Source organism: Kineosporiaceae bacterium SCSIO 59966, assembly GCA_020881835.1.
Classification (GTDB): domain Bacteria; phylum Actinomycetota; class Actinomycetes; order Actinomycetales; family SCSIO-59966; genus SCSIO-59966.
This window is the reverse complement of the sequence record CP052876.1, coordinates 688,843-804,185: the sequence shown is the minus strand read 5'-3', so window position 1 is coordinate 804,185 and position 115,343 is coordinate 688,843. Positions and strand designations below refer to the sequence as shown.

Genomic DNA, 115,343 nt, shown 5'->3' with positions numbered 1-115,343 from the left:
CGAGGGCGAACACCGGCACGTCCCCGGCCAGCCGCACCGCGCGGCGCACGCCGGCCGCTCCGAGGGGCGGGCCGTACCCCGGCTTGGACGCCGAGGCGGCGACCGGCGAGATCGTCAGGTACGCCGCTCCGCCGCCGACGGCTCGGGTGACCTCCTCGTCGTCGTGGCAGGAGCGTCCGTGGAAGGCGGCCGGCCCCGCGTCGGCAACCTGCTGTGCCGCCGCGAGGTGGACGCCCGCGGCCCCCTCCAGCCAGGTGCGTGCCGTGATCGTCGTGACCCCGGTGGCGCCGACGGCGCGGGCCAGCTCCTGGCGCTCACCGCGAGGCAGGTCCAGCTCGCGGAGCACGACGGCGCCCAGTCCCGCCTGGACGCACGCCGTCACGGCGCCGACGAGGTCGTGGCCGGCGGGCAGCTGGCGACGGTCGGTGAGGACGAGCACGCGAGGGAGCCTCACGTGCCGACCCGCCCGGCCATGGGGCTCGACGCACGGGCCGTGGCGAGCCGCGGGATGCGGCCGGCGAGCCGGGCCAGCTCGCCGGCCTCGACCGCCGCGCGCAGGGCCGCGGCCATCTGCACCGGCCGGTCCGCGCGGGTGATCGCCGTGGCGGCGAGGACGGCGTCGCAACCGAGCTCCATCGCCAGGGCGGCGTCGCTGGCGGTGCCGATGCCGGCGTCCAGGACGACGGGGACCGCCACCGCGGCGCGGACGGCCTCGATCGCGTGCGGGTCGTCGATGCCGCGGCCGGAACCGATGGGTGACCCGAGCGGCATGACGGCGGCGCACCCGACGTCCTCGAGCCGCCGGGCCACCACCGGGTCGGGGGTCGTGTAGGGCAGCACCGTGAACCCCTGGTCCACCAGCGTCTCCGCCGCGTCGAGCAGCTCGACGACGTCCGGCAGCAGACTCGTCTCGTCGCCGACGACCTCCAGCTTCACCCAGTCCGTCTGGAGCGCCTCACGGGCCAGCTGGGCGGTGAGGACGGCCTCCCGGGCGCTGAGGCACCCTGCCGTGTTGGGCACGACGCGCACCCCGGTGTCGCGCAGGGCGCCCAGGAGCCCGCCGCTGCCCTGGTCGGACGTGCGCCGGATCGACACGGTGACCAGTCCGGGGGCAGCGGCGGCGACGACGTCGCGCACCGTGCTGATGCTCGTCAACCCACCGGTGCCGACCCACAGGCGGCCGGGCAGCTCCACCCCCGCCAGCTGCATCGGGCTCACCCTCCTTGGTAGGCCGTGACGACCTCGACCACGTCTCCCGGTGACAGCCGCGTGCTGCGCCAGGAGGACGCCGGGACGACGGCACCGTTGACGGCGACCGCGACCCCCTGGGCGGAGGGCACGAGCTCGTGCAGCGTCGTGCGGTCGTCCACGACCCGCGGCTGCCCGTTGAGGGTGATCTCGAGGGTGCTCGTGGCGTCGGTGCTCATGGCGTGGTCGGTGCTCGTGGCGTGGTCGGTGCTCATGTGGTGAGGGCCCTCCCCTGACCGGTCGGTGTGACGTGCTGCGGGTCGGTGAAGCGGCTCGGGACGAAGGGCCGGGCGACGGCCGGCACGTCGGAGCCCTCGACGTGGGCCCGCACGGCCTGCGCGGTCACCGGGGCGAGCAGGACGCCGCCGCGGTAGTGGCCGACGGCGAGCACCTCGCGCACCGGGCCGCTGTGGGCGCGCGGCCCGATGAGGGGCCCGTTGTCCGGGGTGCCGGGCCGGTGCCGGGCGGTGATCTCGAGGACGCCGGCGGTCTCCAGCCCGGGGACCAGGGTCCGTGCTGCGTGCAGCAGCCGGACGACGGTGCCGAGGCCGGCGACGGGCTCGGCGTCGTGCTCCTCCTCCGACGCGCCGACGACCACCTCGCCGCCGGCGCGGGGGACGACGTAGACCGGCTGGCCGTGCACCCGGGCACGCAGCACCCGCGACGGCGGGTCACCGGCCCGCAGCCGGATCGTCTCCCCGCGCACCGGACGCACCTGCGGCGCCACGGTCCGGGCCTCGGCACCGGTGGCGACCACGACGGCGTCGCAGTCGAACCGGGTGCCGTCCGCAGTCACCACGCCGGCGGAGTCCACGGCCGCTCGCGCCGCCACGAGGCGGTCACCGAGCAGCTGCAGCAGGGCGCGCACCACCTTGCGGGGGTTGACGTTGTGGTCGTCCGGCAGGAGTGCCGCGCCGGCCACGCGGGACAGCGTGGGCTCCTGGGCCCGCACCTCTCGCGGGCCGAGCTCGTGGAAGCGCAGGCCCTCGGCTGCCAGCACCTCGAGCGAGCGTCGGACCTGCTGCAGGTCGTCGTGGTCCTGCCCGACCAGCAGCGTGCCCGCGGTGCGCAGGTCGACGTCCACACCGGAGGCCGCGCCCAGTCGCGCGGCGTACTGCGGCCACAGCCGGGCCGAGGCGACGCCGAGCCGGAGCAGGTCCGCCTCGCCGTGCCAGGCCTCCCCGGCCGGGGCCAGCATGCCGGCCGCGGCGCGGGTCGCCCCGGCGCCGGGGTCGGGGTCGAACACCCGCACCTCGTGCCCGGCGTGGGCCAGCTCCTCGGCGCAGGCGAGGCCGACGACGCCGGCGCCGATCACGGCCGCCCTCATCCGCGTGCGACGGCGTCGACGAGCCCCCTGGCGGCGAGCTCGGGCCGGGGGGACCGGCAGATGGCTGAGGCGACGGCGACGCCGTAGGCGCCGGCGGCCATCACCTCGGGGACGCGCTCGGCGGTGATGCCGGAGACGGCGATCGCGGGCAGGACGCCGGCAGCCTCACGCAGGGCGTCCAGGCCGATCGGGGCCGGCAGGCCCGTCTTCGTGGTGGTGCGGTGGACTGGTCCGACGCCGGCGTAGTCGGCGCCCTGCGCCCTGGCGTCCTCGGCGTGCCGCGCGTGCCGGCAGGTCCCGCCGACGAGGAAGCCTGGTGGGGCGAGACGCCTGGCTTCCGCGACGGGGAGGTCGTCGAGCCCGAGGTGGACGCCGTGCGCCCCCGCGGCCAGGGCGATGTCGAGCCGGTCGTTGACGATCACCGTGGCCGGCGTCCCGGCGAGACGGTCCACGAGCGCCCGGGTGAAGGCCAGGACCTCGCGGTCGGGCAGCGACTTGGCCCGGACCTGGACGGCGTCCACGCCGGCCTGGACGACCGCCTCCAGCACGGTCAGCGCCAGGGCGTCGTACGACGGGAAGTCGGTGATGCAGTGGATGCGGGGTAGCACGTCGCTCCTCACTTCCTTCGCCGGCATGACCCGGATCAGGTTCAGCGGTCGGAGCGGCTCCAGCTCCCTCTCAGCCCGATGCCTCGGACTCCCGCGGTGGAATTGCGACAAACGTAGCAGGCGGGCGGGTGGGTCGTGAAGAGGTCAGAACAGGGCGTTGGCCAGCGCCCTGCGGGCGGCGAGCACCCGCTCGTCGTCCGGGCCGACGACCTCGAACAGGTCGAGCATCCGCCGGCGGACGGTCTCCCGCTCCTCACCGGAGGTGATCCGGACGAGGTCGACGAGCCGGGTGAACGCGTCCTCGACGTGGCCGCCGAGCACGTCGAGGTCGGCGCAGCGCATGCCGGCCTCGACGTCCGTCGGGTCGTCCGCAGCGGCCCTGCGGGTGGCCTCGGGGTCCAGGTCCCGGGTCCGGGCCATCAGCTCGACCTGAGCGAGGCCCGCCCGGGCGTCGGCGTCCGCCGGGCTCTCGGCGAGCGCCCGGCGGTAGGCGTCCGCCGCAGCCTCCAGGTCGCCACGCTGGATGGCGTCGTACGCCTCCTGGTGCAGCGGGGGCAGCGGCGCCGGCTGGTCGTCGGCCTCACCGGCCTGCTCGGTGCCGTCCAGGGTGCCGGTCACGCCGTTCTCCGCGGCGACCCGCAGCAGCTCGTCGAGGACCTGGCGCACCTGCGGCTCCGGCACGGCTCCCTGGAACAGCGGGACGGGCTGGCCGCGCAGGATGGCCACGACGGTGGGGATGGACTGCACCTGGAACGCCTGGGAGATCTGCGGGTTGGCGTCGACGTCCACCTTGGCCAGCAGGAACCGGCCGCCGTACTCCTCGGCCAGCCGCTCGAGCACCGGGGACAGCTGACGGCACGGGCCGCACCAGGTGGCCCACAGGTCGACGACGACCGGCACGGTCATCGACAGCTGGACGACGTCGGCGAAGTCGGCCTCGGTGACGTCGCGGACGAACCGCCCGCCGCCGCCGGAACCCGACGACGGCGCCTGCTGGCTGAGGCGGGACAGGTCGACGGCGCCACGCAGGTCCAGGCGCGGTCCGGGCTGGCTGGGGGGCTGGGTCATCGGGGGAGGTCCTCTCCTCGGGTCCGGTTCTGCAGTGTGGTCGGTGCGGTTCGGCGCGGGACGGTGGGGGTCACGCGGGACGGTGGGGGTCAGGTGGCGGTCGCGGCGAGGACGGCGCGCTCACCGCCGAGCACCGTCACCGGCTCCGACGAGCCCTCGGGCGGGACGGCGAAGGCGACCATCTGCAACGAGGTGACCGTCGCCGCCTCGGTGGCCTCCTCGGTGCCGGCGAGCACGGCGAGGTCCTCCGGCAGCGGGAGCCGGGCGCCCTCGGCGGTGACGGCGAAGGCGCGCCTGCTCTCGATCGCCCCGAGGACGACGGCGCCCCCGTCGCTGGTGCGCAGGGCCCACACCTGCCCCTCGCGGGGGGTGTGCGCGACGTCGTAGTCGAAGAACTCGCTCACCGCCTCCCGCTCGGCCTCCTGCTCGGCGACCACCTGGGCGCGCAGGACGTCGTCGGCGAAGAACTCCGCGTGGTCGCTGTCGTCGCCGAGGGCGAGGGCGTCGGCGTAGCGTGCGACGACCTGCGCCGGAGCGGCCACCAGGCCGCTCTGCTCGGCCGGGTCGAGGGCCTGCACCGGCTCGCCGGACGGCAGCTCGGGCAGGGTCGTGCCCGGCAGCATCGTCACCCAGGCGGTCAACCGGTACATCTCCCGCGGGGACTCCTGGGTGAGCACCTGGAGCTGTGGGGCGGCGTCCGGCGCCGGACGCGAGGCGGTGAGGAACCACCGCGGCCACCCGTCGGCCTCGGGTGCGGCCGTGAGCAGCAGCTCTCCGCCGAGGTCGGGCAGCTCCGGGCGGTCCTCGAGCTGACGGCGCAGCGTGTACCGGGCGGTGCGCACCTCGAGCGCCGGACCGGTCACCCGGGACTCCAGCGGCGCGGCGTCCAGGGCCTCGTCCCCGGAGGCGACGACGTCGAGCACCCGCTCGCGCACCATGACGGCCTGCCCGTCGTCGACGACGGGCACCGGCTCGGTCACCTCGACCGGGCGCGGCTCGGGCAGGGGCTCCTGCGCGCAGCCGGCGAGCAGCGCGCCGGCGGCCAGCCCGGCCGCCGCAGCGCGAAGCACGGGGCGGCTCACCGCTGCACCTGCCGGTCGTGGCGGGGGCGGCCGGCACGCACCGGGGACAGCTCGCCGCGCACCCACATCCAGGCCAGCGCGGCGCCCCCGGTCCCCAGCAGGACGCCGCCGAGGGCGATGAGCGGGACCGACCACGGCGTAGTGACCTCCCGCGGCCACGTCAGCGTGAGCCGTGCGGGGCCGGGGACGGTGCCGTTCGTGGCGGCGAGCAGGGCCCAGCTGCCCGGCGGCGGGTCGTAGACGAACGTCGCACCACCGGTCCCGACCTCCTGCTCGGTCCACAGGTCGGAGGTGGTGCCGGGGTCCGGCACCTCCGTCTCGCCGTCCACGGTCCGGACGGCGAGCCTCTCCGGCGTCTGCAGACCGCCGATCCTGGCGTGGGCGGCGCCGTCCACCCACGCCTCGACGTCCGCGGTGCGGCCGACGGCGAGGACGACCGGGGTGTCGTTCTCACCGGCCGTGACCGTCACCGTCACCGGGCCCTCGCGCATCTCCAGCACGCCCGGCTCGGTGACGGCCAGCGGGACGTCGGAGGGCAGCGTCGCGGTGGCGCTCACCTCGTCCTCAGGCAGCCACACGGTGCGCTGGGCGATACCGACCGCGAGCACGGCGACCCCGGCCAGCGCGAGCAGCCCGGCCAGCACGGCCAGCAGGACGCGTTGCACGGGTGCTGCTCCTCGGGGTCGGGCTCGGGTCGGGCCGACGATCAGGATAGGTGGGCGTCACCAGGCCGGCGCGCCGCGGTCGGACGCGGCGGTCGGACGCCGCGGTCGGACGCCGTGACCCGGGACGGCGAACCACGGCGAACCACGGCGACGGACAGTGAGGGCACGGGCACGACTCGTCAGACCGTGGCCGGGGTGCACCGGTGAGTCTGACGTTTCCGCCACGGCCGGACGCCGCCCCACCTACCGTCGGCGAGGACGGGGCAGACGTCCCGGACCGGACGAGACGGAGGCACCAGGGTGGGCACGACGACGGACCGGCAGGCACCGGTGACCCAGCTGACAGAGGCAGCCCAGGCGAGCCCGGCGGCACCCGCGAGACGGGCGGCGGTCTTCGGCCGGGCGGGGACACAGCCCAAGCCGTGGGGGCACGAGGTGCTCTTCGCTCTGGTCGACGGGTGCTACGCCGGCAAGCTCATCACCGTGCACGCCGGTCACTGCCTGTCCTGCCAGTTCCACCGGGAGAAGGACGAGACCCTCTACGTCGTCTCCGGCCAGGGAGTCGTCGAGCACGGCCCGGACGCCGAGCGCCTGGAGGCCGTGGTGGTCCGCGCCGGCGACACCGTGCACGTCCCGGCTGGGGTGGTGCACCGGGTGGCGGCGACGACCGAGCTCGTCGTGGCCGAGTGCTCGACCGCGGCGCCGGGCTGGCGCGAGGACGTCGTCCGGCTCAGCGACGCCTACGGCCGCGCGGGTACCACGGCTCCGTGAGGGCTCCGATGCTCCGTGAGGGCTCAGAACCGGGCCGGCTCGGTGTACCCGCCCCACTCCTGCTGCAGCGCCCCGCAGATCTCACCGAGGGTGGCCTCGGCCCGCACGGCCTCCAGCATCGGCTCGACGAGGTTGCCGTCGGTGCGGGCCACCTCGACCATGCGGCGCACCGCGGCGCGCGCCGCTGCGTCGTCGCGAGCCTGCCGGCGCTGCGCCAGCACCCGGACCTGCTCGCGCTCGACCTCGTGACTGACGCGCAGGATCTCCAGCTCGCGAGCCGTCGTCTGCGTGTGGCAGTTGACCCCGACGATCTTCTTGTCGCCCTTCTCCAGCGCGGTCTGGTAGGCGAAGGCCGCGTCGGCGATCTCGCCGGTGAACCAGCCGTCCTCGATGCCGCGCAGGATCCCGGACGTCATCGGCCCGATCTCGTGCTCCACGACCCCGTCGGCGTTCGGCGTCCGGCCCTGCTCCCCCATCCGGCGGATTCGCTCGAAGATGCGCTCGGCCTCGGCCTCGAGCCGGTCCGTGAGCGCCTCGACGTACCAGGACCCGCCGAGAGGGTCGGCGACGTTCGTGACACCGGTCTCCTCCATCAGCACCTGCTGGGTCCGCAGCGCGACCTCCGCCGACTCCTCGGTCGGCAGGGCGAGGGTCTCGTCAAGAGCGTTGGTGTGCAACGAGTTCGTGCCGCCGAGAACGGCGGCGAGCGCCTCCACCGCCGTCCGGACGACGTTGTTCATCGGCTGCTGGGCGGTGAGTGACACACCGGCCGTCTGGGTGTGGAAGCGCAGCCACTGCGCCTTGTCGGTCCTGGCGCCGTAGACGTCTCGCAGCCAGCGGGCCCAGATGCGCCGGGCCGCACGGAACTTCGCGATCTCCTCGAAGAAGTCGACGTGCGCGTCGAAGAAGAAGGACAGTCCGGGGGCGAACACGTCGACGTCCATGCCGCGCGAGAGCCCGAGCTCCACGTAGGCGAAGCCGTCGGCGAGCGTGTACGCCAGCTCCTGGGCCGCCGTGGAGCCGGCCTCGCGGATGTGGTAGCCGGACACCGAGAGCGGCTTGTACGCGGGGATGTTGGCCGCGCAGTACTCCATCAGGTCGCCGATGAGACGCAGGTGCGGCTCCGGCGGGAACAGCCACTCCTTCTGCGCGATGTACTCCTTGAAGATGTCCGTCTGCAGGGTGCCGTTGAGGGTGCGGATGTCGACACCCTGCCGCTCGGCGGCGACCAGGTACATGCAGAACACGGGGACGGCGGGCCCGGAGATCGTCATCGACGTGGTGACGTCCCCGAGCGGGATGCCGTCGAACAGCACGTCCATGTCCGCCGCGCTGTCGACCGCGACGCCGCAGTGCCCGACCTCGCCGAGACTGCGCGGGTCGTCGGAGTCGCGGCCCATGAGGGTCGGCATGTCGAAGGCCACGGACAGGCCGCCACCGCCGCGCTCGAGGATCATCCGGTAGCGCTCGTTGGTCTGCCGCGCGTTGCCGAACCCGGCGAACTGCCGGATGGTCCAGGTGCGACCGCGGTAGCCGGTGGCGTACAGGCCGCGGGTGAACGGGAACTCCCCGGGCCAGCCGATCCGGTCCATCCGCGGGTCGCTCGCACCCTCCGGCGGCCCGTAGACCGGGTCGACGTCCGTCCCCGACAGCGTGGTGAAGTCCGCGTCCCGGACCTTTCCGCTCGCCAGCGCGGCGTCGTACCGCTCCTGCCAGCGACGTCGTCCGGCCTCGATCTGCTCCGCGTCCATGCCGCCAGGTTACTCGGACGTCCGACTATCCGGGAAGTCTCCGGCGCCGATCCGCACCAGCCGCAGCAGCCCAGTGAGGTCGGCGCGCTGCCGGGCGTCCAGGGCCTCCAGGCCGAACTCGATCGCGTGCAGGCGCTCGGTCGCCCGCGCGGCGACGTCCCGGCCGGACGGCGTGATCCTCGCCAGCGTGCCGCGCCCGTCACGAGGGTTGGGCACCCGCTCGACGAACCCGGAGGCCTCCAGGCGGTCGACGATGTTCGTGACGCTCGTCGGGTGCACCATCAGGCGCTCGCCCACCTTGGACAGCGGCAGCTCGCCGGCCGAGCTGAACACCAGCAGGACGAGTGCCTCGTAGCGGGCGAACGTCAGCCCGAGCGGTTTGAGGACGGCGTCGAACCGGGCCAGCAGGAGCTGCTGGACGCGCATCACCGACGTGGCCGCGGCCATCGCGTCGTGCGGGCTGTCGGCGCCCCAGTGCTGGCACCACAGCTCCTCGGCGCGGGCGACCGGGTCGAACGCGAGCCTGGGCCTGGGCACGGCCGTCACCGTACCCGCGGTTGCTGGAGGCCAGCACTCAGCGGACGAGCCGGACCTCCACCATGTTCTCCCACGCCTCGACCGTCTCGCGGGCACCGTCGGGCTCAAAACCGTTGCGCCGGTAGAAGGCTCGTGCGCGAGGGTTGTCCTCGGCGACCCAGAGAAACGCCGGCGCATCCGCGAGTGCGGCGTCCAGCAGGCCCTGCCCGAGACCGGTGCCGTGGTGCGTGGCGAGCAGGTAGATGACCTTGAGCTCCAGTGGTCGCGGAGCGGCGCCGTCGTCGTGCCGCCGGACTGCGCTGAAGCCGACGACCTCGCCGGCGGACTCGGCGACGTGGACCCGGCCCGGGCTCTGGTCAAGGACGCGACGCCACATCGCCTCTCGCTCCGCCGGGTCCTGGGCGTCGAGGAATGCCGCCGACAGCAGGCCCGCATACGTCTCCCGCCAGCTCGTCAGGTGCACGCGCGCGATCCCTGGTGCGTCCTCAGGGCGTGCCGGCCGGATGCCCTCCACGGCCACAGTGGATCACGATCCGGTCTCGACGGGAACCGCCGCGAGGTGGCCGGCGTCACAGCGGTGCCCGTCGTCGAGGAGGAGCCCCATGAGCAGCCCGACCGATCCTGTCCCGGACGACCGGCGCCGTCGCGTGACCCGACGGGCCGCGGTCGCCGTCGCGGCCGCCACCGCCGGGCTTCTCGTCGTCCCGGCCCTCACCGGCACCGAACCGGAGGCCGCCGCCGCCGAGCTCGTGCCGTTCACCGGCTGCGACGACGTCGAGCAGTGGTACCGGGACCAGGCACTCGACCTGGTCGGGCCGTGGGGCCTGCAGGGACCCGACGCCGGCGGCAGCTGGCTCGGGCGCGTGCTCGGCGCGCCGGGCGGTCAGGACGACGCGCTCGCGGGCATCGCCGAGGACGCCGCCGAGAGCGCCGGCGAGGCCGCCGACGGGGCCACCGGCGGCGCCGTCGGCCCGGGCGAGACGGGCACCAACGTCCAGGAGCAGGGCGTCGACGAGCCGGACCTGGTCAAGACGGACGGTCGCCGGGTCGTGACCCTGTCCGGCAACGCGGTGCACGTGGTCGACACCGACGGCGGGCGGCTGCGCTCGACCGGCTCGGTGTCCCTCGACGGGCAGTGGCTCAGCGAGCTGCTGCTGCTCGGAGACCGCGCCCTCGTCGTCGGCCAGCGCGAGCCGCAGCCGGTCGAGCCGGCGCCGCTGCCCGAACCCGGCCTGCCCGAGCCGAGCGAGGACGGCGGCTCCGACGCCGTGGTGCCCTCACCGCCACCCGTCGAGTCGTGGGCGCCGACGACCGTGCTGTCCGTCCTCGACCTGACGGCCGACGGTGGTCCCCGCCTCGTGCGCACCGAGGAGGTCGAGGCGTCCTACCTGTCCGCGCGCGTGGTCGGCGACGCCGTCCGCGTCGTCCTGGGGTCGACACCGGCCATCCCGTTCCCCCAGCCGGAGTACGACGCCGACGGCAGCATCGACGAGGACGCCGCGGAGGAGGCGAACCGGGCGGCGATCGAGAGCATGACCGCCGTCGAGTGGCTGCCGCAGCGCGTCGTCCGGGACGCCGACGGCTCGGTGCTGTCCCGCGAGCCCGCGGTGGACTGCGCCTCCCTGGCCCACCCCGTGGACCCGGCGGGCCTCGGCACCGTCACCGTGCTGACGCTGGACGCCGGTGCGGCCGACGTCCCGACGGTGGACACCGACGCCGTGTCGGCGGACGGCGGCATGGTCTACGCCTCGGCCGACCGGCTGTACGTCGCCACCACCCGTGGCGGCTGGGGCTTCCCGGTGCCGGTCGACGTCCGCATCGGGACGACCGTGGTGTCGAGCTCGACACAGCTGCACGGCTTCGACATCACCGACCCGGCGCGCACCGAGTACCTCGGGTCGGGCTCGGTGCCCGGCTGGCTGCTCGGCCGCTGGGCGATGAGCGCGCAGGACGGCATGCTGCGCGTGGCCACCACCGCGGAGTCGGCCGAGCACGGCACCGAGGCCGTCGTCACCGTGCTCGCCGAGCGCGACGGGGATCTGGTCGAGACCGGCTCGGTCGGCGGGCTGGGCAAGGGTGAGGAGATCCGCGCCGTCCGCTGGTTCGGCGACCTCGCCGTCGTCGTGACGTTCCGGCAGACCGACCCGCTGTACACCGTCGACCTGTCCGACCCGGCCGCCCCGGCCGTGGTCGGGGAGCTGAAGATCCCCGGCTACTCGGCGTACCTGCACCCCCTCGGCGACGACCTGCTGCTCGGGGTGGGCCAGGACGCGACCGAGACCGGCCAGGTCACCGGGGCGCAGGTATCGTCGTTCGACCTGCGCGACCTGGCGGCGCCGGCGCGGATCGACACACTCACCTACCGCGACGCGTGGACGGACGTCGAGGGCGAGTCCCGCGCCTTCAGCTACCTGCCGGAACGCCGGCTCGCGCTGCTGCCGCTCGCGGCGGGCGGCAGCAGCGGCATCGTCGGGGTGTCGGTCGCCCGCGACGGCACCCTGACCGAGACCGGCCGCTGGACGACGGACCGCGAGGCGTGGGTGCTGCGCGCCACGCCGGTCGGTGAGCGCGTCGTCGTCCTCGCCGAGGGTGCCGGTGACGGTGGCCGGACCCTGACCCTGCTGGCGGTGGACGGCCTCACCGAGCTCGACACCCTCCCCCTCCCCCCTCGGTGATCACTCCCCTGTTCGTGATCATGCAATCCCGCCACCCCCACGCCCGCCGCCTGCCCGGACCACGCCGCGCCGGGACCGCTACCGTGCGTCCGTGGCGCGATCGACAGCGCCCGGACGCCGCGGTCCGGGCAGGGAGGAGCTCCTCCGCTACGTCGGCGCCACCGTCCCGCCCGTCGCCGCGCCCGGTCTGCGGGTCCTCTTCTGCGGCATCAATCCAGGACTGTGGACGGCGTGGACCGGGTTCCACTTCGCCCGTCCGGGGAACCGGTTCTGGCCGGCACTGCACCGCTCCGGGTTCACACCGCGGCAGCTGGCGCCCGCCGAGCAGCACGAGCTCCTCGGCCTCGGCCTGGGCGTCACGAACGTCGTGGAGCGGGCGACCGCGACGGCGGCCGAGCTCACGAAGCAGGAGATCCGGGCGGGCGGCGAACGACTCGTCGCCGACGTCCAGCGATGGGCCCCACGGTTCGTCGCCGTGCTGGGAGTCACGACGTACCGCACGGCGTTCGACGACCGGACGGCGTCGGTGGGGCCGCAGGAGCGGCGGCTCGCCGGCGCGCGGGTGTGGCTGCTCCCGAACCCCAGCGGCCTCAACGCCCACTACTCGCTCGACGCGCTGAGCGACCGGCTGGCGGAGCTGCGACGTGCGGTCGAGGGCTGAAGCAGCCTCAGTCCAGGCACAGGCAGAACGGGTGCCCGGCGGGGTCGAGGAACACCCGGAACGTCGTCCCCGGCTGGTGGGCGTGCCGTGTCGCGCCGAGCGCCACGACCGCCCGTTCGGCGGCGTCCAGGTCGTCGACGACGACGTCGAGGTGCATCTGCTGCGGCAGGTCCTGGCCCGGCCACTGCGGTGCCCGGTAGTCCGTCACCTGCTGGAAGGACAGGCACTGGCTGCCGTCGGCCGGGCGGACGTCGGCCCAGTCGTCGCCGGCCTCCACCGTCCAGCCGAGCAGCTCGGCGTAGAAGCGTGCCAGGACGGCGGGGTCCGGGCAGTCGAGGACGACGGACGGCGAGCGGGCGACAGCCATGTCCGGAAGGTAGCCGAGCCGGCGGGACGGGGCTAGAGCCGCGCGGACGTCATGGGGGCACCGGCGACCGGGTCAAGGGAGATCCTCGCCCCCCATCCGTGATCATGCAATCCCGCCACCCCACCCCGACCCGCCCCCGACACCAGCTGACCCCTATGGCGCGCCAGCGAGCGCGACCCGACGACCAGCAGCGCTGACGACCAGCCACGACCGGGCTACCGGCCTGGACCCGTTTCGCCCTCGGCCCGCTCCAGCGCGGCCTCGAGCCGGTCGAGCTTGCCCTGCAGCTCACCGGTGCGGCCGGGGCGGATGTCGGCCTTGAGCACGAGCGAGACCCGGTTGCCGTGCCGCCCGACCGCCTCACAGGCGCGCCGGACGACGTCCATGCACTCGTCCCACTCCCCCTCGATGCTGGTGAACATGGCGTCGGTCCGGTTCGGCAGTCCCGACTCCCGGACCACGCGGACGGCGTCCGCGACGGCGGCGCTGACGGAGTCACCGGTTCCGGACGGTGCGACGGAGAACGCGACGATCATGCGCCTCACTCTGCCAGGAAGTTGCCACCCTCGGCGGCTGTGACGGCCGACGGACCGACCGTACGGCCCCGCGAGGTCAGCCTGCGACCGCGGCGACGAGGCGGTCGGCGGCTGTGTACGGGTCGAGATCACCTGCGACGACCTGCTCGGCGAGGTCGTCCAGACCGCGCCCCGAGCGCAGGTCGCCGATCCGCTCGCGCAACGCGGTGACGGCCAGCGCCTCGATCTCGTCAGCCGCGCGCCGGTGCCGGCGTCGTCCGAGCTCCCCGCTGGACTGCAGCCAGTCCCAGTGCTTGTCCAGAGCCTCCATGACGTCGTCCACCCCCTCGGACCGGGACGCGACCGACTTGACCACCGGCGGGCGCCAGTCCCCGGCCTGACGCCGCTCGCCGAGCGAGATCATGCCGCGGATGTCCCGCACGGTGGCGTCCGCACCCTCCCGATCGGCCTTGTTGACGACGAACACGTCGCCGATCTCGAGGATCCCCGCCTTGGCGGCCTGGACGCCGTCCCCCATCCCGGGCGCGAGCAGGACGACGGTCGTGTCCGCCGTCCGGGCAACCTCCACCTCGCTCTGCCCGACACCCACCGTCTCGACGAGGACGACGTCGCAGCCGCAGGCGTCGAGCACCCGAAGCGCCTGCGGGGTCGACCAGGCCAGACCACCGAGGTGGCCGCGGCTCGCCATGGAGCGGATGTAGACCTCGCGGTCCAGGACGTGGTCCTGCATCCGGATCCGGTCCCCGAGCAGCGCACCGCCGGAGAACGGGGACGACGGGTCCACCGCGAGGATCCCGACCCTCAGGTCCCGGGCACGCAGAGCCGAGACGATCATGGACGTGGTCGTCGACTTGCCCACTCCCGGGGAGCCGGTCAGCCCGATCACCCATGCCCGCCCGGTGTGCGGGGCGAGCGCGGCCATCACCTCCCGCAGCTGCGGTGAGGCGTCCTCGACCAGAGAGATGAGACGGGCGACCGCCCGCGGTGAGCCCTCCCGCGCGCGTCGGACCAGGTCGTCGATCGAGAGGTCGGCGCGGGCACCGGCCGCCAAGCTCAGGACCTCGGCACGCGGACGACGAGAGCGTCGCCCTGACCGCCCCCGCCGCACAGCGCCGCGACCCCGGTTCCGCCGCCCCGCCGCTGCAGCTCCAGTGCGAGATGCAGGGTGATCCGGGCGCCGGACATGCCGATCGGGTGGCCCATGGCGATGGCACCGCCGTTGACGTTGACCTTCTCCGGGTCGAGGTCCAGCTCCTTGATGCTGGCCAGACCGACCGCAGCAAACGCCTCGTTGATCTCCACGAGGTCGAGGTCGGCGGGGGTGATGCCCTCCTTGGCGCAGGCCGCCTCGATGGCGCGCGACGGCTGGCTCTGCAGGGTCGAGTCCGGGCCGGCCACGACACCGTGCGCGCCGATCTCGGCCAGCCACGACAGGCCGAGCTCGGTGGCCTTCTCCTTGCTCATCACGACGACGGCGGCAGCGCCGTCCGAGATCTGGGAGGCGGACCCGGCGGTGATCGTGCCGTCGGGGCGGAAGGCGGGCTTGAGACGCGCCAGGGACTCGACCGTCGTGTCCTCGCGGATGCCCTCGTCGTAGCGGAACTCGACCGGGTCCCCCTTGCGCTGCGGGATGTGCACCGGGACGACCTCGTCGTCGAACAGGCCGTTCTTCCACGCCTGCGCGGCGAGCTGGTGGCTGCGGGCGGAGAACGCGTCCTGCTCCTCGCGGGAGAACTCCCGGTCGGCGCAGTTGGCACCCTCGGTGAGCCCGCCCATCGCCTGGTCGGTGAACACGTCCCACAGGCCGTCGTAGGCCATGTGGTCGCGCACCGTGACGTCGCCGTACTTGTAGCCGGACCGCGACTTCTCCAGCAGGTGCGGCGCCTGCGTCATCGACTCCTGGCCGCCGGCCACGACGACGTCGAACTCGCCGGCGCGGATCAGCTGGTCGGCCAGCGCGATGGCGTCGATCCCCGACAGGCAGACCTTGTTGACGGTCAGGGCCGGGACGGTCATCGGGATACCCGCCTTGACCGCGGCCTGGCGGGCCGGGATCTGCCCGGCACCGGCGGTCAGCACCTGCCCCATGATCACGTAGTCGACCTGGTCGGGCGCCACGCCGGCCTTGTCCAAGGCGCCCTTGATGGCGACGCCGCCGAGGTCGCTGCCGGAGAAGTCCTTGAGCGAGCCGAGCAGCCGCCCCATCGGGGTGCGGGCGCCGGCGACGATGACGCTGGTGCGGGGGCTGGTCACGGGTACCTCCTGGGCGGGCACGTCACGGTGACGTCCACCCTACTTCGGCAGTGGCCGGCGTCCAGAGGGAGCGCCGTGGCCTGTGCCACGGAGGGCCACGTGGGCGGCGCCACAGCCTGCACGGCCGGGGCTCTGGCACCCTTTCGTCATGACCGAGCCCGCCACGACCGACCCGCCGGAACCGCTGTTCACCGCGATCGACCACGTCGGGGTGGCCGTCCCCGACCTCGAGGCCGCCATCGCGTTCTACCGGGACACCTTCGGCATGGTGCTGCTGCACGAGGAGGTGAACACCGACCAGGGCGTCCGCGAGGCGATGATGGGCGTGGGCGACCCGGCGGCGCCGCACTCGTGCGTGCAGCTGCTCGCACCGCTCGACGAGACCTCGACGATCGCGAAGTTCCTCGACCGCAACGGGGCCGGCGTCCAGCAGGTCGCCTACCGGGTCGACGACGTCGAACGGGTGTCCACGGTTCTACGCGAGCGCGGGATGCGGCTGCTCTACGACGCGCCCCGCAGGGGGACGTCGAACAGCCGGGTCAACTTCGTGCACCCCAAGGACGCCGGCGGCGTCCTCGTCGAGCTCGTGGAGCCAGCCAAGACGCCCCACTGACCACCAGGCCAGGTAGCGAGACCACCCGCAGAATGCTGGATTCGTCCGTCATCTGCCGGCGTGTTGCGCCACCAACCCAGCATTCTGCGAGTGGGTGGCGGGGGCAATGGGTGGCGGGCAGAGGGTGGCGGGATTGCATGATCACGAGGAGGGGGGCGTCGGGGGGGTTGTCCACAGGGCGGGCGCGGACGGACCCGCGTCGCTGCCACCCTTCGCCACGTGGAGCTGCGCTGGACGCTGACCCGGCGGCAGGGCGGCCGCCCGGACGTCGACGTCGTCGTCCGGGCGCGCCCTGGCACGCCGTTCGGCGCCGTCCGGGCCGACCTGCTCGCCGCCACCGGGACGCCGCCGGGACCGGTGTGGGTGGCAGGCCGGCCGGTCGCGGACAACGACGTGCTCGGAGCGCCCCCGCTGACCGAGGGCGCACTGCTGGTCACCGGCACCGCCCCGGACGACGACCCGACCACGGCCTGGGGACTGCGCCGGGACCGGCGAGGGCTCGGTGAGCTGCACGTCGTCGAGGGCCCGGACGCCGGCCTCGTCCACCTGCTGCGCCCCGGCACCCACCGGGTGGGCCGCGCAGCGGACGCGGACCTGCGCCTCACCGACCCCGACGTCTCCCGCCAGCACCTCGTCCTGGAGGTGTCACCCCAGGGCGTGCTCGCCAGCGACGTCGGCTCCGCGAACGGCACCGCCGTGGACGGGGTCGCCGTGGGTGACGCCGGTGCCCGGGTCCGCCCCGGGGCCCGCCTGCGGCTGGGGTCGACCACGCTGGTGGTCCGGGCACCGGAGTACCGGGTCGCGGTGTGCCACCCGACCGGCGAGGGGACGGTGGAGGTGGGCCGGGCACCCCGGGTCGTCCCCGCCCTCGAGGACGTCACGCTGACGGTGCCGGCGGAACCGGCGCCACCGGAGCACCGCCCGGTGCCGTGGCTGACGGCGCTCCTCCCCCTGGCGGTGAGCATCCCGATGGCCCTGCTGTGGTCGCCCTTCGCGCTGCTGCTCGGCCTCACCTCGCCGGTGCTGGTACTCGGGTCCGTGGTGTCGGACCGGCGTGGTGCCCGCCGGACCCACCGGGCCGCGCTGGAGCGGTACGAGCGCGAGCTCGCGGACGTCCGCCGACGGGCCCAGGAGGCGGTCGCCGCGGAGAGCCGCCGCCGGCGGCTGCTGGCCCCGGACGCACCGACGCTCGCCGTCGCGGCCGGGACGCCGTCGGTCCGGCTGTGGGAGCGCCGTCCGGGGGACGCCGACGACCTGCTGCTGCGGGTCGGCACCGGCCGGGCTCGCTCCCGGGTCCGGCTGAAGGGCCCGGACGACCTGAAGGGCCCGGACGACGAGAGCCTGCTGAGCTGTCCGGACGTCCCGGTCGCGGTGCCGCTGGCCGACCTCGGCGTGGTCGGGATGGCCGGCGGCACCCCGGACCTGGCCGGGGTGCTGCGGTTCGCCGTCCTGGGTCTGGCCGTCCTCCAGAGCCCGCGGGACACGTCGCTGTGGATCGTCTGCCCCGACCGTGCAGCGGGCAGGGCCTGGGCGTGGGCCCGGTGGCTGCCGCACGTGCCGGCAGCGGTCCGCGAGCACCTCGACGGAGCGCGAGACGCCGGCGCCGTCGTCGAGGAGCTGCGCGCGGAGGTGGCCGGCCGCCGGCAGGCCCCTTCCGGGTCCGGCCCGGCGACGTGGTCCGGACGCCGGCACGTCGTCGTCCTGGACGGGTACCAGGCGCTGGCCCACGTGCCCGGTGTCACCGACCTGCTGCGAGACGGTCCGGCGGTCGGCGTCCTCGTCGTCTGCCGGGACGCCGACCCCGCCGGCCTGCCGATCGAGTGCGCCGCGACGGTGGAGGCGGTGGCGACCAGCCGCGGCCGTCTGCGGGTCCGGCTGGCCACCGACCGACCGGACGTCGTCGACACAGCCGACCCTCACGACCCCGACGACCCCATCGACACAGCCGACGGCGGGCACGTCGTCGCGGACGTCGTGAGCACTGGCTGGTCGCACGCCGTGGCCCGCTCGCTGGCGCCGCTGCGGGACGGCACCAGCCAGGACGGTCCGGCGCTGCCCGACTCCGTCAGTCTCGTGGACCTGTTGCGGCGCACCGGGACCGACCCGCTGGACGCCGAGGCCGTCGCCGCGGTGTGGTCACGCAGCAGCGGCGCGCTGCAGCCGCTGATCGGCGCGGGGACGGACGGGCCGCTGGCCCCGGACCTGCGAGTCGACGGACCGCACGCCCTCGTCGGCGGCACGACCGGTGCCGGCAAGTCGGAGCTGTTGCGGACCCTGCTGGCGTCCCTGGCGGCCACGGTCCCACCGGACGAGCTCACCTTTCTGCTCATCGACTACAAGGGCGGGTCGGCGTTCGCCGAGTGCGCCGACCTGCCGCACACCGTCGGCCTGGTCACCGACCTCGACGAGCACCTCACGCGCCGTGCCCTGGTCGCGCTCGGCGCCGAGGTCCGCCGGCGCGAGCGGCTGCTCCGCGAGGCCGGTGCCCGTGACCTCGACGGCTACCGCGACCTGCCGGACCGCGACCCGTTGCCGCGCCTGATGATCGTCGTCGACGAGTTCCGGGTGCTGGCCGACGAGCTGCCGGACTTCGTCGCCGGGCTCGTGCGGCTGGCCGCCGTCGGGCGCTCCCTCGGGCTGCACCTCGTGCTGGCCACCCAACGACCGGCCGGGGTGGTCACCCCGGACATCGCGGCGAACGTCAACCTGCGGATCGCGTTGCGGGTCAGGGACCGCAGCGACTCCGTGGACGTCGTCGAGGCACCGGACGCCGCGGCGATCGACCCGCGCCGACCCGGCCGCGGGGTGCTGCGCACGGGTGCCGGCTCGCTGGTGCCGTTCCAGAGCGCGCACGTGGGCGGCCGGACGGAGGGCGCCGACGACCGACCGCAGGTGCGGCTGCTGGACGCCGGCCGCGCCGTCCAGCACGACCGGCCCGGCCAGGCCTCCCACGCGTCCGTCTCCCCGCCGGGACCGAGCGACCTGGCTCGCATCGTCGCCGCCGTGTCCGAGGCTGCGGCCCGCTCCGGTCGGCGGGCGCCGAGCGGCCTGTGGCTGCCGCCGCTGCCGGAGGTGCTCACCCCCGAGGACATGGCCACGGCGTACGACCCAGTCGCGGCGTACGACCCAGTCGCGGCGTACGACCCAGTCGCGGCGTACGACCCAGCCGCAGCCGGCAGCCACCTGGCACCCGAGCACGACGTGCCCGCGCTGGTGCTCGGGCTCGGCGACTCCCCGCAGACGGGGAGCCGTCCGCCGGTGACCCTGCCGCTCCGGCCCGGGACGGCGCTCGCCGTCATCGGAGCCCCCCGGTCGGGCCGCACGGGCACCGTCCTGGCGGCCGCACAGGCGGCTGCCGGCCGGGCGCACGGCACCGTGCACCTCTACGTCGTCGCAGGACCGGACGCCGCTCTGCAGCCGCTACGGTCGCTGCCGCACACGGCGGCCTTGTTGCGCCGGGACGACCCCGACCTGCTGGGACGCCTGGCGACCTCCCTGCTGACGGAGGTGCGCCGCCGGCGCCAGGACCCCGCGACGGCGAGCCCGCTCGTGCTCCTCGTCGACGGCTGGGACGTCCTGGTCCGCGAGCTGGAGGCCGCCGACCGGGCCGACGTCGTGGACGACCTGCTGCACGTCGTCCGGGAGGGACCGGCCGTCGCCGTCAGCAGCGTCGTGACCGGGGAGCGGGCGCTCACCACGGGCCGCGCGGCCGGGGCGTTCACGGCGCGGCTGCTGCTGCGGACAAGTGACCCGGCGGACGCCGTCCTGGCCGGCGCCGACCCCTCCGCCCTGCCGTCGAGGATGCCCCCGGGGCGCGGGCTGTGGCTCACCGGCGACCGGAGCCTGGAGGTGCAGGTCCTCGCGGCCGCGGCCTGGCCCGACCCGCAGGTCGAGCGCGACCCCGCCGTCTCCACAGACCCGGCCGCCGGCACGAACCCGCACCCCCCGTTCCGGCTGCGGGCGCTGCCGGACGAGGTCGCCGTGACCGACCTGGACGCCGCACCGGGCGTCGAGGTGCCGGTCGGCATCGGCGGGGACGACGCCCGCGTCGTCGGCCTGTCCCGCGCGCAGTGCCGCCGGCTCCTGGTCGCCGGACCGCCCGGGTCCGGCCGCTCGACGGCCCTGGCGGTCCTGGCCCGGCAGCTGGACCGCCCGAGCCGCCGCGTCGTCGTCCTGGCCTCACCGGACTCTCCGGCGGCGACGACCGTCCCCACGGACGCCGTCGTCTCCCCCGGGGACGTCGAGCGCCTGCGCACGCTGCTGGCCGAGCTCGGCCCCGAGGTCACCGTGCTGGTCGACGAGACCCGCGACCTCGACACCACCGGAGCCGACGACCAGCTCGCCCGGCACCTCGCCGCCGGCGGCGGCGTGGTCGTCGCCGGTGACCCCGGTGACCTCGCCGGCCGGTTCCGCGGCACCGTCCCGGAGCTGCGCCGCAGCCGCACCGGGCTGCTGCTGTGCCCGACCGGCTACGCCGACGGCGACGCGCTCGGCGTCCGGGTGCCGCGCGCCGTCACCGCCCGCCCGGGTCGCGGCTGGCTCGTCCAGCAGGGAAGGGCGCACCCGGTTCAGGTCGCCGACCTGCCCGGCGTCGTCCACCGCGGCAGGTGACCGGCATGCTGACCCGGTGACCACGACCCCTGCCTGGCGCGTCCGCCCCGCCCGCCCGGACGACGTCACCGCCGTCGACGCCCTGGTCCGCGAGCTCGCCGCCTACGAGAGGGAGCCGGACGCCGTGGAGGGGACGGCGCAGGACCTCGCCGACGCGTTGTTCGGGCCGGACCCTCGGGTGCACTGCCACGTCGTCGAGGTGGCCGGCGGCGGCCCCCACGTCGTGGACAGCGACGTCGTGGAGACCGCCGTCGTGGGCATGGCGCTGTGGTTCGTCAGCTACTCCACCTGGCGGGGCAGGCACGGCATCTGGCTCGAGGACCTCTACGTCCGTCCGCAGCACCGCGGGCGGGGCCTCGGCCGCGCCCTCCTGCAGGCGCTGGCCGCCGAGTGCACGGCCCGCGGCTGGACCCGGCTGGAGTGGGCGGTGCTGGACTGGAACAGCCCCGCCCACGGCTTCTACCGGTCGCTGGGCGCCGCGCCGCTGCAGGAGTGGACCACCTGGCGGCTGGAGGGCGAGGCGCTGCAGTCGCTCGGCGCCGCACCCGCCTGAGCACCGGCCGCCTGAGCACCGGCCGCCGGATGCGCGGTCGCCGTCCCCGGCGGAACCGGTCACCATGGTCCCCGTGACGTCGAGGGACACCCCCGTGAGCACCGACCGGGTCGAGCTGGAGGTGCCGACCGACCCGGCCTACCTCGCCGTGCTGCGGACGGCGACGGCAGGGCTGGCCGCCCGGATGGACCTCACCCTCGACGAGATCGAGGACCTGCGCATCGCCGTCGACGAGGCGTGCGCGCTGCTGCTCGGCGTCGGCGGGGACCCCGCCGACGACCCCGGTGCCGGCGCCGGTCCGCAGACCCGAGCGCCGCTGCGGGCCGCGTTCGACCTCGGCGACGACGTCCTGCAGGTCCGGGTGACCGGCCCGGCCACCACCCTGCCGGAGCGCTCGAGCTTCGCCTGGGCGGTGCTCGAGGCGCTGGCCGGCGAGATCGACACCGAGTCCGGGAACGGCTCCAGCTCCATCACGCTGCGGCACCGTCGGGTCCGACGAGGGTGACGGACGAGCGTGACGGACGAGCGTGAGGGAGGCCCGCTCGTGACCGCTGAGGTGCCGCAGCCACGCGACACCGGCACCGGGGGACGCCCCGTCAACGGGCAGGACCCGGCGGTGGTCGCCGACCTGGCCCGGCTGTGCGCGATGACCGAGCACGACCCCGAGCGCCGGGCGCTGCGCGACCGGGTCGTCGAGGCCCACCTGCCGCTCGTGCACCACCTGGCCCGCCGGTACGCCGACCGCGGTGAGCCGCTGGACGACCTCGTCCAGGTCGGCACGATCGGCCTGCTCAAGGCCGTCGACCGGTTCGAGCCCGAGCGCGGCCACGCGTTCGCCTCCTTCGCGGTCCCCACCGTCCTCGGGGAGATCCGCCGGCACTTCCGGGACCGCGGCTGGGCGGTCCGGGTCCCGCGGCGGCTCCAGGAGCTGTCCCGCACGCTCACCGAGTCCCGGGCCGTGCTCGCCCAGGAGCTCGGGCGCTCCCCCACGGTCGACGAGCTCGCGCAGCGCGTCGGCGTCGACCCCGAGCAGGTGCTCGAGGCCCTGGAGTCCGCGGGCGCCTACTCCACCGTCCCGCTGGAGACGGACGCCGACGACGGCCCGCAGTCCTGGCTCGCCGAGGACGACACCGCCCTGGAGACCGTGGAGAACCGGGAGGCGCTGCGCCCGCTGCTCGAGGAGCTGCCCGCCCGCGAGCGCCGCATCCTCGCGCTGCGGTTCGTCCGCGGGATGTCCCAGTCCCAGATCGCCGCCGAGGTCGGCATCTCCCAGATGCACGTCTCGCGGCTGCTGAGCCGCACGCTCGCCCAGCTCCGCGAAGGCCTCACCGACCCGGGCGCCGACCAGGGGTGAGCCCCCCGACCGGGGAGCCCCGGGCGACCGCCCCGTCAGGTGACCGGCGGGTTGGCCGCGGACGACGTCGCCCGGGTCACCGTCGGCGACAGCACCGCGACGAGGACGACGACGGCGACGACGAGCACACCCAGGCCGACCGGCGTCCGCCAGCCCCCGCTGCTGAGCACCGAGAACCCGACGAGCAGGTTCCACGTCACCACCGGGGCGCGCGACCACCGGCGCCCCCCCCACAGTCCCCGGGCGAACACCCCGAGCGCACCGCCGACCACCACGGCGAGGGCGGCGGTGAACGCGGCGACCACGACGTCGCTGGCCGCGCCGCGCGCGATCCCCACGACGTAGAAGACCGCCACGCCCAGCAGCATCCCGGCCTCGAGGGCGACGAGGGCGACGACCGCGACCTGCAGCGGCGGGCGGCGTACCGGGGCGGGGGGCTGGCTCATCCGCCCCAGGCTGCCAGGCTCCGGCGGAACACGGCGCGCCGACCCGTCGTTGCGACAGGTGACACGCCCGGGACCCTGCCCGGCGGATGGTCTGGCGGGGCGCCGGGTTCGGCTCTAGAGTCGGCGTGCACGTCAGTGTGGCGTTACGCGACAGCCGACGTCTCGGGCCGTCTGTGGGCAAGCACTCAGGACGACACCTGGGTGATGTTGGGCACGACCCCTTGTGTAACCGTCCGGACCTTGCGAGGGTGGTACGTCACGCGGGGCGCGCCTGGACGATGGCGCGCCTTTTTGTGGGTGAGCACTCGTGAAATGGTTCACAAGCGGAGAAGGAGACTGAGAACTGATGGACTGGCGCCACCGCGCTGCCTGCCTCGACGAGGACCCGGAGCTGTTCTTCCCGATCGGGAACACCGGCCCGGCGCTCCTGCAGATCGAGGAGGCCAAGGCGGTCTGCCGGCGGTGTGAGGTCGTGGAGAGCTGCCTGAAGTGGGCGCTCGAGAACGGCCAGGACGCCGGCGTCTGGGGCGGTATGTCCGAGGACGAGCGGCGTGCGCTCAAGCGCCGCAACGCCCGGGCCCGCCGCGCCGGCTGACCGCCGCACCTCCCCCGCCGACCCCCGACGAGGCGGGGCGCCCGAGCACCGGGCGCCCTGCCTCGTCGCACGTCCGCACCCGGCCCGCTCACCGCAGCCGTGCCTCCACGGTCACCTCGGTGCCGCCGCCCTCCCGCGCCGCCCAGGTGATCCGCCCCCGCAGGTCGGACTGCACGAGCGCCTGGACGATCTGGGTGCCCAGCCCCGCGGCGGGCGGCACCGCCGCCCCCGGCTGCAGGCCGGCGACACCGACCCCGTCGTCCCGGACCCGGACCGTCAGCCACTGGCCGTCCCGGTGCCCGTCGACCTCGACCTCACCGGCCCGCCCGGCCAGCCCGTGCTCGACGGCGTTGGTCACGAGCTCGGTGATGACGAGCGCCAGCGGGGTGGCGTCCTCGGCGCGTACCACCCCGAACCGCCCGGTCCTCCGGGCCGTGACCGGCGCGGTACCGGCGACCTCGCAGGCCAGCCGCACCGCGCGGTCGACGACGTCGTCCAGGTCGACCGTCTCCTGGAAGCCCTGGGCGAGCGTCTCGTGGACCAGGGCGATCGTCGCCACCCGCCGGACGGCCTCCTCGAGCGCGGCCCGGCCCTCCCCCGCCGGCAGTCGGCGCGCCTGCAGCCGCAGCAGCGCCGAGACCGTCTGCAGGTTGTTCTTCACCCGGTGGTGGATCTCCCGGATGGTCGCGTCCTTGGTGAGCAGCTCGCGCTCCCGGCGGCGCAGCTCGCTGACGTCGCGGCACAGCACGATGGCCCCGGTCCGCCGGCCCCCGGCCGACGGGGGCGGCCCGTCGGTGAGCGGCACGGCGCGCAGGGACAGCGCGACCCCGCGGGCCTCGACGTCGGTGCGCCACGGGGCCCGGCCAGTCAGCACGAGCGGCAGCCCCTCGTCCACCGGGTCCGGCGCCTCGACGAGACCGGTCACCACCTCCGCGAGGGACTGCCCGACGAGGTTGCCGACGAAACCCAGCCGGTGCAGGTCGGAGACCGCGTTCGGGCTGGCGTAGCGCACCGTCCCGTGGACGTCGAGACGGATCAGCCCGTCCCCGACCCGGGGCGCGCCGCGACGCAGCCCGGTCGGCGCCCCGGTGACCGGGTAGCCGCCGCCGGCGACCATCGCGGTCAGCGCGTCGGCGAGCTGGAGGTAGGTGAGCTCGAGCCGGCTCGGCGTCCGGGCGGTCGCCAGGTTGGTGTAACGGCCCAGGACGGCGACGACGGTGCCGTCGCGGACCACCGGGACGGCCTCCTCCCGCACCGGGGCGTCGTCGCGCCACTGCGGCTCCCGGGCCCGCTGCGAGCGGCCGTCGGCGTACGCGGCGTCGAGCTGCCGGCGGGCGCCGGGGGCGACGACCTGGCCGACGACGTCGTCGTAGTGCACGGTCGGCCCGGTGGACGGGCGGCAGTGGGCGACGGCGACGAACCCGCCGTCGCGGCGCGGCACCCACAGCACGAGGTCGGCGAACGACAGGTCCGACAGCAGCTGCCAGTCGCCGACCAGCAGGTGCAGCCACTCCTCGTCGACGGCGCCCAGCCCGGTGTGCCGGCGGACGAGCTCGGTCAGCGTCGCCACGAGGTCAGCTCGACCCGGAGCGGATCACCCCGCGCAGCAGCCGCAGCGCGACCGACAGGGACGCCAGGTCGCTGCGGTCGAGCCGCTGCACGTCGTCGATCGTCTGGCGCACCCGGGCCAGCTGGCCGGCGTTGCCCGCCTCCCACGCCTGGACCCGTTCGAGCGGGTCACCGCCGTCGGTCTGGGCCAGCACGGCGCGGGTGAGCGCCTCGAGCGCGGCGTAGAGGTCGTCGCGCAGCGCGCCGCGGGCGAGCGCCTCCCAGCGGTTCTGCCGGTCGAGCTCGGCGATCCGGCGCAGCATGACGTCGGCGCCGTACCGCTCGGAGAGGGTGAAGTACACCCGGGCCACCTCGTCGGGGTCGGTGTCCTCCGTCGTCGCGGTCTCCGCGACGTCGAGCAGGGCGAACTCGTCGAGCAGGCCGGCGTGCCGGACGGCGAGCTCCTGCGGCACGCCGAGGGAGACCATCCGCTGGACCTGCTCGGTGAACCGCTCGCACTCCCCGCCGCACAGCAGCTCGCCCATCCGCCCGCGCCAGCGCCCCACGACGGCACCGAACCTCTCGATCTCGGCGGCCACGTCGAACCTCTCCCGCAGGTTCTGCAGGAACCAGCGGGTCGAGCGGTCCAGCAGGCGGCGGAACTGCAGGTACAGCGTCGTCTGGACGTCGGTCGCCACCTTGGCGTCGAGCGCCTCCACCGCCTGGACGTACTCGCGCAGGCCGAAGATCTCCCGGCCGACCGCGTAGGCCCGCACGACGTGGTCGGCCGCCGCCCCGGTCTCCTCCATCGCCCGGAACGCGAACGTGATGCCACCCCGGTTGACGATCTCGTTGACCAGCCCGGTGGTGACGATCTCCCGGCGCAGCGGGTGAGAGGCGAGCCGGTCCTCGTACCGCTCGACGAGCCGCCGGGGGAAGTAGTCGCGCAGCACCCGCTGGAACCAGGGGTCGTCGGGCAGGTCGGTGGCCAGCAGCGCCTTTCCCAGAGTGATCTTGGCGTAGGCGACGAGGACGCTGAACTCCGGTGAGGTCAGCCCGATCCGCTGCTCGATGCGCTCGGCGATCTCGGCGTCGCTAGGCAGGAACTCCAGCGAGCGGTCGAGGTCGCCGCTGGCCTCCAGCGACTTGATGAACCGCTGGTGCACCGGGAGCATCTCGCGCGCCTGGCGGCGGGCGTTGCCGAGCAGCACGTTCTGCTCGTAGTTGTCCCGCAGGACGAGCGCGGCGACCTCGTCGGTCATCTCCAGCAGCAGCTGGTTGCGCTGCTTGCCGGTGAGGTCCCCAGCGGCGACGATCGCGTCGAGCAGGATCTTGATGTTGACCTCGTGGTCGGAGGTGTCGACCCCGGCGGAGTTGTCGATGGCGTCGGTGTTGATCCGCACCCCGGACAGCGCCGCCTCGATCCGGCCGCGCTGGGTGAGCCCGAGGTTGCCGCCCTCGCCGACGACCTTGGCCCGCAGGTCCGTGCCGTCCACCCGGATGGCGTCGTTGGCCTTGTCCCCGACGTCCGCGTGGGTCTCGGTCGACGCCTTGACGTAGGTGCCGATCCCGCCGTTCCACAGCAGGTCGACGGGGGCGGTGAGGACCGCCTTGAGCATGGCGTTCGGCGTCAGGGCCCGGACGTCGTCACCGAGACCGAGGGCGGCGCGCACCTGCGGGCTGACCGGGATCGACTTCGCCGTGCGGGGGTACACCCCGCCGCCCTTGCTGATGAGGGAGCGGTCGTAGTCGGCCCACGACGAGCGGGGCCGGTCGAACAGCCGGCGCCGCTCGGCGTAGGACGTCGCGGGGTCCGGGTCGGGGTCGAGGAACACGTGCCGGTGGTCGAAGGCGGCGACGAGCCGGATGTGCTCGGACAGCAGCATCCCGTTGCCGAACACGTCCCCGCTCATGTCCCCGATGCCGACGACGGTGAAGTCCTCGCTCTGGATGTCGGTGCCCATCTCGCGGAAGTGCCGCTTGACCGACTCCCACGCCCCGCGGGCGGTGATGCCCATCGCCTTGTGGTCGTAGCCGACCGAGCCGCCGGAGGCGAACGCGTCGCCGAGCCAGAAGCCGTAGGCCTGCGACACCGAGTTCGCGATGTCGGAGAAGGAGGCGGTGCCCTTGTCGGCGGCGACGACGAGGTACGTGTCGTCCTCGTCGTGGCGCACCACCCGCGGCGGGGGGACGACCTGGCGGCCCTTGTCCGGGTCGATGACGAGGTTGTCGGTGACGTCGAGCAGGCCGCGGATGAACGTGGTGTAGCAGCGCACTCCCTCGGCCAGCCACGCGTCGCGGTCCTCGGCCGGGTCGGGCAGCTGCTTGCCGACGAAGCCGCCCTTGGCGCCGGTCGGGACGATGACGGCGTTCTTCACCATCTGCGCCTTGACCAGTCCGAGGACCTCGGTGCGGAAGTCCTCGCGCCGGTCGCTCCAGCGCAGCCCGCCGCGGGCGACCGCGCCGAAGCGCAGGTGCACGCCCTCGACGTGCGGGGCGTAGACCCACACCTCGTGCGCCGGCCGGGGCTCGGGCAGGTCCGGCACCTTCCTGGGGTCGAGCTTGAACGCCACGTGCTGCTTGGGCTGCCCGTCGTCGTCGACCTGGTAGAAGCTGGTCCGCATCGTGGCGGTGATCGCGCCGAGGAAGGAGCGCAGGATCCGGTCGTGGTCGAGGCTGGCCACGTCGTCCAGGGCGCCCTGGATCTCCTCCACCAGCGCGGCCTGAGTCTCCTCGCGTGCCGGCGGGGGGATCTCCGGCTCGCGCGGCTGGAACCGCGCCTCGAACAGCCGCACGAGGGACCGGGTGATCGGCACGTTGGCGAGCAGGCACTGCTCGACGTAGTCCTGGCTGAACGTCGACCCGGTCTGCCGCAGGTACTTCGCGTAGGCGCGCAGGACGACGACCTGCCGCCAGGTCAGCCCGCCCAGCAGCACGAGGGCGTCCAGCCCGTCGGACTCGGTGCGCCCGTCCCAGGCGGCGGCGAACGCGTCGGTGAACATCTCCCGGGCGGCGTCCGGGGCGACCCGGGAGGGGAAGCGCAGGCCGAAGTCGTAGACGTAGGCGAGCCGGCCGTCGCTGCGCTCGAGCTCGTAGGGCCGCTCGTCGACGACCTCCACGCCGAGGTTGCGGAAGAACGGCAGCACGGTGGTCAGCGACAGCGGCTCCCAGCGGAAGAGCTTGAAGCGCCGCTCGGTCGGCGCGGCACCGACCGGCTCGTAGAGGTTCGTCGCCACGGTGCCGGCCGCGGCCGGCTCCCCGCGGGCGTCGGTCTGCTCGCCGAGACGCTCGAGCCGCTCGATCCGGCGGATGTCGCTGACCGCGACCCGGGCGGAGAAGTCCTCCTTGTACGCCTCCGGGAACGCCCCGCCCCAGGTGCGGGTCAGCCGGGCCGCCTCCTCCTCGCCGACCTCGGCGCGCAGCGCGTCGGCGAGGTCCTCCTCCCAGGTGCGGGTGGCCTCGACGAGCTGGCGCTCCAGGGCGGCCACGTCGACGTCCGGGATCTCCTGCCCCGGCCGGACCCGCAGCACGTAGTGCAACCGGGCGAGCACGGACTCGCTGACCCGGGTGGTGTAGTCGACGGTGACCGCGTCGAAGGCCTCGCGCAGGATCTGCTCCATCCGCAGCCGGACCTCGGTGGTGTACCGGTCGCGGGGCAGGAACACCATCGCGGACATGAACCGGCCGTAGGCGTCCCGGCGCAGGAACAACCGGGTCCGTCGCCGCTCCTGCAGCTGCAGCACCGCCATCACGGTGTCGTACAGGTCGTCGACGCTGATCTGGAACAGCTCGTCGCGGGGGTACGTCTCCAGGATCGTCAGGACGTCCTTGCCGGAGTGGGAGTCCGGGGCGAAACCGGCCCGCTGCAGGACGGCCTCCAGCTTGGCGTCGATGACCGGCACCCGCCGGACGCTCTCGACGTAGGCCTGCGAGGTGAACAGGCCGAGGAACCGCCGCTCCCCGGCGACGCTGCCGTCCGGTCCGAACGACTTCACCCCGACGTAGTCGAGGTAGCTGGGCCGGTGCACGGTGGCCCGCGAGTTGGCCTTCGTCAGCACGAGGACGTGCCGCTCCCGGGCCTTGGCGCGGGCCCTCGCCGGCAGCCGGCCGAAGCTGTCGCTGGCGTGCCGCTGGTCGTAGCGCAGGATGCCGCGACCGGTGCCGGGGACGGCGGTCAGCACGTCCTCGCCCTCGTCGTCGGTGCCCAGCCGGTACTCGCGGTAGCCGAGGAAGGTGAAGTTCTCGTCGACGAGCCAGCGCAGCAGCCGGGCGCCCTCGGCGCCCTCGGCGGCGAGGTCCTCCGGCACCTGGTGCTCGAGCTCGTCGGCGAGGTCGAGCGCGGTCTGGCGCATCTTCGGCCAGTCCTCCACCGCCGCCCGCACGTCGCTGAGCACCGACTCCAGGGCCGCGCTGAGCTGCTCGAGCTGGCCGGGGTGGGTCTCCCGGTCGATCTCCACGTGGATCCACGACTCGACCCGGGCGTCGTCCGGCCAGTCGGGGTGCCGCCGGCCGGTCGGCACCGCGGACGGCGAGGCGTCCAGGACGTCGAGGAGGTCACCGGTGACGGTGCGCCGGACGACGAACGTCGGGTGGATGACGAGGTGGATGGCCCGGTTCTGCCGGGTCAGCTCGGCGGACACCGAGTCGACGAGGAACGGCATGTCGTCGGTGACGATCTCGACGACCGTGTGCCCGGTGGCCCAGCCGTGCTCGTCGACGGTCGGGGTGAACACCCGGACGGCGGCGGTGCCGTCGGCTCGGTGGGCGGCGGCCTGCACGTGGCTGAGCGCGATGCCGGCGAGGTCGACCGGCTCACGGGCCACGAGGTCCTCGTCGGCGACGTGCCGGAAGTAGCGGTGCACGAAGGCGCGCAGCTGCTCGATCGGCACGTCGGGCCGGTGCGCCGCCTCGACCGCCTCCTCGAGGAGCTGGGAGCGGGCCTCGTCCCCGGGCGTGGTCATCCGTGGTTCCACCTCAGCGTCTGCGCGCGGCCGCGGCGTGCACCGTCGCACGCCTCCTGGCGACCTTAGCGGGCAGCGGTCTCACAGGTGGGCGCGCATCTCCCACAGCAGCGGGTAGTAGCGCAGCGGCAGCCGGCTGCGCAGGTAGGGGGCCCCGGAGGACCCGCCGGTGCCGGACTTCGTGCCGATCTGCCGCTCGACCATCTGGACGTGCCGGGCTCGCCACTGGGCGGCCCGCTCGTCGTGGTCCAGCAGGCCCTCGGCAAGCTCCCAGACCTCGCCGTACCGCTCCCGGTCGCGGGCGACGGCGAGCAGGGAGCCGCGGACCTGGTCGTCGTCCGCCGCGGGTAGCCCGGCCTGAGCCAGCACGTGCACGAAGGCGTCCCACAGGGTCGGCTCGTCGAGCCGCCTCTCCAGCCGGGCCCGCTCCGCGTCGGTCAGACCGCGGAACCGGCGCAGGAAGCCGGGGTCCTTGGCGCCGGAGAGGAACTCCAGCTCCCGGTACTGCACGGACTGGAACCCGCTGGCCGGCGCCAGCCGCTCGCGGAACTCCAGGAAGTCCTGCGGGGTCATGGTCTCGAGCACCTCGAGCTGGGTGACGAGCACCCGCTCGATGACGTCGACGCGGTGCAGCAGGTGCCGGGCCCACCACAGCCGGCCGTCGAGCATGGCCCCCCGGACGGCGACGAGGTCGTGCAGCAGCTGGTTGAACCACAGCTCGTAGACCTGGTGCACGGTGATGAACAGCAGCTCGTCGTGCGCCGGCGGGTCCGACTCGGGCACCTGCGCGGTGAGCAGCTGCTCCAGGTGCAGGTAGCTGCCGTAGGTGAGCCGGCCGCCCTGCTCGCCGAAGTGCCGGTCGTCGGGGAGCGCGCTGTCGTCCGGCACTGGGTTCTGGTCTGGCGCCGTCATGATCGAGCAGCCTAGCCGCCGTAACGCTACCCTCCGGGTGTGCGCGTCGACAACGAGATCCGGTACCCGGCCAGCCCGCACGACGTGGCGGCGATGCTCGCCGACGAGGCGTTCCAGGAGCGCAAGCTCGTGGCGACGCACGCGACGTCGTACGACATCGAGGTCACTGGTGACACCAGCGGGGCCTTCACGGTGTCCACCCGGCGCACGCTGCCGACCGACGACTTCCCGGACGTGGCCCGCAGGTTCGTCGGCCCGACCATCGACGTCCGGCAGGTCGAGGCGTGGGAGGCGCCGGACGCCGACGGCGCCCGGGCCGGCACGGTGGTGGTCGAGATCGCCGGCGCACCGGTCCGGCTGTCCGGCACCCTGAACCTGGTCCCCGACGGGGAGGGCACCGTCGAGGTGATGACCGGGGAGCTGAAGGCGTCCGTGCCGTTCATCGGCGGCAGGCTGGAGGAGGCCGCCCAGCCGAGCTTCCTCGCCGCGATCCGCAAGGAGCAGGAGGTCGGCACCGCCTGGCTGGCCGGCGAGCGCTGACCGGTTACGGCCTCACCCCATGTGCGGGTAGCGGTAGTCGGTCGGCGGTACGAACGTCTCCTTGATCGACCGGGTCGAGGTCCACCGCAGCAGGTTCTGCGCCGCGCCGGCCTTGTCGTTCGTCCCCGACGCCCGCGCCCCGCCGAACGGCTGCTGGCCGACGACGGCGCCGGTCGGCTTGTCGTTGACGTAGAAGTTGCCCGCCGCGAACCGCAGCCGCTCGGTGGCCGCGGCGATCGCCGTCCGGTCCTGGGCGATGACGGACCCGGTGAGGGCGTAGTCCGCCACCGACTCCATCTGGGTGAGCATGTCGTCGTAGCGGTCGTCCTCGTAGACGTGCACGGCGAGGATCGGCCCGAAGTACTCGGTGGTGAACAGCTCGTCGGTGGGGTCGTCACCCTCGACGACGGTGGGCCGCACGAACCAGCCGACCTCGTCGTCGTAGCTGCCGCCGGCCAGCACCGTGATGCCGTCCTGGGTGTGCGCCCGGTCGATCGCCGCCTTGTGCTTGGCGAACGCACGGTCGTCGATGACCGCGGACATGAAGTTGGCGAAGTCGGTCGTGGGGCCCATCGTCAGCGACTCGGTGACCTCGACGAGCTCGTCGCGCAGCGTCCGCCAGATGCTGCGGGGCACGTAGGCGCGGGAGGCGGCGGAGCACTTCTGCCCCTGGTACTCGAACGCCCCGCGGACCATCGCGGTGAGCAGCACCTTGGGGTCGGCGCTCGGGTGGGCGACGATGAAGTCCTTGCCCCCGGTCTCCCCGACGACGCGCGGGTAGGACCGGTAGGTGGAGATGTTCTGGCCCACCGTGCGCCACAGCATCTGGAAGGTCGGGGTGGACCCGGTGAAGTGGATGCCGGCGAGGTCCCGGTCGGCGAGCAGGACGTCGGAGACCTCCTTGCCGTGACCGGTGACGAGGTTGATCACCCCTGGGGGCAGGCCGGCCGCCTCGAGCAGCGCCATCGTGTAGTACGCGGCGAGGGTCTGGGTGGGCGACGGCTTCCACACGACGGTGTTGCCCATGAGCGCCGGCGCGGTCGGCAGGTTGCCGCCGATGGCGGTGAAGTTGAACGGGGTGATCGCGTAGACGAAGCCCTCCAGCGGGCGGTGGTCGATGCGGTTCCACACCCCCCGGGAGTTGGCGACCGGCTGCTCGGCGTAGACCTGCCGGGCGAAGTGCACGTTGAAGCGCCAGAAGTCGATGAGCTCGCAGGCGGCGTCGATCTCGGCCTGGTAGACGGTCTTGCCCTGGCCGAGCATCGTCGCGGCGTTGAGCGTGTCCCGCCACGGGCCGCTCAGCAGCTCGGCGGCCTTGAGCAGGACGGCGGCACGGTCGTCGATGCTCATCGCCCGCCAGCCCGGCGCGGCGGCCCTGGCGGCGGCGACGGCGCTCTCCGCGTCGGCGTGGGTGGCACCCTGCATGGTGCCGAGCACGTGCTGGTGGTCGAAGGGCGCGACGACGTCGATCCGCTGCCCCCCGCCGAGCACCTGCTTGCCGCCGACCCACATCGGCAGGTCGACCTGCTCGGTCCACATCTGCTCGAGCCTGCGCTGCAACGACTCTCGCTCGGGGCTGCCCGGGGCGTAGTCCCGGACCGGCTCGTTGACGGGTGCGGGAACCCGGGTCACGGCGTCCACGGCGGTGTCCTCCTCGGCGTCGGTTGGCCAGTACCGCCATCGTGTCACCCGGCCGGGCGGTCCTGCACCCGCCCGGGCGCCGCGCTCAGCCGGCGAGCAGCGACCCGATCTCCGAGACGTCGAACCACAGCAGCTCGTGGCCGTCGGCGCCGTCGACGACGAAGCGGGCGTCCTCGTCCCCGTGCGTCGCGGCGGGCAGCGCGGCGACGGCGGCGGCGACGTCCGCCTCCGCCGCCTCGTCGTCGACGTGGACGGCGACGACGTGCTCGGCGGTCACCGCGGTCCCCAGGACGACGGTGGACGGCAGGACGTGCGCGGGGTCGGCGTCCGCCTCCGGGGCGGGCCGGGCCGCCCGGTCGGGGATCTCGACGGCGACGACGACCCGCCGCCGGGGGGCGTCGTCGTCCGCGCCGAGCAGCCGCAGGGACGCCTCGGCGGCGTCCAGCATCGCGGCGTACTCGAGCTCCTCGGTGTCGCCGTCGGTGTACCACTCGCGCAGGGCGGGGGTGACGGCGTGGCCGAGGGCGCCGGCCTCCGCGTACCGGCCGGCGGCGTGCGCGCGGCGCAGCATCGGCAGGGTGGCGGCGAGGTAGACGCGCATCAGCGGACCGTGTCCCGCAGCTCGGCCAGGGCGTCCGTGAGGCACTGGGCCAGCACGTCGATGTCCCGCATCCCCTCCCGGTCACCGTTGAGACCGAGGTAGACGCCACCGTCGTAGGAGGTGATCCCGATCGCCAGCCCCTGGCCCCGGGCCAGCGGGATGACCGGGTAGGTCTCCAGCATCCGCGCGCCGGCCAGGTACAGCGGGTGCTGCGGGCCGGGGACGTTGGTGACGACGAGGTTGAACAGCCGCCGGGACAGCCCGCTGGCGACCCGTGCGCCGAGCGAGTGCAGGGTCGGCGGGGCGAACCCGCCGATGTCGGCGATCCGGCGGGCGCCGACCGCCCGGCCGGACTCGACGTGCGCGGTCATCTGGTAGGCGACCTGCTGCAGGCGCAGCACGGGGTTGGGCTCCCCCACCGGCAGGTCGACGATGAGCGAGGCCACGGACGTGCCGACCCCGCCGGCGTCGGGCGGCTCGTCGGCGGTGACGCTCACCGGGACGAGCGCCCGCACCACCGTCGTGGGGGTGACCGGGGCGCCGCGGGTGAGCAGCCAGGCCCGCAGCCCGCCGGCCACGGTCGCGAGCGCGACGTCGTTGACGGTGATCCGGGTTCCGGCGGCAGGGCGGCGCCGGCGCCCGCCGCGGGCGTGGAAGTCCCGGACGGCGCGGTAGTCGGCGAGGTCGGTGGCGACCATCGCGAACCGCCGGTGCTCGCAGACCTCGACGTTCAGGGGGCTGTCGGGCGCGGGCCGGGCGGCGATCCGCGCGGCGGAGGCCATCCCCCCGAGGGCGTCGCCGAGGACACCGCCGAGGACGCCGACGGCCTTGCCCGCGGTGGCGCGCAGGTCGTCCAGCCCGGCGCGGGCGGCGTCCAGCACCTGGGTCGGGCGACGGACGACGTCCATCACCGCGCCGGCGACGAGCTCGGCCAGCGACGGCTCGGGCGTGGGCCGCCACGTGTCCGTGACCGGCTCCGGGGCCGCGGGGTCGTCGTCGAGGAGCACCTGGGCCAGGTCGACGGCGTTCACCCCGTCGACGAGGGCCTGGTGCGCCTTGGTCAGCACCGCGAACCGGTCGCCGGCCAGGCCCTCGACGACGTACACCTCCCACAGCGGCCGGGTGCGGTCCAGCGGCCTGGGCTGCACCCGGGCCACGAGCTCGCGCAGCTGCTCGTCGGTGCCCGGGCGGGGCAGCGCGGAGCGCCGCACGTGGTAGTTGACGTCGAACCGCTCGTCGTCCACCCACACCGGGTTGGCCAGTCGCCAGGGCACCGAGCGCAGCCGCTGCCGGTACCGGGGGACGAACGCGATCCGGGCGGCGACGTGCCGCAGCACCCGGTCGATGTCGATGCCGCCGGCCGGGGCGGCGAAGGTCATCACCGACCCGACGTGCATCACCGTGGCCGGCTCCTCCAGGTAGAGGAACGACAGGTCCAGCGGGGTCAGGCGGTCCGGCACGCGATCATCCTGGCACGCCGGCCGGCCGGGGCGGGCGGCTCAGAACGACCCGCCGGCTCAGAACGGGATCCCGGTGAGCCGGTGCAGCTCCGCCGCGGTGGCGGCGGTGTCGCCGCGGTGCAGCACCGCGGCCATCCCGGTCCGGCGGGCGCCCTCGACGTTCCACGGCAGGTCGTCGACGAGCACGCAGGCCTCGACCGGCACGTCGGCGAGCGCGGCGGCGTGGTGGAAGATCCGCGGCTCCGGCTTGCGCATCCCGACCTCGCCGGAGATGACCACGGCGTCGAACAGCTCGTCCCAGCCGGTGCGGTCGTAGGTGTTGCCCCACGAGTTGGACACCAGCACGGTGCGCAGCCCGGCGCGGCGGGCCCGGCGGACCAGGTCGTGCATGAGCGGGTCGGGCTGCTCCAGGCCGGCGAGCATCCGCCCGAGCAGCCCGGCCGCCTGCACGTGCGAGCCTCGGGCGGCGAGCTCCTCGGCGAGCAGCCGCTCGAAGTCCTCGACGGCGATCTCGCCGCGCTCCAGGGCGTGCACCGGGGCGGCGCCCGGGCCGCCACCGGCCTCGGCCTGGGCGAGGGAGTGCCAGGTCCGCATGACGTCGGTGAAGTGCTCGTAGTCGATGCCGTCCGCCTGGGCCCAGGCGGCCATCGCGCCGTCCAGCGGGACGGTCAGCACACCGCCCCAGTCGACGAGCAGGGCCTTGTCGCTCACCCCGCCAGTCTGGCCGACCCGCGTCGGCGGGAGCCGCCGGGGCCCGGCACCCGGACGGCGCGCCGGCTCCGGCGCCCTCCGGCGGGGCGCCCGGCCAGGGCGGCAGCGAGCGCGGCGACGCCGGCCCGCGCCGGTGAGCCCGGGACGTGCTCGGTGAGCGTGCGGCCGGCCAGCAGCGCGGCGTCGCACCCGGGCCGGTCGTCGGGCACGAGGTGCACGTCGTCGACGCCCGCGTACCGGGTCAGGGCCTCGGTGACGGCACGGCCCGGGGACCCGCCGACCGCGCCGGGCCGGACCTTGGTGACGACGACCCGCGGGGAGGCGGACGGCACGGCCTCGGTGAGGTCCTGCAGGGCCCGCACGAGGCGCTGCAGCCCGACCGGGTCGGCGGCGCCGAGGGCCAGCACGGTGTCCGCGACCTCCAGGGCGGTCAGGGTGGCGGCGTTGCGGCGCGGGGCGGCGGTGTCGAAGGACAGCTCCTCGTCGGCCTCGACCGGGGCGGCGACGTCGACGACGGTCCACCGGGCCACCTGCCGGGCGGTGGCCAGCACCTCCTCGAGCGCGCCTGCGGACAGCTCCGGCCAGCGCGCGGCCCGGGAGATGCCGGTGAGGACCCGCAGCCGGGGCGCGACCCGGGGGGCGAGCCGGGCCAGCACGACCGGGTCGAGCCCGCCGGTGGACGCCGCCCGGCAGGCCGCGGCCAGGCCGGGCGACTCGTCGAGCAGGCCGAGCACCTGGGCCACGGACGCCGCGTGCGTGTCGGCGTCCACGAGCAGGGTCTCCTCGCCGAGCGCGGCGAGCTCGGCGGCCAGCGTGGCCGCCACGGTGGTGCGGCCGGGCGCCCCGGGCGTGCCCCACACGACGACGACCCGGCCCGGCTCGGCCGGCGCGCTGTGCCCGGGGCCGGCGTCCGGCCCACCCTCGGAGCCGGCGGCCGGTGCACCGCCGGCGGCGGCACCGTCCGCGGCGGCACCGCCTGCCCGCCGCTCCCGGGACCGCTCGAGGGCGGCCGCCGGGTCGGCCAGGGCGTGCCGCGGAGCGGGGGCCTCCTCGACAGCCTGGACGGCCTGCTCGACGAGCGCCGCCAGGTCCGCCGGCGGGGTGTCGGCCGCGGTGACGTGCCGGACCCCCAGGCGCCGCAGCCGGTCGGCGGCCCGGCCGTCGTCGTCCGGGTCGACGAGGCCGACGACGGCGACGCGGGCGGCGGCGAGCCGGTCGACCGCGGCGGTGTCGAGCCGGCGCAGGTCCGCGGACAGCAGCACGGCGCGGCCCTGGCCGGCGGCCGCGGCGGCGAGCAGCTCGGTGAGGTCGGCGCAGCGGCGGACGACGACGAGCCCGGGGCGGGAGCGCTCGATCCCGCCGACGAGCGGGGCCTCCCACGCACCGGTGACGGCGGTGAGGACCGGGAGCGTCATCGCGGCGTCGACCCGGGCACGAGGACCAGCGCGATCTCGGCGTCGGCGGCCAGCGACCGCAGCGCCGCGCGCAGCTCAGGCTCGGCGAGCAGCACCTGGACGGTGGTCGACCCGCTGGCGGCGAACCCGCTGCCGCCCGTGGCCACCCCGGCGACCTCGGCTGCGGCGGCCAGCAGCTCCGGTTCGCCGAACTCCCCGGCACGCTCCGGGTCGGGCGGGGAGACCCAGACGTCGACGAGCGCGCCCTTGACCACCCCGTCGGGCAGGGCACCGGCCACGGGGATGCCCACGGCCCGCCGCTGGATCGCGTCGGCGCTGCCGAGGGCGGCCCGGGGCAGGAGCTCGCCGTCCCCCACGGGGCGCAGCAGTACCGCGCCGTCGGGTGGCGGGTCCGCGGCGGGCAGGTAGGCGCTGCTCGCCTCCCCCAGCCGGACGTCGACCGCGGTCAGCCGCTCCGGCGTCACCGGGTCACCGGCGACGAGCGGCCCGACGGCCGCCCACACCGCGACCGTGTCGTCGGCCGCGGCGACGACCCGGCTGCCCAGGACGACCGACCCGAGGACGAGCAGGACGCCGACGAGCAGGCGCGGGTCGCGCCAGGAGGGTGGTCGCAGGCGGCGCGCCTGCGGGCTGGGCAGTTCGGTCACGACACGCTCCCCGGTCACGGTCGGCGGGACGACGCCGCCGCCGGCGCCCCCGTTGCGGCCTCATCCTGCCCGGCGGAGACCGACGGCGGAAGCCGTCGTCCACAGGTCGCCGACGGGCCTGGTCGCGCCGGCGCGGCGCCGTGCCAGACTCTCCACGACGGGTCCGCGGCTGATCGAGGAGGGGATGAGCGTGCCCCCGAGGTTCCTGCCGCTGAGCGAGGTGGCGGAGATCCTCAACGTCTCGGCCAACCAGGCGTACGCCCTCGTGCGCAGCGGTGAGCTCCCGGCGATCAAGGTCGGTGGCCGCGGCCAGTGGCGGGTGGAGGCCAGCCGGCTCGAGGAGTACATCGAGCGCAAGTACGCCGAGACGGCCGCCATGGTGGCGCGGGGCGCCGACGAGGACGAGCCCGCCGACTGAGGTGGCCCCGGCCGCCGCGGCCCACCGGCCGCCGCGACCTACCGGGCTCCGTGGACGACCCGCAGCGCGGCGAACGGGACGCTGAGCACGCCGCGGACGGCGACCGCCCGCCGCGGCTCGCCCGCCGGGTGCTCCGCGACGTCGACGTGGTCGGCGCCGACCCGGTCCAGGGTCCCGGTCACCGTGCCGGCCGAGGTGACCACCCGCAGCCCGGTGCGGTCGCGCGCCAGCGCGCGCAGCGCCGAGGCCAGGCCGAGCCGCCGCAGCACCTGCCCGGCCGGCGGGGCCACCTCCCGGGTCAGGCCGTCCACCCAGCCGACCGCCGCGGTGGGCACCAGCGCCTGGCCGGCGTCCGTGCGCAGCACGAACCACTCCGGGGCGACGTCGAGGCACACCCCGGTCAGCGGCCCGTGGTCGGCCACGCTGACCCGGACCGGCTGCCCGACGACCGCCCGCAACCGGTCCGCGAGCGAGGTGCGGGCCAGCTCCGCGCGGACCCGGTCGGCGACCTCCGCCGCGTCCTCGGCCGCCTCAGCGGCGGCCATCTGGGCCTCGAGGTCGTCGAACAGGGACTCCCAGCGCACGGCGGCCACCGTAGGCGCAACCGCCCCGCCCCCGCTCCTCCCCACCCACACCCCCCCCATCCCCCTCTTCGTGATCATGCAATCCCGCCACCCCGCATAGCCCCCTCGTGATCATGCAATCCCGCCACCCCCCGGGTCACGGTGTCCACCACAAAATGCTGCGTTCGGAACAGATTGACCGGCGTGTCGCGCCAACAACCCAGCAATCTGCGAACGGGAGGACGGCCGTGTGGGTGGCGGGATTGCATGATCACGAAGAGGGGATGTTCGGCTGCGCGCGAGGGGGTGGGGGAGCTCCGTCGTCCCACGCCGGTCATCCACAGCCACTCAACGTCGGCTAGACGCATTGTCCTGAACCGTCTATACCTGTCACACAGCAAACAGCATCAAACGGCTGCTAGTGACGGGGTACGCACATGGTCAGGACGACGAGCAGGGCGCGGACGGGCGGACCGAGCCGCAGCGGCAGGACGGCGGGCGCGGGGACGCCGTGGGCCCGGCTGGGGGTGCTGACCGCGGGGCTCGTGGCAGGCGCGACCGCCGGGATCGCGGCCGTCCGGGCCGGGGCGGCGGACGTCGCCGGGCTGGTCGCCGGTGGGGTGCCGGCCGCCAGCCCGGCCGGGTTGACCCAGGCCGTGGTCGCGGTGGGCACCGTGGCCGTCGGCCTCGGCACGCTGTGGCTGGTCGCCGGCGCCGCGCTCACCGCGGTGGACCTGCTCGCCACTCGCGCCGGGACGCCGGCACCTGTCCCCGTACGCCGGGCGGCCGCGACGGCGCCACGGGCCACCCAGCGCCTCGTCGCCGCGGTCCTGGGCATGGGGATCGCGTGCGGGACGGCGGGAGCGGCCGGTGCGGTACCGGCCCCTGCCGCCACCGAGGCGCTGGTCGTGGCCACAGAACTGGCCACGCAGCCCGCTACGGAGCAGGCCACGGAGCACGCCGCGGAGTCACCGGCCTGGCAGGACCCGTTCGACCCCGGCTGGCGGGCGGCCACGGGGTGGACCCCCGACCGGGCACCGGACCCGGCACCACGACCGACGGCGACCCAGCCGGCCGCGTCGCTGCCGGCGTCCGAGGCCGCACCGGCGCGGGCCCACCTGCGCTCCGAGGACGCCGTCGTCGTCCGCCGCGGGGACACCCTGTGGGACATCGCCGCCCGGTCCCTGCCCGCGGGCGCGGGCGCCGCCGAGATCGCCGCCGAGTGGCCCCGCTGGTGGGCAGCCAACCGTGACGTGATCGGCCCGGACCCCGACCTGCTGCTGCCCGGTCAGCGGCTCGTGCCGCCGGCGGCCGGCTCATGAGCGCCCCGACGCTGCGCCGGCTGCCGGTGCCGGTCAGCGAGCCGTTCCCCAGCACCCGGCTGACCCGGGCGCCGGCGGCGTCGGCGTCGGCGCACCAGCAGCACATGCTCGACCTGACGTTCTCGGCGAGCACGCAGCCGGACCCGGCCGCCGACGCCTGGGCCGGGCCGCAGCCGACGTCCCCGGACCGGCTGCCGGACCCGCGGGAGGTCGCCGGGGCGGTGGTCCAGGCCGTCGTCGAGGTGCTCGCCGGGACCCGCCCCGCCGGTCAGCTCGTCCGCTGGCTGTCCGCGGACGTCTACGCGGCGCTGCAGCGCCGCGCCGCGCTGGCCGCCCGGCTGCGCCGGCCACCGACGTCGACGTCGGTGCCGGGGCGTCAGGAGCGGGCACCGGTGCGCCGGGCGGTGGTCCGCTCGGTGCACACGACCGAGCCGGTCCCCGGCGTGGTGGAGGCGAGCGCCGTCGTCGTCGACCGCGGCCGGGTGCGTGCCGTGGCGCTGCGCCTCGAAGGGCTCGACGGACGCTGGCGGGCCACCGCCCTGGAGATGGGCTGAGACTCAGCCCTTGCGCCGGGCCCGCCGCTGCGCGGCCCGGCGCTCCCGGCGGGAGCCGCCCGCGGCGTCCGACCCGGACGTCCCACCGGCTGCGCCGTCCCCCTCGGTGCGGACCTCGACGTCCCCCTCGCCGTCCACGGTCGGGGCCGTGTACTGCAGCCGGGCCGGACGCTCCGGACCGACGAGGCCCTTGGCGACGAGGACCGGCGCCGCACCGGTGTGCATCGCACTCTCCTGCTCGGCGGGCGCGGAGACCTGGACCTCCAGGTTGAACAGGTACCCGACCGACTCCTCCTTGATGGCCTCGGTCATCGCCTGGAAGAGCTGGTAGCCCTCCCGCTGGTACTCCACCAGCGGGTCACGCTGCGCCATCGCCCGCAGCGAGATGCCCTCCTGCAGGTAGTCCATCTCGTAGAGGTGCTCGCGCCACTTGCGGTCCAGCACCGAGAGCACGACGCGGCGCTCGAGCTCCCGCATCGCCGCCGAGCCGACCTGCTCCTCGCGGGCCGTGTACGCCAGCTGGGCGTCCGAGCGCAGCTCCTCGGCCAGGCCGGCGGCGGTGAGCCGCTCGCGCCCGCCGGCCTCCTCCACGACCTCCTCGACGGTCAGCGACACCGGGTAGAGGGTCCGCAGGGCGGTCCACAGCTGGTCGAGGTCCCACTCCTCGGCGAACCCCTCGGCGGTGGCGGCCGTGACGTAGCTGGTGACGACGTCGTCGATGAAGTGCCGGACCTGCTCGTGCAGGTCCTCCCCCTCGAGCACCCGGCGCCGCTCGGCGTAGATCACCTCGCGCTGGCGGTTGAGGACGTCGTCGTACTTCAGGACGTTCTTGCGGATCTCGAAGTTGCGGGCCTCGACCTGGCTCTGCGCGCTCTGGATCGCCCGGGAGACCATCTTGGACTCCAGCGGGACGTCGTCCGGGATGCCGGCCCGGGTCAGCAGGGACTCGGCGACCGCGGAGTTGAACAGCCGCATGAGGTCGTCGGTGAGGGAGAGGTAGAACCGGGACTCCCCCGGGTCGCCCTGGCGCCCGGAGCGGCCGCGCAGCTGGTTGTCGATCCGGCGGGACTCGTGCCGCTCGGTGCCCAGCACGTACAGCCCCCCGAGCTCGGTGACCTCCTCGTGCTCGGCGGCGACGGCCTGCTGCGCCTTCTCCAGCGCGTCGGGCCAGGCGGCCTCGTACTCCTCGGCGTTCTGGGCCGGGTCCAGGCCCCGGGCGGCCAGCTCGGCGACGGCCATGAACTCGGCGTTGCCGCCGAGCATGATGTCGGTGCCACGGCCGGCCATGTTCGTCGCGACGGTGACCGCGCCCTTGCGCCCGGCCATCGCGACGATCGCCGCCTCCCGCTCGTGCTGCTTGGCGTTGAGCACCTCGTGCGGGATCCGCTTCTCGTGCAGCTTCTTCGACAGGTACTCGCTCTTCTCGACGCTCGTCGTGCCGACGAGGACCGGCTGGCCGGCCCGGTGCCGCTCGGCGATGTCCTCGACGACGGCGTCGAACTTGGCCACCTCGGTCTTGTAGACGAGGTCCGGCTGGTCCTTGCGGATCATCGGCCGGTTCGTCGGGATCGGCACGACACCGAGCGAGTAGATGGAGGTGAACTCTGCCGCCTCGGTCATCGCCGTGCCGGTCATCCCGGAGAGCTTGTCGTACATCCGGAAGTAGTTCTGCAGGGTGATGGTGGCCAGGGTCTGGTTCTCGGCCTTGATCTCCACCCCCTCCTTGGCCTCGATGGCCTGGTGCATGCCCTCGTTGTAGCGGCGGCCGGCGAGGATGCGGCCGGTGTGCTCGTCGACGATGAGGACCTCGCCGTCGACGACGACGTAGTCCTTGTCCCGCTTGTAGAGCTCCTTGGCCTTGACCGCGTTGTTGAGGTACCCGACGTACGGGGTGTTGACGGCGTCGTAGAGGTTGTCGATGCCGAGGTAGTCCTCGACCTTCTCGATCCCGGACTCCAGGATGCCGACGGTGCGCTTCTTCTCGTCGACCTCGTAGTCCTCGTCCCGGGTGAGCCGCAGGGCGATCTTCGCGAACTCGCCGAACCACTTGCTCGCGTCACCGGTCGCCGGGCCGGAGATGATCAGCGGGGTGCGGGCCTCGTCGATGAGGATCGAGTCGACCTCGTCGACGATGGCGAAGTGGTGGCCGCGCTGGACCAGCTCGGCGGCGTTCCAGGCCATGTTGTCGCGCAGGTAGTCGAACCCGAACTGGGTGTTCGTGCCGTAGGTGATGTCGGCGGCGTAGGCGACGCGGCGCTCGTCGGGGCGCATCCCGTCGAGCACGCACGCCGAGGTGAGACCGAGGAACCGGTACACCCGGCCCATGAGGTCGCTCTGGTAGGAGGCGAGGTAGTCGTTGACGGTGACGACGTGCACGCCCTTGCCGGTCAGCGCGTTGAGGTACGCCGGCAGGGTGGCGACGAGGGTCTTGCCCTCACCGGTCTTCATCTCGGCGATGTTGCCCAGGTGCAGGGCGGCGCCGCCCATGAGCTGGACGTCGAAGTGCCGCTGGCCCAGGGAGCGGCGGGCCGCCTCCCGGACGTTGGCGAACGCCTCGGGCAGCAGGTGGTCGAGGGCCTCGCCGTCGGCGATCCGGGCCTTGAACCGGTCGGTCTCCTCGCGCAGCTCGGCGTCGGAGAGCCGGACGAAGTCCTCCTCCAGCGCGTTGACCTGCTGGGCCAGGCCGTGCAGCCGCTTGACGATGCGGCCCTCGCCGGCGCGGAGCAGCTTGTCGAGGATGGCAGGCACGGAGGTTCTCCCGGGGTCGGTCCACGTCGGCCGCCGCTGCGGCAGCCCCGGCCATCGTAGACGCGCACTGACGGGGGCCAGGCTCCGACTGACCGGGGTGCCGGTGCTCGGGGACGTGTGCCAGGGTCGCACCGTGCCCGCCCCCACGCTGACCGACGGACCGCTCACCCTGCGCGGCCACCGGGACGACGACGCCGACGCCCTCGTCGAGCAGCACCGCGACCCCGACAGCGAGCGCTGGACGACGGCACCCACGCCCTACCGGCTCGCCGACGCCCGGGCGTGGATCGAGTCCTGCCGCCGCCGGTGGGAGCAGGGCCCGGCGGACGGCGCGGAGCTGACGTTCGTCGTGGAGGCCGACGGCCGGTACGCCGGCCAGGTCGGACTGCGCCCGGACGGCGTCGGCGGCGCGCTGATCGGGTTCGGCCTGCACCCCGCGGCCCGGGGCCGCGGGGTGATGTCCGGGGCGGTGCGGATGGCCCTGGTCTGGGGGTTCTCCGACCTGGGCCTGGACGTCGTGCAGTGGCGGGCGTACGTGGGCAACTGGGCGTCGCGGCGGGTGGCGTGGGCGACCGGGTTCCGGGTCGAGGGGACCGTCCGCGCCCTGGAGGTCCAGCGCGGCCGGCGGCGGGACGCCTGGATCGGCACGATCACCGCCGGGGACGTCATGCGCCCGACCGCCCCGTGGTTCGACGTCCCCCGAGTCGTCGCCGACCACCGGCGCGGCGCCGCCGTCGTGCTGCGCCGGCACGTCGACGAGGACGCCGTCCGGATCGCGCAGGCCTGCGCCGACCCGCAGTGCCAGTACTGGCTGCCCGGCCTGCCCTCCCCCTACACGGTCGCCGACGCCGTCCGCTACCTCGCTGACCGCGAGGAGCAGCACGCCTCCGGCACCGGGGTGTACTGGGCGGTCGCCGACGCCGAGGACGACCGGCTGCTCGGCGTGGTGAGCCTCACGGACGTCGACCTGCGGGTCGGCAGCGCCGAGGTCGGGTACTGGGTGCACCCCGCCGAACGGGGCCGCGGCGTGGCCGCGACGGCGGCGCGGCTGGCCGCCCGGCACGCCCTGCTGCCGGCCGAGGACGGCGGGCTGGGCCTGCACCGGGTGGGCCTGCGGGTCGCCGACGGCAACACCGCCTCCCAGCGGGCCGCGCAGCGGGCCGGGTTCACGCCGGCCGGGCGCGACCGGTCCGCCGAGGTGCTGCGCGACGGCAGTCGACGGGACTTCCTGCGCTACGACCTGCTGGCCAGCGAGCTGGGCTGAGCACCCCCGACAGGTCGAGGTCGCCGCGGCCGGCGGCCTCGACCCGGTCCAGCCCGAGCCAGCCGGCCATCTCGGCCAGCTCGTCGACGAGTGCCGCGGCGGTCCCGGCCGGGGCGTCGGGCTGCGCCCACGCGGCCTGCACCCGCAGCACCCCGGCCACCCGGTCGGCCTTGAGGTCGACGCGGGCCACCAGCCGGTCCCCGAGCAGGAACGGCAGGACGTAGTAGCCGTGCACCCGCCGGCCGGCGGGCACGTAGATCTCCAGCCGGTACCGGAAGGCGAACAGCGCCTCGGTGCGCTCGCGGAAGAACACCAGAGAGTCGAACGGGCTGAGCAGCGCCCTCGCGTCGACCTGGCGCGGCACCCGGGCGTCCCGGTGCAGCCAGGCCGGCCGGTCCCACCCCTCGACCTGGACGGGGACCAGCTCACCGGCGTCGACGAGCTCGGCGACCGCCTGCCGAGGTGCCGGGCCGCGCAGCCGGAAGTAGTCGCGCAGGTCCGCCTCGGTGGCCACGCCGTGGGCGCGCGCGGCGATCCGGACCAGCTCGCGGACGGCGTCCGCGGGGTCCGGGTCGGGTGCGGCGTGGACGGCCGCCGGCAGAACCCGCTCCGGCAGGTCGTAGCGGCGCTCGAACTGCGGCGTCCGGCTGTGGGCGGTGAGCCGGCCGGCCCAGAACAGGTGCTCGGCCGCCCGTTTCACCGCCGACCAGTTCCAGCCCCAGCCGTCGGAGCGGCGCGGGAGGTCGTGCTCGAGCGCCGCCTCGATCTCCCGCGCCGTCAACGGGCCCCGGTCGGTGACCTCGGCGAGCACCGCGGCGACGAGGTCGGGATGGTCCCGGGCGACCTGCACCATGCCGCCCCAGGCGTCCTCGGCGTGCCGGGCCATCCGCCAGCGCAACAGCCGGTGGGTCTGCGGCGCGACGAACGACGCCTCGTGCGCCCAGTACTCGACGAGCCGGCGGGGGCTGCGGCCCGCGGCCCGGTGCAGCAGGTCGGTGTCGTAGCGTCCGAGCCGGCTGAACAGCGGCAGGTAGTGGCTGCGGGTCAGCACGTTGACCGAGTCGATCTGCAGCAGGCCGACCCGGTCGACGACCCGCTGCAGGTGCCGCATCGTCGGCGCGGTCGCACGCGGCTCCGCCAGGCCCTGAGCGGCCAGGGCGACCCGGCGGGCCTGCGCGAGCGACAGCGACGTCCGGGCGGGCACGGCCTGGGACTCTGCCACGCCCCGGCGGGAGGTGGCGACCGAGTCAGCCGAGTCAGCCGAGATCGAGGATCTTGCGCCGGACGGCGAACACCACCGCCTCCATCCGGGAGTGCAGCTGCAGCTTCTCCAGGATGTTGCGGACGTGGTTCTTCACCGTGTTCTCGCTGATCACGAGCTCGCGGGCGATGTCCCGGTTGGCCATCCCCCGGCCGAGCAGGCGCAGCACCTGCATCTCCCGGTCGGTCAGGCTCGGCACCGGCACGGACGCCGGCCGGTCCTCGGCGCGCCGGCTGAGCGCGGCGAACTCGGCGAGCAGCGCGGAGGCCATCGACGGGCTGATCAGGGACTGCCCGCCGTGGACGGCGCGGATGCCGTCGGCGATCTGCTCGCCGGGGACGTCCTTGAGCAGGTAGCCGTTCGCCCCGGCGCGCACGGCGTCGAACAGGTCAGCCTCGTCGTCGCTGATCGTCAAGATGATGATCTTGATGGTGGGGGCGACGGCCCGGATCTCGGAGCAGGCCTCGATCCCGGAGCGGCGCGGCATCCGCAGGTCCATGAGGACGACGTCCGGCAGCAGCTCCTCGGCGAGCCGGACGGCCTCGGCACCGTCCCCGGCCTCGCCGACGATCTCGACGTCCGGCTCGGCGGCGAGCACCATCTCCAGCCCGCGCCGGTACAGGGCGTGGTCGTCGACGACCAGCACCCGGATCGACTCCCCCGCCGGGCCGGGTCCCGCGACGCCGGCCTGCCCCCGCGACTGCATCTCGTGCGCCACCGCAGCGCTCCCTCCAGGGGCGGCCCCCGGCGGGTCGGACGGCGCGCCGGGGGTACTGCGCCCATCGTGGCACCGGGGACCGCCCGGTGCGAGCGTGTCCGCGGCACCCGCGCCCGACGGGGCGGGTGCCGCGACAGCGGGTGCTCAGCCGGCGGCCACCTGCTCCTCGGCGGGCTCGGCGGCCTCCCCGGTGCCGTCGCTGTCGAGCCGGATCACCCCGTAGCTCCAGCCGCGCCGGCGGTAGACCACGCTGGGGCAGCCGTTGGCGGCGTCGACGAACAGGTAGAAGTCGTGGCCGACGAGCTCCATCTCGTACAGCGCGTCCTCGAGGGTCATCGGCCGGGCGCTGTGGGTCTTCTCCCGGATCACCACCGGGGAGTCGCCGATCGCGTCCAGCGGGTGCTCGGCCGCGCCGTCCTGCGCGGCGGTGCCGGTGGCGTCCTGCGCGGCGTCCTCGTCGAGAGCGGCCTCCGCCAGCGGGCCGGTGGCCTCGTGCACCGCGGTCGGGGTGCGCCGGCCGTGGTGCACCTTGCGCCGGTCGCGGGCGCGGCGCAGCCGCTCCAGGAGCTTGGCGTGGGCGAGGTCCAGGGCGGCGTAGAGGTCGTCGGCGCAGGCCTCGGCCCGGATGACCGGGCCCTTGTCACGTACGGTCAGCTCGACGCGCTCGCACTGGCTCGCCTGCCGCCGGTTGTTCTCGTGACTGATCTCGACGTCGAGGCGGCTGGCCCGGGGCGCGAGCTGTTCGACCTTGGACAGCTTGTCCTGCGCGTGGCGGCGGAACCGGTCGGCGACGTCGGTGTGCCTGGCGGTGATGACGATCTCCACGAGTGTCCTCCACGTGCTCAGGGGATACAGGTGCTCAGGGGATACAGGTGCTCACGGGGCTGAGGTGCTCAGGGGACAGGGCTGCCATGGCGGAACGCTAGACCCTCCCACCCCCGGGCGGCACCCGGACGACACGCCGCCTGGTGGCGGCGACGACGGCGGCCCGCACCGGCGCCGCACCGGTGGCTCGCAGCACCCGCGCGGCCTCGGCCAGGGTGGACCCGGTGGTGACGACGTCGTCGACGAGGACGACCGCCGCGGCGGCCCGCAGCCGGGCCGGGTCGGCGCCACGGCGCAGCCGCAGCGCCCCGGCCAGGTTGGCCGCCCGCTGCCGCGCCCCGAGCCCGGCCTGGTCGTGGACCCGGCGGGCCGGGCGCAGCACGGGCGCGGCGTGGGCGTCGAGGTCGGCGGCGCGCAGGGCGCACGCGCTGCGCCGGGCCAGGGTGGCGACGAGGTCCTCGCCGCGGCGGCGGACCGCGCGGCGCGCGGACGGCACCGGGACGAGCAGCACCGGCCCGGCGGACGGTCCGCCGTCCAGGACGGCGCGGGCGACCGCGGCCGTGAGGGCCGCGGCCAGCGCCGCGGTGAGGTCGTGGCGGCCGTGGTCCTTCCACGCGACGACGGTCTCCCGGACGGCGCCGTCGTAGTCGGCGACCGCGGTCACCGGTGGGCACCCCGGGGCGGGGACGTCGTCCACCTGTGCGGCCGGTCCGGCGAGCAGGTCCGCGCACGAGGGGCACAGCGGGACGTCGAGCCGGCCGCAGCCGGCGCACGCCACCGGCAGGAGCGCGCCGAGCAGCGCCGTCCAGCCCTCGGCGAGCGTGCCCACCCGACCAGCGTGCCGCGCCGGCCCGCCGCCGCGCCCCGCGCCCTGTGGACACGGCGCCCGCAGGGAACGGGCCGAGCGGTCAGCCGGCGAAGGCGGGGTCGCTGAGCGGCACGTCCGCCGGCACCGGCACCCACTGGGCGCCGGCGCGCTGCCAGAGCCGGCCGTCGGCGGAGCCGATGACGACCGCACGCGGGGTGGACCCGGCGGCCAGCGACACCACCGGCACGTCCTCCGGCAGCGGGACGAGGGGCTCCGTCGGGGCACCGAGGGGGTCGGCGAGGTACACCCGGTCGGCGTCCTCCCCGGCGCGCCGGCCGAGCACGGCGGCGGACGCCTCCCCGGTCCAGGCCACCTCGCTCACCGCGACCAGGGTGGGGTCCAGGGACGCTCCGGACGCCCGGGTCACGCTCAGCGGGCGCCCGTCCCCGGTGCGCTCGACGGAGGCCAGCTCGACCCGGTGCGCGCCGCTCGGGTCGACCGTGGCGAGGAGGACCCGGGCGCCGTCCCGGGCGACGCGCAGGGAGGAGACCCGCCGCCCGCTGAGCCACGGGGCGCTGACCTCGACGACCTCCCCGCCGGGCCGGGCCACCGGCAGCAGCCCGGTGGACACCCGCGGGGTCGTCCACACCCAGCCGTGCGGGTCGATGGACGGCGCGAGCAGGTCCGTCCCGGTCAGCAGCTCCTCGGGCTCGGCGGTGCCGGGCACCAGGTACAGCAGCCGGGTGCGGTCGGCGTCCAGGGCGGCGTAGGCGGCGGTGGACCGGGCCGGGTCGGTGAGGGTGAGGCCCTCGGTCACCGGCAGGTCCTCGACCGGGCGAACGGTGCCGCCGCGCGCCTCGACCAGCCCGTCGGGGGAGGCGGCGACCGCGACGGACTCGGCGCCGGGGTCGCGGACCAGGGCCGGCAGCGAGTCCGGCAGCACGAACTCGCCACCCTCGACGGTGACCCGGACGGTGGCCACCGCGGGCACCGGCCGCAGCGTCGCCTGGAGCTGGGCCTGCATGAGCGCCCGCTCCTGGGAGCCGGCGTCCAGGGCGGCCCGGGTGAGGTCCACCCGGGCCTCGCCGCCGACCACCGGCACGGCGGGCGGGCGGGTCAGCGCCGTCCCGGGGGGGAAGCCGGTGCTGACGGCGGGGGCCAGCCACGGGGAGGGGCCGCGCAGCAGCTCGGTGACGATCGACGTGGCGATCGCCCGCCGCTCCGCGAACCACCGGGTCTCCGGGACGAGGTAGCCGCCGGTGGCGTCCACCCAGTACAGCTGGTGCGGCGTGAACGCCAGGTCGAACCCGGCCTCGTCGACGACCAGGCCGTCGGGCAGGTCGGCGATCCGCCACTGCCCGGACGTCTGCTCGAGCCGGTAGCCGACCTCGTCCCGGGTGCCGGGGGCGGCGACGGTCAGCCGGCCGTTGGCGTCGACCCGGGCGGCGACCTCGTAGGACACGGTCGCGGTGACCGGCTCGTCGGGTGCGGGCCGGGCGTCCTCGGCCAGCACGGCGCCGCCCTGCTCCAGGGTGGCCTGCGCGCTGCCGTCGACCATGACGGTGATCCCAGCGCCCGGCCGCCAGCTGCGCGCTGCCTGCGGCACCAGGTAGGCCCGGGCGAACGCGTGGTCGTCCTCCACCCCGGACGCCGCGAGCAGGAAGCCGCGAACGACGTCCAGCGGGGCCGCGCCGTCCGGTGGGGAGACCGGCTGGAACCGCAGGCCACGCTCGGGGGGCGGCACGGGGGCGCCGGTGCTCACCGGCCCGCTCGTCGGGATGGCGGCGCAGCCGGCGAGGGCCAGTCCCCCGACCAGCCCGACGACGAGCACCCGGACCAGCGTCCCGACCCGCGCCCCGAGCGGGCGCCGCCGTCTAGGCACGTGTGCCTCCCGGGGCGGGCGCGGGGTCGCCGGCCCGGGGACCGGGGGACGACTCCGGCCCGGACCGGGCCCGCTCCGGCCACCTGCCCAGCGGCAGCGGCGAGTCCGGGCCGAGCGGGCTGCCGGCCCGGCGCGGGAGGGTGAGCCGGAACACGGCGCCCAGGCCGGGCCGGCCGTCGACCTCGAGCCGGCCCCCGTGCAGGTTCGCGTCCTCGGCGGAGATCGCCAGCCCCAGCCCGGTGCCGCCGGTGGTCCGCGCTCGCGCCGGGTCCCCGCGCCAGAACCGGTCGAAGACCCGCTGGACGTCCTCGGGGCGCAGCCCGACGCCGTGGTCGCGGACGGCGACGGCGACCGCGTCGGCGTCCGCGGCGAGAGTGACCTCGACCGGCCGGCCCTCCCCGTGCTCGACGGCGTTGAGCACGAGGTTGCGCACGATCCGCTCCACCCGGCGGGAGTCGACCTCGGCCATGCACGGGGTCGGTGGGACGCTGACCTGCAGCCGGGTGCCCCGGCGCTCGGCGAGCGGCGCGGCCAGCTCGACCACCCGGTCGACGATGCCGCGGACGTCGAGGGCCTCGACGTCCAGGGCGGCCGCCCCGGCGTCGAACCGGCTGATCTCGAGCAGGTCGGCGAGCAGCGCCTCGAACCGGTCGATCTGGGTGGCGAGGAGCTCGGCGGACCGGGCCACCGCGGGGTCGAACTCCCCGCGCGCCTCGTGCAGCACCTCCCCGGCCATCCGGATCGTCGTCAGCGGGGTGCGCAGCTCGTGGGAGACGTCGGAGACGAAGCGTCGCTGCAACCGGCTCAGCTCCTCCATCGCCTCGATCTGCTGGCCGAGACTGGCGGCCATCTCGTTGAAGGAGTGGGCGAGCCGGGCCAGGTCGTCCTCCCCGCGCTCGGGCATCCGCTCGTGCAGCTGGCCGGCGGCGAGCCGCTCGGCGACCGCGGCGGCCTGCCGCACGGGGGCGACGACCTGCCGGGTGACGACGTACGCGACGCCGCCGACGAGCAGGACCAGCGCCACCCCGCCGAGGACGAGGACGTTCTGGACGGCGTCCAGGGTGGCCTGCTCGGTGGACAGGTCGAAGACGAAGTAGAGCTCGTAGGCGCCCGCGCGGGGCACCTCGACGAGCTCGCCGACGGCGATCGCGGGGCGCACCTCGCCACCGATCTGCGGGACGCCGATCGACTGCCAGCGCTGCGGTCCGCCCTCCCGGACGGCGGCCCGGAGCTCCTCGGGCACCACCGACGGGACGACGCCGGCGGAGAACACGTTGCCGATGGCGGCCGGGCTGTCGTTGCCCGGCGGCCGCAGCAGCAGCACGTCACGCTCCCGGCCGGGGGTGGACACGTCCTCGAGCTCGGCGCGCAGGTCCTCGGCGACGAGCCGCAGGTCGCGCGCCGGGTCGGCGTTGTCGAGGGACTGCTGGGCCCGGGCCATCCCGGCGCGGGCCTCCTCGAGCACCTGGTCGCGGCGGCTCTCGAACAGCCGCTCGCTGATCTGGTCGGCGAGGTAGACGCCGATCAGGCTGACGACGGCGAGACCGAGCAGGACGGTCGTGCCGACCACCCGCAGCCGCAGCGACCGGCGCAGCGCGTGCCGGCCGCGCCGGCCGGCTGCCAGCAGCCACCGGGGCAGCCCGCGCAGCCGGCGCAGCAGGGCGCTCATCCTCAGGCGGGCCCGGCCTTGTAGCCGACACCGCGCACGGTGACGACGATCTCGGGGTTCTCCGGATCCTTCTCGATCTTCGAGCGCAGCCGCTGCACGTGGACGTTGACGAGCCGGGTGTCCGCGGAGTGCCGGTAGCCCCACACCTGCTCGAGCAGCACCTCCCGGGTGAACACCTGCCACGGCTTGCGGGCCAGGGCGAGCAGCAGGTCGAACTCCAGCGGGGTCAACGAGATCGGCTGGCCGTCGCGCTTCACCGAGTGCCCGGCGACGTCGATGGTGAGGTCGCCGAGCTGCAGCACCTCCGGCAGCGGCTGGTCGGTGCGGCGCAGCCGGGCCCGGACCCGGGCGACGAGCTCCTTGGGCTTGAACGGCTTGGGCACGTAGTCGTCGGCGCCGGACTCCAGGCCGAGGACGACGTCGACCGTGTCGCTCTTGGCGGTGAGCATGACGATGGGGACCCCGGACTCGGCCCGGATCAGCCGGCACACCTCGATCCCGTCCTTGCCGGGCAGCATGAGGTCGAGCAGGACGAGGTCGGGGCGGTGCCGGTGGAACGCCTCCAGGGCGTCGTCCCCGTTGTCGCACAGCACCGCCTCGAAGCCCTCGCCCTTGAGCACGATGCCGACCATCTCGGCGAGCGCGGTGTCGTCGTCGACGACGAGCACCCGGCCCTTCACGGCGTCACCTGCCTGCACATGGCCCCATCGTCGCACCTGCCGGCTGCCCGGTGGCCGAGGCGGCCCGTGGCAGGATGGCGAGCCGTCGGCCGACCGCCGGCCGGCGCGAGGAGGGGGTGGACCAGTGAGCGGCCCGACGCAGGGCTGGGCGAGCCCCGACGGGGACGCCGCCGGCACCGGCGGCCCCCCGCAGCCCGGCCCGGCCCAGCCCCAGCCCGGCTGGGGCCCGCCCCCGGCCGGACCCGGGTACCCGCAGGTGCCGGTCGCGCCCCGGCCCGGCGTGGTCCCGCTGCGTCCGCTGCGGCTCGGGGAGATCTACGACGGCGCCTTCCAGGCGGTGCGCTCCAACCCGGCCGCGATGGTCGGTGCGGCCGCCGTCGTCGTCACCGTGATGACCGCCGTCCAGCTGGTCCTGCAGGCCTGGATGGGCGGGAGCCTCGACCGGTTCCTCAGCGCGGTGGAGGAGGACCCCCAGGCCGTCCCGGACACCGGGCTCATCGCCGACACGCTGAGCACGACCGGGCTGGCGGCGGTGGCCAGCCAGGCCGTCTCGGTGCTCGCACTGTCGGTGCTCACCGCGATCGCCACCGTCGTCGTCGGCAGTGCCGTCCTCGGCCGGCGCACCGGCGGCAGCGAGCTGTGGCAACGGGTCCGCGGGCGGCTGCTGCCGCTCATCGGGCTGACCCTGCTCGTCGGCCTGGTCACCGGCGGCGTCGTGCTGGCCGTGCTCGTCCCCGGGCTGGTCGTCGTCCTGGTCGAGCCGGTCGTCGGGACGGTGCTGCTGCTCGTCGGCCTGCTGGCCGCGCTGGTCCTGGGGCTCTGGATCGACACCCGGCTGGCGCTGGCCGGCCCGGCGCTGGTGCTGGAGGAGCAGCGGGTGCTCGCCTCGCTGCGCCGGTCCTGGCGGCTCAGCTCCCGCGGGCTGCTGCGGCTCGTGGGCATCCGGGTGCTGACCTACCTCATCGTGCTCGTCACCGTCGCCGTCGTCGCCGCCCCGTTCCAGCTGGTCGGTTCCCTGTTCGCGCCGGCGGGCGGTGACCTGGCCGCGGCGCTCTCGCCCACCCTGCCGCAGCTGCTGCTGACCGGGCTCGGCTCGGCGGTCGCGGCGACGATCGTCTACCCGTTCGCCGCCGCCGTCACCGCCCTGCTCTACGTCGACCAGCGGATGCGGCTCGAGGGCCTGGACGTCGAGCTGGCCCGGGCGGCCGCCGAGGCCCCGTGACGCTCCTGGCGGCACCGTTGACCCCGGACGCCGGGCAGGCGCGCCGGTGGGCGCGCGACGAGCTGGCCCAGGAGGTCTACGCCGAGGCTGAGCCCGGCCTGCTGTCCCGCGCGGTGTCGTGGCTGCTGGAGCAGCTGTCCCGGCTCGAGCTGCCGGACACCCCCGGGTCCCGGCTGTGGCTGGTGGCCCTGCTCGTCGCCGTGGCGGTCGGGGTCCTGGTCGCCCTGCGGCTGGCCGGTCCGGTCCGGCTGCGGCGGCGACCGCCGGCGGGCGACGTGCTCGGCGGGACCACCCGCACCGCCGCGGAGCACCGGCGGGCCGCCGACGAGGCCGCCACCGCCGGCCGCTGGGACGTCGCGGTGCAGGAGCGGTTCCGGGCGATCGCCCGCGCGCTGGACGAGCGGGCCCTGGTGACCCTCGGCCCGGGCCGCACCGCCGACGAGGTGGCCCGGGAGGCGGCCGTCGTCCTGCCGGCGCACGCCGAGGAGCTCCGCGAGGCGGCGCGGGTCTTTGACGACGTCCGCTACGGCGGCCGGCCGGCGGGCCCGGCGCAGGACGAGCGGCTGCGGCGGCTCGACACCGCCCTCGCCGCCACCCGGCCCCTCCAGGACGTCGGACCGGTCCCTGCCGTCGGCGCCGCGGCCGCGGGGCGGCGGTGAGCGCACCGGCCGCCGTCCTCGGCGACGGCACCACCGCGCGCAGCCGCGCGGCCGCGCGGTGGCGGCGCGCCCGGCCCGCCGTCCTCGTCCTCGCCCTGCTCGCCGTGGTCACCGTCGCGGGCGTGCTGGCCCTGCCGCGCACCAGCGGTGGCGCCCTGGACCCCGGCTCCGCCGTCCCGCAGGGGGCCCGGGCGGTCGCCCAGGTGCTCGGCGACCAGGGCGTCGAGGTGGTCCGGGTGGACAGCGTCGCCGACGCCGTCGCGGCGGCAGCCGGCAGTCCAGGCACGGCCGCCGCGGGCGGACAGAGGGCCGGCGCGACGATCGTCGTCGTCGACCCGCAGGTGCTGCCGCCGGACCGGTTGGAGGCGCTCGCCGCCACCGCCGCCGACCTCGTCGTCGTCGAGCCGGACGGTCCCGTCCTGGACGTGCTGGCCCCGGGGGTGCGCCCGGCCGGGGTCGTCGAGGCACGGACCCGGCCCGCCGACTGCGCCGCCCCCGCCGCGGTGGCCGCCGGGCAGGCGCTGGCCGGCGGACGGCTGCTGCGGGCCGCCGGCGCGGACGCCGACGTGTGCTTCCCGGACGCCGAGGACCCCGCGGCCGGGTCCTACCTGCGGCTGCCCGGTGACGGGCGCACCGTGCACCTGCTCGGCCAGGGCGGGGTGCTGGCCAACGAGCACCTGGCCGCCGACGGCAACGCCGCCCTGGCCCTGCACGTGCTCGGCGGCCACGACCGGCTGGTGTGGCTGATGGCCAGCCCGCTGGACACCGGGGCCGACGAGGACGTCACCGCCGTGGACCTGCTGCCCGGCTGGGTCGGCCCGGTCACCGGCTGGCTCGCGGTCACCGCCGCGCTGGCCATGCTGTGGCGGGGCCGGCGCCTGGGCCGGCTGGTGCCCGAGCCGCTGCCGGTCGTCGTCCGGTCGGCCGAGACCGCCGAGGGCCGGGCGTCGCTGTACCGGGCGGCGGGGGCGCGGGACCGGGCGGCCGCCGTGCTGCGCGCGGCGACGCTGCGCCGGCTCGCCGTCCGGCTCGGCCTGCCCGTCGGGGCGGCCACCGACGCCACCGACGCGGTCGTCGCCGCCGTCGCCCGGGCGAGCGGGCGGCCCGAGGGCGAGGTGGCCGCACTGCTGACCGGCCCGCCGCCCGCCGACGACCGGGCGCTGGCCGCGCTCGCCGACGACCTCGACGCACTGTCCGCCGACGTGACTGCCCGACCGACACGAGAGGGACCTCCCCGGTGACCGACACGCCATCCCCACATCCGACTGGCCCAGACCCGACTGGCCCTGACCCGCGCCAGGCCCTGCTCGACGTCCGGACCGAGGTGGCCAAGGCCGTCGTCGGCCAGGACGCCGTCGTCACCGGCCTCGTCATCGCCCTGCTGTGCCGCGGGCACGTGCTGCTCGAGGGCGTGCCCGGGGTCGCCAAGACGCTGCTCGTGCGCGCCCTGTCCGCGGCGCTGGACCTGGACTCCAAGCGGATCCAGTTCACCGCCGACCTCATGCCCGGCGACGTCACCGGCTCGCTGGTCTACGACCCCCGCTCGGCGGAGTTCTCCTTCCGCGAGGGGCCGGTGTTCACCAACCTGCTGCTCGCCGACGAGATCAACCGGACGCCGCCGAAGACCCAGGCGTCGCTGCTCGAGGCGATGGAGGAGCGCCAGGTCAGCGTGGACGGCCGGCCGCACCGGCTGCCCGAGCCGTTCCTCGTCGCGGCCACCCAGAACCCGGTCGAGTACGAGGGCACGTACCCGCTGCCGGAGGCCCAGCTCGACCGGTTCCTGCTCAAGGTGACGATGCCGCTGCCGGCGCGCGGCGACGAGGTGGAGGTGCTCGCCCGGCACGCCGCCGGCTTCGACCCCCGGGACCTGGCGGCCGCCGGGGTCCGCACGGTCGCCGGACCCGAGGAGCTCGCCGCGGCGAGCGCCGCCGTGCGCCGGGTGGACGTCGGGCGCGAGGTGCTCGGCTACGTCGTCGACGTCGCCCGCGCCACCCGCACCTCGCCGTCGCTGCGGCTCGGCGCCTCCCCGCGCGCGTCGACCGCGCTGCTGGCCACGAGCCGGGCCTGGGCGTGGCTGTCCGGGCGGGACTACGTCACCCCGGACGACGTCAAGGCGCTCGCCCGCCCGACCCTGCGCCACCGGGTGCAGCTGCACCCCGAGGCCGAGCTCGAGGGGGTCACCGTGGACGCCGTCCTGGACAGCGTCCTGGACTCCGTCGCGGTCCCCCGGTAGCGCGGTGGCGATCAGCGGCCGGGCTGTGCTGCTGGCGGTCCTCGGGCTGCCGGTGGTGGCGCTGCTGCCCGGCTGGTCCGGGGTGCTGGTGTGGGCCGGGGTGGTCGTCGCTCTCGTCGCGCTCGACGTGGCCCTGGCCGCCTCCCCGCGGCAGGTAGAGGTGCGCCGGGAGGTGCCGGGCCGGGTCCGGCTCGGGGAGTCCGTGGAGTCGGTGCTCACCTTGGCGAACCGGTCCGGACGTCGGCTGCGCGCCCTGGTCCGGGACGCCTGGCAGCCGTCCGCGGGGGCGAGCGGGGACCGGGCCGAGGTGGACGTGCCCGCCGGGGAGCGGCGCCGGCTCCGCACCGTGCTGCGCCCGACCCGTCGCGGCGACCGGCTCGCCGACGCGGTGACGCTGCGGTCCTGGGGGCCGCTCGGGCTGGGGGCGCAGCAGGCGTCGCTGCCGGTGCCGGGTCGGCTGCGGGTGCTGCCGGAGTTCCGCTCCCGGCGCCACCTGCCGTCCCGGTTGGCCCGGCTGCGCGAGCTCGACGGCCGGGCCAGCGTCCGGGTCCGCGGGCAGGGCACCGAGTTCGACTCGCTGCGGGACTACGTCGTCGGCGACGACGTCCGCTCGATCGACTGGCGGGCCACCGCCCGCCGCCAGCAGGTCGTCGTCCGCACCTGGCGACCGGAGCGGGACCGGCGGGTGCTCGTCGTCCTGGACACCTCGCGGACGTCGGCGGCCCGGGTCGGGGACGCGCCGCGCCTGGACGCGGCGATGGACGCCGCGCTGCTGCTGTCCGCGCTGGCCTCGCGGGCCGGGGACCGGGTCGACCTCGTCGCGGTCGACCGGCGGGTGCGGGCGTCGGTCGAGGGGGTGCGGGGGTCCGGGCTGCTCGGCGCCCTCGTCGACGCGATGGCCCCGCTGGAGCCCGAGCTCGTCGAGGCCGACTGGCCGGTCGTCGTCGGGGAGGTGCGCCGCCGGCTCACCCAGCACGCGCTCGTCGTCCTGCTCACCCCGCTGGAGGCGGCCGCCGTCGAGGAGGGGCTGCTGCCCGTCGTGCACCACCTGACCAGCCGGCACACCGTGCTGCTGGGCTCCGTCTCCGACCCGGTCCTGGCGGAGATGGCCGGCCGGCGCGGCGACCCGGACGCCGTCTACGACGCCGCGGCCGCCGAGCGCACCGCCCTGGACCGGGTCGCGGTCACCGGGGCGCTGCAGCGGGCCGGGGTCGAGGTCGTCGAGGGCACCCCGGACGAGCTGCCGCCGCGGCTCGCCGACGCCTACCTGGCCCTCAAGGCCGCCGGCCGCCTCTGACCCGCCCCCACCCCCTCGCAGAATGCTGGGTTGTTGGCGCGACACGCCGACAAAGCTGTGCCGAACGCAGCATTTTGGGAGCGGGCGGTGGGGCCTGGGGTGGCGGGATTGCATGATCACGGCTGGGAGACAGGGGGTGGCGGGATTGCATGATCACGGCTGGGAGACAGGGGGTGGCGGGATTGCATGATCACGAAGAGGGGGTTGAAGAGGGGTTTCGACTGGTCACGGGAGGGACGGGTCGGGCATCAGCCTGCGGTCGGCGTGACGTCCCCGGCGTGCTCCCGGCGCACGTCGCCGGTCTCCCCCGCCGCGACCGCGCGCCGCCCGAGCACACCCGCGTAGGCGAGGAACGCCCCGAGCGCGAGCGCGCCGACCGCGATCCGCGCCCACGTCGGCAGCGGGCTCGGCGTCACGAAGGCCTCGACCAGCCCGCTCACGGCAAGGACCGGCACCAGTCCGACCGCCACGGTGAACAGGGCCCGGCCCTCGGCGGCCAGGGACGCCGCACGGCTGAGCGGGCCGGGCGCGACCCACGACCAGAACAGCCTCAGTCCCGCCGCCGAGGCGACGAAGACGGCGGTGAGCTCGAGCAGTCCGTGCGGGAGGATCAGCCCGAAGAACACGTCCGCGCGGTCGTGCGCCGCCATCAGCCCACCGACGGTCCCGACGTTGAGCGCGTTGAGGGCCAGCACCCACACCACCCACACGCCGGTGACCCCGAAGGCGATGACCTGCGCGGCGACCCACGCGTTGTTCGTCCACACCTGGGCCGCGAACGAGGTCGCCGGCTGCTCGGAGTAGTAGCTCTCGAAGTCGCTCTCCACGAGCTGGCGGATCTCGGCGTCGCTGCCCATGGTGGCCTGGACCGCCGGGTCGCCCGCCACCCACGCCCCCGCCGCGACGGACACGAGCAGGAAGGCTGCGGTCACCGCCGCCGTCCACCACCGGATCCGCCACAGCGCCGCGGGGAACGACACGGTCGCGAACCGGACGACGTCCCGCCACACCGGCTCGCGGGCGCCGGTGAGCCGGGAGCGGGCCCGCGCGACCAGACTGCTGAGCCGGCCGACGAGCGCCGGGTCGGGGGCCTGGGAGCGCACCGCGGACAGGTGGGTGGCCGCCCGCTGGTACAGCAGCACGAGCCGGTCGGCGTCCGCGCCGGACAGCGACCGCCGGGAGACCAGACGCTCGAGCTCGTCCCACTCGTCGCGGTGCACCGAGACGAAGGCGTCCAGGTCCATGACCGCACGCTAGCTGTTGCCACGCCCGGCGCGGCCGGCCGGCCGGGTCCCGCCGTCTACAGTGCCGGGGTGGCGATCCCGTCGACCGAGCTGGTGACCGGCGAGGCGGTGCTGCTCGACCTGCGGCCCGCCTCGTTCGCCACCCGGGGGCTCGCCTGGCTGATCGACGCCGTCGTCCAGCTCGTCGTCGCGGTCGCCCTGTTCTGGCTGGTCGGACTCGCCCTGTCCGGCGCCGACCCCGCGGCCGACACGGCCGCCGGCATCGCGGTCCTCGTCACCGTGCTCGTCGGGCTGCCGCTCACCTGGGAGACGCTGAGCCGCGGCCGCTCGCTGGGCAAGCTCGCGATGGGCCTGCGGGTGGTGCGGGACGACGGCGGTCCGGTCCGGGTCCGGCACGCCCTGATCCGCGCGCTGGTCGGGGTCGGCGAGCTGTGGCTGACCCTGGGCAGCCCGGCGGTCATCACCTCCCTGATCCACCCGCGGGGCAAGCGGATCGGCGACCTCGTCGCCGGCACGTACGTCGTCCGCGAGCGCACGGCCTCGGACGCCGCCCGCCCGGTGCACATGCCGCCGGAGCTGGCCGCGTGGGCGCAAGGCGCTGACATCGCCCGGCTGCCGGGCCATCTCGCCCTGTCGGCCCGCCAGCTGCTGGCGCGCACCGACCGGCTGCACCCGGCGTCCCGCCAGCGGCTCGGGGAGTCGCTGGCCGCCGAGTTCGCCCGGCACGTCTCGCCCCCGCCCCCGGCCGGCACGCACCCGGAGCGGTTCATCGCCGCCGTGCTCGCCGAGCGCCGCGAGCGCGAGCTGCGCAGGATGCAGGCCGACCGGCGACGCCGCGACGAGCGAGCCGTCCGGCTGCACCGCCTCCCGTTCGGCCTCGACGAACCAGCGCCCCACGAGGCCGCCCCAGCCCCACGCAGAATGCTGGGTTGGAGGCGCAACACGCCGCGCGATCTGTGAAAACCACAGCATTTTGCGCAGGCTGGGGCGAGGGTCAGCGAGGGGTCAGGGCAGGAACGACGGCGGTGAGTCCAGGTCCTCGAGCTCGACCTCCCAGGCCTCGTGCGCGTCCCCGCCGCGCACCGCGTACAGGACGACGTCGCCAGCGACGTGCAGGGTGGTCCGCACTCCGGTGTCGAGATCGTCGAGCGTGACCTCCTCGACGAGCAGACCCTCGTGCACGCTTGCCCCGGTGCGCGCCACCCGTAGCCGGGCGGGCAGACCGGCCAGCGCCGTCCCGGTGAACCGCACCGCGGCGACGGCGATCTCGGCCGGGACCGGCCCGGGCGGCCCGAGCCGGCGGGCGAGGGCCACGAGCGCACCGGGGGACTCGACGTCGACGGCGTCCGCGAGCGCGGTGCGCTCCCGCCCCGGGTCGGACGTCGTGACCCAGCCGAGCACCGGCGTCCCGTCGTCCAGGACGGTGCGTCCGCCGCGGACCCGGGCGGCCGGCCCGGTCACCTCGACGCGGGCGGGCCGGAACCCGTTGTCGCACACCAGGTCCAGGACGCCGGAGGCGTAGCGCCACCCGGCCGGTCCGGGAGCGCAGGTGAACTCCTCGGCCCGGCCCGCGACGAGGTAGCGACCGCGCGGCACCGGGTCAGTACCGGTAGCGCTCCGGCTTGTAGGGCCCGGCGACGTCGACGCCGATGTACTCGGCCTGCTCCTTGGTCAGCTCCGTGAGCCGGACGCCGAGGGCGTCCAGGTGCAGCCGGGCGACCTTCTCGTCGAGGTGCTTGGGCAGCACGTGCACCCCGAGCGGGTAGGCCTCCGGCCGGGTGAACAGCTCGACCTGGGCGATCACCTGGTTGGAGAACGAGGAGCTCATGACGAACGACGGGTGCCCGGTGGCGTTGCCGAGGTTGAGCAGCCGCCCCTCGGACAGCACGATCACCGACCGGCCGGACTCGAACGTCCACTCGTGCACCTGCGGCTTGATCTCCGTCTTGCGGACGCCGGGGACCCGCGCCAGCCCGGCCATGTCGATCTCGTTGTCGAAGTGACCGATGTTGCCGACGATCGCCTTGTCCTTCATCGCCGTCATGTGCTCGGCGGTGATGACGTCCCGGTTGCCGGTGGCGGTGACGAAGATGTCGGCGGTGGCCACGACGTCCTCGAGCCGGACCACCTGGTAGCCGTCCATCGCCGCCTGCAGCGCGCAGATCGGGTCGATCTCGGTGACGACGACCCGGGCGCCCTGCCCGCGCAGGGACTCGGCGCAGCCCTTGCCGACGTCGCCGTAACCGGCGACGACGGCGACCTTGCCGCCGATGAGGACGTCGGTGGCCCGGTTGATCCCGTCGACGAGGGAGTGCCGGACGCCGTAGCGGTTGTCGAACTTGCTCTTCGTCACCGAGTCGTTGACGTTGATCGCCGGGAAGAGCAGCTCGCCGCGCTCGGCGAGCTCGTAGAGCCGGTGCACGCCGGTCGTCGTCTCCTCGGTGACCCCGTGGACGCCGGCGGCGAGCGCCGTCCAGCGACCGGAGTCCTCGGCGAGGCTGCGGCGCAACCGGTCGAGGATGACGTGGTACTCCTCGGAGTCGGCGTCGTCGGCCGCGGGCACCGCCCCGGCTCGTTCGAACTGCACGCCCTTGTGCACGAGCAGGGTCGCGTCCCCGCCGTCGTCGAGGATCATGTTCGGGCCCTCACCGGGCCAGGTGAGGATCTGCTCGGTGCACCACCAGTACTCCTCGAGCGTCTCCCCCTTCCACGCGAACACCGGGACGCCGCGGGGGTCCTCCGGGGTGCCGTCGGGGCCGACGACGACGGCGGCGGCCGCCTCGTCCTGGGTGGAGAAGATGTTGCACGACGCCCAGCGCACCTGCGCGCCGAGCGCGGTGAGGGTCTCGATGAGGACGGCGGTCTGCACGGTCATGTGCAGGGACCCGGCGATCCGCGCGCCGCGCAGCGGGCGGCTGTCGCCGAGCTCCTCGCGCAGCGCCATGAGCCCGGGCATCTCGTGCTCGGCGAGGCGGATCTGGTGGCGGCCGGCGTCGGCCAGGCCGAGGTCACGGACCTTGTAGTCCATCGGGGTCCCTCCGGGACGCGGGTGGCGGTGCTCGCCGTGGTCCGGGCCAGTCTACGGACCGACCGGCGCGGCGGCCCCCGACGTCAGCCGGTGAAGGTCGTGCTGGTGACGGCCGCACCGCTCGGGCGGTGGTCCGAGCGCTCGAAGAACGTCCCGCCGCGGACGACGCCCGCGGTGCGCACGCCGTCGCCGTCGCCGTCCGCCGGCAGCGGGACGTCACCGACCCGGCCCAGTCCGTAGGAGAAGACGGTGACCGGACGCAGGACGGACGTCGCGAGGTGCCACCGGGTGCCGCGTACCACGCCGGGACGGTCCACGCCGTCCCCGAGCCAGGCACCGGCGACCGGCACGTCGTCCGCGCGCCCGAAGGAGAAGCTGCGCTGGGCGACCCCGCCGCTCGGGGTGACCCGCAGGTGCCAGCGCCCGTCCCGGACGACGGCGACGCCGTCCCGTGACGCCCCCGCCCACCGGCCGACGAGGGGGACGTCCCCCGCCCGGCCGAACCCGAAGGACGTCTCGGTCGCCCGTGCGCCGGTACCGCTGCGCAGGTGCCAGCGGCCGGCGCGGAACACCCCGACCTCGTCGCGGCCGTCGCGGTCCCAGTCCCCGACGACGGGCACGTCACCGGCGCGGCCGAACCGGAACCGGGAGACCGTCCCGTCCCCTGCGCGCAGCGTGAAGGCCCCGTCGTCGAACCAGCCGGGCAGAGTGCGTCCGCGCCCGTCCCAGTCCCCCGCCAGCGGGACCGCCGTCCCGGTGCCGAGGGGGCCGGTGCCGCCCGGGGCGGCGTCGACGGTCCCGTACTGCCCGCTCCCCCAGCGGCCGTAGGCCTGGGCCGCCGGGGTGCGGGGGCGCAGCCCGGTACAGCCGGCATCGGTCAGACCGGGGTCGGGGCGCAGCCCGGCGTCGGGGCCGAGGGTGACCCCCGAACCCCACAGGAAGTAGGTCGCCGGGGCCGCTGCGTAGGTGTGCCGCACGACGTTGCCGGCTCCGACGACGTCGTGCGCGGAGACGTACGTGGTGGCTCCGGGGGTGGTGACGAAGCTTCCGGCCACCGCGTCGAAGAGGTTGCCGGACAGGTCGTTGCCGCGGACGTCGCCGTGCAGCAGGACCGCCATCGCGCCGTGGGCGACGGTGTTGTGGGTGACGTCGACGTTCCAGGGCCCACGGGCACCGGGCTCGCCGCCGTCCCCCAGCTTGATCCCGGCCCCGCTGGGGTGGTCGAAGACGGTGTTGCGGGCGATGGTCCCCCCGCTGTCCGGCGTGCCCTGGTACGACACGTAGACGTTGTGGTCCTTGCGGCCGTCGTGGGCGGTCGCCGCGCCGAACACGCAGTTCTCCTCGAACCGGAAGTCCTCGGGCGCCCCCGAGCCCAGGAACGTGTCGTCGGTGATGGTGACGTTGGAGTACGCGCCGGTGCGGCGGGCGCCGGTGAGCTCGCTGTCGCGCACCACCCAGCCCGTCCCGCCGGCGAGGTGCAGGGCCGGCTCGCCGGGGACGGTCGCCTCCACCCGCAGCCCCTCCAGCCGCCAGTGGTCGGCGTCGTACAGCCGCAGCGACCCGGTGAGGACGGGGCGGCGGGCCGGGTCGAGCGCCCGGACGGTGACCGGCGCCGCGGCCGTGCCGCGCGGCCAGTCCGCCCGGGTCTTGAGGGTGCCGACGTCGTAGCGGCCGGGGGCCAGCAGGAGCGTGTCCCCGGCGCGCAGGTCGGCGATCGCGGCCGCGACGTCGTCCCCCGGCTGGACGGTGAGCGTCCGGGCGGACGCCGGCACGACGGCGTCCGCGGTCACCGCACCCGCCGCGGGCGCGGTGACACCGAGGGACAGCAGCGTCACCGCCCCGCAGGTCGCGGCGAGCGCGGACAGCCGGGCGGCAGGACGAGACAGCATGTGGGCGACCTCCACGGGGGCACGGTCGTGCCACCCGCCGGGGTCATCGACCCAGCGCGGGCCCGCCTTGAGCCGGTGCGCCCGTGTCCCGGCCGCCGTCGCCGGGCGGCGTCGCCGGCTCCCGCAGGTCCGGCTCGAGGTAGATCACCCGCGCGATCGGGACGGCGGCCCGGACCCGCCGCTCGGCGGCGTCGATGGCCGCGGCGATCTCGTCGCCGGTGCCCCGCGCCGAGACGGCGATCTTGGCGGCGACGAGGAGCTCCTCGGGGCCGAGGTGCAGGGTCTTCATGTGGATGACCGACTCCACGCCGTCACCGGGCAGGGCGGCCTCGATGGCCTGGAGGTGCTCGCTCGTTGCGCCCTCACCGATCAGCAGCGACTTCATCTCCACGGCCAGGACCGCGGCGATCAGCACGAGCAGGACGCCGATCATCGCCGTCCCGGCGGCGTCCCACCTGCCGTCGTGGGTGAGCAGGGTCAGGGACACGCCGAAGAGCGCGAACACGAGACCGAGCAGGGCGCCGAAGTCCTCGAGCAGCACGACCGGCAGCTCGGGTGCCTTCGCCGTGCGCACGAACTCGACCCACGACCGCTGGCCGCGGACCCGGTTGGACTCGGCGATCGCGGTGCGGAACGAGAAGGTCTCCAGCCCGATCGCCACGACGAGCACCACCAGCGGGACCCACTGCCACGCCTCGATCGGCTCCGGCTCGGCCCACTTGTGCCACGCCTCGTACAGCGCGAACAGGCCGCCGACCGAGAACAGCACGATCGCGACGACGAACCCGTACACGTACCGTTCCCGGCCGTAGCCGAACGGGTGCTGGGGTGTGGCTGCCCGCGTGGCCCGCCGTCCGCCGACCAGCAGCAGGGCCTGGTTGCCGGAGTCGGCGACCGAGTGGATCGACTCGGCGAGCATCGACGACGAGCGTGTCAGCAGGAACGCGACGAACTTGGTGACCGCGATCCCGAGGTTGGCGAGCAGTGCCGCGACGATCGCCCTGGTACCGCCTTCGGTTGCCACGGGACGGACAGTAGTCCGGCAGGATCACTCCAGCCCGCGGGCCAGGTCCGCCACGTGGGGCGACTCCGCCGGGTCGAGCCCGAGCCCGAGCGCGAGGTAGGTGGCGGCGAAGTCGGTGCGGGCGCCGAGCGCCGCCAGCCGGCGCAGCGGGTCCGGCTCCTCGACGACGACCTCGCTGACCTTGACCCCGGAGCGCTCGGCGAGCTCGACGACGGCGGCGGCCGCGGACGTCGGACCCTCCCGCAGCAGGACGAGCCGCAGCCGCGGCCCGGTCGGCTCGGGGTCCAGGAACGGGTCGGCGAACAGCTCCTCGGGGGTGGACGCGAACGGTCCGCCGAAGGTCGCCACGACGTCCCCGGCGTCGTCGGGCAGGGTCCCGGCCACGGCCGGCACCCGCGCGGTCCGGGCCAGCACGGACGCCGCCCGGCGGGCGGCCACGCCGGTGGCTGGGCCGTCGCCGAGCAGCACCGGCACGCTGTCGGCGAGCTCGACCGCCAACGACTTCGCCGGGTTGACGAACGACTCGGTGGCCGGGGAGCCGAGCCGGGCCTCCTCGTCGAGGGTGTCGGCGACGAGACCGAGCGGTCCGGGACCAGCGTCGGTGAGCCCGAGCCTCGTGGTGGCGACGAGTACCGGGGTGAGCATCGCCCACAGCGAGGTCCGGGAGGTCGGCGCGGACGTCGCCTCGAGGCCGGGCAGGGGCACCGGCACGTGGACGCCGCGGACCTGGGCGGACACCTCGGCGAGCAGCGACCCGGCGGCGCCCACGGTGAGCACCCGGGCCCCGCGCCGTCCGGCCTCGGCGGCCAGCGCGACGGCCGGCTGCGCCTGCCCGGACAGGGACACCGCGATCACCAGGTCGAGGGGGCCGACCCAGCCGGGCAGCACCGTGCCCGAGCGGCAGACCACCGGCACGGGGCACCCGGGGCCGGCGAGCGCCTCGACGGCGTCCCCGACGGCGCGGGCACCGCCGCGGGCGGCGATGACGACGGTGCGCGGCCGGTCCTCCCCGAGTCGGTCCAGCGGCGCCTCGGCGGCCAGCGACAGGCCGTGGCGCACCTGGGCCCCGGCGCCGGCGACGGCCCGCAGCACCCCGGAGGGGTCGGCGGCGGCCAGCGCCTCGGGGTCGTCGAGCAGCTGCTCGTCGAACGGTCTGGTCATCGCGGGAGGGTCCTCACCGGGGGCCGGGACGCCGGGCCTCGTCGACGAGCAGCACCGGGATGCCGTCGGTGACGGGGTACGCCAGGGCGCACTCGGCCGAGGTGCACACGAGCTCGGGGGCGCCGTCCTCGCCGGTGCCGTCGGCGAGCTCGGACCGGCAGGCCGGGCAGCGCAGCACCTCACGCACCCACGGCTCGACGGCCACCGGGCTGCTGGGGGCGCCGGGCTGCTCTGCGGGGGTCATCGGGTCTCCTCCCGGACGACGGCGAGCACGCTGTCGCGTACCCGCTCCATCGTCGCACCGTCGGCGGCCTCGACGTTGAGCCGCAGCAGCGGCTCGGTGTTGCTCGGCCGCAGGTTGAACCACCACCACGGCTGCGTCCCGGGCGCGGAGCTGACCGTCAGCCCGTCCAGCTCGTCCACCCCGGCGCCGTCCCGGGCGAACGTCTCGCGCACCCGGGCGGTGGCGGCAGCCACGTCGTCCACCCGGGAGTTGATCTCCCCGCTGGCCGTGTACGGCGCGTAGTCGGCGACCAGCGCGGACAGCGGCCCGTCCTGCTCGCCGAGGGCGGCGAGCACGTGCATCGCGGCGAGCATGCCGGTGTCGGCGCCCCAGAACGCGCGGAAGTAGTAGTGCGCCGAGTGCTCCCCGCCGAAGACCGCGCCGGTGCGGGCCATCTCGCCCTTGATGAACGAGTGCCCGACCCGGGTGCGCACCGGGGTGCCGCCGGCGGCCTCGACGACCTCGGGCACCACCCGGGAGGTGATGAGGTTGTGGATGACGACCGGGTGGCGGCCCGCGGCGCGCTCACGGGCGATCTCCCGCAGCGCGACGAGGGCGGTCACGGCGCTGGGGCTGACCGGCTCGCCGCGCTCGTCGACGACGAAGCACCGGTCGGCGTCCCCGTCGAAGGCCAGGCCGAGGTTGGCGCCGTGCTCGCGGACGGCGGCCTGCAGGTCCCGCAGGTTCTCCGGCTCCAACGGGTTGGCCTCGTGGTTCGGGAACGTCCCGTCGAGCTCGAAGTACAGCGGGACGACGTCCACCGGCAGGGCGGGCAGCCCGGCCGCGGTCTGCAGCACGGCGGGCACGGTGTGACCGGCCATCCCGTTGCCGGCGTCGACGACGACCCGCAGCGGCCGGACGCCGGACAGGTCGACCAGGGAGCGCAGGTGGACGGCGTAGTCCCGCAGGGTGTCCGTGTCGGTCAGCGTGCCGCGGCGGTCGGCCACCGGGACGCCGTCGTCGAGGTAGCCCTGGGCCAGCCGGCGGACGTCGGCGAGCCCGGAGTCCTGACCGACGGCGCGGGCACCGGGCCGGCACAGCTTGATCCCGTTCCAGGCGGCGGGGTTGTGGCTGGCGGTGAACATGGCGCCGGCGGCGTCCAGGGCGCCGCTGGCGTGGTAGAGGCCGTCGGTGGAGCACAGCCCGATCCGGACGACGTCCGCGCCGCGGTCCCGGGCGCCGTCGGCGAACGCCGCGACGAGCGCCGGGGAGGACGGGCGCATGTCGTGGCCGACGACGAGCCGACCCCCGTCGGGGACCAGGACGTCGGCCGCGGCCGCGCCGACGGCGCGGGCGACGTCGGCGTCCAGCTGGTCGGGAACCAGACCACGGACGTCGTAGGCCTTGATGATCGTCGACAGGTCCACGCCGGGGACCCTACCGACGGGCGGGGACGGTTTCGCTCAGATGCGCTGGCTCAGACGGCCTTGCGGGCCCGGTCGAGCACGGAGTCGACGCTGAGCGGCTCGCCGTCAAGGGAGGTCCACGACCGGTGCTCGCACCGGTGGCAGGAGGTGAAGCGCACCGGCGTGCCGTCGGTGAGCATCATCTTGAGGTGGGTGAGCCGGGTGCTGCCGCAGGCGGCGCACCCCACGGCCACGCGGTGCTCGCGCTGGGTGAGCGACCCCAGAGGGGCGGGCGGCTCGGTGGTGCGGCCGCGGCGGCGGCGCTGGGTGGGCAGGGACCGGACGGCGGCGCCGGGGTCCGGGGAGGTGGTGGACGGCTGCGACATCGACCGGCTCTCCGAGGTGGTACGGCCCCGGCTCTCACCGGGCTGGCCCCGACTGCTTCGGTCCGATCGGGTGAATCCTTGAGCGCGACACGCCGTGACAGTGGGTGAGGAATTTCACACTCTCCGTCAGTGCCCTCGGTCAGTGCCCGGTGTCGCGGAGCACCCGCAGGTGGCCGCGGCGGCCCACCTCGACGGCGGTCGCCGCCTCCGGAGCGGGGGCCGGCGGCCGCGCGGCCTCCCGGACGGCGTCCGCGAGCGCGACCAGGTCGTCGTGCGAGGGCGCCTCGTCGTAGACCTGCGGGGCGAGCCGGACGACCTCCCAGCCGCGGGGAGCGGTGAGCCGCTCGGCGTGCTCGGCGCACAGGTCGTAGGTGTGCGGCTCGGCGAACGTGGCGAGCGGCCCGAGGACGGCGGTGGAGTCGGAGTACACGTACGTCAGCGTCGCCACCGCCGGTCGGGCGCAGGCGCTTCGGCTGCAACGTCGGACTGCCACGACCCGGCACGCTACCCGCCGCCCGGGTCCGCACCTCACATTGGCGGGGCTCAGGTCATCGCGTGGCGGGGCTCAAGTCATCGCGTGGCGGGACCGATGGTGTGAGGATCGTCGCGACACGGTCAGTCGACGCCCCGACCAGCCGAGAGTGGGTGAGTTGTGCGTCCGTGGCCCCGGACCGCCCCGAACCAGGTGCTCGCCACCTTCACCCTGTACCTCCTGGCCGCGCTGTCCGTGCTCGCCCTCCACGTCCCGGACCGGACCGGGGCGGCGATCTGGCCCGCGTCCGGCGTCGCGCTAGCCGCCCTGCTGCTCAGCCCCCGCAGCCGCTGGCCGGCCCTGCTGGTCACGGTCGCGGCGGCGGACGCGCTCAGCGTGGCCGCCGTCGGCGTCCCTCCGGTCCACCTGGTGACCCGGGTGCTCACCGACGTGGCCCACCCGGTCGTCGCCGCGCTGCTGCTGCGCCAGCTGGGCAGTCACGGGGCGCAGCTGACCCCGCTGCGGCCGATGATGGTGTTCCTGCTCGCCGGGGTCGGGGCCGCGGCCGTCCTCGTCGGGCTGCCCAGCGCGGTGCTGTGGCAGCCGATGGCCAGCGCGGGACTCACCGACATGGTCCCCCGGCAGGTGCTCGGCTACGCCCTCGGCGTCCTGCTCGTGACCCCGGCGCTGCTCAGCCTGCGCTCGGTCCCGCCGCGGCGTGACCCGCTCGAGCTCGCCGGCTGGGTGGTCGCTCAGGTGCTGACGCTGCTCGTCGTGTTCGTCGCCGCACCGCGGGACTGGTCGCCGACGCTGCCGTACCTGCTGCTGCCCCTGTACACCTGGGGCGCGCTGCGGATGGGGATCCGCCGGACCGCCCTCGCCCTCGTCGCGGCGGCCGTCGTCGCAGACCTGTCGACGCTCGCCGACCTCGGCCCGTTCGCCGTGGCCGGCGCCGACCGGGAGACCAGCCGCACCCTGCTGCAGCTGTTCCTGCTCATCTGCGGCGGCACGACGATGGTCGCCTCCGCTCTGGCCGCCGAGCTCACCGACCGCCAGGGGGTCGAGACGGCCCTGCGCCAGCAGGCCGGGACCGACGCCCTGACCGGACTGCCGAACCGCTCCGAGCTCACCGGTCTGCTCACCTCCGTGCTCGACTCGGCCGGCGCCGGCGGGACCGGGGTCGGCGTCGTCGTCTTCGACGTCGACGGCCTGCAGACGGTCAACGACCAGCACGGCTACCACGCCGGCGACCGGCTGCTCACCACGCTGGCCGACCGGCTGCGGGACGGCACCGGCCCGGGCAACGCGGTCGGGAGGATCGACGGCGACCAGTTCGTCGTCGTGGTCACCCAGGCCGGGCGGCGGCAGCTGCGGGAGGCGGTCGAGGAGATCCGCCGCCGGGTCGCCGAGCCGGTACCGCTCGGCGACGTCGTGCACACCCCCTCGGTGTCCGTCGGCGTGGCCCTCGCCGAGACCGAGACGACGGCCAGCGGGCTGCTGATCTCCGGCGAGCTGGCCCTGGCCGAGGCCCGTTCGCGCGGCCGGGGGCTCGTCGTCCACTTCGACGACCGGCTGCGCGCCGCCTACGACGTGCGGCTGCGCACCTCAGCGGAGCTGCCGAACGCCCTCGCGCAGGCCGAGGTGCGGGCGGTGTTCCAGCCCGAGGTGGAGCTCGCCACCGGGGACCTGTTCGGGTTCGAGGCCCTGGCCCGCTGGCAGCACCCCCGGCGCGGCGCCGTCCCGCCGTCGGAGTTCGTCCCGGTCGCCGAGCACGCCGGGCTCGCCGGCCGGCTGTTCGACGTCATGCTGGAGAACACCCTGCGGGTGCAGCGGCAGTGGCCGCAGCGGTCCGGGCGGCGGCCCGCCGTGTCGGTCAACGTCTCCGCGCTGCAGCTCGACGACCCACGGCTCCTCGAGTCCGTCGCCGCCGGCCTGGAGCGCCACGGCGTGCCCGCGGACGACCTGTGGCTGGAGGTCACCGAGTCCGCCCTGGCACAGGTCGACTCGCTGCGCACCCTGTGGCGGCTCAAGGACCTCGGCGTCCACCTCGCCATCGACGACTTCGGCACCGGGTGGTCGTCGATGTCCCGGCTGTCGGCGTTCCCGTGGGACCTGCTCAAGCTCGACCGGTCGTTCATCTCCCCGCTCGGGCTGGACCCCAGCGCCGAGCACGTCGCCCGGGCCATGGTCGCCATGGCCCACGCCCTGGGGCTGCGGACGGTCGCCGAGGGGGTGGAGACCCCGCTGCAGCTGGACGTCGTGAGCGCCCTGGGCATCGACATCGTCCAGGGCTACCTGTTCTCCCGGCCGGTCGAGGCCGAGCGCACCCACGACCTGGCCGCCGTCGACGGGTCGGCGTCCGGTCCGGCGTGGCCGCTGCCCGTCGCCGCCGACTGAGCCGCGCACTACCCTGCCCAGCGTGCAGACACCGCGTGCCCGGGCGGCGGGCCGGCCGGCTCCCCCGCGGCGCCGTGACCGGCACGGCCGCGGTCCTCGCGGCCCGCTGATCCCGCCGGGGCTGCCGGGGGCGCTCAGCCGGGCCGAGCGGTTCGACGACCTCGTCCTGGACGCCGTCGAGCGGCTCGAGCGGGGCTGGCGGACCGAGCTGGAGGGCATCGAGTTCGCGGTCGAGGACGTCCCGCCGGCGGACCCGTCGCCGTGGGAGCCGGGGGCGGTGCCGCTGGGCCGGTTCTTCCCGGCCGAGCGGGGGCTGCCGCCGCGGGTCGTGGTGTACCGGCGCCCGGTCGAGACCCGCGCCGAGCCCGACGAGCTCGGCGCGCTCGTGCACGAGGTCGTCGTCGAGCAGGTCGCGCACGCCCTCGGCCTGGAGCCGGAACGGGTCGACCCCCGGTACCGTGCCGACGACGAGTGACCGGACGACGGACGACGGAGAAGATCACCGTGCAGACGAGGACGAGGGCAGCGGCGTGAGGGTCGGTGTCGTCGGCTGCGGCTACCTCGGCGCGGTGCACGCCGCGTCGATGGCCGAGCTCGGCCACGAGGTCGTCGGCCACGACGTCGACGCCGACAAGGTGGCCCGGCTGTCCGCCGCGCAGGCGCCGTTCTTCGAGCCCGGGCTCGGCGAGCTGCTCGAGCGCACCCTGACCACCGGCCGGCTGTCGTTCAGCACCGACCCGGCGGACCTCGACGGCGCCGAGGTCGTCTTCGTCTGCGTCGGCACCCCGCAGCGGGCCGGTGAGCTGGCCGCCGACACCTCCTTCGTCGACGCGGCCGTCGCCGCCCTCGTCGAGCACCTGCGCTCCCCGGCCCTGGTCGTCGGCAAGTCGACGGTGCCGGTGGGCACCGCCGCCCGGCTGGCCGCGGTGCTCGAGCGGGACGCCCCGCACCTCGAGCTGGCCTGGAACCCCGAGTTCCTCCGCGAGGGGCACGCCGTCGAGGACACCGTGCACCCCGACCGGCTCGTGCTCGGCGTCCGCTCGGCCGAGGCGGAGAAGCGGCTGCGGGAGGTGTACGCCACGCCGATCGCGCAGGGGTCCCCGGTGGTCGTCACCGACTTCGCCACCGCCGAGCTGGTCAAGGTCGCCGCGAACGCCTTCCTCGCCACGAAGATCTCCTTCATCAACGCGATGGCGGAGGTGTGCGAGGCGGCCGGCGCGGACGTCGTCCAGCTGGCCGACGCGATCGGCTACGACGACCGGATCGGCCGACGCTTTCTCAACGCCGGGCTGGGCTTCGGCGGCGGCTGCCTGCCCAAGGACATCCGGGCGTTCATGGCCCGGGCCGGCGAGCTGGGCGCCGACCAGGCGCTGACCTTCCTGCGGGAGGTCGACGCGATCAACATGCGGCGCCGCTCCCGGATGGTGGACCTGGCCCGCGAGGCGTGCGGCGGGTCGCTCATCGGGCACAAGGTCGCCGTGCTCGGCGCCGCGTTCAAGCCGCACAGCGACGACATCCGGGACTCCCCGGCACTCAACGTCGCCGCGCAGGTCCAGCTGCAGGGCGGGGACGTCGTCGTCACCGACCCCGCGGCGCTGGAGAACGCCCGGCGGCTGTACCCGGGACTGGCCTACGCGGACACCGCGGAGGAGGCGGCCACCGGCGCGGACGTCGTCCTGCTGCTCACCGAGTGGCCGCAGTACCGGGCGCTGGACCCGGCGGCGCTCGGTGCGGTGGTGCGCCGGCGTCACCTCGTCGACGGCCGCAACGCCCTCGACCCGGCCGCGTGGCGGGACGCGGGCTGGACCTACCGCGCGCTCGGGCGTCCGGTGGTCTGAGGACCACCGTCCGTCAGATAATCAGATACTCTGGTCGGGTGCGGACGATCACAGCCACCGAAGCCTCCAGAGGCTTCTCGGAGTTGCTTGACGCGGTGGAGCGCGGCGAGACGGTCTCCATCACCCGCGCCGGACACGTCGTCGCCGAGATTCGACCAGCGGCACCGACGACTGGGAAGGCTCTGCGGGAGGCCCTCAAGGATCTACCACCCCTGGACGACGACATCGAGGCGGACATCGAGAGCGCCACATCGCTCCTACGCCTGGATGATCCGTGGCTCGCGCGCTGATCCTCGACACCTCGACCCTCATCGCCTACGAGCGAGGAACGATCGACCGGGCACAGCTGGACGAGGACGACCTCGCGATCGCGGCGATCACCGTCGCGGAGTTCCGCACCGGGATCGAGCTCGCCCGTACCGTCGAGCGCGCCGCCTCCCGGGCTCGGGTCCTCGCCACGATCACTTCTGCCGTGGCGGTGCTCGACTACACCGAACGCACGGCCACCGAGCACGCGCGGCTACTGGCACACACCCGTCGGGCCGGGACTCCACGTGGAGCGCACGACCTCATGATCGCCGCCCATGCGGTCGAGCACCGTCGGACCATCCTGTCGCTCGACTCCCGGGCCCGCTTCGCCGACCTACCCGGCGTGTCGGCCGTGACACCAGCTGGGCACCCTTGAGGCCTCAGGGCCAGCGCCCGGGCAGCGGGACGCGCACCTCGACGTCCCCGGGGGGGTCCGGCAACGGGCGCACCGGGACGACGGACAGCAGCCGGCCGCCGTCGGCCGCGTCGGCGAGCACGAGCAGCGACGCGGTCACGGTCGCCGCTCCCTCGCCTGCGGCCTCGACCCACCAGCCTGCCGCCCGGCCCCAGCCTGCCGCCTGGTCCTCGCCCGGCTCTGCGCCCCGGTCTGCGTCGAGGTCGGCGACCGTCGTCGAGTGGGCCGCGACCGGCACCTCGGTGACCGCGAGCTGGGCCCCGTCGGCGTCCACGGCGCGCACGGTGACGTCGGCGGCGCCGTCGGGGGCGGCGAGCAGCAGCCGCGTCTCGACGTCCCCGTCCGGCCCGTCCGGCCCGCCTGGCAGGGCGACCAGCGCGCCGTCGCCGAGGGGCTGCGTGGCGGCCGCCCAGCCGATGTCGGCGGGCCGGCCGCTGGCGCCGAGCCGGGAGCGGACCCCGGCGAGCACCGGCACGTCCGCGTCGAGAACCACCGTGTAGTCCCCGTCGGGCAGCCCGTCGAGCGGCACCTCGGCGACGGTGCCGGCCGGCACGGTAGCCGCGGCGGCCCCGTCGGCGGAGACCGGACCGTCGGGGCCGAGCAGTGCCCAGCGGACGACGGCGTCCTCCTCGCCGGGGACGGCGACCCGCAGCCGCGGGGCCGGCGAGCCGCCACGGACGACGGCACCCGGGACGACGAGGTGCTCGGCCGGGTCTGCGGTGGCACCGACGGTGGCGACGCCCTGGGGCAGCAGCCCGTCGAGCCGGCTCTGCAGCACCGCGGCCGCGACCCGGCCCCCGGCCGCCTCGACCCGGACGGCGAGCGGTCCGGCGTCCGGGACGAGGGCGTCGAGGAGGATCTCGGTGCTCTCCCCCGGGGCCAGCGCGAGGCCCTGGACCGGTTGCGGCGCAACCGCTCCGGCGCCGGTCAGCACGGTGACGTCGACGACGACCGGGGTAGCACCCGGGTTGGTCAGCACGAGCCGGTTCGCCCAGCCGGCGGCGACGGTGCCGGCCACCGCCCAGCCGTCCTCGACCGGCGCCGGGCAGTCGGCGACGGCCAGCCCGCGCAGGTCCCCCTCGGGGGTGAGGGCGGTGGCGGTTGCGGCCAGGACGGCCGGCTCGCCGGCAGGCTCCCCGGCGGGCGGGGCGGCCCGCAGCACCGCCCCAGCCCGGTCGAGCTGCGAGCCGGGGGCGAGAGCCCGCAACGTCGCCGTCGTGGCGGCCCGGGCGGCCAGCGCCTCGTCGGTACCTGGGGCGTCGGCGGTCTGCAGCAGCCGAGGCGCCGGCGGGCAGACCCGGACGGCGTCCCCGGCGGGGAGCGCGACCCGTTGCGGCGCAACCGGTTCCTGCGGCGCCGGGTCCGGCAGCGCGCCGGCGGTGGCCACGACGCCGCCGGTGAGGGCGAGGACGGCGACACCGGTGAGCACCCGGGTCCAGGCCGGCCGGTTCATCGCGGCGTCCTGCGGGTGCCGTCGCCCAGCGGCAGGGCGAGCAGGGCGGTGAGTCCGAGGACGACGACCTGCAACGGTCCCCAGAGCCCCTGCAGCGGCGGGTCGTGCCGGACGACGACGGTGCCGCCGCGCGGGCCGAGCTCGAAGCCCTGCGCCCAGCCGTCGACGACGACCGGGTCGAGCCGCCGGTGGTCGAGGTAGGCGCTCCAGTGGGGGTCGGCGCGCTCGGCGAGCACGAGGGTGCGTCCGTCCTGCCCGGCGGGCACCTGGGCGCGCACGTCCGTGGGACCGGACGCCAGCACGGCCTGCGGGCTGCCGTCAGCGTCCAGGACCCGGACCCTGGCGGCCCGGTCGACGGCGTCCGGGTCCTCCCCGGACGCCGGGACCACCCGCCACAGCACGCCGTCGTCGACCTCCCCGGAGCGGGACAGCCCGGCCACGGCGTCCAGCGTGTCCGCGGTCAGCGGGTGAGCGCCGTCGCCGTCCTGGGCGGCGTCCAGCAGCAGCACGTACCCGACGCCGAGGTCGGTGAGCGCCGCCCGGGGGTCGGTGCGTGCGGACGCCGGGCCGGCGAGTCCGGCGACGGCGGCCGTCAGCGCCTCGTCGGCGGCGTCCGGGGTCTGCCCGGCGCGCAGGGTCACCGCGGTGGCGAGCCGGTCGAGCCGCTCGGTGGCGGTGCGGGTGACGGCGGCCGCGACCGCCCCGTCGGCCTCGGGCCGCAGCACGAGGGTGCGGGTGCGGTCCGGGGAGGTGGCGGCGTCGACGGCGACCGCGGGCAGCGCGGCCACCTCGCCGCGGTGGACGTCTGAAGCGTGCACGGCCGGGCCGGCGGTGCCGGTGGCCTGCTGCCACGTCCAGGCGCCCAGGACGGCGGCCGGGGCGAGCAGGGCGAGCAGCGCCAGCGGGGCCACGAGCAGCGGGCGCCAGTCGAGCAGGGGACGCCGGCCGCGCAGCGGGCGCCGGCCGCGCACGGCGCCGAACCGGGTGCGCGCGCCGTCCGCGCCGGCCAGCGCGGCGGCGACCAGGCCGAGGACGACGACGGAGACGGCCGGGCCCGGCCACCCGGTCACGGCCGGCTCGCCCGGTGCGCCGGGGACGAGGACGACCCGGACGGCGAGCACGGCGGCGGCGAGCCCGAGCGCGACGACGAGCCACCCGGCGCGCACGGCCCGTCCGCGGGGCCCGCCGCGCAGCAGGGCGAGGACGGCGACGGCCACCAGCGGCGCGCCGGCCCAGACCGCGAGGGTGCTGGCGAGCGGCTCCGCCGGCACCGGCCACGGCACGGGCGTGGCGGGCTGGCCGAGCAGCAGCTGCCAGGCGGGTAGAACATCGGCGGGCGGCGCGTCGGCGGGTAGCAGCCGGCCGGGCTCGGCGACGAGCAGCCGGGGGTCGGCGAGCGCGGCCGGCAGCCACGGCGCGGACAGCGCGAGGGCCGGCAGCGGCGTCCACAGCAGGGCCAGCGACCGGCCCCGGCTGGGGCGCAGCGCCGCGGCCGCGACGACGAGGACGGCCGCAGTGCCCAGCACCAGCAGCACCGGCGCGCCGGCGGCAGCCACGGCAAGGGCGAGCCCGGCCGCGGCGGCGGTGGTCCAGGCGCGCCGGGCGGTGGGCGCGGTGGCGGCGCGGGCGACGCCGAGCGCGACCCAGGGCAGGGCGGCGTGCGCGAGCAGGGAGCCGATCCGCCCGGTGCCGACGGCGACGAGCAGGGCCGGTGCGCCGGCCCACACCAGCGCTGCCCAGGCCCGCAGCCACACCGAGGACGTCGCCGCGCCGGCGGCGGCCCACGCGCCGAGCCCGGCGAGCGGGACGGCGGCCAGGACCAGCACGTGCACGGCGAGGTCGGGTGCGGTGAACGGGACCGCCAGGGCGGCCAGGACGGTGAGCAGCGGGTCCGCCGGGCCGGGGGCGCCGAGACCGGCGTCCAGCCACGTCGAGCGGGCGGACTGCCACAGGGTGCCGAGGTCCTCGGGGGCCGGGGCGAGGGCGCCGCCGGAGACCGGGCCGGGCCCGAGCAGCCGGTGCAGGGCGACGAGCGGGACCGCGGTGAGCAGGACGCCGAGCAGCAGCGCGGTGCGACGGCGGGCCGGGGACGGCGCGGCCACCTCGAGCGGGACGAGCCCGGCGACGCGGCGGTGACGGCGGCGGGCCCAGCGGTCACGGTGCCAGCGGGCCACCTCGGTGGCGGGGGCGCGCAACGGGGCGAGGGTGCGCCGCGGCACCCGCCGCACCCGCGCCAGCCGGCGCCGGGCCCGCCAGACGAGGTCGGGCCGGCCCAGGGCGGCGAGCACCGCGCCGAGCTCGGTGAGACCGCGGCGCGGCTCGGTGGCGGCAGTGCGGGCCAGCAGCCGCAGCAGGCCGCCGGCGAGCAGGGCGAGCGCGGTGAGCGGCAGCAGCAGCGCGGGGGTCTCCACGAGCCGGCGGTGGGCGACGACGCGGCGGGTGGTCCACGCCCGGCCGCGACGCTGCAGCGGCGCGTCAACCCGCGAACCGGTGCGACCGGCGTCCGCGTGGGCGACGACGGCCGAGGGGACGACGACGACCCGGTGCCCGGCCAGGCGGGCCCGCACGCACAGGTCGAGGTCCGCGCCGACGACCGGGGTCGCGGGGTCGGCGTCGCCGAGCTCGTCCCACACGTCGCGGCGCACGAGCATGCCCGCGCTGCCGACCGCCAGCACGTCGTCCCGGGCGTCGGTCTGGCCCTGGTCGACGTCGCCGGGCTCGACGCCGGTGACGACGCGCCCGAGACGGCTCGTGGTGAACCCGGTGCGGACGAGCCGGCCGGCGTCGTGCCAGGAGGTCTCCTTGCACCCGGCCACCGCGACGGAGGGGGCCACCTCGACGGCGGCGAGCAGCCGCTCCAGGGCGTCGGGGGCGGGGGCGGAGTCGTCGTGCAGCACCCACACCCAGTCCCGGGCCGGCGCCGGGGTGGCCGCGTCCGGGGCCTCGTCGGGACGGCGCGGGTCGGGGGCGGGGGTGAGCCGGGCAGCCTCCCGGTCGCTCAGCGCGGCCCGCACGGCGTCGAGCAGGCCGGTGCGGGGGGAGGTGACGACGACGTCGTCGAGGGACGCGGCGAGCAGGTGGCCGCTGCCGTCGACGGAACCGGTGTCGACCGCGAGGACGACGTCCGGGCGGCGGGTCTGAGCGTCGAGCGCGGCCAGGGTCCGCGGCAGCCAGCGGACCCCGTTGTGGACGACGAGGACGGCGGTGACCCGGGCCGGACCGGGCAGCCGCTGGGTCGGCGGCCGGTCGACCGTCGGGGCGACGCCGACGGCGCCGAGGTCCAGTGCCAGGCTCAGACCGCCTGCCTCTTCACCCGGCGGCGCTCCCGCTCGCTCAGGCCGCCCCAGATGCCGAACCGCTCGTCGTGGGTGAGCGCGTACTCGAGGCACTCGACCCGCACCTCGCAGGAGGCGCAGACCTTCTTGGCCTCCCGGGTCGAGCCGCCCTTCTCGGGGAAGAACGCCTCCGGGTCGGTCTGCGCGCACAGGGCGCGCTCCTGCCACTGCAGCTCGGCGTCGTCCTCGAAGCGGGGGTCGAGCACGATGGCCTCCCCCACCGGGACGCCGGCCGCCCAGTCCGTCAGGTTCTCGATAGGAGACATCCGCCCGACCCTTCGTCGCCCGCCCTGGTCCGCCCCGACCCGGGCGCCCCCGGGTGTGACATGGAGGGAATTACACGCGTGTCGTACGGCCCGCGTCAAGCCCTGGTCTGCTATCCGGCCGAACGGACGACCCGGTCGGCGCAGCGGTCGACCCGGTCGGCGCAGCGGCGCGCCGGCCCTGCGAGGATGCGGCCCATGCGCGTGACGGCCCTGACCGGCGGCGTCGGAGGGGCCCGGTTCCTCCGCGGCCTGCTGCACTCGCTGCGCACCTCGGGCGACCCAGCCCGGCGGGACGCCGAGGTGACCGTGGTCGCCAACACCGCCGACGACATCACCCTGCACGGCCTGCGGGTCTGCCCGGACCTCGACACGGTCATGTACACCCTGGGCGGCGGGGTCGACGAGGAGCGGGGCTGGGGCCGCCGCGAGGAGACCTCCACGGTCGCCGAGGAGCTCGCCGCGTACGGCGTCGAGCAGTGGTTCACCCTCGGCGACCGGGACGTCGCCACCCACGTGCTGCGCACCCACCTGCTGGGGCTCGGCTACCCGCTGTCCCAGGTGACCGCCGCGCTGTGCGCGCGCTGGCAGCCGGGGGTGACCCTGCTGCCGATGAGCGACGACTCCGTGGAGACCCACGTCGTCGTGGAGGACGAGCCCGGCGGGCAGCGGGCGATGCACTTCCAGGAGTGGTGGGTCCGCCACCGGGCCGGCCTGCCGGCGCAGCGGATCGTCGCGGTCGGCGCCGAGCAGGCCCGCCCGGCGCCCGGCGTGCTGGACGCACTCCGGGACGCCGACGTCGTCCTGCTCCCGCCGAGCAACCCAGTGGTGTCGATCGGCACGATCCTCGCGGTGCCCGGCGTCCGGGACGCCCTGCGCGGCACCCGGGCCCCGGTGATCGGCGTCTCCCCGGTGATCGGCGGGGCCCCGGTGCGCGGGATGGCCGACAAGTGCCTCGCCGTGCTGGGTCTACCGCCCACCGCCGAGGCGGTCGCGGGCCTGTACGCCGACCTGCTCGACGGGTGGCTCGTCGACACCGCGGACGCCGACCTGCGCCGGGTCCCCGGCGGGTCGGCGGCGCCGGTCGTGGCCCGTCCGCTGCTGATGACCGACGTCGAGGCCAGCGCCGCCATCGCGGCGGCCGCGCTCGACCTCGCCGACCAGGTGCGCCCGCGGTGACGGCCCTGGAGGTGCTCGTCGTCCCGGGGCTGCCCGAGGTGAGCGCCGGGGACGACGTCGGCCGGCTGATCGCGCGGGCGTGCGCGGCCGCGGGCATCGTGCTGCGCGACGACGACGTCGTCACCGTCGCCTCGAAGGTCGTCGCCAAGGCCGAGGGCCGCACCGTGCCGGCCGCGCAGCGGGACGCCGCGGTGGCGGCCGAGACGGTCCGGGTGGTCGCCGAGCGGGCGCTGCCGGACGGCCGGGTGACCCGGGTCGTGCAGGCCCGCAGCGGCCCGGTGCTGGCCGCCGCCGGTGTCGACGCCTCCGACGTCCCGGCCGGGACCGTGCTGCTGCTGCCCGCGGACCCGGACGCCTCGGCCCGGCGGCTGCGCGCCTCGCTGGCCGAGCACGCCGGGGTCCGGCCGGCGGTCGTCGTCACCGACACCTCGGGCCGGCCGTGGCGGGTGGGGGTCAGCGACTTCGCGCTCGGGGCGGCCGGGTTCGTCGTGCTCGACGACGTCCGGGGCACGGTGGACCGGTTCGGCCGGCCGCTGGAGGTGACGGTCCGGGCGGTGGCAGACGAGGTGGCCGCGGCCGCCGACCTTGCCAAGGGCAAGGCCGCCGGGACGCCGGTCGCGGTCGTGCGGGGACTGGGCCGGTACGTCACCACCACGGACGGCGAGGGCGCGGCCGGGTGCACCCGCACCGGTCCGTCGGACTGGTTCGGCTACGGGCAGGTGGAGGCGGTGCGGGCCGCGCTGGGGGTGCCGCCCGGGCAGCTGCCGCCGCCGCCGATCGACCCCGGTGCGGACTCTGCGCAGGACGTCGCCGCCCGCGTCGAGGCGCTGCTGGCCGCCGCCCGGGCCCGCGGCGCGACCCTGCGTCGGGTCGCCGAGTGGGCCGAGACCGGCCGGTGGGTAGGGCAGACTGGCGCACCGTCGTCGTCCCCAGGAGGTCCCATGCCCACCAGTGGCACCGACCGCGAGGCCGCGGTCCTCGTCGCCGAGCGGCCGTGGGGCGGCTTCCTCCAGCTGTGCGCCAACGAGCCCTGCACGGTCAAGATCATCACGGTGCAGCCGGGGCACCGGCTCAGCCTGCAGCGCCACCAGAACCGCGACGAGATGTGGCAGCCGCTCGACGTGCCGATGACGGTCCAGGTCGACGACCGGACGTGGACGCTCGGCGTCGGCGAGCGAGTGGTCGTGCCCGCCGGGTCGCTGCACCGGCTGGGTAACGACACCGACCGCCCCGGCCGCGTCCTCGAGCTGGCCTTCGGCGACTTCGACGAGGCCGACATCGAGCGGCTCGAGGACGACTACGCCCGGTGCCCGGGGACGGATCGGCGCGGGTAGGTCCGCTCGGGGGCTCGACCACTCCTGCCCCGGGCGCGCTCACGGTGGGTCGTCGGTCTGGTCGTTGCCGTGCGCGTCGTTGCCGTGCGCGCCGTTGCCGTGCCAGGCGGGGAGCAGGGGCTGGGCGCGGCGGACGTAGGAGCGGCCGGTCGGGCTGATCCAGATGAACCGGCCGGGGACGGGCTGGCGCAGGATCCACCCGCCGTGGGTCTTGGCGTTGTGGACCCGCTGGCACGGGCTGCCCAGATTGCCGGCGCTGGTCAGCGCCCCGGTGCGGGGGTCGTAGCCGCGGGTGTGGTCCAGCTGGGTGCCGTCGGTGCCGTGGTGGCACGCCGGGCCGATACATGTGGCGTCCCGCATCTGGACGAACCGGCGCAACCGGTCGGTGGGCCGGTACCCGCCCGCCGCCGGCGGCGGGGACGGTGGCGGCCCGGACACCACCCGCCGCACCCGGTCCTCCTGCGTGGGGGGCACGGTGTCGTCGGCGACGGCCCGCAGCACCCCGGTCACCGGGTCGACGTCCACCCGCCGCCACGGAGCCCGGGCCGCGACCCACCGCACGTGGGCGGCGTCCACCGGACCGGTCCCGGGGATGTGCCCCGGCACCGCGCCAGCGGTGTCGGCGTCCGCCCCGGCGAGGGTGGCGGCGTCCACGACGACCTGCACCTCGGCGAGGTCGGCGAGCCGCTCGGGGGTCGGCACCAGCGCCGGGTCCACCGGGTCAGCCCGCCCGGTCAGCAGGGCGGCCGCCAGGTCGGCCCGCAGCTGACCCAGCGTGCGGGTCTCGGCGGTCCCGTCGGCGCGCACCCCGCGGGCCGCGGCGCGGCGGGCGGCGCCGTTGACCGCCAACCACGACGCGGTGGCCTCCAGGTGCGGCAGGTCCAGCACCAGCCGGGAGCAGCCCGCCAGCGGGGAGGGCCGCAGCGACACGTCCCGGGCCGCCCGGCCCCGCTCGGCGGCCCGGGCCGCGGCGTCCGGGTCCACCTGCTGGGCCACCACCGCCAGGTCCCCCCGCAGCTGACGCGGCGTGCGCCGGCCGCAGCGGCGCACCGCCTCGACCTCCAGGCGCCGCCGCACGTGCGGCGGCTGGCCGGTGCACGACCCGACCAGCACCTCCAGCTGCGCCGGGGTCATCTCACCGTCGGCCAGGGCGTCCGCGGCCGCCGGCAGCTCCCGGTCCACCACCCGGGCCCGGTTCACCAGCGCCGACGCCGTCCCCGGAGCCACTCGCAGCGCCGGCGCGAGCTCGTCGGCCGCCCGGCGTCCCGGCGGCACCGCCGCCGTCCCCCGCCGGGCCACGGGCGAGGTCGGCAGCGCCCGGTCGAGCTCGGCGACCGCCACGAGCTGCCCGGCCGTCGCGTAGGAGATCAGCCGCTGCCAGCCGATGCAGACCTCCACCCACTCCCGGGCCGACAGGTCGTCCCGCCCCGTGAGGTCCGCCAGGGCCGCCGCCAGGTCCGGGCCCGGCGCCGCCGACAGCGCCCGCTCCACCTCCCGGCGCAGCCGCGACGCAGCACCCTCGCCGGTCGCCACCGCCGTCCCCGTGGTCATGCCGAGCACGCTAGAGGCCACCACCGACAACGAGGTCAGCGAGCACCGAAGTCAGCGAGCACCGCGGCGCACGGCTGGCCGGCTCGGCAGACGACCCGGCAGGTTCGTCGGCAGGTGGGTCGGCAGCGTCATCCGCGGCCCGTGGCGGGGACGGCGCTCCCCGGCCAGCTCGAGCAGCCGCTGCACCCGGTACCGGTGCCCGGCGTAGCACGCGATGACCTCGGCGCACCCGGCGTCGTCGAGCACCTCGCCGGTCAAGGCCCAGGAGACGTCCCGGCTGACGTGGTAGTCGGCGAAGGAGAACGCGTCCGGGTCGCCGTGCGCCCGGTGGCGCACCTCGGCCGCCGTCCACACTCCTACTCCGGGAAGGGATCTCAGCGCCCGTTCGGCGTCCGCATGGTCCAGCGCCAGGGTCCGCTCGAGGGCGCCGGCGCGTCCGGCGGCCGTGCGCACGACCCGCCGGCGCCGCTCCTCGACTCCGGCCTGCAGCCAGTCCCACGACGGGACGGCCAGCCAGTCCGCCGGCGCGGGCGGCACCCGCATCCCCTCGGCCGCCTCGCCCGGTCCGGTGGGGCCGGGGGGCGGCTCGCCGTACCGGTGCAGCAGTCGTCGCCAGGAGCGGCGCGCCTCCTGCCCGGTGACGACCTGCTCGAGCGCGGCGGCGACGAGGGTCTCGGTGACGGCCCGGCTGCGCGGCACCCGCCACCCCGGTCGCCGTCGCCACGCCTCGACGAGCCGGCGGTGCTCGGGCCGGGGCCGGAACTCCGCGGCCGTGGTGTCCGCCTCGCCGAGCAGCTCCGGGACGCCGTCCAGGGTCCAGTGCGCGCCGGGTCCCCACGCGGTCGCCTCGACGTCCCCGGACGTCGGCCGCGGCCGCAGGTGCAGCAGCGCCGGGCCGTCAGGGGTGCGGGTGGCCCGCCACGTCGTCCCGTCGTCGGCCAGGCGCATCGCCGGGTCGGCGGGCCCGCGGCGCAGCGCGGACAGCACCGCCCGGACGTCGACCGGGCGGCCCGGCGTCCAGGTGCGGGTGGCGGGCGGCACCGCGCCAGTGTGCCCGCCGGTCCGCACCGAGGCGGACCTACACTCGCCGGCCATGACCGCGACCGGCGCCCGCGACGTCCCGGCCCTGCTGCGGGCTCTGCAGGCGCAGGACCCGGGCCGGCCCCGGGTCACCTGGTACGGCCCGGACGGCGAGCGCGTCGAGCTGTCCGCCCGGGTGCTGGACAACTGGGTCGCCAAGACCGGCAACCTCCTCGTCGAGGAGCTCGACGCCACCGCGGGCACCACGGTGCGCCTCGACCTGCCGATGCACTGGCGCGCGGCGGTGTGGGCGCTCGCGGTGCCCGCTGTGGGCGCCCACCTCGTCGGCCCAGGGGACCCGGACGCCGACGCGCCGGACGTCCTGGTGACGACCGTGCCCAACGCCGCGCACACCGCAGAGCCCGGGCGGGTCGTGGCCGTCGAGCTCGCCGCCCTGGCCCGCTCGGTGGCGGACCTGCCGCCGGGGGCGCTGGACTACAACGCCGAGGTGAGCGGCTTCGGGGACGTGCTGGTCCCAGCCGACGACCCGGCGCCGCTGCCACCGCTGCCGCCGCTGGCGGACGGCGTCCGGCTGCTCGTCACCGACGCCACCTGGGACGTGACGGGGGCGCTCCTGGCGCCGCTGGCGGCGGGCGGGTCGGTGGTGCTGTGGGGTCGGCCGCAGGCCCCACCGGCCCGCGTCCTCGAGTCCGAAGGGATCACCGCCGGCCTGGACCACACCTGACCTCCCAGCGCCGCCAGGATGTGTGGCGGCGCCACATCGTGGCCTGCCGACGGGTCGGTAGAGTCCCGAGCGACCGGTCGCCCACCGGCACCGGGGACCACGACGACAGGACGAGGTGGACATGGACAAGGTCGTCCGCACCGCACAGGAGGCCGTGGCGGACATCCCGTCCGGCGCGACCCTGGCCGTCGGCGGGTTCGGGCTCTGCGGCATCCCGTCGGTGCTCATCCAGGCCCTGCTGGACGCCGGGGTCACCGACCTGGAGGTGGCGAGCAACAACGCCGGGGTCGACGACTGGGGGCTCGGCCTGCTGCTGCGAGCCAAGCGCGTCCGGCGGATGATCTCCAGCTACGTCGGGGAGAACAAGGAGTTCGCCCGGCAGTACCTCTCCGGCGAGCTCGAGGTGGAGCTCACCCCGCAGGGCACGCTGGCCGAGCGGCTGCGGGCCGGCGGCAGCGGCATCCCCGCCTTCTACACCGCCACCGGCGTCGGCACCCAGGTCGCCGACGGCGGACTGCCGTGGCGCTACGACGCCGACGGCGGCGTCGCCGTCGCCTCCCCCGCCAAGCCGACCGCCACGTTCGAGGTGGACGGCGAGCAGCGCGAGTTCGTGCTCGAGCGCGCCATCGTCGCCGACTTCGCGCTCGTGCGGGCCTGGCGCGGCGACCGGCACGGCAACCTCGTGTTCAACAAGTCCGCCCGCAACTTCAACCCGCTGTGCGCGATGGCCGGCCGGGTCACCGTCGCCGAGGTCGAGGAGCTCGTCGAGCCCGGCGAGCTCGACCCGGACGCCGTCCACCTGCCGGGGGTGTACGTCCAGCGGGTCGTGCCGCTGACCCCCGAGCAGGCGGCCGACAAGCGGATCGAGAAGCGCACCGTGCGCGAGGCGAAGGAGTCCTGAGATGGCACTGACCCGCGAGCAGATGGCGGCCCGCGCCGCCCGCGAGCTGACCGACGGCTCCTACGTCAACCTCGGGATCGGCCTGCCCACCCTGGTGCCGAACTACGTCCCGGACGACGTCGAGATCGTCCTGCAGTCCGAGAACGGCATCCTCGGCGTCGGGGCCTACCCCCGCGAGGACGAGGTCGACCCCGACCTCATCAATGCCGGCAAGGAGACCGTGACCCTGCGCAAGGGCGCCTCGTTCTTCGACTCGGCCGTGAGCTTCGGGATGATCCGCGGCGGCAAGATCGACGCGGCGATCCTCGGGGCGATGCAGGTCTCCGCCCGCGGCGACATCGCGAACTGGATGATCCCCGGGAAGATGATCAAGGGGATGGGCGGGGCGATGGACCTGGTCCACGGCGCGAAGAAGGTCATCGTGCTGATGGAGCACGTCGCCCGGGACGGCTCGCACAAGATCGTCGAGGAGTGCTCGCTGCCCTACACCGGCCGGGGCGTCGTCCAGCGGATCATCACCGACCTGTCGGTGATCGACGTGACCGACCACGGGCTCGTCCTGCGCGAGCTCGCCCCGGACCTTTCCCTGGACGACGTGCGGTCGGCGACCGGTCCGGACCTGGTGCTCGAGGGCGAGCCGGGGGCGATGACGGCCTGACGGCCACCGCCGCGCGGCCACCGCACTACCACCACGCAGTCGCCACGCGAACCTCAGCCGGCGAAGGTCACCGACCCGCGGGAGATGGTGCCCTCGTGGTCGATGAACCGGTAGAAGGTCGTGTCCCGCACGAGGCCGCCGGTCATGACGCCCGTGGTGCCCCACGCGCCGACCACGGGGACGTCCGTGGTCCGACCGCCGGAGAACGACCACACCGTCCGGGGCCGCTGGATCGACGTCCCGAGGAACCACGTCTTGCCCCGGACGAGGCCCGGGCGGTCGATCCCGTCGCCCAGCCACTGACCGACGACCGGGGTGTCCGTGGACCGGCCCCAGCTGAACGACCCCTGTGCCACCCCGCTGCTCGGCGTGTTGCGAAGGTGCCAGACCTTGCCCCGGACGACGGCGATGCCGTCCCGGGTGCTGCCGGCCCACCGGCCGACCACCGGGACGTCCCCGGCCCGGCCGAAACTGAAACTGGCCTCGGCGTACCCGCTGGTCACCGAGTGCCGGACGTGCCACTGACCGGACCGGAAGATGCCGATGTCGTCGCGGCCGTCGTTGTTGAAGTCACCGACGACCGGGACGTCGCCGTCCTGCAGACCGAACGTCGCTCGCAGGGTCCTGCCGGCGACCGTCTGGAAGACCCACTCCCCGTCGTGGAACCAGCCCACGTCGGTGCGGCCGTCGCCGTCCACGTCACCGGTCACCGGGACGGCGCCGGCGGGCACCGAGGCCGGCGGCGGAGCCGGGGCCGCTGCGGGAGGCGGGGCAGGCGCCGGAGCCGCTCCGGGGGACGGCGGCGGCACCTCCCTGACCGGTCCGGAGGCGTACTCCGCGGCGATGGACCGGATCGTGCTCATCTTGGCGTAGAGGTTGTCACCGGGGCAGGCCGTGTAACCGACGTCCCGGTGGGCGCTGACGACGGGGAGGTTGACCTTGGTGCCGGCCGGGTAGCGAGCGGTGCCGCCGCCGGCGGAGGTCAGCCAGGTCATGCCCTTGGGGTTGCCGTTGTACTGCCCGATCCGCCAGCCGGCGATGTGGGCGATCGAGCGCACCATCGCCGCCGGCGGGGCGGCGCTGGAGTAGTCGCCGATGGCCGACACCCCGACGGTGTGGGCGTTGAAGCCCCCGGCGTGGGCGCCCTGGACGACGTAGTCGATGCTGCCGGCGCGGCCCTCGTAGATCGTCCCGTACTTGTCGACGAGGAAGTTGTAGCCGATGTCGGCCCACTTGCGGGACTGCGTGTGGTAGGCGTAGATGCTCCGCAGCTGCTGCGCGACGTTGCTCGAGGTGTAGCCGTTCGTCGTGGCCGTGTGGTGCACGATCACCGCCTTGACGAGGTGCCCGTAGCTGGGTCGGCCGGTACGCAGGCTCTCGTCGGCGCCCCACTGGGCGCGGCGGACGATCCGCGGGGCCGAGCCGCTGGTGCCCGCCTGCTCCACCGTCGCCTCTGGGCCCGTCCACAGCGCGGTAGTGATCTCTGCGTCACCCGTACCGGCAGCCTGTGCAGCACCCACCGCGATGTCGGCGCTGGACTCCCCACCGTTGACCAGGGACAGCTTGAGGTTCTCCGGGGCCGTGCCGTCGTCGCTCACCACCCGGACCTGGACGCCGTCGGCGCCGTCGGTCATCAGCGGCTCGGTGCCCGCGACGTGGGCGGCGCGGTCGGCCTCGGCCGTGTCGACGTCGGCGACGGTCACCTCGACGTCGAGGTCCACCCACTCGCTCCACTCGCCGGACTCCCGCAGCCGCAGGGCGACCTTCATCCCCTCCGGCGTGCTCGCGGCGTCCCAGGTGACCCCGGCCAGGGTGAACTCCTCGACGATCAGCTGGTCGCTGAGCACAGCAGGCTCCACCTCGGTGACGGCGGGTACCTCGGGGTCGAGCACCGGGGCGGCTGCCTCCTCGGCGGCCAGCTCGTCGAGCGCGTCGCCGTCGACACCGTCGACGGCCACGTCCTCGACCTCGGGGGTGACGGGTTCCGGACCGGTCGCCTCGGCCGCCGCCGGGACGGCGGAGACGGAGCCAGCCGAGGCGGCGACGACGCCGTCGCGGATGGCGGGGCTGGAGGGGCTGGAGGGGCTACCGGTCAGCGCGGTCGTGGTGACCAGGGCTGCGACCGCCAGGGCGGCCACCGGGAGGGTCAGGTGGCGCAACGTCATGAGAGAGATTCCTTGCTTGACGACCGGGTCACCGTCCTCATCGGCACGGACTGGGCCCGGGTGTAGAGGAATCTACATACAGAACTCACACCACACAATCACCGGGAGTCACATCAGTCACGAACCTTTGGTGACATCTGTCCGTTTCGGGGTCGATCGGGGGTCAGCCGCGGAACTCGACGGTGGTCGGCGCCACGCGGCCCTCGTGGTCGAGCAGCCGGAAGAACGTCGTGTCCCGGACCAGCCCTCCCGTGTGGACGCCGTCACCGTCCCAGTCACCGGTCAGGGGGCGGTCGGTGACCCTGCCGACCGCGAACGACCACACGGTCTTCGGCCGCTGGATCGACGTGCCGAGGAACCAGTCCTTGCCGCGCACCAGCCCCGGCCGGTCGACGCCGTCGCCGAGCCATGCGCCGACCACCGGCACGTCGCCGTCGCGCCCCCAGGTGAACGAGGAGTGGGCGACACCCGATGTCGGCGTGGCGCGGACGAACCACTGCTTGCCGCGCACCACGGCGACCCCGTCGCGGGTGCTGCCCGCCCACCGTCCGGCGAGCGGGAGGTCCCCCTCCCGGCCGTAGCTGAAGCTCATCTGGGCGGGGCCGCCGGACACCGAGAACCGGACGAGCCAGGTGCCACCGCGGAACACACCGATGTCGTCGCGGCCGTCGTCGTTGAAGTCACCGACGACCGGCTCGTCCCCCGGCTGGCCGAAGGCCGCCCGCAGAACCTTGCCGTCAGCGGTCCGGAAGGCCCACTGCCCCGCGTTGAACCATCCGATGTCGGTGACGCCGTCACCGTCGACGTCGCCGCTCACCGGCACGGCACCGGTCGTGTCGACGACCTGCCGGACGAACGTCATCCCCGGAGAGCGGACGGCGGTGCCGAGGACGTTCTGCAGCCGCTGCCGGGTGTCCCAGCCGGTGAAGTCACGGACGACGGCCTGCCCGTCGATCAGGCCGCTCACGGTGACGACAGTCCGCTGGGGGTCTCCCTGTGGTGGGACGCTGACGTTGAGGACGGTGTCCATCCCGAAGGCCCGTCCCAGCTGGTCGGCACTCGCTCCGACGGTCCACGAGCGGTAGGGGTTGCCGCCGGCGGCGTCCCACCGGCTGTCGTCCAGCGCCCGCAGGTGCGGCACCGGCGCGGTGCCGTAGACGAACGCGTTGCTCTCGCTCCACCCGCCGTGCGAGGAGGTGTAGAGGACGTCGCGGGCGACCGCGCCGGAGGAGGTGACCAGGACGTGCCCGCCGGTCGCGGTGGTGGTCAGCCGGACGGCCTCGCGCTGCGTGCCGCCCCCGTCACGGTCGCGCTCCTCCTGCGTCGTCCCGAGCCAGTTCTGGTGCGCGGGCGTCGGCAGGATGAGGTAGCCCTGCTCGGTGGCGTTGAACTTGCCGAGCAGGTACGTCCGGGCGGCGATCATCTGGGCCTTGTGCGCCTCGATGTGCCAGGACACCGGCATCTCGGCAATGCCGCGCAGGTACTTCAGCACCGCCTGCCCGCGGGCGTTGTCCTCCATCACCTCGCGGACGGTCAGGCCGCGGTCGGTGCCCACCAGGGTGGTGAAGTCGTAGCTGGCCCGCCGGTCCAGGTGCACCGACCCGGACGACGTGTACGTGCGGACCCGCACCACCGTGCCCGGGTGGTCGACCCGCAGCTTCTGCCCCGGCTCGACGTACTGCAGGCCGGGGACGGAGGGGTCCTGCAGGGACGGGCCGGAGCGGACCTTGAGCCCGCTGCCGTCGCGGCGCGCCGCCCACGTCGTCCCCTGCGGCTGGACGACCTCGAGGGTCTCACCCGCCGCGGACGTCGTCCGCCACACCACCGGGCCGCTCTCGGCGAGCACGGTGGCGAAGCCGGGGCCGTTGGTCAGCATGTCGATGAGTACGCGGTGGTGCAGGTCGCGGTCGGCGACCCGCAGGCCGGCGTAGTACGTGGTGAGGATGTCGGTGGAGGTGCAGCCGAGGGTGGCTGCGCCTTGGGCGCCGTACTGGCTCATGCCCATGCTGTGGCCCCAGCCGTGCCCCTGGATCAGGAACTCCGCGTCCGCCGGCCCGGGGGCGGCAGCGGCGGGCTGGCCGCCCGGGGCCGGGCACGTCGCGGCGGTCGCGGTCGGGGCGGCGACGACGGCTGCGGCGGCGGTCAGGACGGAGGCTGCGGTCATCGCGACCCAGCGGCTGAGGTTCACAGTGAGTTCTCCCGGAGACAGTCGTACCCGCATCATCGGTCGAAGACGCCCTCGGCGTAAGCCCTTCGGACCGATTCGTCCCAGATCGGCATCGGATCGAGACCTGCGGCGGCCCACCCGGCGTGGCCGAGCACGGAGAACGCCGGCCGCGGAGCCGGGCGGGGGAAGGCCGCCGAGTCGGTGGCTCGGACGGCGCCGGAGTCGTAGCCGGCGAGCCCGGCGAGTAGCCGGGCCAGCCCGAACCACGTCGTGCGCCCGGACGCCGTGGCGTGGTAGGTGCCGGGCGGCGCGCCGCGCTCGACGGTGTCGACGATGCGGCGGGCCAGGTCGCGCGTCCACGTGGGCTGACCGTGCTGGTCGTCGACGACGTCGAGGGAGCCCCGCTCGGCGAGCAGCCGCAGCACCGTCGCGGGGAAGCAGCCGCCGTGCCGCCCGTACAGCCACGCGGTGCGCAGCACCCACGACCCGCTCGGGTGCTCGGCGCGCACCGCCCACTCCCCCGCGGCCTTGGTCCGCCCGTAGGCGGAGCGGGGCGCGACGAGCGCGTCCTCCGGGTAGGGCTCGGACGCCGTCCCGGCGAAGACGTAGTCGGTGGAGACGTGCACGAGCCGGGCGCCGCGCTGCGCACAGGCGCGGGCGAGGACGGCGGGGCCGACGGCGTTGACGGCAAAGGCGGCGCCCTCGGCGGTCTCGGCGCCGTCGACGTCGGTCCACGCGGCGCAGTTGACGACGACGTCGCCGGGCTCGATCGCGGCGCGGACGGCGTCGGCGTCAGTGACGTCGAGGTCCGCCCGGGTCAGCGCCAGCACGTCCCGGCCGGCGAGCGCCGCCACCACGTCGGTGCCGAGCATCCCGGTGGCGCCGGTGACCACCCACCGACCGGCCCCCGCCCCAGCGCCACCGGGGCTCGTCACCGCAGGGCCGCCCGCCGCTTCAGCGGCTCCCACCAGTCCCGGTGGTCCCGGTACCAGGCAACCGTGTCGGCCAGGCCCTGCTCGAAGCGGACCTGCGGGGCGTAGCCGAGCTCCTGCGAGATCTTGGTGATGTCGACGGAGTAGCGCCGGTCGTGGGCCTTGCGGTCCTCGACGTGCTCGACGCGGGACCAGTCGGCGCCGCAGGCGGCGAGCAGCAGCTCGGTGAGCTGGCGGTTGGTCAGCTCGGTGCCGCCGCCGATGTTGTACACCTCGCCGGCGCGGCCACCCTCGAGCACGAGCGCGATCCCGCGGCAGTGGTCGTCGACGTGCAGCCAGTCACGGACGTTCAGCCCGTCCCCGTACAGCGGCACCGTGCCGCCGTCGAGCAGGTTCGTGACGAACAGCGGGATGACCTTCTCCGGGAACTGGTAGGGCCCGTAGTTGTTCGAGCACCGGGTGACGACGACCGGCAGGCCGTGGGTGCGAGCGTAGGCGAGGGCGATGAGGTCGCTGCTGGCCTTGCTCGCGCTGTACGGGGAGTTCGGCCGCAGCGGCTCCTCCTCGGTCCACGAGCCCTCGTCGATCGAGCCGTACACCTCGTCGGTGGAGACGTGGACGAACCGGCTGACACCGTGCCGCAGCGCGGCGTCCAGGAGGGTCTGCGTGCCGACGACGTTCGTCATGACGAACTCGGCCGCGCCGAGGATCGACCGGTCGACGTGCGACTCGGCAGCGAAGTGGACGACGGCGTCCGCGCCGGAGAGCACCTGGTCGACCATCGGCCCGTCGAGGATGTCGGCCTCCACGACGTGCAGCCGCGGGTGGTCGGCGACCGGGTCGAGGTTGCGCAGGTTCCCCGCGTAGGTGAGCTTGTCGTACACGACGACCTCGGCGCCCGCCAGCGCCGGGTAGCGGTCGGTGAGCGTCTCGCGGACGAAGTGGGATCCGATGAACCCGGCTCCCCCGGTGACGACGATTCTCATGGGGCGCGACGGTACAGCCCGGCCGACGCCAGGTGCCCCGTCGGTAGTCTCGCCGCGTGCCCCGCCCGAGCGACCGACACGCGCGCCCCGTCGCCGCCGCCGTCGCGGCCGTGGGGGCTCTCGGAGCGGTGTGGGCGGCTTTTGGTGAGGGCAGTGCGGCGCTGGCCCTGGTCGTCGTGCTGCAGACCGGCGTGCTGCTGGGCCTGCTGCTGCTGTGGCGCCGGGTGCGCCGGCTCGACACCCGCCTCGACGTCCTGCTCGACCGCGCGACCCGACGGACCGCTGGCCCGCCGGCCACTGACAACGCTCCCGTCCTCGACGCGCTGGGCGCCGAGCGGCTGGACGCGGCCGCGCGGCACGCCGAGCTGCTCGAGGCGCTCGAGCGGCTCGCCGACCTGGCCCGGGAGCGCAACGCAGCGGCCCACCGTCACGACGCGGGCGACTCCCACGCGTCGTAGACCATCCCCTGGCGGGTGACGTCCGGGACGACGAGGTGGGTGCCGGCGTCCGAACCGGGCACCCAGGCACTGCCGAACAGCCGGTCGGCGGCGGCGTCCAGCGGCTCGGCCCCCCGGTGCCGTTGACAGCGCTGCAGCGCCCTGGTGGCCCACAGCTCCACGGCGGCGTCCGCGCCGTCGACGGTCTGCCGCAGGAGGCCGAGGCGCTCACCGGTGAGCCGGTCGAGCAGGTCGGCGACCGCCGTCGCCCCGACGGCGACCCCGGCGGGGACGACGAGGGTGTAGGGGCTGGGGAAGCCGGAGGCCGGTCGCTCGTCCGTGAACGTCACCCGGGGGTCGTGGGCGACGTAGTCCCGGACCCAGCGGGTGCCCGCGTCGTCCCGCATGCCCACGACGGTGACGTCGAGGTCGGTCACCGTGGAGGCGAGCACGGAGTCCACGGTCAGCTGCACCTGCTCGGGTGTCGCCCCGCTCGCCGGCACGATGGCCCGCACCCGCGGCACCGCCCAGCGCCGGCCGCGCTGCGGCAGCCGGAACAGTGGGACCGGGAGCCGGTTGGCGGCCAGGCCGACCCGGGCCCGTTTGATGTCGTCCCCGCGGACGGCGAAGTTCCGAGCGCCCTGGTGCACGGAGCGGGCCGCCGGCTCGGGGACCAGCACGGCGCCGGCGGTGAACACCCGGTAGCCGAACTCGGTGTCCACGATGCCGCGCAGCCCGTAGGTGGCGAAGCCGCCCGCCTCCTCGTACAACCGGCGGGGCACGGACACGGTGGCCCCGACGACGGCGAGGAAGAGGTCCTCGGCATCGGCCCGCAGGTCGTCGGCGTCCCGGATGAAGTCCTCCACCCAGACGTGCCGCTGCCAGCGCCGGCCGCCGAGCAGCCGGTCGAGGTCCTCCGTGGCCACCGCGTCAGCGGTCTGCTCGGGTGTGACGCCGTCGACGTCGACGAAGTGCTTGTAGCCCAGTACGACCGCGTCGGCCAGGACGTGGTGCCAGCGGGCGTGCGCCTCGACGTGGTCCCGGAACGCGATCATGTCCGCGTCGAGAAAGAGCAGGACGTCGGCGTCGCTGTGCTGCGCCCCGGCGTGCCGGCCGCGGCCACTGCCGTGGCCCTCGGCGGCCTCGAGCCGGACCAGCGCGGTCCGGCGCGGCCGCAGGTCCGGCAGCTGCAGGGCCGGCTCGGAGGCGTCGTCGACGACGACGACGTCGAGCAGCTCCTCGGGGTAGGTCTGCCGGGCCAGGGCGGCGAGGGTCCGGTCGAGCTCGCGCTGGCAGTCCTTGGCCGGGATGACGACCGTGACGCTGAGGGTGGGTGTCCACGTCCCGACCGGGGGCACCGGCACGGTGTGCCAGTCGTTGCGCCGCACCGTGACGGGCGGCGCTGCACCGGCGGGTGCCGACGTCTGCTGGGTCACGGGGGCTCCATCGCTCGGTAGGCTGCACCAGCCCGATCCCGCCGTCCTGACCGGGGGCCAGCCTGAGCAGCGCAGTGACCGACGACGGCACCGGTGTCGGCGGCACCCTACGGGATGGCGCGGACGGCGCCGGCGGCCCGTCCGACCCCACCTGGCGGTGGGCCGCCTCGGCGTCGGCCGAGGAGCTGGCGACCGCCGTGCGGACGCTGCCGGACACCGCCCCGGTGGCCCTGGACCTGGCAGCCGAGCCACCCGGTCCCTGGGACGACGAGGCCGCCGGCCTCGGGTCGCCGGCTCCGGCCGTCACCGCGACCCGGCGGGGCAGCGGCGACGCGGACGGCGACCCGGACGGTGACCTGGTGGTCCTCGACGACGCCACCGGCGCCGTGGTCGCCCAGCTGACCGGCGACGCCCCGACCCGGGCCCAGCTCGCCGCGCTGCGCGGTGTGCGGCACCTGCGCCTGCCCCTGGCCGCCACCCGCGGGCCCGTCGAGTACGCCCGCGTCCTGCAGGCCCTCGCGCTGGCCGGGGTGCCGGCGGTGACCGGCCCGCTGCCCCTCGTCGTCCGGCGGCTGGTGGGCGCGGACCTCGCCGACGTGGTCGCCGGCACACACGTCGGGCACACCGCCGACCCGCTGACCCGCCGGGACGTGGCCGTGCGGGCCCGCCGCGCCGCGCTGCTCCGCCAGGTCCGCCAGCCCCCCGCCGTCCGGGTCGTCGTGACGGGCGACGCCGTCCTGGTCCGGCAGTCGTGGCCCTCCGGGTGGGCGCCGCCGGACGTCGTCCGGGTGGACCGCCCTGCCAGCCACGACCTCGTCCCGCGCCACCACGACGTCGTCGTGCACGCCGGCGGAGACCTCTGCTACGGGCCGTTCCACGTCCTCGACGCGGCCCTCGAGCTGACCGTCGGCCCCGCCGACGTCGTCGGGGTGCGTCCGACGCTCGTCCACCTACCCGGCCTCGACGTGTGGGTCCGGCGCCCGCCGGACGGCACCGGGCCGGGCGTGCGGTCCCCGTCCTGGGCGGTCCGGCGGGACGTCGACCCGGACGTCGTCGCGGCCCTGGTCCGCGGGGACGAGGTGGACGGCCGCCTGCTGCACGACCTGGGGGTCGTCGGGGTCGCGGCGCCGGCCGAGCGCGACGACCTGCTGAGGGTCGCTGCGGCGCAGTGGGCGAGGACGCCGGCGGCGTTCCGGGACTGGGGCGCGGACCTGCCCTGGTCGCCCGGCAGGGCGGCGACTGCCCGGTCCTGGTTCGACGTCGGCTGCTGAACTCGCGGCTCGGGCGGTCAGGCCCTCGGGCCGGCGGCACGCACCCGCTGCACGGTCTCGAGCAGGGTCCTGGCCCGGGCGTCGAAGCTGTGCTCGGCCCGGACCGTCTCGGACAGCGCCATGCGGCGCTCGGCCTGCTCGGGCGTCTCCGACCAGTGGGCGTGCACCGCGTCGGCGAGGTCCTGCGGGGTGGCGAAGGTGCGCACGACGTCACCGAAGACGTCGTGCAGACCGTCGACCTCGTCGCTGACGACCCGGGCACCGCACGCGGCGAGGTCGAACAGGCGGTTGGACAGGAACCCCTCGCGCTGCATGTCCTCCCAGTGGTCGTTGAGGACCGCCCCGGCCGCGACGTACACCGCGGGGAGCTCCTCGTTGGGGATGTACCGGCCTTGCCACGCGCCGTCCGGCAGCAGCCCCTCCCACCGGACGCCGTACACGTCCGGGACGAGCCCGGCGTCCAGCGCGGCGCGCACGGCCGGTCGGACCCCGCGGGCGTTGCCGACGAACAGCAGCCGGTGGCGGCGCACCGGGTCCGGCTCGACCGGGTGGAAGCGCCCCGGGTCGGTGCACTGCAGCAGCGGCTCGACCGCGATCCCGTGCCGGGCGGTGAAGCGCTCGGCGAAGGAGATCGAGGCGGCGAACACCGCGTCGTAGGTGGCGGCCTCCCGCGGGGTCACCCGCTCCGGGTGGCTGATCATCCACATGATGTTGGTCTGCTGCGGGTTCACCGCGTAGTCCGAGACGCCGCGCAGCACGAGCGCGACGTCGTCGAGGTGGCTGCTCGGGCGGTGCCAGGCCTTCTTGCAGTCCAGGACGACCTCCTGGCCGAGCCGCTCGAGGCTCTCCTTGAGCGCGAGCGCGAAGTGCCAGTCCCCCCAGCTCTGCCGCCGGCCGAGCGTCGGCACGCCGGTCTTGATCGCCCAGCGCAGGGGACGGTCGCGGTGCCGGACCACGATGGGCTCGAACATCGACGTGTTCGCGTCCGAGGCCTCGACGGTCTGGTCGTTCTGGTAGCCGACGATCTGCAGGCCGGCCGCGCCCCAGACCTCGACGTCGTCCTGGGGCAGCTCACCGGCCCAGCGGTCGAGGAAGATCGCCCGGTTGTCGCGCGCCTGGGCCGTGGCCGCCGCGCCCTTGGCGCGGGCCAGCGTCGGTGGGACGGCGACGACGCTGGCCGCCGCGTAGCGCAGCGGCCGCCCGGTGTGCCGGGCGAGCCGCAGGGACAGGTCCCCGGAGTCGAGGTCGTTGACGAGCAACGGGTCCAGGCCGTGCACGGCGACGAGGTCGTCGGCCCGGGCCGCCAGGACGACCGGGGCGAGCGCGGCCCGCTCCTGGTCCTGAGCGACCTCGGGCCCGTCGCCGGGCAGGCCGCGGAAGACGTGGTGCGGCAGCCCGCGGCGGGAGAACACCAGCCCGACGCTCCAGACCACGCCGGCGGCGGTGAGCACCCGGGGCTGCACCATCGCCGCCGACCGCGACGCCAGCGGGGCGACCAGCGGCTCGAGCCAGCCCTCGTCCACCCACGTGCCGTCCACCATCGCGACGACGTACTCGCCGCGGGACTGCGCGATGCCGAGGTTCGTGGCGACCTCGAGGGACAACGGCTCGGGGTAGCGCAGGACGCGCAGGTTCTCGAACCGGTCCGGCAGCAGCTGCAGGTGCACGGCGTCGCCCTCGTCCCGACCGGTGTCGACGAGGAGCACCTCGAACGGGTGGTCGGTGACCGCGTAGAGCCGCTGCAGCTCCCGGACGAGGGCAGGGACGTCGCCGCGCACGTGAATGACGACCGAGGTGAGGCCGGGGATGCGGTCCGGCACCGCGCGCTCGGCGGCCGGCCAGTCCAGGTAGTACTTCGACTTGATCACGAACCGGAAGCCCCACGGCTCACTGACCGTGATCCGGTCGTCGCGGTCCTCCCACGGGTCGTACACGGTGGCGACGACCGGGACCGGGACGAACTCGGTGACGAACGACATCCGGATGAACAGGTCCCAGTCGACCATCCGGCGCAGGGACTCGTCGAAGCCGCCGACCTCGTCGAGCAGGGACCGTTCGTGGACGAGGACGATGCAGTCGATGTAGTTCCGTTCGCGCAGCGCCTCGGCGTTGAACGGTCCGACCCCGCCGCGGTAGGCGACCCGGTTCTGGCCACCCGGGGACTCGCGCAGCTCCGAGACGCCGTAGACGACACGGGCCCGCCGGGTGACCGCGTAGGCGACGGCCGTCTCGAGGAACTCGGGGGTCCAGGTGTTGTCGGAGTCGAGGTAGGCCACGTACTCCCCGCGGGCCCGGGCCAGCCCGGCGTTGCGGGCGGCGGCCACCCCGCCGGGTCGGGGTCGGCGCAGGTACTCGATCCGGTCGTCGGCCGCGACGACCGGTGCGAGCACCTCCTCGGTGTCGTCGGTGGACCCGTCGTCGACGACGACGAGCTGCCAGGCGTCGTACGTCTGCGCCTGCACCGAGCGGACCGCCTCGAGCACGCTCGCCGAGCGGTCCTTGGTCGGGACGACGACGGTGACCAGCGGACGGCGACCGGTGGCCCGCAGCTCCCGGACGGCCGCGGCGCGCTCCTCGGCGTGGGCGGCCGCGTCGAACGAGCCGACCGTGCGTGGGAAGTCCGCCCATCCCCGGTTGGCGCGGAACACCCGGGCGGTGCGCCGGGCCCAGTCCAGGAACGGCGGGGAGTCCAGGCCGGGGTGCGCGGCCCGGTACTGCGCGGAGTCGAACAGCTCGTGGGGCTCGGCGCCCTCACGCCACCCGGTGTCGAGGTAGTGCCCGAGCGGGCCTCCCGGGTGCTCGCGGGCCGCCGGGTGGCGCTTGAGGTAGCGCTTGGCGTCGAACAGCGGGTGCGGCGAGTCACCGCGGCGGGCGCCGCGCAGGACGTAGTGCGAGAACGGGTCCACACCGTCACGTCGCAGCGCCGGGTGCTCGGCGAGGTACCAGCTGGGCACGAACGCCGGGTGGGGTGACAGGCCGGCGGCCGCACCGTGGCGCAGGTAGTGGGCGACCAGGTCGGTGCCTGCGGGGAGCTCCTCGTCGAGCTGCTCGCGGTACCACGCCTCGTCGAACAGCCCGCTGGCGCGGATCGCGGCCGCAGCCCGGCGGGGCCGCACGGCGGCCACGGCCGCCGTCACGGGTGCCGTCCGACGCACCCGGCGAAGGACCTTGCGGGCGAGCTGCTTCACGCGTGTTCTCCGGGAACGGCATCGGGGTCGGGGGACGCGGCGAGCCGCCCGCGGGCGGTCACGGCGTCGAGCAGGATACGGGCCCGGGCGTCGAAGGAGTGCCGACGACCCACCTGGACGCCGAGCCGGGCCCGCTCGGCGTCGTCCGGGAACTCCTCGGCGGCGCGGGTGACGAGACGGACCAGCCCGTCCCGGTCGGTGAACGTGCGGACCAGCCCGCCGAACAGCTCCTCGACGTCCGGCACGTCGTCGGTGACGACGCGGGCGCCGCAGGCGGCGGCATCGAACAGCCGGTTCGAGAGGAACCCCTGCGCCCGCATGTCCGGCCAGTGGTCGTTGAGCACGACGCCGGCGCTGGCGTAGGCGGCCGGCAGCCGGTCGTTCGGCACGTGGGTGGAGCGGACGACGCCGGGCGGCAGCAGCCGTTCCCAGCGGGACCCGTGGACGGCGACGTCGACGCCGGCGGCGAGCAGGTCGGTGACGACCGGCCGGGCGACGTTGCGGGAGTTGCCGACGAACAGCACCGGGTCCCCGCTGCCGGGCGGCGCGACGCCGGGATGGAACCGGGTCGGGTCGGTGGCCTGCAGCAGCGGGAGGACCTCGACGCCGGTACGGGCCGTCGTCGCCTCGGCCCAGGTGCGGCTGGCGGCCAGGACGACGTCGAAGTCGGCGAGCTCGTCGTCGGCGACGAGCTCGGGGTGGCTGATCACCCACAGCACGTTGACGGCGCCCGGCACCGGCGGCAGCCGGCGGACCCCGCGCAGCACGAGGGCCACGTCGTCGAGGTGGGTGGTGGGCTTGCCGCCGCCGGCCTCGAGCGGGTCGACGACCGCGTGCTGGCCGAGCCGCTCGAGGGCGGCGGCGAGCGCGCGGGCGAAGTGCAGGTCGCCCCAGGCGGTGGACCGGCGGCCGGCCGGCACGGCGGTGCGCACCGCCCAGCGCAGCCCGCCGGGGGGCGGGTCGGGGCGCACGGGGGCCGGGTGCGGCGGCAGGTCCTCGCGGTGGTCGAGGACGACGGCGTCGGTGCGCACGACGTGCCGGCCGCCATTCGACGTGGCATCCGGCATGGTGGCCGGCATGGTGCCCGGGCCGGGCCGGCGGACGAGGACGCCGGGGGTGGCGGCGGCGGGCACCTCGGTCCCGGCCCGGTGGGCGTCCTCGGCCGGCAGGCCGACGAACAGCGGGACGGCGGCCCGGTCCTCGGCGCCAGGGCGGGAGGCGCCGGCGGAGCGGACCGCCCCGTCGCGGCGGACGGCGACCGGCTGGGCCGAGTCCGCCCGGCCCCCGGTGACCGGCAGCAGGCAGCGGTCCCACCCCTCGAGGACCTCGACCTCGACGGGGACGTCGACCCGCACCCGGCCGTCCGGCGCGGGCGCCCGGGTGCGCACCCGCACCCGCGGGTCGGTCTCCAGCGCGGCCAGCAGCACCCGGACGGCCCGGCGTGCCCGCGGCGTCCGGAGCACGACGACGTCGAGGCGCCGGCCGGTATCGGCGGCGAGCAGGGCGGTGACGCACCGCCACGTGGGCCACCACTCGTCGCCGGAGTCGACGACGGCCACGACGTCCGAGGCCGCGGCCAGGGCCTGGTCCTCCTCGACGTCGCCGGTCGCCGGCTCCGGGTCGAGCGCGGCGAGCAGCCGGGCCCGCAGCTCCCCCCAGGTCGGGTCGGGCCCGGGCCAGTCCTCCGGGGTCGGCAGCCGGGTGCCCGGCTCGGCGGTGGCGGCCAGGTGGGCGGCGGGACCGTACGGGTGCGCGGCGGCGTCCGGGTGCGCCGCGGCCCACGCGTCGCCGTCGAGGAGCGGGTGCCAGCCGCTCGGGGTGCGCCGCCGGCGCAGCGCCTGCGCGAGCGGGTCGGCCCCGGCGTCACGCCACGCCTGCGGGGCGTACCACTCCGGCTCGAACAGCGGGTGCGGGGACAGTCCCCGGCGACGGCCGCGCAGCACGTAGTGGGCGGCGGCGAGGCTGTCGCTGGCGAACCGGCGCCCGGTCTGCCGCTCGTACCAGGGCCGGTCGAGCACCCCGGCGCGGGCGACGTACGCCACGGAGGCGAGGATCTCGACGGGCCGGCGCAAGGGCCCCGGCAGCGACACGGCGCACCTCCCGGGCAGGTCCGGGCCAGGCTAGGGCATCCTGTAGCGTCGTCCGGCCCGGGCGGGCAGGCACACGCATCGAGGGAGTCACCGTGAAGCTGGTCGTGGTCGGACTGGGGTACGTCGGGCTGCCGCTGGCCCAGGAGGCCACTCGCTCCGGGCTCGAGGTGACGGGCCTGGACCTGTCGACGCGGGTGGTCGAGGGGCTCAACGCGGGCCGCTCCCACGTCGACGACCTCAGCGACGACGACATCGCCGCGATGCTGGCCGCCGGGTTCTCCGCGACGACGGACCCGGGCGTCATCGCGGACGCGGACGTCGTCGTCATCTGCGTCCCGACCCCGCTGTCGGAGGAGGGCGGACCGGACCTCGGCGCCGTCCTCGGCGCGACCGACACGGTCGCCGCCCACCTCACCCCCGGCACCCTCGTCGTCCTGGAGTCGACGACCTACCCGGGCACCACCGAGGACCTGCTGCGTCCGCGGCTGGAGGCCGGCGGCCTGCGGGTCGGCGAGGACTTCTTCCTCGCGTTCTCCCCCGAGCGGATCGACCCGGGCAACCCCACGTACGGGTTCCGCAACACCCCCAAGGTCGTCGGCGGGGTCACCCCGGCGTGCACCCAGCGGGTGGCGGACTTCTACGGGCGCCTGTGCGACGAGGTGGTGCACGCCGCCGGCACCCGCGAGGCCGAGATGGCCAAGCTGCTGGAGAACACCTACCGGCACGTCAACATCGCCCTGGTCAACGAGATGGCCCGGTTCTGCCACGAGCTCGACATCGACCTGTGGAACGTCATCGACTGCGCCCGGACCAAGCCGTTCGGGTTCCAGGCGTTCTACCCCGGTCCCGGCGTCGGCGGGCACTGCATCCCCATCGACCCGAACTACCTCAGCTACACGGTCCGGGCGAAGCTGGGCTACCCGTTCCGGTTCGTCGAGCTCGCCCAGGAGATCAACCACACGATGCCGGCGTACGTCGTCCGCCGCGCCCAGGACCTGCTGAACTCGGTGGCCAAGCCGCTCAACGGGTCCTCGGTGCTGCTGCTCGGCGTGACGTACAAGGCCGACATCGCCGACGAGCGCGAGTCGCCCGCCGTCCCGCTCGCCCAGCAGCTCGCCGACGCCGGCGCGAAGGTCAGCTACCACGACCCGAAGGTGGCGACCTGGCACCCGGCCGGCGAACCGCTGCAGTCGGTACCCGACCTGCCGCAGGCGCTGCGAGCCGCCGACCTCGTCATCCTGCTGCAGGTGCACTCCTCCTACGACCTCGCGGCGATCGCGGCCGAGGCACCGCTGCTGCTCGACACCCGAGGCGTGCTCGCCGACAGCGAGGCCGTGGAACGTCTGTGACCGACGACCAGTCGCAGGGCCCGACCGCCATCGTCGAGCGGTACGGTCTGCGTCGTCTCGGCGGCCGGCCGTCACTCGGTCGGTACCTCCACCAGCTGTGGCGGCGACGGCACTTCACCATCGAGCTGTCCCGCAGCCGGTTCCGCGCCGAGAACGAGCAGGACCGGCTCGGCATCGCCTGGGTGGTCATCAGGCCGCTCATCAACGCGGTCGTCTACGGGCTCATCTTCGGGGTCCTGCTACCCAGCAGCACCCGGCCGGACAACTTCGTCCCGTTCCTCGTCACCGGGATCTTCGTGTTCCAGTTCTTCTCGTCCTCGCTGAGCGACGGCGCGAAGTCGATCACCGGCAACCTCGGGCTCGTGCGGTCCCTGCACTTCCCGCGGGCCCTGCTGCCGGTCGCGGTCGTCCTGCAACGGGCCTACGCACTGGGGCCGATGATGGTGGTGCTCGCCGTCCTCGTCGTCGCCACCGGGGAGCCCGTGCGCTGGACGTGGCTGCAGGTACCCGCCGCCCTGTTACTCATGGCGATGTTCAACCTCGGCGTCGCGTTCCTCACCGGCCGGCTGACCGTCCACGTCCGGGACATCGCGCAGCTGCTGCCGTTCGTCACCCGGGTGATGTTCTACATCAGCGGGATCTTCTACGCGATCGAGCGGGTCATCGAGGAGGGGCCGCTGCTGACCGTGCTCACCGCCAACCCGGTGTACGTGTACATCAGCCTGGTCCGTGGCGCCTTCATCACCGACCTGCCGGCCTCCCCAGGGTCCTGGCTGGTGGGTCTCGCCTGGGGGGTCGGGCTCGCCGTCGCCGGGTTCCTGTTCTTCTGGCGGGCGGAGGAGCGCTATGGCCGCGAGTGAGCCCCGTCCGACCGTCGTCGCGGACGACGTCAGCGTCACCTACCGGGTGTTCGCCACCGGCAAGCGGGAGCAGGACGGCCGGTCGCTGCTGCGCCGCCGCCCGGCGGTGCGCCGCTCGCGCGCCGTCCCAGCGCTGCGCAACATCTCCTTCGTCGCCCACGAGGGCGACGCGATCGGCGTCGTCGGCACGAACGGCTCCGGCAAGAGCACCCTGATGCGCGCCATCGCCGGGCTCACCGTCCCGACCAGCGGGGCCATCTACGCCGACGGCGACCCGGCGCTGCTCGGCGTCAACGCCGCCCTCATCAACGACCTGTCCGGCGAGCGGAACGTCATCCTCGGCGGGCTCGCGCTCGGCATGACGCCCGAGGAGGTCCGCCGCCGCTACGACGAGATCGTCGACTTCGCCGGTCTCGGCGACTTCATGGACCTGCCGATGCGCACGTACTCCTCCGGGATGAGCGCCCGGCTGCGGTTCGCCATCGCCGCGTCCGTGACCCACCGGGTGCTGCTCATCGACGAGGCGCTCGCCGTCGGCGACGCAACGTTCAAGCGGCGCAGCGAGAAGCGGATCAAGGAGCTTCGCGACGCCGCGGGGACCGTCTTTCTCGTCAGCCACTCGATGCGCACCATCAAGGAGACGTGCAACCGCACGCTGTGGGTGGAGCGGGGCGAGCTGCGGATGGACGGGCCGACCGAGGAGGTCGTGACCGCGTACTGGAACCACGTGACCTCGTGACCGCCCTGCGGGTCCTCGTCGTCACCGTCGTCCACGACCCGGAGGACGCGCGGATCCGCCACCGGCAGCTGCCCGCCCTGCTCGACGCCGGCCACGACGTCGTCTACGCCGCCCCGTTCTCCGGCTACGGCCGCACCCCACCCCCCGGCGTCAGAGGCGTCGACCTGCCGCGTGCCGTCGGCCGGCGCCGGCTGCGGGCGCTCACCGCCGCCCGCCGGCTGGTGACGAGCGCCTGGCGCGACGCTGACGTCGTCCTGCTGCACGACCCCGAGCTGCTGCTCGCCGTCGCCGGCCGCCGCCGGCGGCGCTGGCGGGACGGCCCCGCGGTGGTGTGGGACGTGCACGAGGACACCGCGGCCGCGCTCGGGCTCAAGGGGTGGCTGCCGCCGGCCCTGCGCCGGGTCACCGCGGCCGCCGTCCGGGCGGTGGAGCGGTGGGCGGAGCGGCGGGTGCACCTGCTGCTCGCCGAGGAGGGGTACGCCGTCCGGTTCACCCGGGCCCACCCCGTCGTGCCGAACTCGGTGCGGGTCCCGGCCCGCGAGCCGTCCCCGCCGGGCGAGGACCGGGTGGTCTACCTCGGCCGGCTCACCCGGGCGCGCGGGGCGCTCGACCTCCTCGAGGTCGGCCGCCGCCTCGCCCCCGACGTCGTCGTCGAGATGATCGGCAACGCCGACCGGGACGTCGCGGACGCCGTGCGCGCCGCCGCCGACCGCGGTGAGGTCCGCTGGCACGGGTTCGTCCCGAACGACCGGGCGCTCGCCCTGCTCGACGGGGCGGCCGCCGGGCTGTCGCTGCTGCACGACGAGCCGAACTACGCCCACTCGCGGCCGACGAAGGTGATGGAGTACCTGGCGCACGGGCTGCCGGTCGTCACCACCCCGAACCCCAGCTCGCGCGAGCTCGTCGAGGCCGCGGGCGCCGGGGTCGTCGTCCCGTTCGAGGACCATGCCGCAGCCGCGGACGCCGTCCGGGCGCTGGTCGCCGACCCCGACCGGCGCCTCCGGCTGGGGGCGGCCGGGCGCCGGTACGCGCAGGGGCACCTGGACTGGGCGCTGGACGCCCGGCGGTTCCTCGCCGTCCTGCAGGGCTGGGCCGCGGCCCACCGCCGGCGTCGCTAGCCTGCCCGCCGTGCAGATCCGCGAGCTCGCCGTCCCCGACGCCTTCGAGGTCACCCCACGCCAGCACCGTGACGACCGGGGGACGTTCCTCGAGTGGTACCGGTTCGAGCCGCTGGCGGAGGCGGTCGGCCACCCGCTGCACCTGGCCCAGGCGAACACGTCGGTGTCGTCGCGCGGGGTGCTGCGCGGCATCCACTACGCCGACGTCCCGCCGAGCCAGGCCAAGTACGTCACCTGCACCCGGGGCGCCGTCCTCGACGTCGTCGTCGACCTGCGGGTCGGCTCGCCCACCTTCGGGGCGTGGGACGCGGTGCGCCTGGACACCGTCGAGCGGCGCGCGGTGTACGTCGCCGAGGGGCTGGGGCACGCGTTCCTCGCCCTCGAGGACGACGCGACGGTCAGCTACCTGTGCTCGACGGTGTACTCCCCCGGCCGCGAGCACGAGGTGAACGCGCTCGATGCGGCGCTCGGCATCGCCTGGCCGGACGACGTCGAGCCGCGGCTGTCGCCCAAGGACGCGCAGGCGCCGACGCTGGCGGAGGCGCGGGAGCGGGGACTGCTGCCGTCGTGGCAGGCGTGCCGGGACCTCTACGCCGCACTCCGGGCCTCCGGCGGGCGCCCCTAGGCTGTCCGCCCATGCGCGGCATCATCCTCGCCGGAGGCTCCGGGACCCGGCTGTACCCGATCACCAAGGGCGTCAGCAAGCAGCTGATGCCGGTGTACGACAAGCCGATGATCTACTACCCGCTGTCGACGTTGATGATGGCCGGCATCCGGGAGGTCCTCGTCATCACCACCCCGGAGGACAGCAGCTCCTTCCAGCGGCTGCTCGGTGACGGCTCCGACCTCGGCATCGAGCTGCAGTACGCCACCCAGCCGCGGCCCGAGGGGCTGGCCCAGGCCTTCCTCATCGGGGCGGACTTCATCGGCGCGGAGAAGGTCGCACTCGTCCTGGGGGACAACATCTTCCACGGCACCGGGCTCGGCACGGCGCTGAAGCAGAACACCGACGTCGACGGCGGTCACATCTTCGCCTACCACGTCGCGAACCCGACGGCCTACGGCGTCGTCGACTTCGACGCCGACGGCCGGGTGCGCTCCATCGAGGAGAAGCCGCAGCGGCCGCGCAGCAACTTCGCCGTCCCGGGACTGTACTTCTACGACAACGACGTCGTGGAGATCGCCCGCTCCGTGACGCCCAGCGCCCGCGGCGAGCTCGAGATCACGTCGGTCAACGACGCCTACCTGCGGCGCGGCCGGCTCTCGGTCACCGTGCTCGAGCGCGGCACCGCCTGGCTGGACACCGGCACGTTCACGGCGATGATGCAGGCCGCCGAGTTCGTCGAGGTCATCGAGGCGCGACAGGGCTTCAAGATCGGCTGCGTCGAGGAGATCGCCTGGCGTGAGGGCTGGATCGACGACGAGCAGCTCGCCCGGGTCGCCGAGCCGTTGCGCAAGAGCGGCTACGGCGAGTACCTGCTGCGGCTCCTCGACGACCCCCGCCGTCCGTGAGGCCACCCCGCGTCGTGCGGGCACGACGTGGTCAGGGGTGCGGGTCGAAGCGGGCCTCGAGGCGGCGCATGAGCCGCCGGACGGCGCCGGGGCGGGGACGTCGAGGGGCCACGGCCCCGAGCAGCAGCGGGGCGTCGAGGGCCTGGACGGCGGCGGGGCCGGCGACGACGAGCACGGTGTCGGTGTCGTAGGTGCGGCGCAGCTCGAGGAGCTGGTGGCGGCGCCGGTCGGGCTCGGCGGGCAGGTGCTCGACGACGTAGCCGGCCTGCCGCACCCGCGGCCACAGCGCCGGGTCGGCCACGACCACCGGGGTCAGCGCCTCGCCGCCGGGCCCCGTCTGGACGGCGCGCAGCCGCCCCAGCAGGGCGTCGCAGACGTCGGGGTCCGCCCCGACGAGGACGACGACCGCCACCGGTCCGCCGCCGCCGCGCGGCAGGTCCCGGCCGCGGCGCAGCCCGGGCGGCGGCCCGCCGGCGACCGGGACGACGACGTGGTCGACGACCCGGGCGGCGGCCGCCCGCAGCGGCGACCCCGGCCCGGTCACCCGGCGCCACAGCGTCACGACGCCCCACCGCCCGCGACTCGTTCCACCGCCGCCATGGCCTCTGCGGCCCCGTTGCCGGGCCACACGGCCCGGCAGGCGGCGGCGAGCCGGGCCTGCTCCTCCGGGTCGACGAGCCGGGCGACCGTCCCGGCGACGTCGCCGCTCAGGTCCAGGTGCAGCCCCGCACCGGCGCCGGCCGCCCACGCCGCCCGGGCCTCCTGGTCGTCGAGCTGGGTGGTGTTCGCGACGAACGCCGAGGGCACCGCGAACGCCACGGACTCGTGGAACGAGTTGTACCCCGCGGTGACGACGGCGGCGTCCACCGCCCGCAGGTAGCGGCTCACCGGGTACACCGCCACCGGCACCGCCCCGGCGTCGAGCACCGCCGCCGTCCCGGCGATCGCCGGCTGGGTGACGGCCACCTGGACGTCGTGGTCGCGCAGGGCCGCGAGCACCGCGCCCCGGTCGGTGGTGACGTCGGCGAGGTTGCCGGCGCCGAGGCTGACGAGCACCACCGGCCGGTCCGGGTCGAGCCCGAGCGCGCGCCGGGCGGCGGCGCGATCAAGGAGGTCCGGCTCGTCGAGCAGGGTGACCGGCCGGACGACGAGCGCGTCGCCCCGGCCCGCGGTCAGGCCCCGGTCGGCGGCGGCGGCCACCTCCCCGGGCTGGACGACGAGGTCGACGGCGCCGGCGCAGCGGGCCAGCTGCGCCGCCCCCTGGCCGGGCTTCCACATCCCCCGGCGGGACCACACCAGCCGCACGCCCCGTCGCTCGGCGACGGCGTCCAGGACGCCGGAGTACGGGTAGGCCCCGTCGAAGACGACGACGTCGGGCCGCAGCCGGTCCAGCTCGGCGCGCAGCCGCCGCAGCAGCAGGGTGTTCCAGCGCCGGGAGCCGATGCCGAGGTCCCCGGCGGACGGCACGTACGTCCACGGCAGCCCGCCGGCGGCCACCGGCACCGCCTGCGACATCGACAGCAGGTGGACGTCGGTGCCCGGGCTGCGGCGGCGGGCCATCGCGACCAAGCGGGTGAGGTGGCCCATCCCGGCGCCGTTGGAGCTGACGAGCAGCACCCGCGGGCCGTGGCCGCTCACGGCTGCCGCCGGCGCAGCCCGACGAGGAAGCCGGCCCCCCAGCTCAGGTGCATGGTGGCCAGCACGACGGGCAGCCAGGCCCGGGCCCGCGCCGGGAGCCCGCGGCCCTCGACGGCGGTGGCGCCGAGCACGGTGACGGCGTACCCGGCGGGCATGACCAGCCCGAGCCGGGCCCCGCGCCGTCCGGTCAGCCCGCCGGCCACGCCGGCCGCCGTGCCGACGGCGACGAGCGCGGTCGTCACCGGCGGGGTGAGGTAGCGCAGGTTGGCGGTGTCGGGGTAGCGGGTCATGACCTGCCGCCGCCACTGCCCGGTGCGGAAGAACTGCTCGGCCAGCGCGCGCACCGACGACCGCGGCCGGTAGGTGACCCGCAGCTCGGGGGTGAACCACACGGTGCCGCCGGCCTGCCGGATGCGGTGGTTGAGCTCCCAGTCCTGCGCGCGGACGAACGACTCGTCGAACCCGCCGAGCCGCTCGAGCACCTCCCGGCGAAACACGCCGAGGTAGACCGACTCGACCGGCCCTTCCTGGCCGCCGACGTGGAACCGCGCCCCGCCGATACCGATCGGGCTGCTCATCGCCACCGCGACGGCCTGCTCGAAGGGGGTGGTGCCCTCCGGGGCCATGATCCCACCGACGTTGTCGGCGCCGGTCCGCTGGAGCACCTCGACGGCGGTGCGCACGTAGCCGGGCGGCAGCAGCCCGTGCCCGTCGACCCGGACGACGACGGGCTGGGTGGTCGCGGCGATGGCGGCGTTGAGGGCGGCCGGGGTCCGCCCGGTCGGGTTGTCGACGACCCGCACGTGCTCGGTCTCGGCGCAGATCTCCTCGGCGATGGCGCGGGTCCGGTCCCGGGAGGGGCCGACGGCGAGGACGACCTCGAGCTCGCCGGGGTACTCCTGGGCGAGGATCTGGGCCACCGCCCCGCGCAGGTGCCGCTCCTCGTTGCGGACCGGGACGACGACCGACACCCCCGGCCACGGCGCGGTGGCGCGTTCGTCAGACCTGAGCCGGGACATATCAGGCCGTCACGCTAGTGGAGTCCGGCGCCGTGGCACCGGTGGGGATCGCCGGCGGCAGCCGCAGGCCGGACCAGGTGTCGGTCGCGCTGCGCAGGAAGTGCTCGTCGGCGGCGGCCCAGGTGTGGTCCGTGCCCCGGTACAGGCAGTAGCCGAGGCCGTGAGTCGAGTGGATCAGCCCGCCGGCGGCGCGGACCGCCGCCAGCAGGAACCGGTCGACGGCCCGGGGCACCCGCGCCCACCCGCCGACCTCGGCGAGCGCGTCCCGGCGGATGCACAGGGTGCCGCCGGCGACCCGCTGGGTGTACCGGATCCGGCCGGTGCTGCGGCGCCGGACGGTGAGGTCCCGGCCCTGCAGGTAGGTGAAGTACTCCTTGGCCCCGACGACGGTCGCCCCGGAGTAGCCCATCGCCAGCACCTGGTCGGTGAGGTGGTCCGGGCCGTACCAGTCGTCGTCGTCCATCTTCGAGACGAACCGGCCGGAGCACCGCTCGGTGCCGGCCTGCAGCGCGTCACCGAACAGCACGTCGCCGCCGACCTCCAGGACGACGTGCGGGCGGTCGAAGACGGCCAGCGCCGCCGCGGCGTCCGGGTGCTGCCGGGTGAACCCGTGCAGGACGACGACGACCTCGACCTCGGGCCACGTCTGCGCAGCCACCTGGCGCAGCGCCCACCCGAGCCGGTCCGGCCGCCGGGTGGCCAGGAGCACGCTGACGGTCGGGGGGCGAGCGGCGGGCAGCCCGAGGCGGTGGCCGTGCCGCTCCCAGGCGGCTGCGACGGTGAGGGTCTGCAGCGCCTCACGCCGGACCGTGACGGACCACGCCTCCCGGGCGAGCAGGTCGCCGGGGTCGCTGAGAGTGGTCAGGTGGCGGGCGACCGGGCCGAGCAGCCGCCGGGTCGCGGCGGGCAGGCCGGGGGCCACGACCGGGACGCCGGCGACGAGCAGGTGGGCGACGATGACGGCGAGGTGGACCGGTCCGCCGGCGCCCTCGGCGTCCGCGACGACGTGGGTGTAGGGCCGCAGCGCGTCGACGTCCGCCTCCCCGATCCCGGCGACCGGGTCGAGGCGGGAGACGACGGTGCCCGCCGCGTCGACGGCCAGCGAGGCGTGCGGGCCGGTGGCGCGCCGGCGGACGAGCCGGAGCGCGGCGCCGTCCGGGTCGGCCTGGAATCCCAGCGGGGACACCGTGGCCGCGTCGACCGGCGGCAGCTGCCAGCGGTCGCTCACCGGCTCCGGGCGGCGGTGCAGGGCGATCTCCTGCCAGGTGGGCGGGGCGGCGGACCACGAGGGGGTGCCGCGGGTGTCCAGCCAGGGCAGGCCGGGCCGGGGGGCGTCGCCGGCGACGACGTCGAGGACGGGGACGTCGAGGGCAGGGACGTCGAGGGCGGGCGGGCCGTCCGGCTCCTGGGCCGCGTCCTGGCCTCCGAGCAGCGTGCTGCGGGCGGTCCCGGCGACCCACGGCAGCGCGGAGGGCGAGGTGACCCCGATCCGCAGCGGCGCGGGTGCGGACCCGACCCCGCGCTCACCCGGGCCGCTGAGCAGCAGGTGGACGAGCGTGTGGACCGGGACGGTGGTGCGGCTGCGCATCTCTGCCACGGCCCCGCCGGCTCCGCCGCGAACCAGCCGGACGTCGCCGCGGCCGAGCAGGGAGCCGGCCAGGGCGGGGGGGATGCTCAGCAGCTCGGGGACCGACGTGGCGGTGACGGTGACGACGAGCCGCCGGACCCGGCCCAGGCGGCGCAGCAGCGGCAGGCTCCGCCGCAGCTCGGCGACCGACGGGACCGCGAGTACGAGCCACCGGTGGTCTTCGGTGAGGGCGTCGTCGGTGGCGGCGAGCAGGTCGGCGCGCTCGCGCCGGAGCCACTGGTCCACCGGCAGCCCGGCCAGGTCCCGCACGGCCGCGACGTCGTCCGTGCCGAGCAGGATGAGCAGGTCGTTCAGGACCCGCCCCCACTCTCCAGCCGGCGCAGCTGGGACCGGAGCTCCTCGTGCCGCTCGACGGCGTCGAGGCGGTCGGCGCCGAGCAGGTCGATGACCGACTGGACGACCTCCTGCCGCTCGTCGGCGGCCACCCGCCGCTCGAGGGCGTCCATCGCGGAGCGGGTGCTGCGGGCGTGGGCGTCGGCGCGGGCGGCGAGCCGGTCCTCGGCGGCCTTGACGGCAGCGAGCACGGTGCGTTCGGTGCGCCGGCGCTGCCGGGCCGCAGCCGCCAGGCCGTTGCGCAGCACGAGGATCGCGGCGAGCACCGCGGCCTGCAGCACGGCGAGCAGGACGAGGGCCACCCACCACCACTCGAGCAGGGCGGCGACGGCGACGCCGAGGACGAGCACCGCCGCCGGGGCGAGCAGGGCGAGCTGGCGTGGGGACAGCAGCTGCCTCACCTGGTGACCTCCTCGACGCCGGTGTCGACGCGTCCCTCGTAGAGCCGGTACAGCCTGGCCCGGCTGGTCCGGTCCAGCCAGCTGACCGTACCGGGGTTGACGACGAGCTCCTCGACCAGACGCGCCCGGCTGTCGGCGGTGTACCAGCGGCGGAACCACTCGTACCCGGCGCGGGAGAGCTCGGCCTGCCGGTCGGGGTCAGCGAGCAGGTCGCGCAGGGCCGCGCCGAGGTCCTCCCCGGCCCGGACGACGACGCCGGGGGCCTCGTCGTCCGCGGGCTCGGTGTGCCGGTAGGTGACCTGGGGGACGCCGGTGGCGGCGTACTGCACGACCCGGCTGGGGGTGACGAACTCGCCGAGCCCGGCCAGCTGCGGGAAGTCGTGCCGGCTGCCGGCGTAGTCGGCGAACCGCTGCGGGATGTTCACCCCGATCCGGGTTCGGGCGAGCAGGTCGGCGACCTCGGCGTCGCTGCTGAGCACCCCGGCGTGCAGGCCGGCGGGGTCCTCGGCGACCTTGCCGAAGATCCGCACCGGCAGGCCGGTGGCGGCGAGCACGTCGTAGCGGTGCCGTTTGACGCCGGTGTGGGTGTTGCCGAGGAACACGACGTCGTGCTCGGCCGCCGGGCCCGCCCACCGCCGCGGGAACACCCGCGGGTCGGCGAAGAACGGCATGGTCACGCCGAGGTGGCCGTCGGCCTCGTACAGCGCGAGGGTCTCCTCCCCGCCGGTGTGCAAGGTGACGTCGTACAGGCCGGCCATCTCCCGGGTGCTCTCGGCGAACAGCACCGGGTCGTCGGAGAACCAGGCCAGCAGCCGGACGCCGCGGGCCCGCAACCGCTCGGTCTGCTCCGGTCGCAGGGCCGCGGGGCGGAAGGTGAGGACGGCGTCGGGGCGGGCGTCCAGGACGGTGTCGACGACGGCGTGCAGGGCGGCCCGGTCCTGCGGGGTGCGGGGCATCTTCGTGCCGTGCCAGACCCGGCCGGTGCGCAGCACCTCGTGGCCCCGCTCGCGCAGCGCCCGGTCCAGGGCGTCGGGCACGTGCTCCTCGAGCAGGCCGTCGAACAGCACGATCCGCAGACCGGTGCGCCGCCGGTGCCCCGGCCCGGACCCGACGGTCCACGCCGGCACGGTCGCGGGCCCCTCCCAACGCACCGGCGCGGGCCGGGCCGGCGCCGGCGGGGTGGCGGCGATCCGGTCGGCGACCCCGGCGAGCGCGGCGGCGGCGTCCTGCTCGAGTCGGGTGACCGTCTCCCGGGTGGCGGCGGGCAGCCGCTGCTCGGCGGCGGCGGTGGCCAGGGCGGCGGCGAGGACCTCCGGCGGGTCGTCGAGGTCCACAAGGAGGTGGCCGCGGTCGAGCTGGTCGAGGTGGTGGCGGACCTTGTCGTCGTAGCCGAGGGCGACGACCGGGACGCCGGCCCGGTGCCCGAGCAGCGCGGCGTGCAGCCGCATCGCGACGAGCAGCCGGCAGGCGGCCAGGTCGGCGACGAGCTGTCCGGCGTCGGCGCTGCGGCCGAGCACCTCGGTGGGGGCGCGCAGGCCGGCGAGCACCCGGCGCAGCAGGTCCCGGTCGGCCGCCATCATCGGCACCCCGACGACCCGGGCGCCGAGCCGGTCGGCGAGGTCGTCGAGCAGCCGGGGCAGGGCGTCCAGGGCGGCTCCGCGGCGGGGCCACTCGCGCAGGCTGACGGCGATCACGGGCCGGTCGCCGGCGGTGACCTGCGGCCGCGGGGCGGGCAACGGGTCGGGCAGGGACAGCCCGTAGACGACGTCCGGGGCGACGGTGACCGGGGGGCGGCGGCCGCCGTGGTCGGGCAGGGACTCCAGCAGCGCCCGGGACGGCTCGTCCCGCACGGTGACGGTGTCGGCGTGCCCGGCGAGGTGGGCGACGACCGCGGCGGCGTCCGGGTCGCGCAGCGGGCCGACGCCCATGCCGACGACGTCGTAGCGGGCGCCGAGCATGACGCCCATGAGCGGCAGCGCCGCCTGCCCGGACGGTGACCCCTTGGCGCCGGTGAAGGTCCCGGCCAGGCCGCCGTTGAGCGCGAACCCGTGGTCGTGCCAGAGTCCCCCGCCGCCGTGGACGACGGCGGTCGAACGGCGGGCGACGGCCTCGGCGGCGACCGTGTCGGTGCGGCGGAACGCGGCCAGCCCGTGCTGGGCGAGCACCCGGCGCGGATCGCTCGCGGCGACTTCGACGAGCACGTCCGGCACCCGCTGCTCGAGCGCGCCGGCGACCGCCTCGAGGATGAGGTCGTCGCCGGTGTTCGCGGCCCCGTACCAGCCGCTGACGGCGACCACCCGCGGTGGGCCCGGTTCCGGCCGGTCGTCCCGGCCCAGCCCGGCGAGCCGCTGCGTGACCCGGTGCTCCAGCAGCCCGGCGCCGGCGGCGCGGCGGACCCGCTCCGCCCGGCCGGCGGGGTCCACGTCCACCGCGGGGAGCGGCTCGTCGTCGGGGCCCCAGCGGACGACGTGGCAGCCGCGGGCCGCGGCGGTGCTCAGGACCTGGGCGTGCTCGGCACTCCCCGAGCCGCCGGCCGGGGTGAGGTCGAGGACGACGGGCGCGGCGTCCAGTGCCTGGAGCAGGGCCAGCCCGCGCGGCGCGCCGGAGGCGGCGAGGTCCAGCAGGCGCACGCTGCGGCGGCCGCGGACGAGCGCGTCGAGGCCGGTGGCGTGCCGGGGAGCCGGTGGGCCGCTGGTCACAGCCAGCACGTCGGCTCCCGCGGCCGGGTCGGGGGGGACGTCGGCGACGAGGACCTCCCAGGCGGCGCCGGCTCCCAGGAGGTCGGTGAGGTCGACGACGGTGGCGCCGGACAGGTCGCTCGCCGGGTCGGTGGCTGGGTCGGTGGCTGGGTCGGTGGCCGGCCCGTCGCCGGCGAGCACCAGGACGTCGGGCCCCCACCGGCGCAGCAGCGGGCCGCGGTGGTCGGTCGGGTCGAGGTGGACGACGTGGTGCCCGAGCGTGCGGACGGCGCGGACGAGCTGGGCGCCGGGGCCGGTGCCCCCGCCGGCGAGCCGGGTGACGACGACGACCCGCAGCCGGCGGGGTGCCTGCGGCGGGGTCCGGCGCAGCTCGGCGCGCACGCCAGTTGTGTCGGCGGTGTCGCTCACCGGACCTCCACGACGTCCGGGACCTGCCCCGGCAGCAGCGGGCCGGTGAGGCGGCCTGCTGGTGGGGCGGTGACGGCGAACTCGAACCGGTCGGTGGAGTAGGTGCCGACGCGCGCGCGGCGGCAGGCCTCCAGCAGCCCGCCGGCGTCCGCAGCATCGATGCCAGCGGCCGCTGACCACACCTGCTGAGCCACATCACGGCGCAGGACCAGGGATCCCGGGTGCACCCGGTCGGTGTAGCGGTGCTCGAGGTGGGGGTCGACGAGGACGACGCCGCCGCGGCGCGGGTCGTGGACGTAGTGGGCGCCCTTGCCGACGAGGTCGGCGTCGGTGAACGTGTACGCCTGCAGCAGGTCGGACAGGTACGCGGGGCCGTAGTGGTGCCCGGCGGACAGGACGGCGAGCACGTCGCCGTCCGCGGCGGGCAGGGCGGCGG

Annotated in this window: 101 protein-coding genes, 1 pseudogene and 1 riboswitch (2 of these 103 only partly in view); of the genes and pseudogenes, 39 read left to right on the top strand and 63 right to left on the bottom strand. The window is 75.7% G+C overall.

Annotated elements, in window-relative coordinates; translation table 11 throughout:
* From HJG43_03915 to HJG43_03880, 8 genes are all read right to left on the bottom strand, one after another.
* Positions 1-454 carry the 5' portion of a thiamine phosphate synthase gene (locus HJG43_03915; protein UER53841.1) on the bottom strand. It extends 131 nt beyond the left edge of the window, so the window shows 454 of its 585 coding nt (coding positions 1-454); it begins with the start codon at positions 452-454; the stop codon falls past the left edge of the window.
* A complete protein-coding gene (locus HJG43_03910; protein ID UER53840.1) occupies positions 451-1,209 on the bottom strand; it encodes a thiazole synthase in 759 nt (252 codons plus the stop codon). The genes HJG43_03915 and HJG43_03910 overlap by 4 nt, the downstream gene beginning before the upstream one ends.
* A gap of 5 nt (positions 1,210-1,214) precedes the next feature.
* The gene (thiS, locus tag HJG43_03905) at positions 1,215-1,427 is read right to left on the bottom strand and encodes a sulfur carrier protein ThiS (GenBank protein ID UER55686.1); all 213 of its coding nucleotides are present in this window, start codon (positions 1,425-1,427) and stop codon (positions 1,215-1,217) included.
* Between the two features lie 32 nt (positions 1,428-1,459).
* Entirely contained in the window at positions 1,460-2,575 is a 1,116-nt protein-coding gene (gene thiO / locus HJG43_03900; protein UER53839.1) for a glycine oxidase ThiO, read from the bottom strand.
* Entirely contained in the window at positions 2,572-3,183 is a 612-nt protein-coding gene (gene thiE, locus HJG43_03895) for a thiamine phosphate synthase (GenBank protein UER53838.1), read from the bottom strand. The genes thiO and thiE overlap by 4 nt, the downstream gene beginning before the upstream one ends.
* Positions 3,178-3,288, bottom strand: a riboswitch (TPP riboswitch). (Overlaps the previous gene by 6 nt.)
* A gap of 39 nt (positions 3,289-3,327) precedes the next feature.
* Entirely contained in the window at positions 3,328-4,251 is a 924-nt protein-coding gene (locus HJG43_03890; GenBank protein UER53837.1) for a tetratricopeptide repeat protein, read from the bottom strand.
* 89 nt (positions 4,252-4,340) lie between these two features.
* Positions 4,341-5,333, bottom strand: a complete 993-nt coding sequence (locus HJG43_03885; protein ID UER53836.1) for a hypothetical protein — start codon at positions 5,331-5,333, stop codon at positions 4,341-4,343.
* Positions 5,330-5,998, bottom strand: a complete 669-nt coding sequence (locus tag HJG43_03880) for a hypothetical protein (protein UER53835.1) — start codon at positions 5,996-5,998, stop codon at positions 5,330-5,332. Before HJG43_03880 ends, HJG43_03885 begins: the two co-directional genes overlap by 4 nt.
* 339 nt (positions 5,999-6,337) lie before the next feature.
* Between HJG43_03880 and HJG43_03875 the strand changes: the two genes are divergently transcribed.
* The gene (locus HJG43_03875) at positions 6,338-6,769 is read left to right on the top strand and encodes a cupin domain-containing protein (GenBank protein ID UER55685.1); all 432 of its coding nucleotides are present in this window, start codon (positions 6,338-6,340) and stop codon (positions 6,767-6,769) included.
* A 23-nt stretch (positions 6,770-6,792) separates the two neighbouring features.
* On the opposite strand, the gene HJG43_03870 is transcribed toward HJG43_03875, so the two are convergent.
* Genes HJG43_03870 through HJG43_03860 form a run of 3 tightly spaced genes read right to left on the bottom strand, consistent with a single transcriptional unit; the run spans position 6,793 to position 9,562 of the window.
* Entirely contained in the window at positions 6,793-8,520 is a 1,728-nt protein-coding gene (locus HJG43_03870; protein ID UER53834.1) for a methylmalonyl-CoA mutase, read from the bottom strand.
* Between the two features lie 9 nt (positions 8,521-8,529).
* Positions 8,530-9,057 (bottom strand): MarR family transcriptional regulator, encoded by a 528-nt coding sequence (locus HJG43_03865; GenBank protein UER53833.1) that lies wholly within the window; start codon positions 9,055-9,057, stop codon positions 8,530-8,532.
* A gap of 37 nt (positions 9,058-9,094) precedes the next feature.
* Positions 9,095-9,562, bottom strand: coding sequence for a GNAT family N-acetyltransferase (locus HJG43_03860; protein UER55684.1), 468 nt, complete (start codon positions 9,560-9,562; stop codon positions 9,095-9,097).
* Between the two features lie 97 nt (positions 9,563-9,659).
* Between HJG43_03860 and HJG43_03855 the strand changes: the two genes are divergently transcribed.
* Together HJG43_03855 and mug are read left to right on the top strand one after the other, a co-directional pair.
* Positions 9,660-11,732 carry a hypothetical protein gene (locus HJG43_03855; GenBank protein UER53832.1) on the top strand — a complete coding sequence of 691 codons (2,073 nt, stop codon included), beginning with the start codon at positions 9,660-9,662 and terminating at the stop codon, positions 11,730-11,732.
* 91 nt (positions 11,733-11,823) lie between these two features.
* The gene (gene mug, locus HJG43_03850; GenBank protein ID UER53831.1) at positions 11,824-12,393 is read left to right on the top strand and encodes a G/U mismatch-specific DNA glycosylase; all 570 of its coding nucleotides are present in this window, start codon (positions 11,824-11,826) and stop codon (positions 12,391-12,393) included.
* Positions 12,394-12,400: 7 nt separating this feature from the next.
* Here mug and HJG43_03845 read toward each other — a convergent pair whose 3' ends face one another.
* The 4 genes from HJG43_03845 to HJG43_03830 all read right to left on the bottom strand — a co-directional run bounded on the left by HJG43_03845 (position 12,401) and on the right by HJG43_03830 (position 15,549).
* Complete coding sequence (locus HJG43_03845) at positions 12,401-12,760, bottom strand: VOC family protein (protein UER53830.1); 360 nt, start codon at positions 12,758-12,760, stop codon at positions 12,401-12,403.
* 215 nt (positions 12,761-12,975) lie between these two features.
* Positions 12,976-13,296 carry a thiamine-binding protein gene (locus HJG43_03840; protein ID UER53829.1) on the bottom strand — a complete coding sequence of 107 codons (321 nt, stop codon included), beginning with the start codon at positions 13,294-13,296 and terminating at the stop codon, positions 12,976-12,978.
* A gap of 76 nt (positions 13,297-13,372) precedes the next feature.
* Complete coding sequence (meaB, locus tag HJG43_03835; GenBank protein UER55683.1) at positions 13,373-14,317, bottom strand: methylmalonyl Co-A mutase-associated GTPase MeaB; 945 nt, start codon at positions 14,315-14,317, stop codon at positions 13,373-13,375.
* A 32-nt stretch (positions 14,318-14,349) separates the two neighbouring features.
* Positions 14,350-15,549, bottom strand: coding sequence for an acetyl-CoA C-acetyltransferase (locus HJG43_03830; protein UER53828.1), 1,200 nt, complete (start codon positions 15,547-15,549; stop codon positions 14,350-14,352).
* Positions 15,550-15,697: 148 nt separating this feature from the next.
* On the opposite strand from HJG43_03830, the gene mce reads away from it, so the two are divergent.
* The 5 genes from mce (at position 15,698) to HJG43_03805 (ending at position 22,680) form a co-directional block, all read left to right on the top strand.
* Complete coding sequence (gene mce, locus HJG43_03825; protein ID UER53827.1) at positions 15,698-16,162, top strand: methylmalonyl-CoA epimerase; 465 nt, start codon at positions 15,698-15,700, stop codon at positions 16,160-16,162.
* A gap of 219 nt (positions 16,163-16,381) precedes the next feature.
* Positions 16,382-20,773 carry an FHA domain-containing protein gene (locus HJG43_03820; protein ID UER53826.1) on the top strand — a complete coding sequence of 1,464 codons (4,392 nt, stop codon included), beginning with the start codon at positions 16,382-16,384 and terminating at the stop codon, positions 20,771-20,773.
* Positions 20,774-20,789: 16 nt separating this feature from the next.
* A complete protein-coding gene (locus HJG43_03815) occupies positions 20,790-21,326 on the top strand; it encodes a GNAT family N-acetyltransferase (GenBank protein UER53825.1) in 537 nt (178 codons plus the stop codon).
* A 64-nt stretch (positions 21,327-21,390) separates the two neighbouring features.
* Entirely contained in the window at positions 21,391-21,831 is a 441-nt protein-coding gene (locus tag HJG43_03810; protein ID UER53824.1) for an anti-sigma regulatory factor, read from the top strand.
* Positions 21,832-21,972: 141 nt separating this feature from the next.
* Entirely contained in the window at positions 21,973-22,680 is a 708-nt protein-coding gene (locus HJG43_03805; protein UER55682.1) for a SigB/SigF/SigG family RNA polymerase sigma factor, read from the top strand.
* Positions 22,681-22,715: 35 nt separating this feature from the next.
* On the opposite strand, the gene HJG43_03800 is transcribed toward HJG43_03805, so the two are convergent.
* Positions 22,716-23,126 (bottom strand): hypothetical protein, encoded by a 411-nt coding sequence (locus HJG43_03800; protein UER53823.1) that lies wholly within the window; start codon positions 23,124-23,126, stop codon positions 22,716-22,718.
* A 346-nt stretch (positions 23,127-23,472) separates the two neighbouring features.
* Between HJG43_03800 and HJG43_03795 the strand changes: the two genes are divergently transcribed.
* Positions 23,473-23,721 carry a WhiB family transcriptional regulator gene (locus HJG43_03795; protein ID UER53822.1) on the top strand — a complete coding sequence of 83 codons (249 nt, stop codon included), beginning with the start codon at positions 23,473-23,475 and terminating at the stop codon, positions 23,719-23,721.
* Between the two features lie 88 nt (positions 23,722-23,809).
* On the opposite strand, the gene HJG43_03790 is transcribed toward HJG43_03795, so the two are convergent.
* The 3 genes from HJG43_03790 to HJG43_03780 form a co-directional block, all read right to left on the bottom strand.
* Positions 23,810-25,282 (bottom strand): PAS domain-containing protein, encoded by a 1,473-nt coding sequence (locus HJG43_03790; protein UER55681.1) that lies wholly within the window; start codon positions 25,280-25,282, stop codon positions 23,810-23,812.
* A 13-nt stretch (positions 25,283-25,295) separates the two neighbouring features.
* On the bottom strand, positions 25,296-30,230 hold the full coding sequence (locus HJG43_03785) for an NAD-glutamate dehydrogenase (GenBank protein ID UER53821.1): 4,935 nt from the start codon (positions 30,228-30,230) through the stop codon (positions 25,296-25,298).
* A gap of 81 nt (positions 30,231-30,311) precedes the next feature.
* Positions 30,312-31,142: a tryptophan 2,3-dioxygenase gene (locus tag HJG43_03780; protein UER53820.1), complete on the bottom strand. Its 831-nt coding sequence runs from the start codon at positions 31,140-31,142 to the stop codon at positions 30,312-30,314.
* A gap of 93 nt (positions 31,143-31,235) precedes the next feature.
* On the opposite strand from HJG43_03780, the gene HJG43_03775 reads away from it, so the two are divergent.
* Positions 31,236-31,682: a DUF2505 domain-containing protein gene (locus tag HJG43_03775; GenBank protein UER55680.1), complete on the top strand. Its 447-nt coding sequence runs from the start codon at positions 31,236-31,238 to the stop codon at positions 31,680-31,682.
* 12 nt (positions 31,683-31,694) lie between these two features.
* Here HJG43_03775 and pruA read toward each other — a convergent pair whose 3' ends face one another.
* From pruA to HJG43_03745, 6 genes are all read right to left on the bottom strand, one after another.
* Positions 31,695-33,323, bottom strand: a complete 1,629-nt coding sequence (gene pruA, locus HJG43_03770; GenBank protein ID UER55679.1) for an L-glutamate gamma-semialdehyde dehydrogenase — start codon at positions 33,321-33,323, stop codon at positions 31,695-31,697.
* 85 nt (positions 33,324-33,408) lie between these two features.
* Positions 33,409-33,924 carry a hypothetical protein gene (locus HJG43_03765; protein UER53819.1) on the bottom strand — a complete coding sequence of 172 codons (516 nt, stop codon included), beginning with the start codon at positions 33,922-33,924 and terminating at the stop codon, positions 33,409-33,411.
* Positions 33,924-35,384, bottom strand: a complete 1,461-nt coding sequence (locus HJG43_03760; protein ID UER53818.1) for a wax ester/triacylglycerol synthase family O-acyltransferase — start codon at positions 35,382-35,384, stop codon at positions 33,924-33,926. Before HJG43_03760 ends, HJG43_03765 begins: the two co-directional genes overlap by 1 nt.
* Positions 35,385-35,441: 57 nt before the next feature.
* Entirely contained in the window at positions 35,442-36,032 is a 591-nt protein-coding gene (locus tag HJG43_03755; protein ID UER55678.1) for an HAD-IA family hydrolase, read from the bottom strand.
* 59 nt (positions 36,033-36,091) lie between these two features.
* Positions 36,092-37,510, bottom strand: a complete 1,419-nt coding sequence (locus tag HJG43_03750; GenBank protein UER53817.1) for a chromosome partitioning protein — start codon at positions 37,508-37,510, stop codon at positions 36,092-36,094.
* Entirely contained in the window at positions 37,507-38,157 is a 651-nt protein-coding gene (locus HJG43_03745; protein ID UER53816.1) for a hypothetical protein, read from the bottom strand. The genes HJG43_03750 and HJG43_03745 overlap by 4 nt, the downstream gene beginning before the upstream one ends.
* Before the next feature lie 190 nt (positions 38,158-38,347).
* Between HJG43_03745 and HJG43_03740 the strand changes: the two genes are divergently transcribed.
* The gene (locus HJG43_03740; GenBank protein ID UER55677.1) at positions 38,348-38,575 is read left to right on the top strand and encodes a helix-turn-helix domain-containing protein; all 228 of its coding nucleotides are present in this window, start codon (positions 38,348-38,350) and stop codon (positions 38,573-38,575) included.
* Between the two features lie 38 nt (positions 38,576-38,613).
* Here the strand turns inward: HJG43_03740 and HJG43_03735 are convergent, their stop codons facing one another.
* Positions 38,614-39,159, bottom strand: a complete 546-nt coding sequence (locus tag HJG43_03735) for a hypothetical protein (protein ID UER53815.1) — start codon at positions 39,157-39,159, stop codon at positions 38,614-38,616.
* 815 nt (positions 39,160-39,974) lie between these two features.
* On the opposite strand from HJG43_03735, the gene HJG43_03730 reads away from it, so the two are divergent.
* A complete protein-coding gene (locus tag HJG43_03730; GenBank protein UER55676.1) occupies positions 39,975-40,460 on the top strand; it encodes a LysM peptidoglycan-binding domain-containing protein in 486 nt (161 codons plus the stop codon).
* Between the two features lie 113 nt (positions 40,461-40,573).
* The gene (locus HJG43_03725; GenBank protein ID UER55675.1) at positions 40,574-41,014 is read left to right on the top strand and encodes a 3-hydroxyacyl-CoA dehydrogenase; all 441 of its coding nucleotides are present in this window, start codon (positions 40,574-40,576) and stop codon (positions 41,012-41,014) included.
* A gap of 3 nt (positions 41,015-41,017) precedes the next feature.
* On the opposite strand, the gene secA is transcribed toward HJG43_03725, so the two are convergent.
* Complete coding sequence (gene secA / locus HJG43_03720; GenBank protein ID UER53814.1) at positions 41,018-43,762, bottom strand: preprotein translocase subunit SecA; 2,745 nt, start codon at positions 43,760-43,762, stop codon at positions 41,018-41,020.
* A 133-nt stretch (positions 43,763-43,895) separates the two neighbouring features.
* On the opposite strand from secA, the gene HJG43_03715 reads away from it, so the two are divergent.
* Positions 43,896-45,026 (top strand): GNAT family N-acetyltransferase, encoded by a 1,131-nt coding sequence (locus HJG43_03715; protein UER53813.1) that lies wholly within the window; start codon positions 43,896-43,898, stop codon positions 45,024-45,026.
* Here HJG43_03715 and HJG43_03710 read toward each other — a convergent pair.
* The 7 genes from HJG43_03710 to HJG43_03680 form a co-directional block, all read right to left on the bottom strand.
* The gene (locus tag HJG43_03710; GenBank protein UER55674.1) at positions 44,929-46,137 is read right to left on the bottom strand and encodes a winged helix-turn-helix domain-containing protein; all 1,209 of its coding nucleotides are present in this window, start codon (positions 46,135-46,137) and stop codon (positions 44,929-44,931) included. The two genes, HJG43_03715 and HJG43_03710, sit on opposite strands and share 98 nt — an antisense overlap.
* A gap of 145 nt (positions 46,138-46,282) precedes the next feature.
* Positions 46,283-46,993 carry a response regulator transcription factor gene (locus HJG43_03705; GenBank protein UER55673.1) on the bottom strand — a complete coding sequence of 237 codons (711 nt, stop codon included), beginning with the start codon at positions 46,991-46,993 and terminating at the stop codon, positions 46,283-46,285.
* Positions 46,994-47,149: 156 nt separating this feature from the next.
* Positions 47,150-47,830 carry a ribosome-associated translation inhibitor RaiA gene (raiA, locus tag HJG43_03700; protein UER53812.1) on the bottom strand — a complete coding sequence of 227 codons (681 nt, stop codon included), beginning with the start codon at positions 47,828-47,830 and terminating at the stop codon, positions 47,150-47,152.
* Between the two features lie 97 nt (positions 47,831-47,927).
* Positions 47,928-48,659 (bottom strand): ComF family protein, encoded by a 732-nt coding sequence (locus HJG43_03695; protein UER53811.1) that lies wholly within the window; start codon positions 48,657-48,659, stop codon positions 47,928-47,930.
* Positions 48,660-48,738: 79 nt separating this feature from the next.
* Positions 48,739-50,520 (bottom strand): hypothetical protein, encoded by a 1,782-nt coding sequence (locus HJG43_03690; GenBank protein ID UER53810.1) that lies wholly within the window; start codon positions 50,518-50,520, stop codon positions 48,739-48,741.
* A complete protein-coding gene (locus HJG43_03685; GenBank protein ID UER53809.1) occupies positions 50,513-52,189 on the bottom strand; it encodes a HAMP domain-containing histidine kinase in 1,677 nt (558 codons plus the stop codon). The genes HJG43_03690 and HJG43_03685 overlap by 8 nt, the downstream gene beginning before the upstream one ends.
* Before the next feature lie 2 nt (positions 52,190-52,191).
* Complete coding sequence (locus tag HJG43_03680) at positions 52,192-52,869, bottom strand: response regulator transcription factor (protein ID UER53808.1); 678 nt, start codon at positions 52,867-52,869, stop codon at positions 52,192-52,194.
* Between the two features lie 124 nt (positions 52,870-52,993).
* On the opposite strand from HJG43_03680, the gene HJG43_03675 reads away from it, so the two are divergent.
* From HJG43_03675 to HJG43_03655, 5 genes are read left to right on the top strand one after another with little or no spacing between them, the layout of a single operon-like run.
* Positions 52,994-54,091: a hypothetical protein gene (locus tag HJG43_03675; GenBank protein UER53807.1), complete on the top strand. Its 1,098-nt coding sequence runs from the start codon at positions 52,994-52,996 to the stop codon at positions 54,089-54,091.
* A complete protein-coding gene (locus tag HJG43_03670) occupies positions 54,088-54,750 on the top strand; it encodes a DUF4129 domain-containing protein (protein UER53806.1) in 663 nt (220 codons plus the stop codon). Before HJG43_03675 ends, HJG43_03670 begins: the two co-directional genes overlap by 4 nt.
* The gene (locus HJG43_03665; GenBank protein ID UER53805.1) at positions 54,747-55,991 is read left to right on the top strand and encodes a DUF4350 domain-containing protein; all 1,245 of its coding nucleotides are present in this window, start codon (positions 54,747-54,749) and stop codon (positions 55,989-55,991) included. Before HJG43_03670 ends, HJG43_03665 begins: the two co-directional genes overlap by 4 nt.
* Positions 55,988-56,983 carry a MoxR family ATPase gene (locus HJG43_03660; protein ID UER53804.1) on the top strand — a complete coding sequence of 332 codons (996 nt, stop codon included), beginning with the start codon at positions 55,988-55,990 and terminating at the stop codon, positions 56,981-56,983. The genes HJG43_03665 and HJG43_03660 overlap by 4 nt, the downstream gene beginning before the upstream one ends.
* A gap of 4 nt (positions 56,984-56,987) precedes the next feature.
* A complete protein-coding gene (locus HJG43_03655; protein UER53803.1) occupies positions 56,988-58,280 on the top strand; it encodes a DUF58 domain-containing protein in 1,293 nt (430 codons plus the stop codon).
* A 248-nt stretch (positions 58,281-58,528) separates the two neighbouring features.
* Here the strand turns inward: HJG43_03655 and HJG43_03650 are convergent, their stop codons facing one another.
* Positions 58,529-59,524: a stage II sporulation protein M gene (locus HJG43_03650; GenBank protein ID UER53802.1), complete on the bottom strand. Its 996-nt coding sequence runs from the start codon at positions 59,522-59,524 to the stop codon at positions 58,529-58,531.
* A 75-nt stretch (positions 59,525-59,599) separates the two neighbouring features.
* Here HJG43_03650 and HJG43_03645 point away from each other — a divergent pair, with 75 nt between their 5' ends.
* Positions 59,600-60,484 (top strand): RDD family protein, encoded by an 885-nt coding sequence (locus tag HJG43_03645; GenBank protein ID UER55672.1) that lies wholly within the window; start codon positions 59,600-59,602, stop codon positions 60,482-60,484.
* A gap of 45 nt (positions 60,485-60,529) precedes the next feature.
* Here the strand turns inward: HJG43_03645 and HJG43_03640 are convergent, their stop codons facing one another.
* The 9 genes from HJG43_03640 to HJG43_03600 form a co-directional block, all read right to left on the bottom strand.
* A complete protein-coding gene (locus tag HJG43_03640) occupies positions 60,530-61,120 on the bottom strand; it encodes a hypothetical protein (protein UER53801.1) in 591 nt (196 codons plus the stop codon).
* Between the two features lie 4 nt (positions 61,121-61,124).
* Positions 61,125-62,552 (bottom strand): adenosylhomocysteinase, encoded by a 1,428-nt coding sequence (locus HJG43_03635; protein ID UER53800.1) that lies wholly within the window; start codon positions 62,550-62,552, stop codon positions 61,125-61,127.
* 83 nt (positions 62,553-62,635) lie between these two features.
* Positions 62,636-64,441, bottom strand: a complete 1,806-nt coding sequence (locus HJG43_03630; GenBank protein ID UER53799.1) for a hypothetical protein — start codon at positions 64,439-64,441, stop codon at positions 62,636-62,638.
* Positions 64,442-64,484: 43 nt separating this feature from the next.
* A complete protein-coding gene (locus tag HJG43_03625; protein ID UER53798.1) occupies positions 64,485-65,465 on the bottom strand; it encodes a cation diffusion facilitator family transporter in 981 nt (326 codons plus the stop codon).
* Between the two features lie 24 nt (positions 65,466-65,489).
* A complete protein-coding gene (locus HJG43_03620; GenBank protein UER53797.1) occupies positions 65,490-66,626 on the bottom strand; it encodes a phosphosugar isomerase in 1,137 nt (378 codons plus the stop codon).
* Positions 66,627-66,639: 13 nt separating this feature from the next.
* Positions 66,640-66,831, bottom strand: coding sequence for a hypothetical protein (locus HJG43_03615; protein ID UER55671.1), 192 nt, complete (start codon positions 66,829-66,831; stop codon positions 66,640-66,642).
* A 35-nt stretch (positions 66,832-66,866) separates the two neighbouring features.
* A complete protein-coding gene (locus HJG43_03610; protein ID UER53796.1) occupies positions 66,867-68,276 on the bottom strand; it encodes a phosphomannomutase/phosphoglucomutase in 1,410 nt (469 codons plus the stop codon).
* A gap of 50 nt (positions 68,277-68,326) precedes the next feature.
* Entirely contained in the window at positions 68,327-68,590 is a 264-nt protein-coding gene (locus HJG43_03605) for a hypothetical protein (protein ID UER55670.1), read from the bottom strand.
* Positions 68,591-68,780: 190 nt separating this feature from the next.
* A complete protein-coding gene (locus tag HJG43_03600) occupies positions 68,781-69,173 on the bottom strand; it encodes a DUF3499 domain-containing protein (protein ID UER53795.1) in 393 nt (130 codons plus the stop codon).
* Between the two features lie 120 nt (positions 69,174-69,293).
* Between HJG43_03600 and HJG43_03595 the strand changes: the two genes are divergently transcribed.
* The 5 genes from HJG43_03595 to HJG43_03575 are packed head-to-tail and all read left to right on the top strand — an operon-like array spanning position 69,294 to position 74,033.
* Positions 69,294-71,510: an EAL domain-containing protein gene (locus HJG43_03595; protein UER53794.1), complete on the top strand. Its 2,217-nt coding sequence runs from the start codon at positions 69,294-69,296 to the stop codon at positions 71,508-71,510.
* A 13-nt stretch (positions 71,511-71,523) separates the two neighbouring features.
* Complete coding sequence (locus HJG43_03590) at positions 71,524-71,985, top strand: metallopeptidase family protein (protein UER55669.1); 462 nt, start codon at positions 71,524-71,526, stop codon at positions 71,983-71,985.
* 55 nt (positions 71,986-72,040) lie between these two features.
* Positions 72,041-73,348 (top strand): UDP-glucose/GDP-mannose dehydrogenase family protein, encoded by a 1,308-nt coding sequence (locus tag HJG43_03585; GenBank protein UER53793.1) that lies wholly within the window; start codon positions 72,041-72,043, stop codon positions 73,346-73,348.
* A gap of 38 nt (positions 73,349-73,386) precedes the next feature.
* On the top strand, positions 73,387-73,638 hold the full coding sequence (locus HJG43_03580) for a type II toxin-antitoxin system prevent-host-death family antitoxin (GenBank protein UER53792.1): 252 nt from the start codon (positions 73,387-73,389) through the stop codon (positions 73,636-73,638).
* Positions 73,623-74,033, top strand: coding sequence for a PIN domain-containing protein (locus tag HJG43_03575; GenBank protein ID UER53791.1), 411 nt, complete (start codon positions 73,623-73,625; stop codon positions 74,031-74,033). The genes HJG43_03580 and HJG43_03575 overlap by 16 nt, the downstream gene beginning before the upstream one ends.
* Positions 74,034-74,037: 4 nt before the next feature.
* On the opposite strand, the gene HJG43_03570 is transcribed toward HJG43_03575, so the two are convergent.
* The 3 genes from HJG43_03570 to HJG43_03560 are packed head-to-tail and all read right to left on the bottom strand — an operon-like array spanning position 74,038 to position 79,081.
* A complete protein-coding gene (locus HJG43_03570; GenBank protein UER53790.1) occupies positions 74,038-75,525 on the bottom strand; it encodes a hypothetical protein in 1,488 nt (495 codons plus the stop codon).
* Positions 75,522-78,914, bottom strand: a complete 3,393-nt coding sequence (locus HJG43_03565; GenBank protein ID UER53789.1) for a glycosyltransferase family 2 protein — start codon at positions 78,912-78,914, stop codon at positions 75,522-75,524. Before HJG43_03565 ends, HJG43_03570 begins: the two co-directional genes overlap by 4 nt.
* Positions 78,818-79,081, bottom strand: coding sequence for a WhiB family transcriptional regulator (locus HJG43_03560; GenBank protein ID UER55668.1), 264 nt, complete (start codon positions 79,079-79,081; stop codon positions 78,818-78,820). The genes HJG43_03565 and HJG43_03560 overlap by 97 nt, the downstream gene beginning before the upstream one ends.
* Positions 79,082-79,321: 240 nt before the next feature.
* Between HJG43_03560 and HJG43_03555 the strand changes: the two genes are divergently transcribed.
* The 3 genes and pseudogenes from HJG43_03555 to HJG43_03545 all read left to right on the top strand — a co-directional run bounded on the left by HJG43_03555 (position 79,322) and on the right by HJG43_03545 (position 81,636).
* A complete protein-coding gene (locus HJG43_03555; GenBank protein ID UER53788.1) occupies positions 79,322-80,302 on the top strand; it encodes a 2-phospho-L-lactate transferase in 981 nt (326 codons plus the stop codon).
* Positions 80,299-80,973, top strand: a pseudogene (cofE, locus tag HJG43_03550) (coenzyme F420-0:L-glutamate ligase). The gene HJG43_03555 and the pseudogene cofE overlap by 4 nt, the downstream one beginning before the upstream one ends.
* A gap of 270 nt (positions 80,974-81,243) precedes the next feature.
* Positions 81,244-81,636 carry a phosphomannose isomerase type II C-terminal cupin domain gene (locus HJG43_03545; GenBank protein UER55667.1) on the top strand — a complete coding sequence of 131 codons (393 nt, stop codon included), beginning with the start codon at positions 81,244-81,246 and terminating at the stop codon, positions 81,634-81,636.
* Between the two features lie 39 nt (positions 81,637-81,675).
* Here the strand turns inward: HJG43_03545 and HJG43_03540 are convergent, their stop codons facing one another.
* Both HJG43_03540 and HJG43_03535 read right to left on the bottom strand, forming a co-directional pair.
* A complete protein-coding gene (locus tag HJG43_03540) occupies positions 81,676-83,187 on the bottom strand; it encodes a DUF222 domain-containing protein (protein ID UER53787.1) in 1,512 nt (503 codons plus the stop codon).
* 51 nt (positions 83,188-83,238) lie between these two features.
* Complete coding sequence (locus tag HJG43_03535; GenBank protein UER53786.1) at positions 83,239-84,228, bottom strand: DNA-3-methyladenine glycosylase 2 family protein; 990 nt, start codon at positions 84,226-84,228, stop codon at positions 83,239-83,241.
* 52 nt (positions 84,229-84,280) lie between these two features.
* On the opposite strand from HJG43_03535, the gene HJG43_03530 reads away from it, so the two are divergent.
* From HJG43_03530 to HJG43_03520, 3 genes are all read left to right on the top strand, one after another.
* Positions 84,281-84,952, top strand: a complete 672-nt coding sequence (locus HJG43_03530; GenBank protein UER53785.1) for a TIGR03089 family protein — start codon at positions 84,281-84,283, stop codon at positions 84,950-84,952.
* Between the two features lie 121 nt (positions 84,953-85,073).
* On the top strand, positions 85,074-85,853 hold the full coding sequence (locus HJG43_03525; GenBank protein UER53784.1) for a CoA transferase subunit A: 780 nt from the start codon (positions 85,074-85,076) through the stop codon (positions 85,851-85,853).
* A 1-nt stretch (position 85,854) separates the two neighbouring features.
* Positions 85,855-86,511: a CoA transferase subunit B gene (locus tag HJG43_03520; protein ID UER53783.1), complete on the top strand. Its 657-nt coding sequence runs from the start codon at positions 85,855-85,857 to the stop codon at positions 86,509-86,511.
* Between the two features lie 53 nt (positions 86,512-86,564).
* On the opposite strand, the gene HJG43_03515 is transcribed toward HJG43_03520, so the two are convergent.
* From HJG43_03515 to rfbB, 4 genes are all read right to left on the bottom strand, one after another.
* Entirely contained in the window at positions 86,565-88,676 is a 2,112-nt protein-coding gene (locus HJG43_03515) for a hypothetical protein (protein UER53782.1), read from the bottom strand.
* Between the two features lie 163 nt (positions 88,677-88,839).
* Positions 88,840-90,840: a hypothetical protein gene (locus HJG43_03510; GenBank protein ID UER53781.1), complete on the bottom strand. Its 2,001-nt coding sequence runs from the start codon at positions 90,838-90,840 to the stop codon at positions 88,840-88,842.
* Between the two features lie 56 nt (positions 90,841-90,896).
* The gene (gene rfbD, locus HJG43_03505) at positions 90,897-91,715 is read right to left on the bottom strand and encodes a dTDP-4-dehydrorhamnose reductase (GenBank protein ID UER55666.1); all 819 of its coding nucleotides are present in this window, start codon (positions 91,713-91,715) and stop codon (positions 90,897-90,899) included.
* 59 nt (positions 91,716-91,774) lie between these two features.
* A complete protein-coding gene (gene rfbB, locus HJG43_03500) occupies positions 91,775-92,761 on the bottom strand; it encodes a dTDP-glucose 4,6-dehydratase (GenBank protein UER53780.1) in 987 nt (328 codons plus the stop codon).
* 56 nt (positions 92,762-92,817) lie between these two features.
* On the opposite strand from rfbB, the gene HJG43_03495 reads away from it, so the two are divergent.
* Positions 92,818-93,219 carry a hypothetical protein gene (locus HJG43_03495; protein ID UER53779.1) on the top strand — a complete coding sequence of 134 codons (402 nt, stop codon included), beginning with the start codon at positions 92,818-92,820 and terminating at the stop codon, positions 93,217-93,219.
* On the opposite strand, the gene HJG43_03490 is transcribed toward HJG43_03495, so the two are convergent.
* On the bottom strand, positions 93,189-94,634 hold the full coding sequence (locus tag HJG43_03490; protein UER53778.1) for a glycosyltransferase: 1,446 nt from the start codon (positions 94,632-94,634) through the stop codon (positions 93,189-93,191). The two genes, HJG43_03495 and HJG43_03490, sit on opposite strands and share 31 nt — an antisense overlap.
* 74 nt (positions 94,635-94,708) lie before the next feature.
* Between HJG43_03490 and HJG43_03485 the strand changes: the two genes are divergently transcribed.
* Positions 94,709-95,905: a hypothetical protein gene (locus HJG43_03485; protein ID UER53777.1), complete on the top strand. Its 1,197-nt coding sequence runs from the start codon at positions 94,709-94,711 to the stop codon at positions 95,903-95,905.
* 17 nt (positions 95,906-95,922) lie between these two features.
* Here the strand turns inward: HJG43_03485 and HJG43_03480 are convergent, their stop codons facing one another.
* The gene (locus tag HJG43_03480; GenBank protein UER53776.1) at positions 95,923-99,093 is read right to left on the bottom strand and encodes a glycosyltransferase; all 3,171 of its coding nucleotides are present in this window, start codon (positions 99,091-99,093) and stop codon (positions 95,923-95,925) included.
* Positions 99,090-101,183, bottom strand: coding sequence for a glycosyltransferase (locus HJG43_03475; protein ID UER53775.1), 2,094 nt, complete (start codon positions 101,181-101,183; stop codon positions 99,090-99,092). Before HJG43_03475 ends, HJG43_03480 begins: the two co-directional genes overlap by 4 nt.
* Before the next feature lie 92 nt (positions 101,184-101,275).
* Between HJG43_03475 and HJG43_03470 the strand changes: the two genes are divergently transcribed.
* From HJG43_03470 to rfbA, 6 genes are read left to right on the top strand one after another with little or no spacing between them, the layout of a single operon-like run.
* A complete protein-coding gene (locus HJG43_03470; GenBank protein UER53774.1) occupies positions 101,276-102,532 on the top strand; it encodes a nucleotide sugar dehydrogenase in 1,257 nt (418 codons plus the stop codon).
* Entirely contained in the window at positions 102,529-103,392 is an 864-nt protein-coding gene (locus tag HJG43_03465; protein UER53773.1) for an ABC transporter permease, read from the top strand. The genes HJG43_03470 and HJG43_03465 overlap by 4 nt, the downstream gene beginning before the upstream one ends.
* Entirely contained in the window at positions 103,379-104,131 is a 753-nt protein-coding gene (locus HJG43_03460) for an ABC transporter ATP-binding protein (protein UER53772.1), read from the top strand. The genes HJG43_03465 and HJG43_03460 overlap by 14 nt, the downstream gene beginning before the upstream one ends.
* 5 nt (positions 104,132-104,136) lie before the next feature.
* A complete protein-coding gene (locus HJG43_03455) occupies positions 104,137-105,249 on the top strand; it encodes a glycosyltransferase (protein UER55665.1) in 1,113 nt (370 codons plus the stop codon).
* A 10-nt stretch (positions 105,250-105,259) separates the two neighbouring features.
* Positions 105,260-105,874: a dTDP-4-dehydrorhamnose 3,5-epimerase gene (gene rfbC, locus HJG43_03450; GenBank protein UER53771.1), complete on the top strand. Its 615-nt coding sequence runs from the start codon at positions 105,260-105,262 to the stop codon at positions 105,872-105,874.
* A gap of 11 nt (positions 105,875-105,885) precedes the next feature.
* The gene (gene rfbA, locus HJG43_03445) at positions 105,886-106,761 is read left to right on the top strand and encodes a glucose-1-phosphate thymidylyltransferase RfbA (protein ID UER53770.1); all 876 of its coding nucleotides are present in this window, start codon (positions 105,886-105,888) and stop codon (positions 106,759-106,761) included.
* Between the two features lie 31 nt (positions 106,762-106,792).
* Here the strand turns inward: rfbA and HJG43_03440 are convergent, their stop codons facing one another.
* The 7 genes in view from HJG43_03440 to HJG43_03410 are tightly spaced (at most 47 nt apart) and all read right to left on the bottom strand, a layout consistent with a single transcriptional unit that may run on beyond the window.
* Positions 106,793-107,323 (bottom strand): hypothetical protein, encoded by a 531-nt coding sequence (locus HJG43_03440; GenBank protein ID UER53769.1) that lies wholly within the window; start codon positions 107,321-107,323, stop codon positions 106,793-106,795.
* On the bottom strand, positions 107,320-108,348 hold the full coding sequence (locus HJG43_03435) for a UDP-N-acetylglucosamine--LPS N-acetylglucosamine transferase (GenBank protein UER55664.1): 1,029 nt from the start codon (positions 108,346-108,348) through the stop codon (positions 107,320-107,322). The genes HJG43_03440 and HJG43_03435 overlap by 4 nt, the downstream gene beginning before the upstream one ends.
* A 47-nt stretch (positions 108,349-108,395) precedes the next feature.
* Entirely contained in the window at positions 108,396-109,418 is a 1,023-nt protein-coding gene (locus HJG43_03430; protein ID UER53768.1) for a glycosyltransferase family 2 protein, read from the bottom strand.
* Position 109,419: 1 nt separating this feature from the next.
* On the bottom strand, positions 109,420-111,315 hold the full coding sequence (locus HJG43_03425; protein ID UER53767.1) for a glycosyltransferase family 2 protein: 1,896 nt from the start codon (positions 111,313-111,315) through the stop codon (positions 109,420-109,422).
* A gap of 41 nt (positions 111,316-111,356) precedes the next feature.
* A complete protein-coding gene (locus HJG43_03420; protein ID UER53766.1) occupies positions 111,357-111,800 on the bottom strand; it encodes a hypothetical protein in 444 nt (147 codons plus the stop codon).
* Positions 111,797-114,907 (bottom strand): glycosyltransferase, encoded by a 3,111-nt coding sequence (locus HJG43_03415; GenBank protein ID UER53765.1) that lies wholly within the window; start codon positions 114,905-114,907, stop codon positions 111,797-111,799. Before HJG43_03415 ends, HJG43_03420 begins: the two co-directional genes overlap by 4 nt.
* On the bottom strand, positions 114,904-115,343 hold the 3' portion of the coding sequence (locus tag HJG43_03410; protein UER53764.1) for a glycosyltransferase. It continues 1,330 nt past the right edge of the window; only the last 440 of its 1,770 coding nucleotides appear in the window; the start codon falls outside the window, past its right edge — the gene reads right to left on this strand; its stop codon occupies positions 114,904-114,906. Before HJG43_03410 ends, HJG43_03415 begins: the two co-directional genes overlap by 4 nt.

Excerpts from the sequence above, each read along its gene's own strand:
- rfbD (UER55666.1), bottom strand. The coding sequence starts at position 91,715 with ATGCTCGGCACCGACGTGGTGGCGGCGCTCGCCGGCCGGGACGTGCTG.
- HJG43_03785 (UER53821.1), bottom strand. The coding sequence starts at position 30,230 with ATGACCACGCCCGGGGACGAGGCCCGCTCCCAGCTCCTCGAGGAGGCG.
- thiS (UER55686.1), bottom strand. The coding sequence starts at position 1,427 with ATGAGCACCGACGCCACGAGCACCCTCGAGATCACCCTCAACGGGCAG.
- HJG43_03620 (UER53797.1), bottom strand. The coding sequence starts at position 66,626 with ATGACCAGACCGTTCGACGAGCAGCTGCTCGACGACCCCGAGGCGCTG.
- HJG43_03540 (UER53787.1), bottom strand. The coding sequence starts at position 83,187 with ATGACCACGGGGACGGCGGTGGCGACCGGCGAGGGTGCTGCGTCGCGG.
- HJG43_03635 (UER53800.1), bottom strand. The coding sequence starts at position 62,552 with ATGGACTACAAGGTCCGTGACCTCGGCCTGGCCGACGCCGGCCGCCAC.
- HJG43_03810 (UER53824.1), top strand. The coding sequence starts at position 21,391 with ATGGTCCCCGTGACGTCGAGGGACACCCCCGTGAGCACCGACCGGGTC.
- HJG43_03730 (UER55676.1), top strand. The coding sequence starts at position 39,975 with ATGGGGATCGCGTGCGGGACGGCGGGAGCGGCCGGTGCGGTACCGGCC.
- HJG43_03435 (UER55664.1), bottom strand. The coding sequence starts at position 108,348 with ATGGGCCACCTCACCCGCTTGGTCGCGATGGCCCGCCGCCGCAGCCCG.
- HJG43_03705 (UER55673.1), bottom strand. The coding sequence starts at position 46,993 with ATGCAGTCGCGGGGGCAGGCCGGCGTCGCGGGACCCGGCCCGGCGGGG.
- HJG43_03800 (UER53823.1), bottom strand. The coding sequence starts at position 23,126 with ATGAGCCAGCCCCCCGCCCCGGTACGCCGCCCGCCGCTGCAGGTCGCG.
- thiO (UER53839.1), bottom strand. The coding sequence starts at position 2,575 with ATGAGGGCGGCCGTGATCGGCGCCGGCGTCGTCGGCCTCGCCTGCGCC.
- HJG43_03650 (UER53802.1), bottom strand. The coding sequence starts at position 59,524 with ATGGACCTGGACGCCTTCGTCTCGGTGCACCGCGACGAGTGGGACGAG.
- HJG43_03845 (UER53830.1), bottom strand. The coding sequence starts at position 12,760 with ATGGCTGTCGCCCGCTCGCCGTCCGTCGTCCTCGACTGCCCGGACCCC.
- HJG43_03545 (UER55667.1), top strand. The coding sequence starts at position 81,244 with ATGCCCACCAGTGGCACCGACCGCGAGGCCGCGGTCCTCGTCGCCGAG.
- HJG43_03530 (UER53785.1), top strand. The coding sequence starts at position 84,281 with ATGACCGCGACCGGCGCCCGCGACGTCCCGGCCCTGCTGCGGGCTCTG.
- HJG43_03710 (UER55674.1), bottom strand. The coding sequence starts at position 46,137 with ATGCGGCACCTGCAGCGGGTCGTCGACCGGGTCGGCCTGCTGCAGATC.
- HJG43_03510 (UER53781.1), bottom strand. The coding sequence starts at position 90,840 with ATGACCGCAGCCTCCGTCCTGACCGCCGCCGCAGCCGTCGTCGCCGCC.
- HJG43_03555 (UER53788.1), top strand. The coding sequence starts at position 79,322 with ATGCGCGTGACGGCCCTGACCGGCGGCGTCGGAGGGGCCCGGTTCCTC.
- HJG43_03460 (UER53772.1), top strand. The coding sequence starts at position 103,379 with ATGGCCGCGAGTGAGCCCCGTCCGACCGTCGTCGCGGACGACGTCAGC.
- HJG43_03765 (UER53819.1), bottom strand. The coding sequence starts at position 33,924 with ATGCGCGTCTACCTCGCCGCCACCCTGCCGATGCTGCGCCGCGCGCAC.
- HJG43_03430 (UER53768.1), bottom strand. The coding sequence starts at position 109,418 with ATGTCCCGGCTCAGGTCTGACGAACGCGCCACCGCGCCGTGGCCGGGG.
- rfbA (UER53770.1), top strand. The coding sequence starts at position 105,886 with ATGCGCGGCATCATCCTCGCCGGAGGCTCCGGGACCCGGCTGTACCCG.
- HJG43_03630 (UER53799.1), bottom strand. The coding sequence starts at position 64,441 with ATGCTGTCTCGTCCTGCCGCCCGGCTGTCCGCGCTCGCCGCGACCTGC.
- HJG43_03685 (UER53809.1), bottom strand. The coding sequence starts at position 52,189 with ATGAGCGCCCTGCTGCGCCGGCTGCGCGGGCTGCCCCGGTGGCTGCTG.
- HJG43_03890 (UER53837.1), bottom strand. The coding sequence starts at position 4,251 with ATGACCCAGCCCCCCAGCCAGCCCGGACCGCGCCTGGACCTGCGTGGC.
- rfbB (UER53780.1), bottom strand. The coding sequence starts at position 92,761 with ATGAGAATCGTCGTCACCGGGGGAGCCGGGTTCATCGGATCCCACTTC.
- HJG43_03775 (UER55680.1), top strand. The coding sequence starts at position 31,236 with ATGCTCGCCGACGAGGCGTTCCAGGAGCGCAAGCTCGTGGCGACGCAC.
- HJG43_03570 (UER53790.1), bottom strand. The coding sequence starts at position 75,525 with ATGAACCGGCCGGCCTGGACCCGGGTGCTCACCGGTGTCGCCGTCCTC.
- HJG43_03750 (UER53817.1), bottom strand. The coding sequence starts at position 37,510 with ATGACGCTCCCGGTCCTCACCGCCGTCACCGGTGCGTGGGAGGCCCCG.
- HJG43_03515 (UER53782.1), bottom strand. The coding sequence starts at position 88,676 with ATGACGTTGCGCCACCTGACCCTCCCGGTGGCCGCCCTGGCGGTCGCA.
- HJG43_03795 (UER53822.1), top strand. The coding sequence starts at position 23,473 with ATGGACTGGCGCCACCGCGCTGCCTGCCTCGACGAGGACCCGGAGCTG.
- HJG43_03870 (UER53834.1), bottom strand. The coding sequence starts at position 8,520 with ATGGACGCGGAGCAGATCGAGGCCGGACGACGTCGCTGGCAGGAGCGG.
- HJG43_03780 (UER53820.1), bottom strand. The coding sequence starts at position 31,142 with ATGACGGCGCCAGACCAGAACCCAGTGCCGGACGACAGCGCGCTCCCC.
- HJG43_03755 (UER55678.1), bottom strand. The coding sequence starts at position 36,032 with ATGGCCGCCTGGGCCCAGGCGGACGGCATCGACTACGAGCACTTCACC.
- HJG43_03855 (UER53832.1), top strand. The coding sequence starts at position 9,660 with ATGAGCAGCCCGACCGATCCTGTCCCGGACGACCGGCGCCGTCGCGTG.
- HJG43_03840 (UER53829.1), bottom strand. The coding sequence starts at position 13,296 with ATGATCGTCGCGTTCTCCGTCGCACCGTCCGGAACCGGTGACTCCGTC.
- HJG43_03520 (UER53783.1), top strand. The coding sequence starts at position 85,855 with ATGGCACTGACCCGCGAGCAGATGGCGGCCCGCGCCGCCCGCGAGCTG.
- HJG43_03910 (UER53840.1), bottom strand. The coding sequence starts at position 1,209 with ATGCAGCTGGCGGGGGTGGAGCTGCCCGGCCGCCTGTGGGTCGGCACC.
- mce (UER53827.1), top strand. The coding sequence starts at position 15,698 with ATGACCGAGCCCGCCACGACCGACCCGCCGGAACCGCTGTTCACCGCG.
- HJG43_03805 (UER55682.1), top strand. The coding sequence starts at position 21,973 with ATGACCGAGCACGACCCCGAGCGCCGGGCGCTGCGCGACCGGGTCGTC.
- HJG43_03525 (UER53784.1), top strand. The coding sequence starts at position 85,074 with ATGGACAAGGTCGTCCGCACCGCACAGGAGGCCGTGGCGGACATCCCG.